Source organism: Chryseobacterium sp. A321, from assembly GCF_054489265.1.
Map to the genome: position 1 here is coordinate 978,903 of NZ_JBTMWZ010000001.1, position 113,501 is coordinate 1,092,403.

Below are 113,501 nucleotides of genomic sequence, written 5' to 3' on the forward strand. Positions count from 1 at the left end.
GCGTCACTGTGAGCGAAGAGAGGTCTCAACTTCGAAATAAAGATATTGCCACTCGACGAATCAACGAACTGGTGGCGCAGGCCCTTGTCGTGCCCAAAAAAAGGCTTAAAAGTAAACCTTCAAAATCTCAAATAGCCAAGCGCCTCGATCAAAAATCCAAATTATCAAAAAAGAAACAAGATAGAAGGTACCGGTTTTAACTAGTGCATTTCTTATTTGTCTGCACGTTTTATAATCCGTACCTTTGTGTACTATTCAAACTACTGTAAATAAGATGGTTGCGATTGCTCAGGTTGCCGGTTTAAAGTTTTGTGCAGGGATTCTCTTTGCATTGTCTTATCTTTTTACAGATTCTTTTCTAAAAAATTCTAAGGATTTCATGGACTAATCCCTGTCAGATCTGGGGCAGGGCCACTTTTCAAGTTTATCACTTTAAGCACCGTTCGATTTTTTAAAAAACGAACGTGTCAGATTGGTGCGAATCTTAGTCAACAATTTTAGAAATTAAAAAAGAATGGAAAATCAAATACAATTAACCACAGGTATATACGATGCAATTAAAGAGCATTTAAGAAGGAGACGAGTTACGCAAGAAGAAGAAAATAGACTGATGACTGAGCTAAGACACGCAAAGCAAGTTCTAAGGCGTGATCTTCCTGAAGATGTGGTGACTGTAAATAAAGTAGTCACGATTAAGGACCACACAGAAAATAGAGAAAACGACTACATTCTAGTGTCTTCTGATAAAGCCAAACCTAAAAAGAACAAGCATTCTATTCTCTCAGATATTGCGCTTGCAGCCGTAGGGTATAAAGTGGGCGATGTAATCGAGTGGCCTTTTAGAGAGGGAAATCGAAAGATTGAAATTCTAAAAGTGGAAAACTGGGTGGAGACCTTTCACTAAAAAACAATTCACTAGACTAAAATAATGGCGCAATTTTTTGCGTCATTATTTTATTCAAAAGGTCCTTAGGGTTTCGTTTTCACCCGATCTGCAGTTTTATGTTAACAAACGGCATAGGGTTATATTAGGCAAAATCTTATCTTTGCCAAAACATTACAATAATGAGTAAACCCATTACAGAATTTCTTGAGAAATACTACCTCCATTTTAACTCTGCAGCCCTTGTGGATGCCTCCAAAGGGTATGTAGCACACCTTAAAGACGGCGGTAAAATGATGATTACCCTTGCAGGTGCAATGTCTACGGCAGAAATTGGTAAAATTCTGGCTGAAATGATTCGCCAGGACAAAGTACAAATCATTTCTTGTACAGGTGCAAACCTAGAGGAAGATTTAATGAACCTTGTCGCTCATTCCCATTATAAAAGAGTTCCTAACTACAGAGATCTTACCCCTCAAGAGGAATGGGACTTACTAGAAAAGGGATTAAACCGTGTGACCGATACTTGTATTCCTGAGGAAGAAGCATTTAGAAGGCTTCAAAAACATATTGTTGACATTTGGAAGGATGCTCAAGCTAAAGGGGAAAGATACTTCCCTCATGAGTACATGTACAAAATGCTTCTATCTGGCGTTTTGGAACAATACTATGAAATTCCGAAAGAAAACTCGTGGATGCTTGCCGCAGCAGAGAAAAATCTACCCATAGTAGTTCCTGGGTGGGAAGACTCCACTATGGGAAATATTTTCAGTAGCTATTGTATCAAAGGAGAACTCAATGCCTCCACGATGAAATCGGGTATTGAATACATGATGTTCCTTGCCGATTGGTATCCTAAGAATTCAGGTGGAAAAGGGATTGGTTTCTTTCAAGTAGGAGGAGGGATCGCTGGGGATTTCCCTATTTGTGTAGTTCCGATGCTTTACCAAGATTTAGAAATGACCGATACTCCATTCTGGTCTTATTTCTGTCAAATCTCAGACTCAACTACTTCTTACGGTTCTTACTCAGGAGCGGTTCCAAACGAGAAGATTACGTGGGGGAAATTAGACATTCATACGCCTAAATACATTGTGGAAAGTGATGCGACTATCTGTGCGCCACTTATGTTCCAATACATTTTAGAGAATTCCTAGATTTAGGGAAATAATAAAAAGTATAACCAGTTCGATAAATTCGAACTGGTTTTTTTATCGGTAGACCCCTTGTGCTTGCCTCACTTTTACTAACTTTGGGAAATGGATCCACTGTTTAAGTCTCAAGTCTACGAGGTAATTGAACTCATCCCTAAGGGACGAGTCACTTCCTACGGTGCTATTGCTCGGACAGTGGGGTATCCAAACCATGCGCGCCATGTGGGAAACGCCCTCCGGGATTATCCCTCTAATTTTCCAGCACATAGAGTTTGTAACAGCAGCGGTCACATCACGGCGAGCTGTCTCGATCGTTTTACGAAAGCATTAGAAAAAGAAGGCGTCAAAGTCTATGGAACCAAGATCGTGGAGTTTAAAACTCGTTTCTGGGATCCACTTGAGAACCTCTGATTTTTTTCGGGTACTTTTTGAAATAGACTTTTTGCCCCCTGCTTATTTTTTAGGATAGTGAATGGCTTTGTCTAATTCGATCGGGTTGTTTTCCCTTCGAATATTCTGCTGCGCATCCTTTTCATGTTTCTTTAATTGGTCTTTTGCAGTGATCTGAGTACCGCGGTAAAAGAATTTGGTGTTGGGCTCTTCATCGAACTGGAGTCTAAAATCTTTTAGCGGATCTTCATAGTACTCAAGTTTCTTTTGCGTAAGGATCCTCTCGCTGATTTCAATAGGTTTGCCACCCCCGTAATTTTCGATAATGCCGCTTGTGTCAAAGGTCTTTTTTAGAGTTAAATATTCAACCATCGAAAAGGCAAATGAGTTCTGGGTATCGTGAATTTCAAAGACGAGCCCCGGAAGTCCTCTGAACTTGTAAGGTCCTTCGCTGTAAGGAATTTCTTGAGCAAACCAAGCAATCCAAGACCGACCTCCAAAGTCTGTCGTTGCTTTTTGTAAGGTATAGGAACCTACTTTTTTCGTTTCTTCTTTGAGAGTCCATTGGATAGGATCGCTTGTCGTGTACACAAAGACATTGTTCGTGTTCTCATAATTTTTATTTTCGAAAGAGTTACGTTTTCTAGTAACAATGTTCTGATAGCCCCAGACTTGGTATCCGTTATTTTGATTGGCCTTGTTAATGGAATCCATTTCAAGAAAATCGTGTTCGTAAAATTTCACGGAATCCGGATTGATGTCTAGTACCATTTGAGTGGAGATAAGCTCCGTGCTCGTAGAATCCAATTTGAATTTCAGGTCGTAAATAAAGCGATGCGTTTGTGCAGAGATTACGGACGCTATAAAGAGAAGGCCAAGGAACAGTGATTTTTTCATAGTCTCAAAATAAACTAAATCGGTTGGTATAAAGGTAGAAAAATTATCGTCTTGTAAGGATATGCCACAATCAAAAAAGCCCTCTAATCCTTGGTAGGATAGAGGGCTTATCGTATTTAGTCTAAAAAAAGATTATTTTTTAGCGAATAGCATTTCTTTTACTTGTGCTTCCAAATCTTCTGCTAATTCAGGATTGTCTTTAAGAACTTCTTTGACGGAGTCTCGTCCCTGACCTAGTTTGGTTTCCTCGTAGCTAAACCAGGATCCGCTTTTTTTCACAATGCCTAAATCCACAGCGGCATCTAAGATTTCTCCCGTTTTTGAGATACCTTCTCCGTACATGATATCAAATTCTGCTTGCTTGAATGGAGGAGCTACTTTGTTTTTTACGATTTTTACTTTTGCGCGGCTTCCTACTGCGTCGTCCCCTTGTTTGATTGGAGCTCCCGCTTTACGAATGTCAATCCGAACGGAAGCGTAAAATTTAAGAGCATTCCCACCGGTAGTGGTTTCTGGATTCCCGAACATAACCCCGATTTTCTCTCTTAACTGGTTAATGAAAATCACAGTACATTTTGTTCTCGAAATTGAAGCCGTTAGTTTTCTTAAGGCTTGAGACATCAAACGAGCATGAAGTCCCATTTTAGATTCTCCCATTTCCCCTTCAATCTCCGCTTTTGGAGTAAGTGCCGCAACCGAGTCAATGACTACGATGTCCACCGCACCCGAACGAATCAAATTGTCGGCGATTTCAAGAGCTTGTTCTCCGTTGTCCGGTTGAGAGATGATTAAGTCGTCTAAATTGATTCCGAGTTTGGAAGCGTAATGACGGTCGAATGCGTGCTCCGCATCAATGAAAGCTGCGATGCCTCCTAATTTTTGAGCCTCTGCAATGGCATGAAGAGTCAAAGTCGTTTTCCCTGAGGACTCAGGTCCATAGATCTCGATCACTCTTCCTTTTGGATATCCACCCACCCCAAGGGCGATGTCAAGTCCAAGCGATCCTGTAGGAATTACTTCAATGGACGTGTCAACGGAATCGTCTCCAAGGGTCATCACAGTCCCTTTTCCATAGGTTTTATCTAATTTTTCTAGCACCAGGGCTAGCGCTTTCTTTTTATCGTCTGCTGCGCTCATAAGTCAAATTATTTCGTCAAAAATACGCAATTAATCGCTCAATTCGCTTAGAGCGTTGCTAATTTTTGTAGCAATTTTTAGACCTCGGGAACCGCCAGTGAAAAGGGATAGAAATTCCTTAGCTATGGGTTCGGTAGTCTGTAAGAACTTGACGCTGCGCGCGGTCCCCAAGCTTTACAAGTCTTGTTGCGCTTTTGGCGCTTGAGGAGTGAAGAAGTTTTTGAGCCACTTGGTTTAATCCCCAATTTAATTTTGGAAAGAGTCCAAGAGAATCGGTTTCTGGGATGGCTAGTCGTTGCAATATGGGTGGGTCTAGAAAAAAGGTAGACATGCTTTGGTGAAGATTTAGTAGCAGTTTTCGTTGAAACTGGTAAGGCTGAATGGTGCTCTCTAAGTTCTCACGTAGGAGTGCTTGTGCAAGTTCTTTCGAATCCGCATCCGCTTTGTCTTGAAGAGTAGACCACTGATAGAAGATTTCGACGGCTTGTTTTTTATTGTCAGGCAAATGCTCCGTGGGAATTCCTAAGAGAGTTCCTACGTATTTCCAGAGATGGAAAACACCTAGTTCTTCACGAGTCGATATTTTCACGCCTAGTTGGGAGAGCCCATGCAAAAAGACAAGGGAGAATCCCAAATAGGTAGCAATCATATCAAAGTGATTGATAGGCTCTCCCCAGAGCTCCGTATTCCAATCCTGTGCATTTTCCAAAATGGAAAGTCTCGCATAGGAATGCATTAAGCGCGTTTTTAGAATAAGTTCAAAGGCTTCTGAGCCGGGTGTAATTGCGTTTTCGCGCGTGACGAGCACCCAAAATTCTAACGTATCCTTAAGTCTTTTGACTGCTCCTTTCTTTAATTGGCCCGTATAGATAAGAGGTTTGGCTAGGTAGGCAAATTCATACCCGCCCATTAGGCTGTAGTCTCGTAAGACCATTAGGGAGTTAACTCCGCCTCGCATGCAAAGTCTTGCCCCTACATTGGCTAGCTCGGGGTTATACCAATCGGGACGCGCCCTCATCTGTGTTAAAAGCTTCTCTAAACTTTCCACCTTTGGCTCGCTGGCAGTATCCTCTTTTCTCATATACTTGGAAATAAGGCTACTTGCCTTTGGATAAGGCATCGCTTTGTACGTATCGCTAACCACCTGGTCGGCCAAAGAGTCAATTTGATAGTAAAGGGGGGAGAGTTTCTCAAACCCTTCAAGCGAAGGGTGGGCTCCCGACCAATCTAAGAGCCTTTTGCCCATGCCCTTAGTCCAGAATTCGTTAAAGTGAGGACTTTCGTGGAACCGAGGCTCCGCTATTTTGGTCATTTTTCTAATCTTTAAATGGAGCCTAGAGTACTGCAAATTCTTTGCCGCCCTATAGCAAAAAAGCCAAACCGCTCGAAGGGGAGGGGTTTGGCTTTTGATGATTTATAGTGTACTTCCTATAGAGAAGCAGAATGAACTAATAGATCTGTTAATTTGTTAGAGTAACCGGTTTCGTTATCGTACCAAGATACCACTTTCACAAAGGTAGGAGAAAGCATAATTCCCGCTCCTTTGTCGAAGATAGAAGTTCTTTTGTCTCCAATAAAGTCTTGAGAAACGACAGGATCTTCGGTGTACCCTAGGATGCCTTTAAGTTCGCCTTCAGAAGCACTTTTCATCACAGCAGAAATTTCATCGTAAGAAGTAGGTTTTTCTAGTCTTACCGTTAAGTCTACTGCAGAAACGTCTGCTGTAGGTACACGGAATGACATTCCCGTTAGTTTTCCATTCAATTCTGGAATTACTTTTCCTACGGCTTTCGCAGCTCCTGTGGAAGAAGGGATAATGTTTAGAAGAGCGGAACGTCCTCCTCTCCAGTCTTTCATGGAAGGTCCATCCACGGTTCTTTGAGTCGCCGTAGTCGCATGGACTGTGGTCATAAGTCCTTCAAGGATACCGTAGTTGTCGTGAAGTACTTTTGCAAGGGGAGCTAAACAGTTTGTTGTACAAGAAGCGTTTGAAAAAATCGCAACGTCATTTGTTAGTTCTTTATGGTTTACTCCCATAACGAACATCGGGGTGTCGTCTTTTGAAGGAGCGGAAAGGATTACTTTTTTTGCTCCTGCATTTAAATGGGCTCCTGCTAGGTCTTTAGAAAGGAAAAGTCCAGTCGATTCCACGATGTAATCTGCACCCACTTCGTTCCATTTCAAATTGTTTGGATCTCTTTCTGCCGTCACACGGATTCTTTTTCCATTGACTACAAGGTCATTTCCTTCCACTGTGATTTCGCCATCGAAACGTCCGTGTACGGAATCGTATTTCATCATGTACGCCATGTATTCTGCGTTGATCAGGTCATTGATACCTACGATTTCGATGTTGTCGCGCTCTAGCATAGCACTGAATACCAAACCACCAATTCTTCCGAATCCGTTGATACCTACTTTAATTGTTGACATAATAAATTGATTTTGATTGATTAATTATAGGGCCAGAATTTCTGAGATTTGCAGAAGGTCCTGGTTGATTTCATTGTGTTTTCTAATGGCATCCTCTATTGGAGTATAAACCAGTTGGTTCGCTTGAAGTCCGGCCATCACGTTGGATTCTCCGTTCATCAGTCCAAGGACCGCGCCGTAGCCTAAACGAGAAGCGAGTACTCGATCGGCGCAGCTCGGGGAGCCGCCTCGTTGAATATGGCCTAAGATGGTCACTCGAATGTCCGCATCCGGAAACTCTTCGCCTGTTTTTTGTGCAAGTTCGTAAGTGGAACCTAGGGTTTCTCCTTCTGCAACGACCACGATACTTGAGGTTTTTCCTCTTTTGTGCGCTTTTTTAAACGTCGTAAGAAGCTCCTCCATGCTGTCGTTTTGCTCTGGAATTAAAATGTCCAAAGCTCCGGTTGCAATTCCACTATTTAAAGCGATAAAGCCTGCATCTCTTCCCATTACTTCAATAAAGAAGATTCGAGAGTGAGAGGTGGCCGTGTCTCTAATTTTATCGATAGCTTCCATCGCCGTATTTAAGGCAGTGTCGTATCCAATGGTATTGTCGGTTCCAAAGATATCGTTGTCAATGGTCCCCGGAACTCCGATGACCTTGATTCCGGTTTCTTCGCTAAACACCTGGGCGCCGGTAAACGTACCGTCTCCGCCGATGCAAACTAAGGCTTCAATGCCTTCTGCCTTGCAGTTCTCAAAGGCCTTTCGTCTTCCCTCAGCGGTTCGGAATTCTTTGGATCGGGCCGATTTTAAAATGGTCCCTCCCAAATTAATGATGTTGCTCACGGAGCGAGGCCCCATTTTGGTGTAATTCCCTTCGATCAGACCGTTGTATCCACCTCGGATTCCAACGACTTGCAAATCATGATAGATGGCCGTTCTTACTACGGCTCTAATTGCCGCGTTCATTCCGGGTGCATCACCGCCAGAAGTTAAGACTCCAATCTTTTTCACCATGGATTTCTTTGTCATTTGCTATGGGGTTTCTAATGAGACACAAATTTACTAAATTCTAGTCAATTTTTCAGACTTGCTTAGGGGCATTGTTAAGAAAGAATTTATTAATTTAGCAGAATGCGGAAAACTCAAAAATTACAACCGGTTTTATCCACTGCGCTCTGCGCGGTGTATGTACTGGTCATGGTGTTTTCCACGCTCTTTCACCACCACTCACACTCCCGTACGAGTACCGAGTTTTTGGTTGCAGATGGCGACTCGTTACAGAAAATTACGACTCTTCACGGGGCAAGCGATTGTCAAGCTTGTCATTTTTTATCTCACCAAATTAGCTTTGAGTCTCCACAAATTTGGAGTCCCAAGATAAAATACGAACAGAAAACAGCTCCTTTGTTTTCTTTCGAAGTTCGCAATTTAAGCGCAGAGATTTTTCATGTCTCAAGTAGGGGACCTCCCACGGGGAGAATTTAACTCTATTTTTTTTCAAAAGCAGCTCCAAAAAGGAGTCATGCTATCTATTTAAGTGCTTAAATCAATCTATGAAGCCATTATTAAAGCTCATGGCATTCTTTTTTGGAATGCTAGTGGTGAGCGCACAAACTTCCTTTGTCCTCAAAGGAAATGTGGAGGATTTCCACAACAAAACAAAGTTAGAAAATGCCACGATTCAACTCGGTGATCGAGTTGCTACCAGTGATTCTGATGGACGTTTTCAATTTAAAAACCTTCCCAAAGGTCATTATCATGTAAAAGTAACACACCCGGAATGTGAGCCTTACGTAATGGGAATCGATCTTGTGAGTTCTACTCGAATTACCATTCGAATGGAGCATCATCTTCACGATATTGAAGCCGTCGTCGTAGAGGGAGCAGGGGTCAAGCAGAAATCGGGACATTCCATACAAACCCTTTCCTCAACTGACCTTCAAAGACTCAGTTCTGAAACCCTTGGAAGTGCTTTGAGCAATTTAAGTGGAGTAGGGATTTTAAGTACAGGAAGTCGGATTTCCAAACCCATCATTCATGGACTTTACGGAACTCGTGTCGCCATACTAAACGATGGGGTTCGGTTAAATGAACAGGAATGGGGTGTGGAGCATGCGCCGAGCGTAGACCCCTCCATGTTTCAGCGGGTTCGCGTGGTGAAAGGAGCAGGTATTCTCAAGTACGGGGGTGATGCGGCAGGGGGACTCGTTCTCTTAGAGCCAAAAACGATGCCTCGCAAAGACACCCTCATGGGGAAGATCACTGCTTCTGGGATTTCCAGTGGTCGTGGGCTGAAGCTAGGAACGGATGTAGGAAAAGCCTGGGAAAACGACTGGTTTGTGACTACTGGTGGTTCCTACCAAAAACTAGGAGACATCCAGATTCCCCACCATACGCTTCAAAATACAGGTGCTGAGCAAAGCTCTTTTCGCTTTGCGGTAGGCAAACGAAGCTTTACCAATGGTTTTGAAGCTTCCTATTCGGGAGTGAATCAAAAGTTTGGAATCTACAGAGGCTTGCATTTGGGCGGTCCAGAAGATTTCTACGATGCAATTGCAAGCAGCCGTCCGATTTATCTCGATGACTTTAGTTACCAAATTTCAAATCCGAGACAGGAAGTGGCTCACCATGTGGTGAAACTAGAGGCCTACCATCGGTTTGCCAATTTTGGGAAACTAAGTGCACAGTACGATTTTCAAATCAACCAGCGAAAAGAGTTCGATTTGAGAAGAGGAGAATTAAGCACTCTTCCTTCTATGGATTTGGAGCTTATTACCCACCGACTGCAAGTGGATCATTTGATTGAGCGTGAAAGTTGGGATTTGGAAACGGGTGTTTTTGGAGCGATTGAGGATAATTACCCCGATCCATCCACCAAAGCCAGAAGACTCATCCCAGACTATTATCGCTATAATTTAGGAATCTATTCGACTTTAAATTATCGTCTGAGCCCACAATTTCATTTGGGAGCGGGAGCTCGCTATGAATTTAATCGCTACGATGCATACAAATACTACGACCAAAGCGATTGGGAATCCAGGTTTGAATCTAAGTATTCTCAGTTTGAAGTCTCTCACGAGGGGAGTCGTGTGCTCACGAATCCGATTTTAGATTACCACAATCTCTCGCTCAGTGCGTTTGCAAATTACCATTTAGGAAGCGATTTTAGTTTAGACTTTGGGTATTCAAGGTCTTCGAGAACGCCTAGTGCGGCGGAACTGTTTGCAGACGGACTGCATCATTCTGCCTCCACGATTGAAGTAGGATCCCTTGCGATTGATTCGGAACAGATTGACCATTTTAGTTTGACGGCGAAAGTAAAGAGACCGTGGTTAGAGGGGTTCTCTCTGGAGGTTTCCCCTTACTTTATGCACTCTTCAAATTACATTAGTCAGATTCCAACGGGGGTGCAGAATTCCAATCGAGGCGTGTTTTTGATTTGGTCTTTTCAACAAACTAAGGCAAGACTTTACGGCGTGGACGTGGATTTAAATTGGAACCTTACCAAGGCTTTAAAATGGACTTCTCAGGCCAGCGGCCTAAGAGGTCAAGATTTAAGTCATGACGAGCCTCTAATTTTAATGCAACCTACGCAGTTTCGAAACGGCATTGAGTTCTCGGGCTTTAAATCCAAGGCCTATTACGCAAAATTAGAAAACCTACTGGTTCTGAAACAAAAGAGATTCCCTCTACGAAATGTAGAGCTAAGTCTCATTGAGGATGGACAAATTGTAGAGAAGGTTTTGGATGTAAGCTCCACTCCGAAAGGATACGACCTCTGGTCGCTGTCTCTTGGAGGACCAATTGCGACAAGGCTTAATCTCGATCTTCGGATCACCAATTTATTGAATACTGAATACAGGGATTCTATGAATCGTATGCGGTATTTTTCGCCTGAACAAGGCCGTAATTTTATTTTAACACTAACTTATTCTTTATAAAAATTTTACTATTATGAAATCAATATATTCTATATTTACTATACTACTGATCGCTGTTTTATTCACTTCTTGTCGTAGGGACGGAGTTCCTGAGGATATTCATGAACACGAAGAAATTGAACAAATTACTCTAAGTTTTAAAGAACAGGGAAGCACGAGTGCACCTCAAGTAATAACCTATTTAGGAGGCAAAGCTTCCTCCGATTTGATCCTAGCGCCCGGAAAGAACTATGAGCTAAGTCTTGATTTTTTCCACAGACATGACGGTCATTTGGAAAGTATGCTAGGGGAAATTATCGAGGAGAAAGACGAGCACTTTATCACCTTTGAATTTGCAGGGGTTGATCTTGAGCTCACAAGGCTTCCAAACGACGTGATCCGCTCTGACGGACAGAAACTTGGCCTAAAGACTCTTTGGAAAGTTAGCCAGGTGCAGTCTCCCACTAGAGTGAGTGTCAAACTTTACCACGGTTCCCAAAGCGTGAACGACCAAATGCCTTCTGCGCAGAAACAATTTGGAGAGGTGATTGGCGGTGAAGCGGATGTAAACGCTCAAATCGAGATCAAAAACTAGTTTTTCCACTTCTGAATGGATCCCAGCAGGCCTACTGCTGGGATTTTTGGTATAATCCCCTCGCTTTATGGGCATTGTTTGCAAAATTTTCGTATTTTTGCGAACCTTAATTTTAATCAAATAATAGATCATATAATGAACGTTACAGCACAAAATCATGATGAGGTAAGCGCATTACTTACAGTGACCGTAGACAAAGCGGATTATAAGGGGAATGTGGACAAACAACTTCACAACTACGCTAAGAATGCCCAAGTACCTGGATTCAGAAAAGGAAAAGTGCCAATGGGCATGGTAAAAAAGCAGTACGAAGCTCCTATTTCTTTCGAAGAAATTAATAAAGTAGTTTCTGAGGCTTTAAACAACTACATCAAAGACAACGATCTTAAGATGGTAGGTCAGCCCGTACCGGTCCCTGTTGACGATTTAGATCTTAATGCAGAACAACTGACGGTTTCTTTTGAAGTAGGGTACGAACCGGATTTCAAAATTGACTTGGCTTCTTACTCGGCTCCTCACTACGAAGTAGAGGCGTCTGACAAAGAAATTGGACAGAGCATTGAAAACATGCAAAAACGTTTTGCTACCCGTGTAGAGCAAGATAAAATTGGAGCCGATTCTCAGATTGCCCTTGAGGTATCTCAAGTGGTAGAAGAAGATGCAGAGGGTGAGCACCACCACCATCCAAAAACGGTTACTGCAACCAAAGAAACAAAAGCAGCCTTCGAACTTGTGAAAAAGTTGAAAAAAGAAGGAAGCGTAAAAGTTTCTAAAACAGAGTTAGAAAAAAATGAGGACTTAGCGACTGAGCTTGGATTTTCAAAAGAAGAACTTGAACACCTTCACCACGATGAGGTTGAAGTGAAAGTAATGGACATCTATTCTTTAGATCTTCACGAACTTAACCAGGAGCTTTTCGACAAAGTATACGGAGAAGGAACCATTAGTTCAGAAGACGAATTAAAAGAGAAAGTAAAAACGGAACTTGACGAATACTTCCAACAAAATGCAGATATTCACTTTGTGAACAAAATTTTGGAACAAGTAAACGAGAAGCAAGAAGTGAATCTTCCAGAAGCATTCCTTGTGAAATGGTTGCAATTCTCTAACGAGAACATCCAGTCTGAAGAGCAAGCGAAAGAGATTTTTGAAAACGAAAAAGAAATCGTGAAATCTCAAATTATTGAAGGGAAATTAATGACCGACAATAACATCGAGCTGGATTACGCAGACCTACTAGCACAAAGCGAGCAAATGGTAAGAAACCAACTTGCAGTCTACGGTATTCACCACCTTCCAGACGAAGAAATTCAAAAGTACGCGGTAGAAATGCTTAAGCAAGAAGAACAAGTAAGACAAATTTCTTCTGAAGTAGGAATGGCGAAACTGAAAGACGTGATTTTGGAAACATCGGAAAAGAAATCGACCAAAGTATCTCACGACGAGTTTTTAGAAATTCTAAAGAAGTAAGATCTAGGCTTACCTAGTCTTTTACAATACAAAAAAAAATCGGCCTTTTTTAAGGTCGATTTTTTTGTTTGCTTATTGCTAAAAGTCCTGCTAGCTTCTAAGAAAGAACTCGATTTTACTCCTTATCAGAGTTAAATTCTTTTTCCCACTCGGTGGCAGCATCGCTAAGCACATTGTAAAAATCCTCACCGTATTTACGGATTAAAGGCGTTTTTAGAAATTTGTATACCGGTACCTCAAGGGATTTTCCTAAATCACAAGCAGGTGCACATATGGGCCACTCGTGGTAGTTTAAAGCGGTAAACGTAGAGTACTCTGTGGTTCGGATCGGGTAGAGGTGGCAAGAGATAGGTTTGTGAAACTCTACAGCTCCTTCTTCGTACGCTTTTTCGATTCCGCATTTGGTTACCCCTTTCTCATCGAAAATGACATAGGCACATTCGTTTCCATTTACAAGTGGGGTTACAAGACCTCCGTCGTAAGGATCAAATGTCCACGCACCTTGTTCTTCAATCGCTTGAAGTCCTTCTTTTCGAAGGTAAGGTCTTAGTTTTTCTACAAGGGTATCTAAGAGTTCGGCTTCTTCCTTCTCCAAAGGAGCGCCCGCATCTCCTTCTACGCAACAAGCTCCTTTGCAGCGTGTGAGGTCGCATACAAACTGTTTGGAAAAGATATCCTCGGAGATTAATTTATTGTCTATTTGAATCATAATGCAAAATTAGAATAATTGAAAGAAAGTTCCGCCTTTATAAAGCAATAAGCAAATTAAAATGACCCAAAGTCCAATTTCTCGGTAAGCATACTTAGGCAAATAGCGTAGCATGCGCGATAGGATCAGACTTACGGGAAAAGCAAGAACCAAAAGGTATTCGTAATGAGGTCCCATATAGAGCACAATGCTTATGGTTTGTGCGAGGGTAAAAACCAGTAAGAACGTATATTTAAATCGAGAGTCAGGACTCTTCTCATTGTAATGTTGAAAGTGGTCAAAGATTGCATAGATACTCATAAGGAGTATCGGAAGTAAGAAGTAAAGCGGGTAATAATCCTGCATTAGAGATCCCACCGTTAGGGGCAAGTAATTAGGATCGAGCGTTGTATACCCAATAAAAAACATCACACTCAAGTAGGTCACTAGACAAAGGCATATCCCGAAAAAGAAACGGAATAAGTTGAGGGCAATGTGCTGAGCCGTGGCAATGATATGGAGTATCACAAACAGTAGCATTGGCCAGACAGGAGGGAGGAAAAAATAGTTCACCGCACATAAAAATCCAACCAAGAGGTAGGACTGCTTGCGGAAATGTTCCTGCGTCGAGGTCAAAAGGAAAAGCAAAACCGAGTTGACAAATAGCGTCACCGAAATACCAAGATCGATGGTTCCGTCATAGAACGCAAAGATAAGCGCCGTGTATAAAACTAGGGGCAGGTGCGTATTGTAGGTTAAATTTATTTGATTAAAAACGAAATACCCTAGAGCGACGCCACAAAAGGCAATCGCTACCGAAATAAAATCCAGATAGCTAAAATTTAAAACGTTGAAAAGCACTACTACAACGAGAAGAAAGAAAATATAGACCGGTATCGAAAAAATATTGCTTTCTTTTGAAAGTAGTTTGAACATTTTTTAATAAATTTGTGCAAAGTTAATTTAAAAAAGGAAAATAATGACATCTTTCTGGTTATTCTTAAGTGACGTGTTCAAGTGGGCATTCGGTTTTTACGATTTGTTCGGTAACGTGTTAAATTGGGTTCTGTTTTTCGTGGCTAGTGCCATCTTCATTTATTGGTGCTGGGAGCTAATGGTTCCGCTTGGGAATAACAAGGACAAAGATTACAAATCTCCTTCAAAAGTAAAGAGACCGTATTACGATCCTGCTATTTACAAAAAAGATTAATTAATTGATTGTTAGAAATACCGCTCCTTTCCAAAAGAGCGGTATTTTTTTTGCCTCAAACGGGAATTATTTTTTTTTCTCTCTGATGAGAAATGACAATCAGTATACTTATCAGTACAAAAGAAAACAAGGGAGGCGTTCAAAGGGTTTTCACATGCAAAATGCAATCGTATTGAAATCCATTGATTTTTGAAAGGGCCTCTGAATTACTATAGGCAACCTCGCAACGATAACTTTCTTTCGAAAGATACTCTACGATGCTACTCGCTAATTCCATTTCGTCCTCTACAAGCAGAATTTTCATGTGGTAAATTTATGAATAGATTTGGAATACCAATGAAAGCATTGCTAGGGAGTCTTAAATTGCCGAGTTGATGGGAGTTCAGCAATTTCTCTTTTTATGAAAATACCTAAGTTTAGGTATTCTTGGTAGCCTCTTTTCTTTCTATATTTGATTGTACGTCTAGAAACATCCCGTATCCTTAAAAACCACTACTATGAAAACGATTGCAAGCTTATTCTTTATGATCCTATTGTGCTCTGCGCAAGGTCTTCAGGCTCAAATGTACTTATTTAACGCCTTTCGTTTCGCAGGGGCACCCGATTCTGCAGGGAAGCATACTTTTGAATTGGGAAATTTTAAAGTCCTTCTCAATAGCGACAAGAATGAAGTCTTTCACATTAATGGCGATAACGATGCCGTCTTAAAAGAGGACGTACTTGCTAAGGGTGTAGAAGTAAAAAAGAATCCAAATTCGACGCAGTATATATTTAAATATGCAAATGGCTCTTTGTCCTCCATAGTGGTGACTGACTACGAAGGGGCAGGTAGTGAGGATGATTTGAAGGTGTACGACGGCTTGGATGAAAAACTCCATTTAAAAGGGATATTCCAAGCGATCTATGTGAGAAAAGAGTAAGTGAATGAAAGAAGTTCCAAGCTAAAAAACCCTCTGATTTTTTAAGGTAAATTATTTTTTTTACTATATTAAGGGTTCTCACTTAGGAATATCTCATTTAATTTAAATACTACTACTATGAAAACAATTAGAAGTTTACTGCTAATGATCCTTTTATGTTATACGCACGGTCTTCAGGCTCAAATGTACTTTTTTGATGCGAATGAGTCGTATGTGGACGTCGATTCAGAAGGAAACGATCTCTTTGGAAAGAAAAATTTTAAATTAGTTATTGACGGTAAGAAAAATGAAGGCTTTCTTACTAGTGAGGACACGAATGCCGTTATTTGGAAGGAAGCGTTTCAAGGAGATCCCTATGTTAAGAAAACCCCAGAGTCTACTGAATATGTTTTTGGATTCGGTGCCATGTCCTCCCTTGTGCTATTGGATTATAAAGATCCCGCAAAACAAGACGTGTTGAATATTTACGATCTTGCTGCCGAAATGCACCATTATCAAGGCAAATTCAATCTCCTTGTCCTTGATAAATAGTAGCTGGGGAGTAAGATGTTGAGCTCCAAAAATACCTACCTCTAGGTATTTTTGGAACCTTGGTTTGTTGTAGCTTTGTTCGTGTGATAGAAACGTTTTTAAGAAGAGTCCTTCCTTAATTCAAATCCACAACAATGAAAACTACACTTAGCCTACTGCTTCTGATTCTGCTTTATTCTGCAAACGGTCTTCAAGCTCAAATCTATTTTTTTGACGGAACAAGTTATGCTGGAGCTCCGGATTCTTCCGGGGGACACAACTTCGTGAAGGGCAAAATGAAGGTTCTTTTAACGATTGATAAGGAGGAGATCCTTTTAATCAATGGGGAAAATGATGAGGTGATCTCCAAGGGGCTACTTGAGAAGGACGTTGAAATTACAAGAAAGTCTGAATACAACAATTATTTGTTCACCTACGACCTCTTATCTTTTTTGCAGGTGATAGACTACGTAGATCCAAACAAAGAGGACGACTTAAAGTTTTTCGAAATTGGGGAGGAAGTACTTCATTTAAAAGGCCAATTCCATGTGGTCTACCTTACGGTGAAGCAGTAGTCCAACCCTCCTAAAGTCAAGCTTTAGGGCACAGTCCTTTAGGATTGCCGAAGAAGAAATACGTTCCTTAATTGTCGTGGCAAGGGATTACGAGTACAGGGATAGAAGAACTTTTTGTCAGATCTTTAGTTAGACTTCCTACAAATACATCGTAGATTCCACTTCTTCCGTGAGATCCCATAACAATGTAATCGGCGTTTTTGTCTTTTGCGTATTCTAAAATCACATCTTTCGCGATTCCTTGTCTTAGCAGGTGCTCACACTCAACGCCCATGGCTTTGATTTTTTCTTGGAGTCCATTCAGAAGATGAAGCTCTTCTTTAATCTCATTTTGTTCCACTTCAGGAAAGTATTGAAAGCCCATGTCCCCAATGGCAAATCCGATGTCGGAAGGAGCCACGTGAATAAGGAAAATTTTACCCTCTGTGGTCTTGGCAAATTTAACAGCTCCTTCTATCAATAAATTGGTAGAATCGGAGAAATCAACTGGAAATACAATATTCGTCATGATGGTATGGTTTTACTAGACTAAAGTTAAGCATTTTTTTAACTTCGAATAGAGTCTTATCCCGATTTAACATGAAATTAAACCTTCCCCTCTAAGAAAGTCTTATTTTTGTAAGACTTTAAGAAAATATGCCATGAAAAAGTACCTTGTTCTTTGCTTTAGTTTCGTCTTGTTTTTTGGATTCGCACAGGTGGATACTGCGCAAGTGGTCGTTCCAGGACGCAGCAATAGTGCGGAAGCAATGAAAAAACCGTACGTGATTCTAATATCTGCAGATGGGTTTCGGTATGATTATGCAAAGAAATATGGCGCGAAAAACCTTTTAGCTCTAGCCCATGCAGGGGTGCAAGCGAAAGCCATGGTTCCTTCTTATCCTTCCGTTACCGGACCGAACCACTATACGCTCGTGACTGGAATGTATCCGTCTCATACGGGATTTGTGGACAATTACTTCTACGATACGAAAAGACAGGATGATTTTTCAATGAGTCGTGCGGGAAAAACAACAGACAGCTCCTGGTTAAAGGGACTTCCGCTTTGGGGTCTAGCAGAAAACCACCATACGATGGCCGCGAGTTTGTTCTGGGTAGCATCGAACGGCACCGCAGGAGGAACAAGACCTAGTTATTATTATCCCTACCATGAGAAGTTTGATGCAAAGCAGCGTATTTCCATTGTTGAGAATTGGCTAAAGCTTCCCGAAGAAAAAAGACCTCATTTGATTACGATGTATTTTTACGAGGTCGACAAGATGGGGCATTTGCACGGTCCCAAATCCAGTGAAACGAAAGAGGCCGTACTCATGGTGGATCAAGCGGTAGGAGAGCTACAAGAAAAGGTGAAGAAATTAGGCTTGCCAAATGTCAATTTTATCTTTGTTTCCGATCACGGAATGCTTGGAGTGGATTTAGAAAACCCCCTTTCAATTCCAGAAGTTTTAAACGATAGCGATCGCTTTCGTTTTGTGAATGCTCAAACCTTACTGCGCGTCCAAGTAAAAGATCCAAAAGAGATTCTTTCCACTTACAAAGGGCTGAAGAGATCTCGTACAAAAGACTACAAAGTATATCTCGCTACTCGTTTTCCTAAAAGACTTCATTATCGAAGTGGACCCGATACGTTTACTTCCCGAATGGGAGAAATTTATCTAGTTCCTAGAAAGGGAAAGGTCTTTTTAAGCAAAAACGATTACAAAACCCCGGGAAAGCATGGGTACGATCCCAAAAAAGTTCCAGAAATGAAATCTGTGTTTTATGCTACAGGTCCAGAATTTAAACAGGGAAAAACGATCGGAGAGTTTAAAAATGTGGAGGTCTATGGAATTGTCGCAGAGCTATTAGATCTGCCGTACAATCATTCGATTGACGGAACCAAAAAGACAGCTAAGAAAGTTTTGGTTTCTGAGGAGAAGTAATTTAGTTTTCTTTCTTGCTATACACGGCGAGGCTACCTGCAGGGCAGGGGAACTCTCCCCAGCCGGATTCGTTAATTTCAACTTCTTGCTCTATGTGGCCAAGTAAATCAGAAAAGTGAGTGCCCGCATACCGTGTACCCACTTCCATAGAGACTGAATTCTCGCCTGCGTTACTTAAAACGATGGCAATCCCTTCATGCTCCTCATCTCCTTCTCTTGTCCATCCGATGCAAGTGGGCTCTGAGAAGTAATCTCGCTGCAATCCATAAGCATGGTTCTTTCTTGCTTTTAAAAGGAGTTCAAGGCTATCCACTTTGGGTAGGAAAATCTCATACTGCTTGCCATCTTCTCCTTGGTCTTTGTAGCTTGCTCCGAACAGGTCCGGATAAAACAGACAAGGGTACCCGTCCTCTCTTAGTAAGATGAGGGCGTAGGCTAGAGGTTTAAACCAAGGCTCTACGGGCGCCTCTAATTGTTGAAGAGGTTGGGTATCATGGTTTGCGACCACAGTGACCGAAAGGTCTGGTCTTTCCTTGGTAAGTGTGCCTTCAAAGATTTGGGTTAAGTCAAATCCTTCTCCTTGTTTCGAAGCCAAATGAAATTGGTGTTGTAGTGAGGGGTCAAATAAACTCATGCATTCCTCAGTGGCTGCAATGTAATCCAGGAGAAGAGGAAGTTGACCAGGAGCCCAATATTCTCCTACAGCAAATAGATTCTTTCCCGTATTCGAGCGAAGGTTATTAAGCCATTCTGTGTAAAAGTTTGGAGATTGATGTTTCACCGCATCCAGTCTCACCCCATCAAAGAAAATTTGGTCGTGGTACCATTTGCCCCAATTGCCGAGTTCTTCTCTTACGAAAGGATTTCGATGCTCAATGTCGTTGTACATCAAATAATCGTAATTGCCCTTTTCATCTCCAATCACTTCTTCCCAGCCTTCTCCAAACTCGTTAATAATTTGAAAGATTCCAGCTTCTTGTCCTTCTGCATAATCTACGCCTGAAAAGCATGTGAAATTCCATTCAAAGGAGGAGTATTTCTGTTGTCGACCTGGAAATGTAAACTTGGTATAGCTTTCAATCTCAAAGGGCTCGGAAAGGTTCTCTTGTCGATTCTCCGGGTTGACGCGGACAACATGAAATCGTTCTTTTTCATCGCCTCCGGCTTTATGGTTGATCACGATGTCAGCAAGGATTGAGATACCCGATTCTTGCAGTTCTTTGCAAGCCGAGATCAGTTCCTGTTTCGTTCCATACTTGGTTGGAATCGTCCCTTTTTGATCAAATTCTCCAAGGTCGTATAAGTCGTAAGGATCATACCCAACTGAATACCCACCGCCAGAAGCCTTGTAGGCAGGGGGAATCCATACGGAACTGATACCAAGTTCGTTAAGATACGAAGCCTTTTCTTTAAGATCATTGTAAAGTACACCGTTCCCTTCACTGTACCAGTGAAACCCTTGAAGCATGACCTGATTCATTTGTTAGATATTTACACGAATTTACGCAAACTTAAGCAGCTTACTGAATTTATAATGGAATAGTGCGAGTACTTAAAGAAAGATTATTCTCCGAAACGTTTGATTTCCACTCGGCGCTCTTTGACCTTAAGGATTGTCGTGGGTAGGGTGGTGACTTCGTTTTCCTTGGCTGAGGTTGCTATAGGATTTTGATCAACAAACACGTTCTCTTGCAAACTTTCTGCATCCACAGTCATGTGGTATTGACCCAGCGGTAAATATGCTCGGTATTCTCCATTTTCATTTGTATAAAAAGTGAATTCTTTACCATGCTCATTTTTGAATAAGACTTGAATTCCCGAGAGATTGGAACTTACTTCGTACTGGTTTTTATTGTAATTAGTATATTGCAGGGCTCCATAGATTTGACCTGTTTTTTCTAAGGGGATGGTTAGCTCTACAGAGCGACTATCAAGACTTGTCCTAATGACTTCCGCATACCAATCGCGTTCAAGTGATTTTACCGTGTAATCCCCATAAGGAACTTGTCTGTATTTGACTTTTCCGTCTTTTCCAGTAATAAAAATCGTTTTATTGATTTGAACTTGTTTTCCAACCGCAGGATAGTCTGTTTCTGGATCGAAGCTACCATCGTTATTGATGTCATGATAGACAAATACGGCAATCGTTCCATTTTTGTATTTCACGCCTGGCTCTCCAATGGTAGGAATTTTTTGTGTAATACCTACTTGAAAATAGGTGTTGTTGAAGTCGTAAACGCTTTCAATGAATTTTGTGTATCCGTAGTAAGCGAAAATGGAGGTCGATCTACCTACCTTAAATTCAGCATTTGTTGAAAGCGATACGCTAGTTCCAACAAATGAATCTTTATTCGCCATACCACTAAAATTAAGATTTAGTTTTTTACTGAAGAAGTCTTTTCTGTAACTAAGCAGCGCAGTGTATTTCTCCGTGTCGTTGGTGAGCTGCTGGTTTCGAGTTCCCTCATAAAGAAGGAAATTTCCTTTTTGAGCACTTACGTTGAAAAGAAGATTTTTGAAATAGTAGTTAAATTGAGTTTTGATTACAAACTGGGTCTCTGTATACCCTTTATACCTTGCAATTCCTTCAACTAGGGATATGTTAAAGCGGTGAAGATTGTTATTTGTCTGAAATCCTATCGTTTTGTTGAGTAGCGCTGACTGGAACTCCACAGGTGTACTCGATAAATAGTCGGCGAGGTAAATTCCTGCATTCTCACTCTGAAATTGAGGAGCAATCGTCATTGAAACATTCGATCCTAATCGGAATTGAGTTCCGATTTCCGCTTGATGTCGAGTCGTGGTTGTGGAAAAATGATAAAGTGGATTAATGTTTTTGGGCTCGTACCGATTGAAATTGTACTGGGCCCAAACGCTTGTATTTTTAAATCGTCTGCCGATTCTTTGATTGAAGGTAGTGCTACCTTTCCTAATGCCTGGATAATATCCAGTGCTAAAGTAGTTGTCAGAATTAAGAGTATACGCTTTCCACTGAGTTCTCAAATTAAAGCCAGCGGCCATGGAATTTTCCTGTTGATTGGACTCATCTGTAGATTTGGATTTCCCATACCCGAGAACGATGCCGTATTGCGTCTTTTCTGTATTGTAAAAGTACCTAGTATTGAATAAGATATTGTTTGAAAGGGGATCCTGATCGAAAACAAAATCATTTTCGATTCGGGTATTTTGGGTAAGAGCAGTGGTGGAGGTAGCAAACGCAGTGTACCCCCGAGGAGAATTTTTAAGGTCTAAAGGGTCGAATAAGTTGTAACTTTTTTCAACTGCTCCAATTTTAAACGTACTCTTCCTGTCTTCCTTTGGAATCAAATAAAATTCAGCTCCTCGTCCGGTTAAGCTAACATCAAGGTCCGTAGTACTTAGATTTCCGACTTTTAAACCCAGCCCTTGGCGTTCCAGTTTAAGGTAAGTGTTTTGAAAGAGGGTGGGAAGAGATTGATTATGGTAAAATGTACTGTTGAGATTAAATTCAGCTTGCAGATCTCCAGAATTCACCGTCGTATTTAGATCAAGCGATTGTGCCGCATCTAATTTATTAAAGGGGTTTCTAAGGCTCCAGCTTACTTGGTTGCCTCTTCCTACATTCGTAAGTAGGCGCTGTTGATTTGGGTCCACGTACCTACGGTTTCCAAGGGCATTTTGGACGAGTACGATCGCGTTCCCGATGAATTCATTTTGATCGTTCAGCATCGCGACATTGACGTTGAATAATTCCTGTTGCAATAGGTCGCGATCAATAATCTTAGAGAAGGTCACATTTTGATTTGAAAAGGGCTCGAGTTTAATGTTTTTTTCAATACTGATGGGGCTGCCAGATAGGGATGGGAATGAGGCGACTAGCTTTACTTGTTCACTTTGATTTCCCCCGTTGTGTACTTGAGTGTGGATTCGAAGAGAATCCCCAATTTGATAAATGATTTCCTGAGGATCGTTTGTCGATATTTTCAAAACTCTTTTAGGAGCAATCGTGAGCGTGGTAGAAGATTCGGCGAGGATGTTTTTGGATTGATCTCGCAGCTTGAAGGAAATGAAAGCTTTCCCTGCAGGTTGGCTCTTAGTGACTAAGAATTTAATAGGGATGAAGGTCTTTTCTTTTGCTCCAACACTGATTGCACTGCTGTTCTTCAGGATCCTTAAATATTGATTCCCACTGGTCTCAAGTTGAAAATCGCCTTCTAAATCACTTTTATTCTCAATTTTGAGGATTAAAGTGACTAACTCCTCGTTTGTGACGGTAATATTTTTGTCACTAGTCATGAAGAAATTGCCCGCCTGCCCTTTAAGCCCTAAATAGCCAAGCAGTGAAAGGAAAAGGATGGTATTTCTTAAGAAGGAAGTCAACTTGTTTATTGGGGGGTAATGCTGAATAGAAGAGTTCCGCTATAGAGTTGATAAGGTTTATTAAAAAATCCGTAGTTATCAGCAGGAGGTTTAATAAAGTAGGTAAAATCATACCATTTGACGGCTGTGTGAGCTTGTGAGCTATGGAGTGTCTGGTTTGTAGTGGAAAGCATGACGGAACCCGTAGTGGAACCGCTCTGGCTATCTTTCATCGTTAATTGAACACTATTGAAAGGAAGAGTGCTTGTCGTGCTTGAAAGCTCACTACTTAGGGTTTTAACTTGCAGAAAATAGGGGGTTTTTGAAATAATAGAGAGCGCCTGGGGTTGCACCTGGGTTACTCCATTCGCATAATCGTTGGGTGTCTTGAATTCAAGTAGAACATTCGTAGCATTTGGATTGAGCGAAACAAGGTAGTTCTGTTCAATTGGAGGTGTGTCTGTAGGATGAATTCTCATATCAAAGGAAACCGAGGCCGGTTGACCATAGGGCATAATCTGTCCTTTTCGATTTCGCAGTTCGAAAACTAAATTAACTTTGTAATTGTCCCAGGATGAGTACTGCTCTAAGTATGCTCCTCCTTCCATCTCCACGTCAAGGCCTAAGGTGACTTTAATATATCGGTTGACAACTTGAAGATTGAAGTTCGAATGAGGCACTATAGCCGTGCTTCCTGTACTAAATGGGATGAGTGAAGGATTAATACCAATATTGTTCATGTTGGCAAAAAGACCATCATCATTAGGTAGGTCTCTTTGAGTGACTGTACTTACCTGGAATTTAATTTTTTGTAAATCCGCTGCGCTTAGGGTTTTAGTTCCGTTCGTAATAGGGCCCACCACTCTAAAATGAAGAGACCACTCATTCATTTGGTACCCTTGTGAGGAATCCAAGTGAATAGGTACTTGAATTAAATTGGAGACTCTTGCGCCTTGGTAGCTGTCCACTGGAAACCAGCCCGTATTATGGGGCTGAATTCTAATAGCTTGTCCAAAGTGAAAGAGTGGAATTGATAATACAAAAAGTATCAATAATCTATTCATAAGTAAAGGAAAGTTCAGCCATTTTGATGACATCATTCTCGATGTGAGAGAATGTAGCTGTAGCCAAATACTTGCCCGGTTTTAAGTTTTCGGGTAGTTTAATGGTCACTTGTCTATGATCCTTAGGCATCGTGTAGATTACCTGATCTGCGAGTGTTACGACGGATCCGTCTGTCTGCGAGACGAGTTCCGAGAGGATCGCCCCATCGGTCCATGTGTTTCCGTCGTTTGTGAAGTTAAGAAGCAATTGCTTCTTCTCCTTTTCAAATTTAAAGTCGGTAAATGTGATATCCGGCTTAGGCGTTTCCGATGTATACTGATGGTAAATTTTGACCCCAGTTCTAACAGCCACTTTTACTAATGCTCCTTTTTCATTAAACGAGTCCGAAGGATTGGTTTGCGTAATGAAAAGCATGGTCGTGTGAACTGGTTCGAAGGGTGCCGATGGGGTAGGCGCAGTTAATGTAATCTCAAGTTCTCTACTTTCGCCTGGAGCTAAAGTAAAGAAAGTTTCAGGCATTAGGGTTAGCCAACCCGATAAGGAAGTGGGTAGCGTGCCAGAATCTAGCATGACATTACCTCCGTGAAGGTCATAAGACCAATCGTTAAAGGATACTGTTAAATTCATGGTACCGGTTTTACTTGGGTTGCTCACCAGAATCTTTTTTGTTTGAGATTCTCCAGGAGCGGAAATGAAGTAAGTTCTCGGTGGCCCTACCGTAATACCAGTCTGTGCTTGTGTTATAAAGGGAACGAATAAAAACACAAGGCCTATAATGTAGAATAGTCGTCTCATAGGATTGCAAAAAGGCAATTTAAGGAATTATCCCTAAACTGCCTTATTATGTTTTTAGTCAATTAGCGATTATTGAGCTGCAATCGTATAAGTTACTGTAGTCGTATAAACGGTTGGGTTTTCTACGTTGAAATATTTATTTACGTATGCATCCAAGTCTCCTTTGGCAGCATAGTTCACATTGACATTTTTGTTTACCCCTCCAGTTGTACTAGAGAATAAAGGTGCTGCAGTTTGAGAAAGAGATACAGCTGGTTCGTAGGTTACTCCCGTGGCCTCTAGTGCATTTGTCGTTCCAGCACTTGCGGTTACATAGATATCACTTGCATCAATGTCTGCAGTTACGCCTGTGGCATTGCTTTCTAATTTGTCGGTGTTAGATTTTACAGTTACTGCAAAGGCTCCAGTTGAATAAACGGTAAGGTGATCCGCTTGCGTTGCGTCTACTCCATTTAAGTAGTCTGCTTCAGTAACGTAATCTAAATTTACATTTTGATTAGCGGCATTTACGATAATGGTTTGGATTGGATGAAGTCTAACGTTAACGGTTGCAGTTGCCGTTGCCGTTTGTGCATTCGCTGTAATTGATACTAAACCTAAAAGTGCTCCAAATAAAATTGCTGATTTTTTCATGTTTTTTTTCTTGTTTTTTATAATAAATTGTGTTAGATTTGAAAACTGAGTGGTGAATCCCTTTGTTTTCGAGTGCAAAGATACATCAGCGAATTCCTAAGAATATTATCAAAAAATACAAAAAAGTTATGCAAACGTTTTGCATAACTTTTTTGTATTTTTTGATAACTACACGCTTGTAACATGCATAAACACGGAGTTTTGAGTCGTATTTTAAATTTTTACATGAACGAGCGTTCGTACTTTAATTGTGTTTTTGTCGTGATTGAATTGATAATTAAACCCATTTTCTATTGCGTTTTTTTGTCCTTAGGGAGCTTGGGTGACATGAAATTTAGAGCGGGTTGGTCGCTTGTGAGGGTCATTCTGAACTGTCCAGGCGTAAGACCTGTGTTCTTTTTGAAGAAATTGACGAAGTTTGACTCTTGAGAAAAGCCCACTTCCGCGCTAATTTGTTTAATCGGCATGTCTGAAGTAGTGAGTAAAGTCTTAGATCTTTCCGTGGCTTTGCCAATTAAATACTTTTTGGCTGTACAGCCATAAGTCTCCTTAATGGCGTTGTCCAAGGTTCGTTTTGTGATATTGAGTTGTTCGGAGTAATAGGTGGCATTGAGGTTTATGGTTTCCTCATGGGCTAGTATAAATAGGAACCGATCCGTAATCTCCTTTTCATAGGTTTGTTGAGAATGGATTTTTATTTCGCTATCGCTACTTAAAAGGATACGAATTAGAATGAACTCCAAAAAGTTTAAAAGACTGTTTTTACGAATTAATTGGTTTGCGCCGGGGCGACGAACTGGTAAGTAATAATGTTCCAAAATAAGTTCATACGGGAAGAAATCGTTTTTAACAAGAGTCCCATTCGGATCATTAAATAAATTCCCGTTCTTAATCTGATAAAGTAGTTCGAGGCGAGTGATAAATAAGTCTTGGTCAAATCCGAACACAAAAGCGGTCTTGTATTTCTTTTCGAAATAGAAGTCGACATTCGGCGGCAGGAAGAAAAAATTTTCGCTTGCGATCTTAATTTTGGAATCTCCAATGTACAAAGTGATTTCATCCTTTGCACTATAGATAATTGTGAATTGACTTGTGTCAAATTGAACTTTATCACGGTGGTAATTTCGCAAGTGGACGAGTGTCCAACTCTTTGGAGAGTTAGTCATAAATTTGGTGTTTTTTTTTCAAGTGTGTTGCTTGTCAAACAAGCGCTGTAAGTTACTGTTAATTCTTGAATTAGACAATAATCTAGAATCATTCTAAATATGCAGGGTAAAAGACTGCGAGAATTGATTGAAAGAGGGTTAGGGGTATAAGTCGTACGGAATCTTGAGTTGAACCGAAGTCGATTTTTGCTCCCGATTTTCGAAGTTAGAAAGGCTTAAACCTAAAAGTCGAATGGGTTTGTCAAAAGGTCGCAATTGCCAGAGATGCAATGCGGTGGAAAGGATTTCTTCTGTATCTAGGTAGAAGTTTTGGGAAGTGCGGCTCCGTGTGAATTGGGAGAAGTCGTTGTATTTGATTTTAAGCGTCAGAGTTTTTCCTCGAAGTTCCCGTTTTGAGGTTCTTTCAAATAGTTTTTGGGCAATCGTTTGAAGTTCTTTTTTTAAACTAACTTCTTCCGAAAGATAGGAGTAGAATGTATCCTCGACTCCTATGCTTTTGGTGATTCGGTTTGCATTTACTTCGGCGTGATGAATTCCTCTGGCCGCGTTGTAAAAATAGAGACCTGATTTTCCAAAATAGTGAGTGAGTTCCTCCACGGAGTGTTTCCTAAGATCTCCCCCTGTGTAAATATGCAGTTCATGCATTCGGTTTGCAGTCACTTTTCCAATGCCGTGAAATCGTTCAATGGGCAGGGTTTCAAGAAACTCAAGAACTTTATCGGGATGAATAGTTTTTTGACCGTTCGGTTTATGGTAGTCGGAGGCTACTTTAGCCAAGAATTTGTTGATGGAAATTCCTGCAGAAGCGGTTAGTCCTGTTTTTTCTAGAATCTTCGCTCTGATTTCTCTTGCGATTTGCTTCGCAGAATCGATTCCTTTTTTGTTTTCTGTGACATCGAGGTACGCTTCATCCAAAGAAAGAGGTTCTACAAGATCCGTATATTCTTTGAAAATACTGCGTATTTGCTGAGAGATTTCTTTGTAGCGCTCAAAGCGAGGAGGGACAAACAAAAGATCGGGACATTTTTCTAAAGCTCGTTTGGAGGGCATTGCCGAATGAATCCCAAATTTCCTTGCCTCATAGCTCGCGGCCACAACGACGCCACGCTCCTGTGATCCTACACACAAAGGACGGTTTCGCAGCTCCGGAAAATCATGCTGTTCTACGGATGCATAAAAAGCATCCATATCAATATGAATAATTTTTCTGGTTGCCTCTTTTTCCACTCTTCAAATTTAAGAATTATATCCTCTTAGTTTTAAAGGACGGTATGTATGAATAGAAAATCTGCATTTTAGAACTAAAAAAGCACCCCGAAAGGTGCTTCTGTTTTCCTATTTAGAGATTTTAAATAGCGTGCTCTTTTATTAGTTTTCGAACTACTTTTATAACATTCGGCATTGCCGTATCAGCTGCAGCCAGTACCTCGTCGTGAGAAACACTAAAGGCAATATCAGGTCCCCCTACATCTGTGATGATTGAGATGCCAAATACATTGATTCCCATATGTCGTGCTACAATCACTTCCGGTACTGTGCTCATTCCCACCGCATCACCGCCTAGGATTCGAACCATTCCATATTCTGCAGGGGTTTCAAAGGTAGGTCCTTGGAGGCCTAAATAGATACCTGTGTGGACTTTAATGCCAAGTTCTTTTGCTGCCGCTTGCGCAGTAGAAAGCATTTTTGAATCGTACGCTTCGCTCATGTCCACAAAGCGAGGACCGAATTCTTCTAGGTTGGCTCCACGAAGTGGATGCTCTGGCATAAAGTTAATGTGGTCCTTGATCAGCATGATATCGCCGACTCTGAAATCCGGGTTTACTCCACCTGAAGCATTCGATACCACCATGTTCTTGATGCCAAGCAAATGGAAAACGCGCATGGGGAAGGTGACCGTTTTCATGTCGTATCCTTCGTAATAATGAAATCGTCCACTCATCATAAGGACTTTCTTTCCTTCAAGGAGTCCGTAGATTAGTTGACCGTTATGTCCCACAACGGTCGTTTGTGGGAAGTTTGGAATTTCTGAATAGCTAATGGTTTTTATCACCTCGACTTCGTCTTTTAAGGCGCCTAGACCTGAGCCAAGGACGATTGCGTAATCAGGTGTGTCTTTAATTACCTCTTTAATAAAGGCTGCAGAGGATTTAATGAGATCTAACATAAGATAATACCGTTTGGTTGAACGTTTCTGGATCGTCAAGCGTTACATTGATAGGCCAGTAATAGACTAAGTCCCGAAGGTAATCAAAAGTTTTTAGTCTCACGTAATCTTTCTCCGTGGTCAAAAGAAGTTTGTATTCTCCGAGTTTGTTGTACTCAGCAAGGATGGTCTTTATATCCTGGTCTGAGAAATTATGATGGTCTTTGAATCGAAGATGTTTTACTTTCTTCGTGTAATTCGAAAGATGGTCCACTAAGGGGGAAGGGTTTGCAATGCCGGTCACGAGTAAAATGTCGTAGTAGGCGAGATTGTTATCAGGAAGGATCTTATCCTTGCTGTAAACATGTTCGTCGTAAACGACGGAAGAGAAAAATACTTTTTGGTTTCCTTGGGGTTTGATTCGCGAGCGATAGTACTTCTTCTTTTCTTCAGATAAATTCACTGGGCATTTAGAAACCATAATAATGTCTGCTCGTTTCTTTCCTGAGCGACTTTCACGTAGGTCTCCTGCAGGCAAAACGTAATCTTTGAAATAAGGATCGTTGTAGTCCGTCATTAAAATGGTGAATCCCGCTCGGATGGCTCGGTGCTGCATGGCGTCGTCCAGCACAAGAGCCTCTAGATCCATGTCTGCAAGTACTTTTTTAGCCCCAGGCACTCTTTGCTCACTCACCGCAATGACAAATCGGTTTTTAAACCGTTCGAATAGTTGCATGGCTTCGTCACCTACGGTTTTGTAAGAGCTTTCGTAATTGGTGATTCCATATCCCTTGGTAATTCGTCCATAGCCTCGAGATAAAACACCGGTCTTGTAATGCTCGGAAAGAAGCTGCGCCAAGTACATCACCATAGGAGATTTTCCACTTCCGCCGACGGATAAATTTCCCACACAGATAATGGGGGTTCTAAAGCGTGTGGATTTTAATAATCCTACATCGTATAGCGCATTTCGAACGCTCGTTATAAAAGCGTACAGAAGGGAAAAAGGGTATAGGTACCAACGTTTCATCGTTTGCAAAAATACGTGTTTTTACGCGTACAATACAATGGATTTTTGATAAAGTAACCTAAAACTCATTCTTGAAATAGGAAGGACGAAAAAGCTGAGAAATTAAAAATCGTATCCGACTTTGAAACTCAAGTTTGCCATTGCACCTGAAGTGGAAGAAAAGCCAGAATTGAGTAAGAATCCATACCCAAATCCCACCTTAAACTCATAGTTGAAATTCGTTCCAAATTCTCTACGGATCCCATAAGAAGGTACAATGCCAAAGGAAGAGATTACGTTCAAATCTTTTTCACTTGATATGACAAACCAATCCGGAACGTATTTGAAGTCAAGACTAATGTAGTTTCCTGAATTTCAACTCGTGCTTTTTCCTTTTCGAGCTCGACGATCTAAATTGTAGTAATATTTAGGTTCTACACTTAACTCGGGTGCTAAAACGAAGCCGGAACCCATTATGTCTCCAAACCAAAAGCCTGCATTGAGATTGGCAGAGCTTCGAAGGGCAATTTCGCTTGCAAGTCTACTCTCATTGTAAACATTGAGACCTAAAAATCCGGCTTGAACGCCTGTGATGGATTTTTCGACACGAGAAGAAGAAGGACTGGTTTGAGCCCAGGCAATGCTGGTGCATAGGAAGGTGCCTAGAAGTAGTTTGTTCATTGGTTATTTTTCTGTTGTGATTTTTAAGATCCGGAAAAATAAAAAATAATTTCTAGTGAAATTCAATTTTTTCTGCCTCTAATAGGGGGTCGTAATTAGGAAAAGCAAATTCTTGGGGCTGCTCCTTGCTAAGCCAACGCTCGGCAGCCTCAAAATCAAGGACTACGGGCATGCGCTTTTTCGTATTGTGAATTTGAGCCATTAGGGGGTTAGCCCCTGTCGTTACGATGGAAAAGGTAGTGGTCGTTTCTTGCGTATCGGGATCTTTCCAATCGCTATAGAGTGCTCCTAAAGCAAAGAGAGGAGCGTTTTCTAATTGGATGGAATAGGGCTGCTTTTGTTTACCACTTGAATCTAGCCACTGCCATTCAAAGAAGGAATTCACAAGGACTAGCGCTCTTTTGTTCACGGAGTCTCGGTAGCTCCGAACAGTCTCAAGGGTTTCAATTCGAGCATTTAGTGTGCGTTTTTGAAAGTCTCGGTTTTTGCCCCACTCAGGAATGAGTCCCCACTGGGCGGAAGTTATAACCTTCGGATCTTTGTCTGAAATAATGGGAAGCATAGGGTTTGCAAAGCCATTAATGCGGTAGCCCAAATGATAGGGTAGACCTTGGTAGCTTGCTTCGAAATATTCTTCTAATTCCTGGCTCGTGGAGAGTAAGGATACATAATTGCACATGAGAGTATGAGTTGAAAGTAAAGATAAGAATTTTTACCCGTTTGTTTTGTGTTTTATTTATGAAAATTTCATCCGCGCAAAAGCTGCCGTTTCCTTATCTTTGAAGCATTAAGCTGTTAAAAGCGGCCTTGAATTACTCTATGGAATTACTTATAATTGTCTTATTAATCCTTTTAAACGGAGTGTTTGCCATGTCAGAGATGGCCCTTGTTTCGTCAAGGACGTTCAAATTAGAATCCCAAGCGAAGAGAGGGAATATTGGAGCAAAGAAAGCGCTTGAACTTTCCCAGCATCCTACTAGGTTTCTCTCAACGGTCCAAATCGGGATTACCCTGATTGGAATTTTATTGGGGATTTACAGTGGGGATAAATTGACAGGCCAAGTTCAGGCTCTTTTGAATCAAGTGGATTTTTTGGCGCCTTACTCGCAACCCCTCTCTACGGTTCTTATTTTGATTGCCATTACATACCTCTCCATTGTATTAGGTGAACTTTTTCCAAAACGAATTGGAATGCATTTTCCCGAGAAAATCATTTCCGTGTTAGCGACTCCGATGGATATTCTTTCAAAAGTAACGCGTCCCTTTGTCTGGCTATTAACCACCTCTAACAATGCACTTGCTAAACTTGTAGGGATTGATCAGACGACAGAAGAGAACGTGAGTGAAGAAGAGCTTAAAGCATTAGTGAAAGAAAGTGCAGAAAGTGGAGAAATTGATGAGATTGAACGCCATATTGTAGAGCGAGTGTTTGAACTTGGAGACCGAAAAGTGGTTTCGTTAATTACCCATAGAACTTCCCTTGTCTTTTTTGAAGTAGAGGACACTTGGGAAACTATTTTTGAAAAGATAAAAGACCAACAGCATGCAGCGTATCCCGTTGTGAGTGATACCAATCCTGATGAAATCTTAGGACTGGTCCATGTAAAAGAATTAATCACGCATATCGGTGAAGATTTGGATTTGCAGGCTCTACTGAGACAGCCTCTTTATTTTAGTGAAAACACTTCAAGTTATAAAGTGCTAGAAGCGTTTAAAACCCATCGCAATTACCACGCAATCATAATTGATGAGTTTGGAACGGCGAAAGGACTCGTCACACTCAATGATATCGTAGATGAATTGATCGGCGAAACGCAAGAAACAGAGGACGGAGATAGTTCGATCGAAGAAACCTCCCCAGGTGTTTGGCAAATCAGTGGGCAGTATCCACTCGCAGACTTCTCAAAAGCGTTTGATCTGGACTTTGATCCCGAAATCTATAAAAATTACACGACGGTGGCAGGACTGTTTTATCATTATTTCGATGGAGTCCCAGAGGAGAAAGATTCGGTTGAAATTGAAGGGTATCGTTTTGAAGTATTAGAAAAGGACCATCAACGTCTCGTGCAGTTTGTAGTAAGCGAATCGTAAGGATTGATCTATGCCTTCTTACTTTTGGTAACACTTTTACCCCACGACTTTATGTAATTGGATACACTTTTACCCTAGGACTTTGTGTTTGTGGCGATTTTGATAGGCATATTCCTGAAATTGAAAATGGAAAAAAAGGGCCGTGGATTTCAAATCACGGCCCTAAATAAAATTAAGTGGACAATCCTTTAGTAAGTTAAGGTGAGTCCTGCTCCCCAATGAAGGTGAGAATCGTAATTCGTGGAAATTCCAAGGTGCCTAGTGACAATGTATTTAAGACCCGCTCTATATTCTTTGTCTGTATTGACCATGAAGTTTGCACGAAGTCGTGGACTAAGAGGGATGTCTTCTCTGCTTAGCTGGACTCGAACAATTCCATCGCTGAATACTTCGGTTTGCAATTGCAGCAAAAGAGGAAGTGTGTATACAAATCCGGCACTTACAGTGGAGGTTTTTGCCTCCGATAGTTTCTGTCCAAATAGGGTTTTCTTTCCAGGACTCACTGAGTGGTTTCTCTTATGGTAATTGTACGCAATAAAGGGCATGAACCATTGGTTGTTGTCCACATAGCGTCCCAATTTGGTTTCGACTTCTTGTCCGTCTTTAGCTTCGTACCCTAGTTTCCATTCTGAAGAAAGTTCCCAACGGGTATTGGAAAGCATAGCCGATCCATTAATTCCATTGGTTGCAAAATCGTTTTCAGCCGTTAAGTGCGTCATGTTGCTCTCTGCTTGCAGAACTTTGTAGGCACTTTCCCGATCGGGCAAGTTTGGATTTTCATAGTCTCCGACTTGGAAAATCTGATTCATCCCCGCCATCATATGGTAAAGGATATGGCAGTGGAAGAACCAATCGCCCTCCTCTTTAGCTTCAAACTCGATTACATTCGTTTCCATTGGCATAATGTCAAGGACATTCTTTAATGGAGATTGAATGCCCTGGTTGTTTAGAACCCGGAAATCAAATCCATGCAAGTGCATGGGGTGACGCATCATGGAATTGTTAACAAGTGTAATGCGTAAGATCTCTCCCTTTTTTACGAGAATTTTATCTAGTTCGGACAGCACTTTATGATCCATGGACCACACGTATCGGTTCATGTTTCCTGTAAGAGTGAATTTTAATTCACGCACTGGACTTGAACTAGGTAAGGAGGTATCGTAGGGAGATTTCATCATTCCATAGTTTAGTGTCTTAATGTCGCTTGTAGATTGGGCATGGCCCTCATGGCCTGCATGTTCTGCATGCTCCGCATGCTCTGGATTTATTTTTGGTTCTGCAGGCATTGCATGATTTGAATGCGCAGAAGAATCCATGTGCTCACCGTGAGTAGAATCCATGGTATGCTCTTTTTGATGCTTTCCTTTTTGAGGACCTGTGATTTCAGGATACATCACTTCGTTCATGTCCATGGTCTGATAACTCATCTTCATTCCCATATTCTTCATCTCACCGTTTAGTTTCATCATGTCATTCATCATTTTCATCCCTTCAAAATACTTGAGTTTCTCTAGCGGTGGATGGTTCTTTTTAGTTCCTTGTCCTAAAAAGATTGAAGTGGAATTAGAACGGTCTTCCGGGGTGACTAACAGTTCGTAGGAATGTTTATTCTCGGGAATTTCTACCACAATGTCAACGGTCTCAGAGACGGCAAGTAAAAGTCGGTCTACTTCAATGGGAACAATGTCAAGTCCATCGCTAGCCACAACTTTGATTTTTCCACCTGCATAATTGATCCAGAAATAGGACGAAGCTCCTGCATTGGCGATACGCAATCGTACTTTATCTCCTTTTTTGTAGTTAGGAAGTGTACTTTGGTTTTGTCCATTGATTAGAAAGGTCTCGTAGTATACATCGCTCACGTCCATCGCATGCATTCGTTTCCACTCATTGGTGAGCTTCGTTTTAAAATGACCTGCTTGGATCGCTTCAAGATAGCTCTGAGAAGATCCTTTTTTAAGGGCAAACCAGTCATTACCATGGTGCAACATTCGCTGAATTTGATGAGGCTTTAAATTAGACCATTCGCTTAAAATCAGATTTTCGACTGGAAGATCGTCAATCCCACTACGAAAGGTAGGATCGTTTTCACGTTTCTTTAAAACCATCATCCCGTACATCCCAATTTGTTCCTGAAAACCACTGTGTGAATGGTACCAGTGGGTACCGTTTTGAATGATAGGGAAACGATACGTGTAAGTAGAATGCGGTGGAATCGGCTTTTGTGTGAGCCAGGGAACGCCATCTTCTTTGTTTTCTAAATGCAGACCGTGCCAGTGGAGGGAGGTAGATTTGTCCATCAAATTATGCACAATGATTTCTGCTGTGTCACCTTCGTAGAATTCTAACGTTGGCATCGGAATTTGACCGTTCACCGCGATCGCCATCTTCTGCTTTCCTGCAAAGTTGACAAGCGTATCTTTGACATACAAATGATAAGTTACGGTACGACCTTCAATCTTTCCAAGAGTAGGCTTAGGTTCTACCTTTTTCATGCTAGAATGGTCTGCATGCTGTGCATGCTCTCCATGAGCTTCCATCTCTGGTTTGCTCCCTTCCTTCTTCTCGACAAGCTTCATTCCGCAGATTGGGCAGTTGCCTTCTTTTTTCGAAACGATCTCGGGATGCATTGGGCAGGTGTATTCTAGCGCTTTTTTACTCTCGCTGTGCACGTGCTTATGCGCTTTGGTTGCTGTGTCTTGAGCGCTTGCCAAGGCAAAGCTCCCAAATAGAAACAGCAAGGATATTATTGATTTCATGAGTCTATTCTTAATTTAGATTTTGAAAGTAAGTCTTGTAGTTATCTTCGTTTTCAAAATATAGTACATTGTCATAAGAGTCTGCGATTGCAATCACAGCTTCTGATTTGTCTACTTCATTCCCAGAAACAGGATCAAGCGCTACTCTTGCATTTTCTTGCTGTGGAATTTTTGTTTTGCAATCTTCGCAGCATCCGTAATAGGTTTTTCCTTCAAAATCCACTTCAAGTTGTTTTTTACCCATGTAAGCGTTGTTCACCATGCAGACATAATCGTTTGGTACAATTTCTCCTGTCGTTGGAGTGGCCGAGGCAGTGAAAGTAGTTCCCACTTCTGCAGTTTTGGATTCGTTGCACGAATAAAGGGTAAGGGATGCTAGGGCGATAAAAGAATATAAGATTGTTTTCATTTTATAAATAGAATTAGGGGATGGCTCATTTGTTTAGGAGCCAATCGTTTATAATTAAAAAAGTTTGAGTTCTAAGTAGGCCTATAAATAGGCTTGGTATTGAATTTCACAAATAGTGCATGCAATCCTTATTTTCCAAATATGAATTGAAAAGCCTATTTACCGAAAAAAAGGTAGAGGCAAAATTGCGCGTGAAATTCTTAGAGAAAAAGTTTGGGCGGTTGCCATATGGACTTAAGTCCTTCTAAATACGTAGGATTTAGATAATAGAATTGAGATTTTTTAGAAGAGGAATCGACAAGAGCAGTCTTAGAACCAAGTGCTGATTTTGAAATTACAGCACCGTGCAAAAGCAAAGTTCCACAGACGGCAGCATTGCAATGATTCGTACAGCCACTAGAATTGCAATCATGTGATTTTGTGTTGCAGTCTCCACAATTTTCCATTCCATGAGAGTGCTTTGTAGTTGTGTCCTTATTGGGAAGACCATTACCAGACATCGAACAAGTATTCGCAGTAGGTGCTTGCATTTCCAAGTTGGCCCATGCCCACTGAGGCACGAGGAAAAGTCCAAGTGCAATAAAGCAAAACCATATGGAGATTCTTGAATTCAATGGGTTGTTCTAACGAACTACAAATGTACTATTTTCTATTCTATTGTACCAATTCCACCCTGAGGTGTGATTTTGGATTCTGTTTCTAGAACGGTTCTTTTAAAGAAGAAGACCATGAATTTTTGCATAGTTCTTTTCCAAAATCTTTAAATAAGCAAAAACTTAAAAGATTATATCCTTGTAAGACTCTTTATTCTGTCGATGAATACGATCTCTTTCGCGAGGATCCCTTAGCGATTGCGCAAACCTTTTCTTTCCCAATAGCCTCTGTCTAAAACAAAAAAAACACACGTGCTTTTGCCTAAATAAGAAATGACAATATACAAAGCAATAACAAGATTTAAGCAAGCACACAATGAATGAAATTTGATGCGTAATTGCGTTTTTTTCTTGTTACGCATTATTTTTCGTACATTAGCTATAAATCCACAATGAATGAAATAGGATTCATTATGAGTTAAAAAGATAATTTATGAGTAATATGTCAGACATTAGTTTGTTTTCGGATAAGGCAATTCTGAATACAATAGGATTGTTTGTTCAACAAAGCCGTATTAAGCAAAATCTAAATCAACAAGAATTAGCCGATAAGGCAGCGGTTAGTAGATCCACGGTGAGTTTGTTGGAACGTGGTGAAAATATCTCTTTAATTAACTTACTAAAAATGTTGCGAATTTTGGATGCATTGTATGTTTTGAAAGAGTTTGAAGCAAGAGAAGAAATCAGCCCACTTCGTTTAGCTAAAGGAGAAAAAAAATTACGTAAACGGGTAATGAAAAAAGACACTTCACAAGATAATAATTTGGATTTAGGATGGTAACAACAGCTTTTATAAATATTTATGGACAACGTGTAGGCGCAGTAGCATGGGATTCAGCTACCGAAATGGCATCATTTGAATACGAGCCTAAATTTAATTTAGAAAAAATGCCTATTGCGCCTATCAAGATGCCTTCCCAAAACAGAATTTATAGCTTTCCAGAACATCGCAATAGCGAAACCTTTAAAGGTATGCCCGGACTTTTAGCCGATGCATTACCTGATCGATATGGAAAAGATTTAATCAATGCGTGGTTGGCAAGACAGGGGCGTCCCGATGATAGTTTAAATCCTGTAGAACTCTTGTGTTTTATTGGACGAAGAGGTATGGGAGCGTTAGAATTTGAACCTGTAATGGCTAAAGAATCACCTTCGTATGATATTGAATTAAGTGATTTAATCGAAACGACTAAAGCTTTATTATCAAGCAAGGAAAACGTGTCTATTAAAACTCAAAAAAATATGGAGGATGCGATGATGGATATTCTAAAAATGGGAACATCTGCTGGAGGTGCACGTCCTAAGGCTATTATTGCCTACAATGAAAAAACAGGTCAAATCAAATCGGGACAAACGCTTGCAGACAAAGGTTTTGAACATTGGTTGATTAAATTTGACGAAGTTAGTGATGTACAATTCGGCGAATCAAAAGGATATGGACGGGTAGAAATGGCTTATTACAAAATGGCAACAGATTTTGGAGTTGATATGATGGAATCACGATTGATTGAAGAAAATAATCGGGTTCATTTTTTGACCAAACGTTTTGATCGCATAAAAGGAAATCAAAAATTGCACAGTCAAACATTATGTGCCTTGCAACATTATGATTTTTCAAATATCACTTCCTATAGTTATGAGCAAATTTTTCAAACCATGCGGCAACTTAGATTAACCTACGCTGAAGCAGAACAAATGTTTAAACGAATGGTCTTTAATGTGATAGCAAGAAATTGTGACGACCATACCAAGAATTTTTCATTTCTGATGAATGCTGAGGGAATTTGGAATTTAGCACCTGCTTACGATATTTGTTTTGCTTACAGGCCCGATAGTCAATGGGTGAGCCAGCATAATTTAAGTATCAATGGAAAAAGAAAGGATTTTACAAGAAAAGATTTGTTGACTATTGCAGAACAAAATTCGATTCGAAATCCAGAAGGCATTATCAACTCCTGCATTGAAGTTGTCGCAAACTGGAGAATATATGCCGATAGGTATCAAGTTGATGAGGAGAAAACACATGCAATCGACCAATTATTATTAAAGGAATTAAAATGATCGTATTTTTGCCGATAACGGCATATTTATTATCAAGCTATAGTCCCACAATCGTTCAAGATAAAAAAATAACTGCCTGAAAAATCAGACAGTTAGAATCTAAAATGTGGAGCTGGAGAGATTCGAACTCTCGTCCAAACAAGTAGTACATAAGATTTCTACATGCTTATTCTACCATTAATTTTCGATTAAACGCAGAGGGCAAACACCCAACGCTTAACTTATCTTCTAAAATTTTTGTTCTCGAGCCGAAGATTCACGAGACTTAGTTCTGCATTTCCTATGCCCCAGAATCAGACGCCGCAAAACGGAGGCTTCTGTGGGACATCTTGTTTCCTTACTATACTTCGGGAAAAGCGCTAAATCCTACTGTGATTCGGATTAAGCAGCAAGAGCAAACTCTTGGTCGCCAGTTAAAAGTTTTCAGCAAGGGATTAAAGAGATCGCGCTGAGGTTCTCTGCATGCTTACTTACCCACTAGGCTTGCTGTCGATACCGGTCAGCCCCTTAATTGTAGTAAGTCTGCAAAGGTAATGAAAATTTCGTTCCAATATTTGATTTGTGCAGTAGTGTTTGTTCGATTTGCGGAGAACCTATTTGAGATATAATGCCATTTGCAATGATTTTTTGTAATAATTTTTAACGAAAACAAGATTGTCTAAGTGTTAAGTTGTCTTAAAACGCGTTAACTACGGTTAAACTTGGGCATGAGCTATCGATTATTTACTTCATTATAGAGGAATAGGAGGTATTTTTACGACCTGAATATATGAACCCACTAACGCGTCATTTTGTCATACTGTTTACTTTGGGTACTTTGAGCGTGCTCTACGCTCAAAGCGCAAAAGGCTTTGTTAGCACGGAAGGTGTGAAGCTTCCTGGAGTTCTCGTAATGAATATGAAAACCCAAGCGAAAGTCCTTACGGATTCAGAAGGAGCTTATGAAATTCCTGCAAGTGTGGGAGAGGAGCTAAGATTTGTTAAGCGTGGGTACGAACGAAGTGCTCTCGTGGTGACAGGACAGGATACTCCTTACTTTACCTTCCTTCGTAAGGTAGCAACCCTAATTGAGGAGGTGCAAGTACCGAGTGTACGTTTAAGTGGAGACCTTGCTAAGGATTCCAAGCTTCTTGCAAAAAGAAGTGCAGCAGATCAAGTCCAAGCGGCTGTTGGCCTTCCGCAGGCTCCAGAAAAGCCGCGTGAGAAAGCCTACACCTCTGCAGCAGAAACGCTTTTGCCCATGCTTGTGGGAAGTTTAAATGTGCATGCGCTGTATGAAGTAATAAGTGGGGATGGACGTAGAAAGAAAAGTCTTTATGAATTTGAAGACAGGCAAGGGGAGATCAATTGGGTAAGGCAGCGCTTGCCTGAATCCTATTTTATAGAACAAGGCATTCCTTCCAATCGGATCGGAGAATTTTTAGGCTTTGCCTTTTCTTCCAATCCAAAGGTTAGAACCTATGCACGAGCTAGAAACCTCTCGGGTGTGACAGCCGAGTTAGAAACACCGATCCAGATCTACTTGAGTAGACTTAAAGATTCGAATCAGCCTTAGTTTGATTCCACTATGAAAAAACAATTTCCTATGAGAACCCCTTTTCTTTTCCTATTTCTTTTTCTGACCGCTTCTGTGAGTGCTCAACAGGTTTTAATTGGCCGCGTGAGTGTAGAAGGAGATCGAAGTGTATCCGGCGTAAGTGTATACAATGTCGCGACAGAGAGTTTAACACAATCGGACAACGATGGCCATTTTCTTATCTACGGAAGTGTTGGAGATGAAATCCGTTTTATTAAGCCTGGTTTTCAGAGGGTCAGTTACTATGTAAAAGCAGAAAGTTTAACTTCCTCCATTTCAATTGATTTAATTCTCTTAGAACATGAAATTGAAGAAGTAGTGATTGGGTTTCGTCCTTCTGGAATCCTAAGCAAAGACTCTAGAGCCTTAGATCGACCGCTGCGAGAACGAAAATTGAACGATGAGATGGCTTCTTACATGATGAAACCTCCTGCAAACGGAGCCTATCCAAGCAATAAAATGCCATCTTCGATGGCAATGGGCCCCGACTTTTCCCAAGGTCAAATGGATCTATTGAAATTAGCATCCGGGTTAGGAGAACTATTTAATAAGGCTACAAATCCAACTCCTCCAGCAAACTATGCACAAAGAGAAGCTTTCTATAAGCGCGTGAAAGAAGCGACCGATTTAGAGTATTACAAATCTCGTGGACTTGACGAATATGATTTTGATATCTATTTAGCCTATGCGGATGAAAGTCTGGATCTAGCTAAGAAATTCAGGCTTCGTTTTGATATAAAGGCCATTGAGCTAGAATTAAAAGGTCTTCTTGCTGAGTATCTAGACACCCACGTACTGGTTCAAAAAGACAAGGAGCTTCCTTTGTAATATTCACTGATCTGTAGATCCGTCAAAATCTTTCTCGCAGAACCAAATCTCATCTTGTCTAAATAGGTTCGGGTCTAATAGATGGGATTCATGAGTGGGAAGTACCTACGGCCCCCTTGATTCTTCTTGCTCTGAAAATTTTAAGAATTAGTTCCTTGAAAAAACGGAACAGGATTTGTTTGTTCTTTTGTACGAATACAAATACCAAATCCAATTTTCACAATGAATAAATCTATACTTGCGGTAGCGATTGCAGCCTTAGGTTTTATTATTGGCGTCGCCCTTTTTGGCTCCGCCATTAAAAACCGTAACAAAGCCGATAATACCATCTCGGTGACAGGCCTTGGAACCAAAACATTTACTTCGGATTTAATTACTTGGGATGGAAGTTTTTCCCGAACTAGTTTTGAACTGCAAAGTGCCTACGCCGAACTTGCTGCGGATCGAGGTGTCATATCAGAGTATTTGAAATCCAAAGGAATTAAACCACAAGAAATGGTGTTTTCGGCGGTGGACATCCAAAAACTCTATAACTATTCAAACGACGCCAATGGAAATAGTTCCCGAAATTTCGGTGGGTACCAATTAATGCAAAAAGTATCTATAGAGAGTAAGGAAGTAGGGAAGATAGAGGATCTTTCTAGAAATATCACCGAGATTATTAATCGAGGCATTGAATTTACATCCACAACACCCAATTATTTTTACACCAAACTCTCCGAGGTCAAGCAGCAGATGATTGCAGATGCAACGAAGGATGCGAAAGAAAGAGCCGAGAAAATTGCGGACAATGCGGGAGCAAAATTAGGGAAGCTTAAAAAAGGCTCCACGGGGGTCATTCAAATTACGGCACCCAACTCTACCGAAGAATATTCCTGGGGTGGAACCTACAATACTTCCTCAAAAGAGAAGGAATCTAGCATCACGGTGAAATTAGAATACGAAGTTCGTTAGTCGGTTGGCTAAATTTGCAATCAAAAGTGGAATGTTTTAATTAATTCACTAAATTTACCTACTACATTATTTGATTACAATGAAATTTAGACCACTACTAATACTTGGGGTGACCCTAAGTGTGCTGCTTAGCTGCGGCTCTGATGGCGGACGCGATCCCGATCCAACGCCGAACCCAGACCCCACTCCCAACCCTCCTCCAGGGGAAGTTGTGGTGAAACCTGACTTTAAAGTCATTAACGTCACCACGCACGATGGAAAGCCCTTTGCGGTGGGTGCCCTCCCTCCAAGCGGCCAAGCGGTAGGCGGAGAAGGTGGATCGGTAATGATGCAAGCATTTTACTGGGATGTTCCGATGGGCGGAACCTGGTGGGATAAATTGAGTGAAAAAGTAAGTGCATGGTCTAGTGCAGGAATTGGAGCCATTTGGCTTCCTCCTGTAACCAAAGGTCAAAGTGGAGGGTATTCTATGGGATACGATCCTTACGATTATTTTGACTTTGGACAGTACAATCAGCACGGCACGACTGAGACTCGTTTCGGGTCCAAAGATGAGCTAGTGAATCTAATTACCACAGCCCATCAAAACAATGTGATGGTGTATGCGGACATTGTTCTAAACCACAACAGCGGTGGGGGTTCGCAGTACAATCCTTATACGAAAACCAATACGTGGACCGATTTCACTACCGTAGCCTCTGGACTTTTTAAAAGAGATTATGAATCTTTTTATCCCAACAGCACGGGAACGAAAGATGAAGGAATTTTTGGCCACATGCCGGATTTAAGTCATGCAAATCCGTATGTGCAAGATTGGTTCTGGAATAAACCAGAATCCGTAGGGAAGTACTACAAGAATACGCTTAAGTTTGACGGATGGCGTTTTGATTACGTAAAAGGATTTGGTTCTTGGGTAGTCAAAGATTGGAATGCTGCGGTAGGAGGGTTCTCCGTTGGGGAACTTTGGGATACCAACTTACAGCTAATCGACGATTGGGTGAAATCTTCAGGAAGTAATGTCTTCGATTTCTCTACCTATTACAAAATGGATGAGGCGTTTGATGAGGACAATTTAATGAAGCTTACGGATGCGATGTACTGGAAACAAAACCCATACAAATCCGTAACCTTTGTCACCAACCACGACACCGACGAAATTTGGAATAAAAAATATGCCTATGCCTACATTCTTACGCATGAGGGATATCCTACGATTTTCTATCGGGATTATGAAGAGTGGCTTGACAAAGCTTCATTAAACACCCTTATCAAAATCCATAACGAGAAAGCAACAGGGACTACCTCTATTTTGTACGCGGACAAGGATGAATACATTGCAAGACGAAATGGTTACAATGGAAATCCAGGTCTTATTGTGTATCTTAATACCTCTTCCACGTACCAAGAGAAGTGGGTGGAAAGCAACTGGGTATCCAAAGAGATCTCCGATTTAACCGGAAACGAGACCGCATATAAGACCACGACACGTAGTGACCGTTGGGTGAAAATTAAATGCCCACCGGGATCCTATACCATTTGGTCTGTCAACTAAACACAGAACAAGCATAAATTACAAAAGCGGCCTAAAGTGCCGCTTTTGTGTATTTCAGATGAGTTGGATTAATGATAAACCACATCGTAAATTTCCTCTTTCAAGGCCTTGATGTCATGGTGTAGATAATTGCTAAGTAGCCATAAATCGAGTGGGTTTTTGTCCAGTCCGTAGGCCGGTTGCTGATAGTTTTTGTCCAGAACCTCCAATCCTAGTTTTTGATAGAAGGAAAGTCGACGTTTTGCATCCAGACCTAAATTTTCAGGCTCGCATTCGAGCACAATTCTTGAATAGTCTTTAAATAGATCCGCAAGAACTTTTGATCCATAACTTTGATTTCGGAACTCATCAAAGATTTCAAAGTGTTCCACGAATACGGAACTTGACAAGGGCCAAAGAATAAGATACCCTAAGTCTTTCGAATCTACCAAAAGGGAGCGAACTTGTACATTTGGATTTTTGAAAAGCGTAAAGAACTGCTCTTTGCTCCGTCTTTCGTCCCGTGGAAAGTAAGATTTATAAGAGTCGTAAATGGGCCTAGCCCGGTAGTGGTCGGCCGAATCCACATGCAAGTAATCTATTTTCATGAATCTAAATTGAATTTAAGTAAAAGTACGGTCTTTTGCCAAGTGAGTTCTTACACTTAAAACGCGGCTTATTACAAAATGTAAAATCAGGGTTCTTTAAAAACGAAGAACGAAAAGGATTCCGAACCAGGAAGGTTAGAGATCGAAGACGCTCGGGCGACGAGTGACAAAGATATCCTTTACCCAAAGGAAGAATGCAAGGACAAGATAGAGCAGAAAAACAAAGCCAACCGTCGCAAAAGTGGAATAGATGAAGAACACACGAAGTTTTGAAACTGGGATTCCCAGTTTTGCACCTAGGCGCGTAAGCACACCAAACCATTCTCGCTCAAGTTTGTGTCGTAGATTGGATATGAATCTCGGTTCGCTCATACAATGCTTGCTTCTCTACGTGTAAATTTAAGGTTTTTTTGAATTCAAAAATTCCTCTGTGGTTCTTCTGTACATCTCCTCATAAAGGGGAACGATCTTATGCAAATCAAAACTCTCCGCTTGTGTCTTGGCATTTACCTTCATTTGGCAAAGTAATTCTGGATCGCTCAGAAGTTTAATGGTATAGTTGCTCATTGCTTCTACATTGCCGATTTCGGCTAGATACCCGGTAACCCCTTGAATGTTCACCTCGGGAATTCCTCCGGCATTCGAACTGATGACAGGGGTGGCGGCTGCCATTGCCTCAAGGGCGGCCAGTCCAAAGCTTTCCTGTTCGGAAGGAAGAAGGAAAACATCGGATAGCTCTAAAATTCGGTAGAGGTCGTTTACTTTTCCTAGAATCCGAATCTTATCAATTAGCTCCGGATTTTGTTCTAGAAATTGATTGACAAGTTCCATATCGGGCCCCTCCCCAATAATGACGAGTTTAGATTTTATTTTGGCCTGTACGTTTTTGAAGATTTGAAGAACGTCTTGTATCCTTTTTACGGGACGCAAATTCGAGACGTGAATCAATATTTTTTCATCCTTTTTTGCAAATTGATCTCTTTGGCAAGGAATCTCAGGTGTGAATACTTTGTTGTCAATGAAATTCGTGATGACCTCAATAGGTCTTGTAATGTTGAAGAATTTCAACGTATCTTTCTTTAAACTCTCAGAAACGGACGTGACCGCATTGCTTTGGTTGATAGAGAATTCCACTGCATGCTTGTAGCTTGGAAACTGCCCTACAAGGGTGATGTCTGTGCCGTGCAACGTAGTGACTAGAGGCACGTCTTTCCCTTCTTCTTTAAGCATTTGCTTGGCTGTAAACGCGGCGTACGCATAAGGAATTGCATAATGCGCATGAAGAAGATCTAATTTGTAAAGGTTTACCACGCGGTAGATCATGGAGCTAAGCGCGATGTCATAAGGTTGGTATTGAAACAGAGGGTAGGTCTGCAAGTTTACCTTATGAAAGAAGATATTTGGGTTGGTGATGTCAAGTCGAGCCGGTAAATTGTTTGAAATGAAATGCACTTCGTAGCCTTTGTCTGCGAGTGCCATTCCAAGTTCAGTGGCTACAATGCCGCTACCTCCATACGTAGGGTAGCACAGGATTCCTATTTTCATTATTCAATGAGGATTTGAGAAGTTGGTTTTGGATTAGTAGAAGTCTCTTGCGTGGGAAGAATAAGCCCATCGCCTGCCTTTAAGTCGGCACTTATACTCACGGGAAGTTTTCCCTCCATAGGACTTTGTCCTAAAAATGCTTTTGCACTCGCCATTTGCGAGTCAATATTGTTTTCGTAGGCGACCACAACCCCTGAAATACCCTGTAGATCCATGTCTAATAGGGCGTAAGGCGAAGCAAACACGCTTAGGATTACCTCATGGTCTTTCGTTAAGTTCTTAAGGATGTCTTTGGATTCTTTTGAGATTTTATACGGTTTGTAGGCCGTAGAATTGTCCTTGTGAAGTCCCACTATTACTTTTGCTCCCTTAGGGATTGTGCTTATTTTTGATTTGGACACGGCTATTACAGTCGTTCCTATTTGGAGCGCTTTTACAAACTCATGGAAAGGGGCTTCTTCTAATCCTATATAGTAGTAAGTCTCTTTGCAAGTAAGAGGAAGAATCGCATTTTCATTTCGTAAAAGAGTTAGGGCCTTAGAATAAACCTTTTGCGCCATTTGTTTGTGCGTCTGATTGTTTAAGTCATAATCTAGATTCTGCGTAGAAATGGGCTCAAAAGAATCAAGGCCTAAATAGTATTTTGTCTTTAGAATTTTCTTTACACTTTCTTCTAAGCGAGACTCAGGAATCGTTCCGTTTTCTAGTCCTTCTCTTATTCGCTTTTTCCCCTCGTGTACCTCTTGAGAAAAAAGCATGATGTCGTTTCCTGCCTGAAAGGCTAGGAAATCCAGCTCTCCAGGTTTGTAGCGCTTGGCGACGGCTCCCATATTGAGGGCATCGGTAATGATAAGACCCTCATAGCCATAGGTGTCTTTCAATAGACCCGTGATGACGGATGAAGAAATCGAAGCGGGTACTCCTTTTTTGGGTTCTAAAGCGGGCACATACAAGTGGGCGACCATCACGCCTCCTACACCTAAGTCCATCATCGCTTTAAAGGGTGCGAGTTCAATCTTTTCTAATCGCTCTTTGGAGTGAGCTACGACAGGAAGATCCAAATGCGAGTCCATGCTCGTATCGCCATGCCCGGGAAAATGCTTGATGGCGGCGAGAACACCGTGGTCTTGAAGTCCTTTCGTGTATGCATTCGCAGAGAGTACTACATTATCGACTTCGGATCCGAAGCTTCGGTTGCCAATGATGGGATTGCTAGGATTGGTGTTCACATCGACCACGGGAGCAAAAACCCAATTGACGCCCATTCGTTTTGCATCCGATGCAATTTGCGAAGCCATTTCGGTGATGACGGTTTTGTCTGTAATGGCACCTAAGGCCATGGCCCATGGCAGCTTATAGGCTTTTGCGATTCTTTGGTAAATCCCCCATTCTGCGTCCATTCCCACAAGCATAGCTACTTTGCTTTGCGATTGCAGCTCATTTAAGATCTCAATTTCTCGTTTTGCATCGTCTTGCATTAAAATGAGGCCTCCTAGTTTTTCTGTTTTCACAAGGGCTTTTACATGCTCAATCTCCTGTTCGCCCTTGTTTGTGTAGAGTGCGACAATAAATAATTGACCTATTTTTTCGTCTTGTGATAAGCTTTCGTAGGTTTTGTTTACCCACTCCTCAGCCTCTTTCTTTGTCGCTTCTGTAAGGTCTAATGGTTTGTACTGAGCTGATAGAAAGCTGCTTATAAAAATACTTAGCAAAAGAGTGGAATACAAACGGGCTGGCTTCATAGGGCAGGGTTTTCGTGAGAAACAAAAATACAACTTTATAATTTTACGCCCCCCATGCAGAGAATAAAGTTTTTGGCATTTGTTTTGGATACTAAAGGATAATTATCACTTAATACCAAAATAAAACTATGAAAAAGTTATTACCCTTATTGATGCTCGCCTTTGTTGGTCTTTTTGCACTAAGTTGCGAAAGTGATGACGATAGAGATTATGGGCAAGACTATGATACATATCCTGTAATGAAGGATGTGAGTGGAACTTTTAGCGCTTCCAACGAATATACGCTTCAACAATCCATTCAACTACCAGCCTCGGACGTGGTTTTGGTCTATCGAAATATCTCTTCTACTGGAACGGTATGGCAACTAATTCCAAAAACAGAATACCTAACTCTTGGAAGAGAATTAGATTACAACTTCATTTTTTCAAAAGATTTAGTGGAGATTTATACAGAAGCGAATTTTGATCAAGCGACGATGACGAGCACAGAGAAAGCTCAATATCTGAACAACCAACAATTTAGAATTGTATTGGTACCCGCTTCTGCAGCCGCTTCTTTAGAAAGCAAAGAGTACAATTCCGTACTGAATGCGCTTAAAGTTTCTGCGCCACAGAAGTAGAAGAAATAGAAAACACAAATTCTATATAAAAAGGCCGCTTCCATATATTTAGGAAGCGGCCTTTTGTTGCGTTTTATTATTTGAATCAGAAAATCCCCGATTGGGAAATTTTCGTCGTTCCATACGATGGCTGAATAAAAAAGAAAAATGCTAGGACTCTGAATCGTCCTTCAATAGGTGTTTGAAATACGTCCGTTTTACCCGTAAATAGTCCCGGCTCTCATCGGTAGCTTCAATCTGAAGTGGGATGCGAGAGTTTAGTTTAATTCCGCTTTGTTCGACGTATTTGATTTTGTCTGGGTTGTTGGTCAGAAGGTTCACTTCTTTTACATCCAGGTATTTTAGGATTTCAATGGCGACCGAAAAATCACGATCGTCCGCAGGAAGTCCTAACTGTAAATTCGCTTGCACCGTATCAAGTCCTCCTTCTTGTAAGGAGTATGCTCTTAGTTTGTTGATAATTCCAATGTTACGACCTTCTTGGCGTAAGTAGATGAGAATACCTCCGTTTTCTTGTAGGTATTTCATAGCGTAGTCAAGCTGTTGCCCGCATTCGCATTTTTTGGAATGGAAGATTTCTCCTGTCATACATTCAGAATGAAATCGAACGTTTACAGGTTTTGAAAAATCAGTCCCCTCGGCCACTAGAGCCAAATGCGGCATCCAATCGGTTTCAACTTCTGAAAATGCGATAATATTAAAATAGCCAAACTCGGTAGGAACTCTAGATTCAGCTTGTTTTTTGACCATGGTATGGGGTTAGTTTTAAAGGTTATTTACCTCCTGGGGGCCTACTTAGAAGTTCTAGTTGGGCAATGTTACTTTTGATTCTCACCAGATAGCGATTGATTACTTCATCGTCAGAAGGAGAGAGATAGCGTCTTAATTTTTGTATTTTCTTGTAAGAAGATTCGACTTTTTCAAGTGCGCGTTCCTGGCCTACCAGATTGTATGCTTGCGCTGCATAAACGTATTCTTTAACATGGAATTTTAAATCGCCCACTTCGTCATTTAACGCTGAATTCCGGAATTTCGGAAAAGTAGACATGTGAGAGGAAAGCTCCGAGGCATAAAATATTTTCCCTGATTTTTCACTGAATTTAGCGCCTATACTTGACCCTGGGGCCACTCCAGAAGCGGCGTCAATGCTGGATTGAATAGGAGAAAGTGTCACTTTTTCCGAAGAACAGGAGACTAAAAAGGTAAGTAAGGTGATAACTAAAGTTAAAAATTTCATTTTTGCGCATCCTTTCTATATAGGATCGGGTTAAGACTCTCATCGTTATACATCTTCATTTGTTTGTATACCTTCATCTTAACGAAACCGTGCTCTATATCCGTAAGGAGCTGATCGATGGCACTCATTAGGTCGATCTGTTGTTCCAAAAGAACAAGCAGTTTTTCCCTGCACTTCTCCTTATGTTCCTGGCTTGCAGATTCTCTGCTCGCTTCTTGGTCCATATGGTAGATTTTAAGTGCTAAAATCGAAAGCCTATCCACAGCCCAAGCGGGCGTTTCGGTGTTTAAAACCGAGTCCTTGACGGGGACAATGTTTTTGTACTTTTCCAAAAACCAACTGTCAATGTATTCAACAAGGTCAGTTCGATTCTGGTTCGATTTATCAATTCTCCTTTTTAGGGCCAGCGCCTCAATTGGGTCAATTTGCTCGTCTCGGATTAGATCTTCTAAATGCCATTGAACGGTGTCAATCCAGTTCTTTGCATACAAAAGTCGTTCCAAACTGCCCTCCTCGTATGGGTTGCAGTCGGGCGCATCTACTTGATCTGTGATATGATAATGGATGATGGAAAGGTTAAAAACCTCCCATGCTAATTCGGAAAAGGCCATGGGGCACAAGTGTTTTCTTAGGGGTTAGTAGACTCTTCGGATTTTGGATCCTGGCCTTTTTTATCTTCGTCTTTCACCGCATCTTTAAATTCTTTGATGCCGGATCCCACTCCTTTCATAAGTTCTGGGATTTTTTTTGCACCAAATAAAACTACGATAATAAGGGCAATGATTAGTATTTCTTTAAAACCTATCATGAGTATTATTTATTAAGATTATTACAGTGCAAATGTAAACTTTTTTTTAATTATCTTAACCATCCCATGGGATCCACTGGCGTGGTTCCGTTCCAGATTTGGAAGTCTAGCGTGTAAGATCCGTCGAAATCGGCTCCTACCACTCCAATGGATGTTCCTGCCACAACCTTTTGATTTGCGGAAACGGAAACCGATTCTAAATTGGAGTAAATGGTAAAGTAGGTTCCATGGCGTACAACCACTGTTTTTGTTCCTCCGTCTACAAAGACTCTGGAAACAATACCAGGATACACACTTTGGGCTACAGTTCCTCTAGGGACCGCAATTTTAATTCCAGAATTTTCCTCCACAATGTTTTTGAAAACAGGATGAGGTTGGCGTCCGAATCTATGGGTGATGGTTCCAGAAACCGGCATGGCGAGTGATCCTCGGTTGGCGGCAAAGTTTCCTGCGGAAGTTTTCCCAACTCCGTACGCAGTCATCGTTTTGGCTTCGACAGCCTCTTTCGCATCTTCATTTGCTTTGGAGAGTTTAGCCTCGTTCGCTTTTGCTGCAGAGAGTTTGTCTGCAGCCGCTTTTGCTTTCGCAGCCGCTTCTGCTGCATCTTTTGCAGCCGCAATTCTTATTTCTTCCGCTTTGTCCGCTTCGTCTGCTTTTCGGGCATCTTGCGCTTTCTTCGCATCCGCCGCTTCTGCAAGACGGGTTTTCTCAGCTTCTTCTTTCGCTTTTTTGTCGGCGATGTCTTGAAGTCGTTTCGCCTCTTCTTCTGCTTTTTTCTTAGCGGCTTCTGCCTGCGCAATTTTTGCGCGGTTCGCCGCTTCAATTCTTGCCTTTTCGCGATCGGCAATGATTTTCGCTTGACGGGCAGCTTCTGCTCTTGCTGCTTTTTCCGCTTCTTCTTTTACTTTAGCCAGACGAATTTCTTCTTGGATAATGCTTCTTAATTTTCCTTCAAGAGCTCTGGATTCTGCCTGCTTTTGTTTTAGTTCTTTGGATAGCTCTACTTCATTTATTTTGAATTGAGCTAAGAGTCCCTCTTTTTGCTTTCTTTCTACTTCAATGGTAGAAAGCTCCGTTTGTTGAGAGCGAAGTAGAGTTTCCTTGTCTTGTACAGATCTCTGACGAGATTCAATGTTCATTTCAATTTTCTGAGCGACGCCCATAATTTCAGCGGCTTTTTGGTCTTGAAAATTGCTATAGGTTTTTAAATATTGAGCGCGTCGAATGGCCTCTCCTAGGTTTCTAGAGGATAGAATAAAAGTGACTTTGTTTTGGACCCCTTTGTTTTTGTAGGCTTTTACAAGAACTTCCGCATAATTTTTACGAAGAGTGGCGAGCTCTCGACGTTGGCGATTGATTTCAAGTTGCTTTAGATAGATATCGTCCTCAATGAGGCGTTTTTCCTTTTGGGTGTTTTGGTAGACCTTTTCTCGAAGTTTGATTTTCTTGTTCACTTCCTCTAAGTAGGCCACGGACAATTTCGCCTCGCTTTTGGCTTTGGCTAAATTGCTATTGATCTTTGCGATCTGTTTTTTTAATTCGTTGTTTTGCGCTTGAAGCTGAGTTTTGCTCTGGGAAAAACCAAGCACGAAGCACAGTAGGGAAGCCCCTAAAAAAAGTTTCTTTGCTGTCATTTAATTGTCACTTTTTTGTAACCTGAAGGCACGCTATAGGGCGTAGACATTTTTGTAAGTTCAAATTTCGTGTTTTCTATCTCCACTTGACTTTCCTTTTTGCCTTTTATTATTAGTTTAACATTTTTCGCAAAACGTTCTTTACCCACCGCCTCAAAGTTAGAATAATACACCTCGAGCTGATTCGGCGAGTTTATTTGTTGCAATAATACTTTTTTTAAATCAAAATTGGAAGCATATTCCAAACTTATTTGATACTCTTCACTGCTCTCACTTGAGCCAAAGCGCTGGTTTTCTTTGGAAACGAGGGTGTAAGACGAGGTCCCTTTGGTTAATTTAAAGTCCTTCGAATCGATAGGAAGGAAGGTTTTTCCCACAAGTAATTTTTGAAGGGATTGTAAATCTATGAAATCCACACCCAAAAGGGAATTTAAATAGTCGTAAGAAGAGTCTATATAGGTTTTGTTCCATTTTTCATATCCTTTAAAGCCCTCTGGTGTGGCTACACCACGAGCCACACTTAAAAACAGAGCGGAGAAATTCATCCAGACTTTCTCATCCTTCTCTAGGTAAATCGTGGCGTCAATCGTAGGCAAAAATTTTCCGGTCTGTGCATTGATTTTACTTGAGATTTTAAGGGTTTCAAATTCGGGCGCTCGATTAATGTCTGTCCATAGAGCTTTCGCATCTACTTCTTTATTAATGTCCGTGGGATTGGTTACCTTGGATTGGCTCGTGCAACCAAGTACAAGAAGAAGCGTAACGAAAGAAAGAAAAAGTATATTTGATTTCATATGTGTAGGGTTTTAAAGGCAAGTGCAAGTTTAAAGCCAAAACACACAACCCTCAAAGGTTGTGTGCTAGCTTATAGGTTGCTTTAGAACAGGTACCGCTCTATTTGGATAAGAAATCCAAAACGGAAAAATCTCCTAGAGAGATTTCTCTTGAAACGCCGTGATATTCCGCTGAATTTCCAATCATGGAATTGCTTAAATTCCCGTGGTTGATCGTGGTTTTCTCTTGTATAAGGGAGGTGTCAATATTTGAATTTTCAATGATGGTATTGTTTCCTATGGACACGTTAGGTCCCACTTTTGAGTTCTTGATTTTCACATTCTCTCCAATAAAGCAAGGAGGAATGATCAAACTATTTTCAATGACCGCAGAAGCCGGGAAGTTTGCAAACCCTTCTTTTTCGTACCCTAGGATTTTGCTGTTCGTTTCCACAGTAGCATTTTTGTTTCCACAGTCCATCCAGTCGTCGACTTTGCCTAGAGAAAATTTCGCTCCATTGCTCCGAAGGTTTTCTAAAGCCGTGGTTAATTGAAATTCTCCTCCTACTTTAAGGTCCTTATCCATGATGTCGTTAATCTCCTTCATCAAAGTTTCTGCAGACTTAAAATAGTAGATGCCGATAATGGCTAAATCCGAAACGAATTCTTTTGGTTTTTCTACAAAATCTGAAATGAAACCCTCATCGTCAATTTTCACAACGCCAAATGCACTTGGATCCTCTACTTTTTTCACCCAAATTACGCCGTCAGAAGTTTTGTCTAAATCGAAATCTGCTCTAAATAGCGTATCCGCAAAAGCCACCACCACATCTCCTTGCATCGAGGCTTCTGCACATTTGATGGCATGGGCGGTTCCTAAAGGTTCGTCTTGGGTATAAACTGTGCCTTTTGCTCCTAGTTTTTCTGCCAGTGCAATTAGGTGAGCTTCTACTTCCGCTCCGAAATCTCCAATGATAAAGGCAATTTCTTCAATGGGTTCGTTTGCAACCTTCGCAATGTCTTCTACGAGGCGCTGAACGATAGGTTTTCCACCGATTGGAATTAAAGGTTTTGGAACCGTAAGTGTATGAGGTCTTAGTCGAGAGCCTCTTCCGGCCATGGGAACGATTATTTTCATAAAGGAGTGTGTTTTAAATTTTAGTCAAGTGTTCGTTTTTCGAATTTTACTTAAAGGGATGAAATGTAGGGGAAAACCCCTAGAATGGAATTCTATTTTTGGGTACTTCCAAAGCCCCCGCTTCCTCTGCTCGAATCGCTTAGGGTTTCTACAACTTCCCATTCGGCGCATTCGTGCTGAGCAATCACCATCTGGGCAATTCGTTCGCCGTCTTGAATCGTGAAATTTTCTTTGGATAGGTTGATAAGGATGACGCCCACTTCACCTCGGTAATCGGCATCAATAGTGCCGGGAGAGTTTAGAACTGTAATTCCATTTTTAATCGCAAGTCCACTTCTGGGTCTTACCTGCGCTTCGTAGCCTTTGGGAAGCTCAATGGAGAGTCCTGTGGGAATAATCTTGCGCTCAAGGGGCTCGAGCGTGATCGGGGATTCTAAAAAAGCGTAAAGATCCATACCGGCCGCGCACGGCGTTTGGTATTTTGGAAGTTCGTGTGAGGAGCGATTGATTACTTTTATCTTCATTGTTTTCAATTCTTTTTTAATAGGCCTCTTTGACTGTAGAGAATGGAGAGGGTAAATATCAAGAAAATTCCATTCCCAATCCACAAATTCGCATTAAATAATTGGTACGAAACAAAAGAGAGGCCAATTAAGCCGGCTAAAGTTAAACAAATTCTTCGAGTGGGATAGGGTATCGGATAGTATTTTTGACCTAAGAAGTAGGAAAGTACCATCATGAGGAAGTAGGCTCCTAAGGTAACATAAGCCGAGACCATAAACCCGTACTCTTTTAAAAATAAGAAGTTTAACACAAGGGTGACAAGGGCCCCAATCCAAGAAATATAAGTCCCAAAGATCGTACGATCCGTGACTTTATACCATGTGGAGAGGTTGTAATAGATTCCAAAAAATAAATTCGCGACGATGATAATAGGAATGATATCGACCGCTTTCCAATAGGCTGCGTTCGGAATAAAGAGAGTTTTAAGCCAAGAAAGGTTCGCAATTAATCCCAGAGCCATGATGGAAGCAAAGTAAGTGAAGTACTCGGTAATCTTTGCATAGGTCTGTTTTGCGTTCACTTCGTTCATTTGTTTAAAGAAGTAAGGCTCGATACCCATTCGGTACGCGGTCACAAAAAGTGTCATAAGTACGGCAAGTTTGTATGCACCTCCATAAGCGCCTGCATCCTCGGCCGGAATCATATAAAGTTGCATTACTTTGTCTAGATTCTCATTGGTCATAAAGGCAAGTCCTGCGATCATGACTGGCCATGCGTACTTTATCATCCTATGAAAGAGGGATTTGACAAATTGAAATCTTACCTTTAAAACAATGGGAAGGAGCATGAGAATGCCAAACAAAGAGCCAATCAAATTACTGTAAAAAGTAAACGATACGTTATGGGTAAGTCCCATGCTCTTGGAGAGTTCGCGCGGAATCCAAAGGAAAAGCGCAATCACAAACACGGTGTGGATGACGCTTTGCGCCACTCGAATGGCGGAATAAACCATGGGTTTGTTATGAAAACGCAAATAAGCAAAAGGAATAATACAAACGGCATCAAAGAAAGCGATCCAAGCCATCCAACGAATGTACTCAGGAGAAGCTCCATAGCCCATAAACCCAGCAATGGACTGCGTAAAGAGAAGACAAACTGTTAGAAACACCGCCGCATTGATTGCTACAAACCAAAACGAAGTATTGAAGGTCTTTCTCTCCATGTCCTTTTCTGCTGCAAATCGGAAGTAGGCCGTTTCAAATCCAAAGGTTAGAAAAATATTGACAAAAGAAATGATTGCATAGAGATTCGTGAACTGCGCAAATTCACCGGGATTGATGAAGTTAATGTACAGTGGATTGAGTAAAAACACGATGACTCGCGGAAGGATGGCTCCAAGTCCGTAGATCAGTGTTTCGCTTAATAATTTTTTCAAATCCAATGAATTTTGGACAAAGGTAAAAAATAGGACGGATTTCCTCGTTTTAAATCTCACTTCTCAGCGAGACTTCCTTTGGTCCTTCGTACGAATATACCGCTTTTTGACATAAAGGATAGAGAGGGCGCTATTTTGCGCCTTAAAATGAAATAAGCAAGATAGAGAACGGACCTTAAAACTTGTGCGAAGATTAACTTGCCCCTGTTTTGATTCCCTGGAAGTGGAAGTAGGTAGGATTTCCTCCCATAGAGAGAAAAATCGCATTCTTTTTTTGTAATTTTGAGGCGCTTCCAAAGGAATCCATTTGAGGAAAGGAAACGTCTACTCTTTTTCAAAGGAATTGGGGTCTAAAAGGAAGAGCAAAAACACCCCTAGGGATTAAATTTCAATAGAATACTTATGAAAACGCTAATACGAAACGCTCAAATTGTAAACGAAGGAAAAATTTTCAAAGGGGATGTCCTACTCGAAGCGGACCGGATTTTGAAAGTAGGTGCCGAGTTGTCCCTAGAGAAGGTCGATCGAATAATTGAGGCCGAGGGACTTTATTTGTTGCCTGGAGTCATTGATGATCAAGTTCACTTTAGAGAACCTGGACTCACCCACAAAGGCACCATTGAATCCGAAAGCAGAGCGGCGGTCGCAGGAGGCGTGACGAGTTTCATAGAACAGCCCAATACAGTGCCCAATGCGGTCACGCAAGAACTCTTGGAAAATAAATACGAGATCGCTAGCAAAAGCGCTTATGCCAATTATTCCTTTATGATGGGAGGCACCAACGATAATTTAGAGGAGGTGCTAAAAACCAATCCTAAAAATGTAGCCGGCATCAAACTTTTCCTTGGGTCTTCTACAGGAAATATGCTTGTAGACAATCCCGAAACCTTGGAGAAGATTTTCTCTAGTACGAAGATGCTCATTGCGGTGCATTGCGAGGATGAGCAAACCATTCGACAGAATACAGAGAAATTCAAACAACTCTATGGAGAGGATATCCCCGTAGAATTTCACTCTGAAATTCGGAGTGCTGAGGCGTGCTATATTTCTTCTTCGAAAGCCATAGAGCTTGCAAAGAAAACCGGCGCGAAACTCCATGTGTTTCATGTCTCTACGGCGATGGAAACGGAGCTTTTCCGAAACGACATTCCTCTGAAAGATAAGAAAATAACAGCGGAGGTTTGTGTGCATCACTTATGGTTTAGTCAGGAAGATTACGATACGAAAGGAACACTGATCAAATGGAATCCAGCTGTGAAAAGCGCCAAAGACCGAGACGCGCTTTGGGAAGCCTTGTTAGACGACCGAATTGATGTGATCGCGACCGATCATGCTCCACATACCTGGGATGAAAAACAACAGGTTTATACCAAAGCTCCTTCCGGAGGTCCTTTAGTTCAACATTCCCTCGTCGCTTTGCTTGAGTTCTACCATCAAGGGAAAATAACCCTTGAGAAAATCGTGGAAAAGATGTGTCACAATCCGGCCATCCTTTTTGAAATTAAGGACCGAGGCTATGTAAAAGAGGGCTACAAGGCAGATCTAGTTTTAGTAGATCTCAATTCCCCTTGGGAAGTGACCAGAGAATCGTTACTCTACAAATGCCAATGGTCCCCTTTTGAAAAGCAGAAGTTTGAAGCCAAAGTGACCCATACGTTTGTCAATGGTCATTTAGCATATGAGAAGGGGGAAGTGAGCGAACAGAAAGCAGGAGAAAGACTTTTGTTTGATCGATAAAAGAAGCCGTCTTTCCTAGGAGAACCTCTAAAGAAGGGGGCTTAGCAGCGGAGTTCCACTATAGTGCGCCTTTTTTTTGACTTTCTATTGCAATCGCATAAAAGGGAAATGGTGAAATAAAAGGAATTCTCTACATTTGGAATGTGCTAACAGGAAACTACAGTAAAGCAGAGCTTCGAGAATTCGTAAAGCAAACCCTCTCCGGAAAAGTTAAAACTCTGGAGTACTACCGCGAATTTACTCGCGAAGCTAGCCAAGACATTAAAAAGACCACGAAATACGACAGCATTCGAGAAGAGTTGCAGCAGGAACTGTATCATTTGGATCGCCAAATGGCGAGTCTAAAAAAGATGCAAAAAGAACTTGAGAAAGTAATCTCTTCCCCCACACAGAGAATTCAAAGGGGTTCCCTTGTAATCACCAACAAAGCCCGATTTTATATTTCTGTTTCCTTAGGGGAGATCTTCTTCGATGGGGATCGATACTATGCAATTTCCATTGAAAGTCCGATGGCACAAATTCTACTTGGGAAAAAGAAAGGCGAGCAGTTTAAGTTAAATAACATTACCCAAAGAATAGAAGAAATCTACTAAGAATACTTTTCTTAATTGAGATATCGAATTATCTTTGGCTCATGAATTCACAAGAAGTACTTAATCAAATTATAAAAGGCCGAAAGAGCCGATTCCCAAAAGATTATAACGGTCAGCCCATTGATCCAGAGGTCCTAAATGAAATTTTAGATTCTGCAAATTACGCTCCTAACCATAAGCGAACACGCCCATGGCGTTTTCAAGTTTTTCAAGGGGAGCAGAAAAATAAAATGGGAGAAAGACTGGCAGAGGTTTACAAAGAAACCACAAGGCCAGAGGTGTTTCTTGAAAAAAAATACCACGATATTTCCCTAAAGTGGGAGCAGTCGGATGCCGTGGTGTCCATTGTGGTGAACTATTCAGGACTGGTTCCTCAGTGGGAAGAAATTGCAGCCGTTTCCATGGCGGTTCAAAACATGTATTTAACGGCAAGCGCCGCAGGAGTGGGAGCGTATTGGTCTTCTCCAGGGCTAAAAGATCACATGGGCCCAGAGCTCAAAATGGAGGAGAACCAATATTGTTTAGGCTTTTTCTTCATGGGGTCACTAGATCAAGAATAGAGGCTCTGAGACTCAGGAGTTTCCCGCTAAGTTACCCCTAAAGAAAGTCTTTTTCAAAAAACTTCAATATTTTTTTGAAAATAGAAGGGTAACAGAAGGTTACTTGAGAAAAATAACTTAAATTTGCAGACTCAAAATGTTAACCGGGACGAGTTTCCCAAAATTTTAAACTTATGTCAGTAAAAATTAGATTACAAAGACACGGTAAGAAAGGTAAACCTTTCTTTCACATTGTGGTAGCAGACGCGAAAGCTAGAAGAGATGGACGTTACATCGAAAGACTAGGTATCTACAACCCTATCACCAATCCAGCGACTATTGAATTGGACGTGGATAAAGCAGTACTTTGGTTAAACCAAGGAGCTCAGCCTACCGATACGGCAAGAGCAATTCTTTCTCACAAAGGAGCTCTTCTTAAAAAACACCTTCAAGGGGGTGTAGCAAAAGGAGCTTTTGATCAAGCAGAAGCAGACAAAAGATTTGCAGCTTGGGCAGAAGACAAAGACAAAGCGGTAGAAGGACAGAAACAATCATTAAGCTCAGCGAAAGAAGATGCGAAAAAAGCAGCTCTTGAAGCAGAAGCGAAAGTAAACGCGGACAGAATAGCAGCTCAAGAAGCTGTAGTTGCAGAAGCAAAAGCAGCAGAAGATGCAGCGAAAGCAGAAGCAGAAGCTCAAGCAAAAGCGGAGGCAGATGCAAAAGCAGCAGCGGAAGCGGAAGCAGCAGCTCCAGTAGCAGAGGTTGCTCCAGAAACTGAGGCTCCGGCAGCAGAGGAGGCAGCTCCAGAAGCTCCAGCAGCAGAAGAAGCAGCTCCAGAAGCGGAGGGTGAAGCGAAAGCATAAGCTCTTACAAAGATTCTTATACAAAAGGTGTTACTTCGGTAGCACCTTTTTTTTGTTTGAATGAGTACTGATATAAATCAGAATGCCTTCTAATATCCAAGCGAATGGGTACCTTAGTAGAATAAACCCAAAAGTAGAAGATATGAATAATTCTGTCAACCCTACCGTAAAGCTTCTCTCTGCGGGAGAGTCGCTTACGCTAAAGCAAATGAGTGGAAATGAGGGAGAAATGCTCCCGAGGCATTCTGCTAGTTTAGAATCCGTCGTTTATATGAAGACTGGGGAAATCCTATTCCATATGAATGACAAGGCCACTCTACTTCGAGAAGGAGATTCCCTTATCGTACCGCCAAAAACTTCCCATCAAATTGAGGTCATTAAGGATTTTGAGGCGCTGCATTTTATGCCTAAAGAAATTCGATTTATTTTTGAGTAAAGTCTTTGGAATTCTTTGAGCTATGCGAATAAAAGGATATCCTCAAAACAAAATTCAATCTATACCCTGACAAAAACTTTGTGTTTGTCAGGGATTAGCCTGACAAATTTTCCAAACCATCCTTGTCAATAATCCAGAGACTGAATTTTATTATTGCTTCGGAAATGCAGTACCTTATAACAAATATAAATTCACTCAATTTAATTAGAACAATTCTCTTAAATTTGCACACAAGAAACTTTTTGGACCTAAGGCATGCTAATGAAGAGGTCTTGAACATTCTTAGAACTAAATTATAATTTGAAAATACAACTGTTTTGAATAAAGAAGATTGCTACTTGCTAGGAAAACTTACTCGCCGTCATGGACTTGCGGGCAATGTGGTTTTAAAGTTAGATACAGACCAGCCTGAGCTCTATAGTAAGCTAGAGGGGATCTTTGTCGAGATTAACGGAATGCTTGTGCCTTTCTTTATTGAGAAGCAGCAGTGGTTAAAAGGGGATTCAAAATTGGTTTTTTTCAAAAATGCCTCCGAATCACAAATTGATCAAGTTCTAGGGAGAGAGGTTTATTTGCCTTTGTCTACACTTCCTAAACTTTCTGGTAAGAAGTTCTATTACCACGAAGTCGTAGGTTTTGAACTTTTGGATCAGCACGGAGCTAACTTCGGCGTCATTCAATCGATCAACGACCAAACCGCGCAGCATTACTTTTTAACGAATCTTGAGGGTAAACAAGTAGTGGTCCCGATTATCAAGGATTGGATCTTAGACGTTAATCGAGAAGTAAAGACCATTACAATGGAACTTCCAGAAGGTCTTATGGAAGTCTTTACTCAACCTGCAATTAAGGACGAGTAGAATTCTAAGGTCTCAAATCCCTCCTGTTTTCAAGTAAATAGTGAGCCGTAACTCTTGTTACGGCGGATACTACTCATTTGATTTTTAAGAATTGAAGCGAGATTTCCTATGGAGACCGCTGCACTCCGATGCGTAAAAAAAGCTCAAAATAAAGTATCTTTGCCATCCATAAGAAATTCGGCTTGTTGATTCTTCCTTTGGAAGGGTAGGAAAGTCCGGACACCGTAGGGCAGTATAGCGGATAACATCCGTCCGCAGTGATGCGAGGACAAGTGCAACAGAAAGTATGTACAGTTCGGCTGTAGTGAAACCAGGTAAACTCTATACGGTGCAATGGTAAGTATATCGGCAATTAAGGGCGGCCCGTCCAATGCCGAGGGGTAATCAGCTCAAGTAAGGCAGCAATGCCTTGCGTAGATAAATAACAAGCATCGCCCTTTAGGGCGATACAGAATCCGGCTTATAGAATTTCTTATGGGTTTTTATTTTTCGCTCTCTAACGCCTTTTTTGCCTCAAGGAGCTCCTTCTTTCTCTCTTTCGGGAAATCTGGAAACGAAAGGTCCATTTCTTCAAGCGCATCAATAATAATTTGAACCGCGGCTACTCTAGCAAACCACTTTTGATCGGCAGGAACGATAAACCAAGGAGCATGGTCTTTGGAGGTTTTCGATATCGCAGTCTCATAAGCGTCTTGGTATTCATTCCAAAGCGCCCTTTCTTTTAGATCGCCATGAGCAAACTTCCAGTTTTTTTCTTCTTCATTCAATCGATCCAAAAAGCGCTCTTTTTGTTCGTCTTTTGAAACATGCAAAAATAACTTCACGATTTTCGTTCCGTTGCCTGCCAAATGCTTCTCAAAATGCTCAATGCTTTCAAAGCGATCTTCCCAGAATTGGGTGTCAAATTCTTTTACGTCGTCCCATACTTTTTCGCTCAAATTGTACTCAGGATGCACTTTGCAGACCAAAACGCTTTCGTAGTGGGAGCGGTTAAAGATTCCGATTTTTCCTTTTGCAGGAAGGGCGATTGTATGTCGCCATAGGAAATCGTGAGAATATTCCTTCGTGCTTGGCGTTTTAAAGGAGGTGACTTCACAGCCCTGTGGATTTACCCCACCAAAGACATGTTCAATTAAACTGTCTTTGCCGGCGGCATCCATAGCTTGGAGGATAATAAGGAGCGACTTTGAACCGTCCGCGTAAAGTTTTTCTTGGAGTTCGTAGAGTTTTTCCTTCTCTAATTTGAGTAGGGCCTTTCCTTGGGCTTTGGTAAGCTCACCCTCGTAGCGGGTGCTATGCTTTTCGAGTTTAACCTTGCCTTTTGCGCGGAAGTTATCGCTGAAATCTAAATCCATCCTTAGCTGTGTTTAATTAAAAATCATTTTGTGTCTTAAAGGTCTTCAGACCTCGTTTCTATGAAAGCAGAAGGAAAACCTTAAATGGTTCCTTGCTTACTTTAAGGTTAAAATTAGTAAATAATTTAGAACCGCAAGGCTTTCCTTCCCTAAAATAAAAAAAGCGCAGAGACGCTAAAGTCTCTACGCTTTTCATTTTCTTTAGGGGAAATGGGCCAAAATTAAAATTTCAATTCTCTTTTCTTATTTTCCAGCTTTCTTCCCTTTTGGGGCTGCATTAGCAGGTACTTCTCCTTTCGGTTGAACGTTTCCTTTGATGTAAAGTGTGGCTCTACCTTGTTTCGGGTCGTTCGAATACACCTCAATTAGTTTGGTGAACTCTCCTTTTATTTTGGTGTCGTAGCCTACTTTGATTTTCGAGCTTTTTCCAGGTAGTACAGGCGCTTGGCTCCATTCTGGAGTCGTACAACCGCAAGCGGCTTGTACTTTATTAATGATTAGAGGTTTGTCTCCTATGTTTCTAACATTAAAATAACGATGTCCGTCCGATCCCATTTCAATAATTCCGTACTCAATGGTGGTTTTATCAAATGCAATTTTCTGTGCGTACGTAGTGGCAAGTGCGCCTGCCACAAGTAAGATTGATAATAGTTTTCTCATAATATGTAAGTATTTATACTTTGGAAAATCCTTCGCTTGGATAAATTCCAAGGGACAAAGTTAAAAATATTTTGATTAAATGTTTTTAAATTTTTGTTTTGCCTATTTTTGCACCTAGGAAATTAAAAATTAGAGTTTATGCCACTTAATGACAAATACAACCCTTCCGAAACAGAAGAGAAATGGTACCGCTATTGGAGTGAGAACGGGTATTTTAAAAGTACCCCTGACGATCGTCCCCCGTACACGGTGGTGATCCCCCCTCCCAATGTGACCGGAATTTTGCATATGGGGCATATGCTAAACAATACAATTCAGGATGTTCTTGTGCGCCGCGCAAGAATGAGAGGCTACAATGCTTGCTGGGTACCGGGAACGGACCACGCATCCATTGCTACAGAAGCAAAGGTAGTGGCAAAGCTAAAGAGCGAAGGGGTTGAAAAGAAAGACCTGACCAGAGAACTGTTTCTTAAGCATGCATGGGATTGGACAAACGAGTATGGCGGCACTATTTTAGAGCAACTTAAAAAACTTGGAGCCTCTTGTGACTGGGACCGTACACGCTTTACCTTAGAACCTAAACTTTCTGAGCAGGTAATTAAATCGTTTGTGGCTTTGTACCGCAAAGGACTTATTTACCGTGGACACCGAATGGTGAACTGGGATCCTGAAGCGCAGACCAATATCTCGGACGAAGAGGTTATTTACAAAGAGCAAAACGGAAAGCTTTATTTTCTGAAATACAAAGTGGAAGGAAGCGAGGAGTTTCTTACGGTTGCGACCACTAGACCCGAGACCATTTTTGGAGATACCGCAATCTGCGTGAATCCCGCAGATGAGCGTTACGCTCATCTAATGGGAAAAAACGTAATTGTGCCTATCGTAGGAAGAGTCATTCCTGTGATTAGTGATGACTATGTGGATTTAGAATTTGGAACTGGGGCATTGAAAATCACCCCTGCTCACGACATCAATGACTACGAAATTGGTCAAAAGCACGGTCTGGAGCTAATTGATTCTTTAGACTCGGAAGGAAAATTAAATGAGCACGGACTGCATTATGCAGGCAAAGAACGTTTTGTGGTTCGTAAAGAGATTGCAAAAGAACTTGCGGAAAAGGATTTGCTTCTAAAAGCAGAAGACTACGTGAATAAAGTCGGTACTTCGGAGAGAACCGGCGCTGTGATTGAGCCTAAAATCTCCGTGCAGTGGTTTTTGAAAATGGACGGACTCGCAAAACCCGCATTAGACGTGGTGATGAACGATGAGGTTAAATTCCATCCTGAGAAATTTAAAAATACCTATCGACACTGGATGGATAACATCCGGGACTGGAACATATCTCGTCAATTGTGGTGGGGACAAAGAATTCCTGCCTTTTATTACGGATCCGGCGAATCGGATTTTGTCGTTGCGGAAACCATCGAAGAGGCGCTTACTCTTGCCAAAGAAAAAACAGGGAATTCTTCCCTTACCCTTTCTTCTTTGTCGCAAGATGAAGACGCGCTTGATACCTGGTTCTCTTCGTGGCTTTGGCCTATGTCCGTATTTGATGGACTGCTTGACCCTGAAAACAAAGACATTTCGTATTACTACCCAACCTCAGACCTAGTTACAGGTCCGGACATTATCTTTTTCTGGGTGGCTCGTATGATTATGGCTGGACAAGAGTTTAGAGGAGAAGTGCCGTTTAAAAATGTATACTTCACAGGAATCGTTAGAGACAAGCAAAGACGCAAAATGTCGAAATCCCTTGGGAATTCACCCGATGCGCTTAAATTAATAGAGCAGCACGGTGCGGACGGCGTTCGCGTGGGAATTCTATTAAGTTCAGCGGCAGGGAATGACCTTCTGTTTGATGAAGATTTAATGCTTCAAGGACGAAATTTTGCAACCAAAATATGGAATGCCTACCGACTCATGGAAGGCTGGGAAAAATCGGAAGATATTAAAGCGAGCCAAGGAGATCTTCAAACCATGGATTGGTTTGAAAACAAACTGGACAAAACCATCGTGGAGATCAACGAGCAGTTCGAGAAATTTAGAATTTCAGATGCACTTCATTTATTATACAAACTGATTTGGGATGATTTCTGCTCTTGGTATTTAGAGGCCATTAAGCCTAGCTATGGTGAGAAGGCTTCAAAAGAAGTTTACGAGCGTAGCATCGGATACTTTGAGGAGCTATTAAAACTGCTTCACCCGTTTATGCCGTTCTTAACAGAAGAACTTTGGCAAAATGCGGGGGAAAGAAATGCAGAGGAGGCGCTCATTATTGCGCAACAATCGGAAGGGAAAGCGTTTGATGAAAAGATCTTAAATGACTTTGAACTGACAAAAGAAATAATTTCTGGAGTACGAAACTACCGCCAAAGCAAAGGGCTTTCTCCAAGAGAAGCGGTAGAACTTTACACCAGCAGCAAGAACCTTGCGAACCTTCCGGTTCTCGAGAAACTTGCAAACTTGGAAAGTGTTCATTTTGAAAGCAAAACGTCTCTGCCTAGCTATACTTTCCTTGTGGGGAACCAGGAGTTCTCGATTCCTTTAAGCGAGACCCTCGATTTAGAAGCAGAAAAGGAGAAAACACAGGAAGAAATCACGTACCTAAAAGGATTTTTAAAATCTGTCGAGAAAAAACTTTCGAATGAGAAATTCATGAGCGGAGCTCCTGAAAAGGTAGTGGAAATGGAAAGAAAAAAACATAAGGACGCGGAAGATAAAATCGCGTTGTTGGAGCAAAAGCTCCTTACCCTTTAATTACGGGAAGCAGCACAAGTGCGCAAAGCTTAAAGCCCCAAGGAAATCTTGGGGTTTATGTATCTGAAGTCAACAGGAAGTAGGGGGAAATGATTTCTATTTTCAATGGGACTTTACTTTGGCATTGTTTTGCTTTGTCTATACTTAAGAATTGAACGATATGGAACCCATCGAGAATATAAAGAAACTTTTTAGCCGCAATTTCGTAGAAAGTCCACTTCTAGAGACTTTTGAAGCAGGGATGCTTCATCTTCCCACAGGGGAGCTCGTGGCCTGTGATCCTTTAATCACAAGCGACATGAAGCCTTTTACGCGTCGACTTAAGTCAGGCGATTACCCTATGCTGATTCACAAGGAGAGAGAAAGCAGCTGCGTAGCCTACATAGAGCTCGTATGCGCGGACACTCCCGTTGTGGATTGGGAGTTAGGGCTTACGCAGGGACAAGATCCAAAAGAACTTGCCTCGGGTGAAATTTTTGGTTTTCCTGTGGAATCAGGAATGGCCGCTTACATGGACAGCGATACGCAAAACGAACTTTCTCTATTAGAGCAAACGCTCTACGAAAGAAAAGGAGTGGATTTTATGGGACTGTATGAGGAGTTTTTTCACGAAGAATTTTTTGATGAAAATGGCGCGATTGATCAGTTTGCTCTTTTAACTCCAAATAAGGAGAAGAAAGGACAAGTGTTTGCCTTTGAGGCAGGCTACGGAGAAGGCTTTTACGCAAGCTATTTTGGACTTGATTCAAGTGGTGAAATTGTCAAGGTCGTAAGTGAGTTTATCGAAGTCGGCAGTTAATTTTGTCCTAAAAGTTTGAGTCTTACTCTTGAATGCCCTAAATTTGTTATTTAACCTCAATTGCAATGCGTAATACCTCTAAGCAACCTAAAATTATCGTGGTGGGCAGTAGCTCCGTGGATTTGGTGTTAAACACCAAAACCCATCCCGAACCTGGCGAAACCGTTTTAGCGTACAACAGCGAATATTTTTTTGGCGGAAAAGGTGCCAATCAGGCCGTAGGTACGGCAAGATTGGGTGCGAATGTATCCTTTATTGGATGCGTAGGAAAAGATTCCAAAGGCCAGCAAATTTTAGATAATCTGAAAAAGGAGGGGGTCGATGTATCTCATGTGGTACAAACAAGCGAGGCCGCAACTGGTTCCGCCTATGTTTCTGCTTCGGAAGGGAAGAATGCCATCGTAGTCGTTCCGGCTGCAAACCACCTTTTAAAACCTTCTGATATTGAGGCTGCAGAAAAGGAATTTGAATCCGCAGATCTTGTGCTCATTCAATTGGAGGTTCCTATGGAAGTGGTTGAGGCCACCGCGAAACTAGCGCAGAAGCACAATTTAAAACTTGGGATCTATGCCGCTCCTGGACTGAGTCTTTCCTTAGAGACCCTACGATATGCCTCCTTCATTGTGGCAAAAAGTGTAGATCTTCCGATTGTCTTTGCCAACTGCAATGAAAAGAATTTAATCAAATCCTTTGCAAACGTACTTTTTGTACGAGACGATAGCAATTCCACTACTTTTTACAACGGGTCTGAAATGCGCTATTTAAGAAATGACCACGACGAGATTCTTCACAAAATGGGAATGGGAGATGCGTTCACTTCGGGATTTGCACTAGCCTTCTGCCAAGGAAAATCCACAGAAGAGTGCGTAAAGTTCGGAAATAACGTTTCTCTAAAAGTAGCGATTAATCGAGGCTCACAGGCAGGACTTCCTTTCTTAAAGGATCTCGATTCTCACTAAAACTATATTCAGAGCATACAGTCTATGGGCTCCTTTTAAGTGAAGTAATTAAAAAACTTCCATATTTAAAGAGACTTTTGTAGAAGGCGCTAATTGAGTGGTTCTTCTAAAATTAGAAAGTCCCGAGTTCTTATGAAAACAAGTATAACACTTAGTGCAAAGGACGGCTATTCTTTAGCTACCACCCTTTTTACCCCCGCAGATCCAAGTTCGAAACTAGTGGTTATTAACTGCGCAACCGGCGTAAGGCAACAGGTCTACTATTCGTTTGCTACCTACCTTTGTGAAGAAGGATTTCACGTCTTATGTTACGATTATAGAGGAATTGGACTATCTAAGAATGGAGATATACGGAGCCTAAAAGCTACGATGCGAGTTTGGGGCGCACTCGATTTCAAAGCAGTCACAGACTACATTGAGCAGAACTATAGTGGATTTGAAACCTATTTGGTAGGCCATTCGGTGGGAGCTCTTATCCTGGGAATGAACGAGGATTCAAAGAACTTTGAGAAATTTGTATTTGTCTCTACGCAAAATGCGTATGTCGGGCATTTAGACTTAAAAACAAAGCTCTTAGGACTCGCAGGGTTCGGACTGCTTGAGCCGCTTACGACAAGTGTACTTGGCTATTTTCCAGCTCCGTTTTTTGCCTTAGGAGAGCCTCTCCCCAAGGGAGTAAGCAAGGATTGGAGAACCCTAATCCTTCACAGAAAATCCACTGGAAAACTGCTCGATAAGAGCGAAGTGGATGTGTCCAAGAGTTTAAATCAAAAGACCTTGGTCCTTTGGGCGAGTGATGACGCATGGCTCACCAAGTCCGGAGTCGAAGATTTACTAGACCGAACCTATCCTAATTTAAAACCCACTTATGACTTGTTATTTCCGAAGGACAGTCCAAAAGAAGACATCGGACATGTGAATTTTTTCCGGTCCTACAACAAAGTGCTTTGGAAACGAGTTCTTACTTTTTTACACGATACAAAATGAACGAAACCATAGAGAAAACCATAGACTTTGTAAAAAAGCAGCTTGAGGGAGCGGAAGCAGGCCATGACTGGTTCCATATCGAGCGCGTATGGAAAAATGCGAAGTTAATTGCAGAGGATACGAGCTGTGAAAGGGAAGTCGTTGAACTAGCTGCACTTTTGCACGACATTGCAGACCCAAAATTTCATGACGGCGATGAAACTTTAGCCCTACGCATTTCTAAAAAGTTTCTAGACTCAATTGGAGTGAAGGAGACTATCACAAATCAGGTGCTCTATATTATTGAACATATATCGTTTAAAAATAGGGAGAATTCTCCAAAATCGAGACCGATTGAACTCGATATCGTCCAAGATGCAGATCGATTGGATGCCATCGGAGCCATTGGAATCGCAAGGACCTTCAATTTTGGTGGATTTAAAAACAATCCCATGTACGATCCTAATCAAAAACCCAGTTTGAACATGTCCAAAGAAGAGTATAAGAAGTCTAATGGGACTACAGTTAACCACTTCTACGAAAAACTCCTTCTTTTAAAGGATCTTATGAACACCCCAAAAGCAAAAGCGTTGGCCGAGCAGCGTCATGCGTTTATGGAGCAGTTTTTAGACCAGTTCTTTAACGAGTGGGAAGGGAAAGTATAGGATGAGAAATCAGCGGTCTTAGGGATAGGGAATAGCGTCCTTTAATTCTACCGGATTGTTGTCTGCCCGAAGATCTTTTTGAATACTCTCTTTTCTCACTTTCAAATTGGATAGGGAGCTTACTTCGCCAGTATCGCGAATTGGGTTCTTATAATAATCGATTAGTAGCTTAGATCGCTGCGCTTTACTTATTTGTAGCGGTTCTTTAAATTGATAATCGACATTCAAATTCTCTTCTTTTTTTATTCCCGTGAAGTTAAACTCATAATCCCCTTTCGAGTCTTTCATCGATAAAATAAGACCAGGCAGTCCATAGAAAACGGACGGGCCTTCTGCAATCGAAATGTCAGGGGTAAACCAAGCTTCCCACTCCCTACCTGAATGGCTTAAAAGAGCTTTTTGAACTTTGTATTCGCCGACCGTTTTGGTTTCGGAAGTGATCTTCCAATCAAGTTTAGGTAGGGGACTTTTCGTTTTATATATTTCTCGTGCAAGACGAAGATATTCAGAGTAGGTTTTTGCCTCATGGTCTTTTTTCACCATCTGTTTGAAATTCAAAGAACGTGGAGGCAAAAGACCATTGGACAGGGTCTGCGTTTGTGCAAGAGAATCTCCTTCATAATGCTTACGGTTAAGAAATATAGATTTTGATTGATCGACCAGCAGGATCATATCCGTTTTGCTCAGTGTAGTGGCCGCTGGACCCCTTTTAAAGTTCATCTCATAGGAAATTTTGTACTTCTGTGCCGATACAAGTCCAAAGAACAAGAGTAGGAAGAAGCCAAGCGCGAGCGAAAGATTATTTTTCATACTGGATATAGTTTACAAGTTTGTTAGTACCTAGGTCCATACTATCTAAGGATCCAAGGCTAAATAAAAATACACTTTATTTTTCAACGCATAGGTACTCTTGTTGAGATAAATGCATAGATCCTTCCTTTTAGGGTTCAGCGGGTTAAATAATCAATGTTGAGTGGGTTTTACACGCATTTTTTTACTAGGTCAAAGGATTTACGAAGGATCGGGACTCACCTAGAAAGAAGATTTACTATCTTTGCCCCCGATGGAGAATTTCGTTTTTATCGTCTTTTTGCTACTGTGCTTTGCTATTCTGCTTTCAACCGTGAAAAGGAGAAAGCATAGTGTAAAGGTGCGTTTGGTGAGAGTCGTAATTGTCCTAGGGGCGAGTGCTTTTTTTGCGTACTGGTTCGTACAGAAGAGTTACGATCAGCTTGTTCCCAACTCCATGGCGGTACAAATCATTAACAAGCTGCCACAGCCAGTTGATTTTTACGCAATTAAACTAGATTCCACAAAACTAGATTCCGAAAAATTCGACCTGCGTCATGCGGGTAAGATTCGCTCTGAGCATTACCGACTTGAATACTTGCAAATGGACAACTCGGATGAGTACTGGCTTGCCGGATACATTGGAAAAAAGAACTTAGTGTATTTTTCGCAGCATGCGGTTCCCAATAAAAACATGGACCAAATTATTGAAATCAATAATTACATTAACCAGAGTTTAAAACTTTCACAAAAGGCGATGACCTTAGTGGAAGCCAAAAGAGTAAGCGATATGAGTACTTCCGTATGGGTTACTCTTTCTTTACTTCTTTTATTTCTAAACACCGCACTTCTTTTCAAGAAGTGATCTTATTTTTTCGAAAGGTTGGCTGATTGTTTTATTTAAACCCGTATACTTTTCAAAATTCTCTAAGCAGTTAAATTTCTAGAAATCATCCTATTTCATAAGAAGCGCTACTATGTATATAACAAAGCTCTCTTAAATTTTAGTTTATTTAAGGGACTAATTTGAATTTTAAAACTGAAACAGGTGTTTTAGCAGGAGAGAATTTTTTATTTTATCGAGCGAACCTGCGCTTCAAAAGACTTTAAATTCTTGCTGTATTTGTAAAAGCTTGCTCCAAACAAAAGGAAGTATGCGGCTAAAATGACGAAATGGACAGTGGGATTTCCCATTGGGCTTTTTAATACAAAATACACTATGGCAAATGTCATGATAGCGAGAAAAAGAAGGTTTAGAAGAATCGCACTTGAAAAACTCATTTGCAAAGATCCCGAGAGAAAATTCCATCCCGTGAATCGATTGGAGAAGTTTAAACTTCCCTCAGGAGATTTTGATACAATAACTTCTTGTACGGAATTAAGCCTTACAGTTAGCTTCTCTTGTTTTTCCTGATACTCGTACTCGTAGTGGTTAGAATTGAGATAATTGATTAGAGTATTCATGCGTACAGAATTAATAATGGTTTTACCTATTGTCGGTGTGTTGTTTACTTCAGACTCTAATTTAAGGAAAGAATTAATAATATGCAATTTTCTGAATTGAAATCTAAAATAAATTTGCTCAGAGGAGCAATTCTCCATTATATCAGTTGGTTATGCAGTTACTAGACAAATTATAAAAGAGCTGCAAATACCTGCCCTAATTCTATAACTGAATAAATTCAGCTTCAATTTTATCAATCACTTTTTGTGGAATGTCTTGTTTCTCTGCAAGCGGTCTAAATAATTCAGTCGCCGCAAGCATACGATCCATAATAGCATTCGGATTTTTCACGGTAAACTGATCGGCTATCTTTAGTAAGTCCTCTCTGGTAATAGCACTTCTTTTTCCATTGATTGACATCGCTCGTGAAACCCTTATATAATTCTTTAAAGCATCTAGCGGATACGTCAGATCATAGGCTGGCGCTAGATTCCAACGGTCTTTATCTCTGTTATATATGAAGGCGAAGTTCTTCAAATGATCATCAATATTGGCAAAAACCAAATTAAAAACCATTCGCTTGAAAAGTTGTTCTATATCTTTATGAGGAAGCCTAAGATCGACTGATAATCGGAAAAGATTTTCATAAGTAGAATTTTCTGGTTTCTTAAAGTCCCAACCCGTCATTCCAGAAGCGGTCAAAACATGTTGTTTCTCTCCTTCTAGCCGATCAAACCGTAGGGTCGCAAAATGCTTATCATCAATCATTTTAGAGTCCATCATTTCAATCCCTAAAGATTTGGCAATTTGGTAGTAAATAAACTCTACTTTTTCCTTAGAATATCCTTCGTTTTCATCAATCGACAATTTGATAAGATAGTGATTGTACTCTATTGAAGTTTCTAAATCACCCGCTTTTAACTGGCCTGTTTTTTTATGTTCTGAAACCAAAATTTTGGGTCTTGCACCGCCAGCGGATGTTCCAATTTTGAAAATATTTAGTAGCGCCACGTCGCTCAATCCTTTTTCTTCAACAGCTGTTTTAACGTCAAGTACTTTTTTAACCACTTCCGCAATTTCTGCGACATTAATCGTTGTGCTAGAGGTAAGATCTTTGGCAGGAATAAATTCTAAAGCTCCCATTCCCCTTTGACCTACATAGGTGAGTTGCTCTAAGGGAGAAATGTTCTTAATATCTTTATGGCTTGCTTCTAACCATTCTTTAAAAACGATGTTTCCAAAATAGTCAGGCAAAGAATCTGCAATCATCGGTGGCAAACCCCGAAAAGTTTCACCTTCAAATTCGGAAAAGACCTGAACATTTGGACTTCTCCTAATGACATAGGGGAACAGCCTTTTATACAAATCCATCTCTAAAAACGCCGGATTATACTGGAAAGATGATTTGCGCTGATCTTCATCATAGCCAACTTTCCCAATCTCTACCCCTTGAAAATGAACAGAAATAATTTGATTTTTAGCCATACTTAATACATGGATTGGTTATTGGAAAGATTTTCCATTTTATTTTCAATAAATTGATTTAAGCCTTTCATTTCATCGAAATATTGTAAAATTTTCAATAATGTTTCGAGCGTAGGATTTTCTCCGTTTTCGAGATTTGCTATGGTGAATCTCGATAGCTCCAGCTCCTGAGCTAATTCCTGTTTGGTGAGACGTTCTGCTTTGCGCATCATTCGACACCAAGACCCAATATTGGTTTTCATTTCTTTTATCGTAATCGAATCGAGCATACTATTGTTTATTATAATAAACAAATATACTAAAAAACAGATACTTTGATAGATTTAATAAACAAAAATCAAAATAATTATTCTGATAGCTTTTCCTTAAAGCAAATTGCCGCAGTTTATAAACTTATGAAAACAATAGAACTAATGCTATATTGACAATAGCAATCGGGGAGCAAAATGTCGTTTGAAATAATTGAAGTGTTGTGCGTTGTAAGAACAAAAATTTTTTGTGGGTTCTATAAAACAGGTCGAAAAAAAAATTCTGAAACCCGCATTTGCCAGCTCCAGAATTTCACAATTATAATTAGGTTTTTTTTACTTGCTTTGCTGCTCTTTTAGAGCTTCTTTATCCTTATCGCTTGGATTCCATACTTTGACTTCAGAGTCTTTTGTAATACCGGATAGAATTTGTACGTTGATTCCATCACTGGCTCCTAATTTTACAGTGCGTTTTTTAAAGGAACCGTCCGGTTGTTTTACTTCGACGAAAGGAGTGTCCTTTCCCTTGACTTTTTCATATTGAATAAGTGCTTCTTCCAAAAGTAGTGCATTTTTTTGAGAACTCAGCACAATTTCCCCGTTTGCAGAAAATCCAGCACGAATGTATTCATTGTCAGGATTAAAGACGTCCCCTTCGACAGGGAATTTAATCGTGCCGTTCTCATCCTTCCCTTTGGGTGCAATCATAGTAAGTTTGCCCGGGAATTTTTTGTTTTGAAGGGCGCCGATGACGATGTTTAAATCCATGCCTTCTTTTAGTTTTCCAGCCTGAGCTTCATCGATTTGTCCTTCAAAGATAAGAGAATTTAAATTAGCGACCGAAGCAATGGTTGTACCTGCGTTAAAGGAGTTGGCTTCAATCACCTGGCTACCCACTTTGACAGGTACGTCTAGTACCGTTCCTGTAGCTTTCGAACGAATCTGTGTAGTGGCCATTCCTTGAAGTTCAGGAGTAACTCCCGTTCTTGCAATTTGAAGACTTTTTCTCGCCGTAGAAAGTTGTTGGTTTGCATTGTTTAATTGAATCTGTGCACTTTGCAATTGCTGCTGAGCTGTAAGGAATTCTTGTTTTGAAATGACTCCCTGCGTATAGAGCTTTTGCTGCATATCAAACTGCTGTCTCTGATTCGCAAGATTTGCTTTTGCATTGCTAATCTGAAGATTTGCATTGTTAACTTCTTGCATGGAAGCATTTACGTTCTGCACACTTGGCACGATCTGAATCGTGGCAATAAGTTGTCCTGCGGTCACATGGTCTCCTTCTTTCACTAGAATTTTGTTGATAATTCCAGGCATGTTGGGTTTGATTTCAATCTCCTCTCTAGGAACAATCTTCCCTGTGGCCATTACCTTATCGTCCATGTCTTTGATGACTGGTTTTTTGGTAAGGAATACTTCGCTCTTACTTGAGTTAGAGCTAACAAGGTAAGTGATTCCTGAAATGAGGCCTACGGCTAGTAAAAGACCTAGGAAAATGTAAAGGGCTTTTTTCAGGGTGAACTTCTTTTTCATATTGTACAGTTTTTATCTTATTACTTATTATTCGGATCGAAGGGCTTCAATGGGTCTGATTTTCACCGCTCTTTGTGCTGGGATCATACCGATGACAAGACCTAGAGAAAGCATAACCGCCATAGCCACGACGACGTTGGAGTAATCCACCGTGGGATTATAGAAAGGGAAGGCGTCTTGGTTTTGAGTGGCCATATTTAGAATCATGAGTAGGAAAATCCCAAACATGAATCCTAGTATTCCCGAACTTATGGTTATCACAACACTTTCTAAAAGGATCTGATTTCTAACTTCACTTGGTTTTGCGCCGAGTGCACGCCGGATTCCAATTTCCTTTGTACGTTCTTTCACCGTAATTAGAAGAATGTTTGAAATGGCAATCACTCCCGCAAGAATGGTAAGGGTGCCTACCACAATGGTGAGGAGCTGCATTCCCGTTAAAAAGCCCGTAAGCTTTTTGAATTCTTTTCCTAGGTTAAAACTTCCATAGGCATTGCTATCGTCCGGAGAAACGTCATAGCGTTTCTTCAGTTGGTCTTTTGCTTCGGTTTCTACAACCGTAAGGTCTGCATCGGGTTTGCTCACAATGGCAAAGAATCCTACTTTGTCCCCATCGTTGTACATTTTTCTAAAGGTAGATAAAGGGATGTAGGAAGCTCGGTCGCTTTCCATCCCACCTTGGGATTTCACTTTAAAGACCCCAATCACATTGAAAAAGATTCCTTTTACATTAATGGATTTACCCAGTGGATTTTCATTTTTCTTATGGTCGAAGAAATTCTTGTAGATTTCTTCTCCAATGACAATTACGTTTTTACTTTCGTTGACATCGGAATCGTTCAAATAGCGACCGTACAAAAGTTTTTTCTCTGATATCTTGTTCCCAATAGGCAGGTCTCCCGTGAGAGTATAGATTTCCGTATTTCCATTTCTTGACATTTGCTCTCCTGGGGTTCCGAAATTTCCACGACTGTTTTGAGGGGAGATATAATCGATTTGTGGAACTTTGCTTTGCAAATACTCAATATCGCCCATGTGAAGATTCATTTGTCTTCCCTTTGGAAACCCTGCATACGGAATGTTGGTATTTTGCGCCCACATGAAAATAGAGTTCGTGGCAAAGCCAGAGAAAACTTTGTCAAAGCCATTTTCCATTCCTTTGGCAGCTCCTAAAAGAGCCACGTATAAAAACATACCCCAAGCCACACCAATCATGGTAAGAAACGTACGAAGCTTGTTGTTTCTTAATGAGTGGTAGATCTCCTGCCAAGTGTCGCGTTTGAATAGGATGTTCATGCCAGTTTATTTTCTCTTTATTAGGTTCAGTTGTTTTTATTCGGTTCTTAGGGCTTCGATCGGTCGGATTTTACTGGCTCTGTAGGCCGGTACAAATCCTGCAATTAAGCCTGAGATGATTAAGGCAATGAAAGCCATGGCCATTGTGCCCCAACCTACGGACGGGTCTTTAATGAAGTACTTTTCTAAATTGTCGCCAATTAACTCAAGGGTTAAGACTCCTAAGAGAACGCCAACAATCCCCGAAATAATGGTTATGACAAGACTTTCCTGTACAATAAGTCCCACGATACTTTTGGGTTTGGCCCCAATTGCTTTTCGAACTCCAATCTCCCTTGTTCTTTCCTTTACGATGTACACCATGATATTCGAAATTCCAATAATCCCCGCCATTAACGTCCCTAGCCCAATGAATCCCACGATTAAGGTTAAGACGAACATGAATTTAATCGTGTCTTCCATGTTGGACGCATTGTTACGAACTACGATTGCATTGTTGTCATCGGGAGAGACCTTATGCTTGCTTTTAAGTTTCGATTCCAAATCTTCGCCGTACTTAATTGCCTCCGAAGGAGAAAGGTTAGGATTGTACGTGATGTAAATATTACTTAGGGTATCCGAGCCTTTTTTCATTTGTTGAAGAGTCGTCACGGGAACCGTGATCATTCTTTCGTCCCAGTCTCCGCCGTCGTCTGAAAAGACGCCTACCACAGTAAACATCGTCCCGTTTATATTCAGTTCTTTTCCGACAGGACTTCCGTTTTTAATCAAGTCCCTTTGGACCATTCGCCCAATGACGGCCACGTAATTGTTTCGGTTGATATCGCCTGCGTTGAGATAGCGTCCTTCGAGAAGGTCTCTGTTTTCAATGTTTTTTTCTTCTGGCTCGCTACCGGAGATTTGATACGTACCGCTTTCGTTTCCGTATTTGACTAAAAGGGATGCAGAGTATCGAGGAGAGGAATATTCTACTTTTTCAGGGTCGAAAGTAAGTACCTTATCGTAGTCATCGTTCTTAAGAACAATGCTGCGGTCTTCTTGCAGACCTCCGTAGGCGATGGTGGTTTTTCCTGTGAAAATGGAAATTAGGTTTTGCGCGTCTCTGGCGAAGCCTTGTGTAAATGCGTTTTGAAGACCGGTTCCGATTCCGAACAGAACCACAAAGATATAAAGGCCAAGAGCAACCGTAAAACCAGAAAGGACGGTTCTAAGTACGTTGCTCCGTATGGAGGCGAAAATTTCTTGCCAGCGGTCTAAATCAAACATGAGGTCTTGTAAGGATTTATGATACTCTTTTTTTCTTAATTTTTTTCTTTTGCAAAGCCTTAGGAAAGGACTCTTTGCTGGATGAACTCGTCGCTTTCAATTCGTCCATCCTTTAAAAGGACATTTCGTTTGGTTTGCGCCGCCACGTCCGGTTCGTGCGTTACTACAATAATGGTTTTGCCGCCTTCGTTAATTTCTTGAAGAAGCATCATGATTTCGTGGGTGGTTTTGCTATCTAGGGCTCCCGTAGGTTCATCCGCTAGGATCACCTTTGGGTCTGTGATGAGCGCGCGCGCAATGGCAACTCTTTGTTTTTGCCCTCCAGAGAGTTCGTTGGGCAAGTGATTCGCCCAAGGACTTAGGCCTACCTTTTCTAAATATTCTAAAGCTTTTGCATTTCTTTCTTTGCGCCCTACGTTTTGGTAATAGAGGGGAAGTGCCACATTTTCTAACGCGGTTTTGTATCCAATAAGATTGAAGGATTGAAAGACAAACCCAAGAAAACGACTTCTGTATTCTGCGGCTTTGGTTTCGTTTAGTTCTTCAATGTGAATTCCGTCTAGTTCGTATACTCCGGAATCTTTTTCGTCCAAGATTCCAATGATATTCAATAGAGTTGATTTTCCTGATCCCGAACTTCCCATAATGGAGACGAACTCACCCTCGCCAATACTAAGGTTTATGCCTTTGAGCACGTGAAGTTTGCTTTTGCCGGTATCATACGATTTATGGAGATCCTTAATAAGTAACATGGGCCTTCGGATTGATTTTTCAATAAGTGTAAAAAATAAATAATTTGTTACACATCCCTTTGAAAATCCAAAAAGGGGAGGGTTGATTATAAAACATTTTTCAGGCTCGTTTCCTGAAGTCTTTGCCCTGAAGGAGATCCTTTTTTAGATCAAGTAAAGATCAAAGTGGGGTAAAAGGCAAGTTAAGTAGTCCTCTAAAAGCACGGTCGAAAACCTTCTGTTTAGTATTATTTATCTGTAAATCAATAATATGTAAACCTGTGTTTAGCGCTAAAAGCGCGTAAAGCACGGTTTTGGATGGAATGGCAGCTGTAACCTACTAACAATGCGCACTCTGTGTCATTGTGGAAAACTTTTAGCCTTGATTTGATGAGATTTAATACTCTTGGCTTTTTATCTATCAATTCATTCTCTATTTTTGCTACTGTTCGTAAATGGCAAAATCCATGAAATTTTATGGGATCTTGAAGTGGGTAACTCCTAGTTATCTAGTTTTTTATGCCCTTAGTGTCAATGCGATAGAATATTAATTGTTTAACCTACACCTCCATTATGGGAATCTTTGATAAGAGAATTAGCTACAAGCCGTTTGAGTACCCTGAAGTACTTCAATTTACAGAAGCCATTAACAAAGCCTTTTGGGTTCATTCGGAAGTCGATTTCACGGCGGACGTACAGGACTTTCATTCTCAGTTAGAACCTCATGAAAAACTTGCCGTTAAGCACGCTCTTCTAGCCATTGCTCAAATTGAAGTGTCCGTTAAAACGTTTTGGGGGAATTTATACCACCACATGCCTAAACCAGAACTTAATGGGCTGGGGGCCACCTTTGCAGAATGTGAGTTTCGTCACTCCGAGGCGTATTCTCGTCTCCTAGAAGTACTAGGGTATAACGAGGATTTTTTGAAAGTAGTGGAAATCCCTGTGATCAAAAAAAGAATTGAGTTCTTATCGAATGTTCTTCGCCATGCGAACTCCACGACTCCAAAAGAGTATGTGTCTTCGCTTCTCTTATTCTCCATCTTAATTGAGAACGTCTCGCTCTTCTCACAGTTTGCCATTATTTTGTCCTTTACTCGTTTTAAAGGATACATGAAAAACGTGAGTAACATTATTGCTTGGACTTCAGTGGACGAACAGATTCATGCCAATGCAGGAATCTATTTAATCAATAAAATTAGAGAAGAACAACCCGAACTCCTAACCGATTCCGATCTTGAAGACATTTATACTCTAGTGGATCATTCCATTGAAGTTGAATCCGAGATTCTAGACTGGATCTTCCAAGGAGGAGAGCTCGATAATTTTTCAAAAACGGATCTACTCAACTTTATGAAATATAGAGTGGATGATTCACTGAGAAAAATCGGTATGGAAAGCCGTTACAATGTTTCGCCTGAGGAGTACCGTCCGATGGTATGGTTTGAAGAGGAAGTGTTTGCAAATTCGCTCGATGACTTCTTCGCTAAAAGACCGGTGGATTACACCAAGCATGACAAGAGTATCACCGAAAACGATCTTTTTTAGATTGTCCTAGGTCTCATTAATCAGTATACAATGCTTTTTCAGAGGAAAAGGCCCTAATCAAAGAAAAACTATGGAAGAAAATAACGATATCTGGTGGCTTAACGAAGAGTCCGAACAAATGTTGAACCGTGGGTACCTACTCAAAGGAGAAACCGTAAAAGGAGCCATTGAGCGTATTACAACGGCGGCTGCAAAACGTCTATACAAACCAGAGCTTCAACCTGCGTTTGAAGAAATGATTACCAAAGGTTGGATTAGTTTTTCTTCTCCGGTATGGGCCAATATGGGAACTCAAAGAGGGCTCCCTATTTCTTGTTTCAACGTACATGTGCCCGATCATATTGAAGGCATTACCCATAAACTCGGAGAGGTAATTATGCAAACCAAAATCGGGGGTGGTACTTCTGGGTATTTTGGAGAACTCAGAAACCGTGGAACCGCGGTGACCGACAATGGGAAATCCTCAGGAGCGGTTTCTTTTATGAAACTGTTTGATACAGCGATGGATGTCGTTTCTCAAGGAGGAGTTCGTAGAGGAGCCTTTGCTGCCTACTTAGACATTGACCATGGAGATATTGAAGAGTTCTTGTCCATTAAAGACATCGGATCTCCGATCCAAAATCTATTTACAGGAGTCTGCGTTCCCGATTACTGGATGCAAGACATGATTGATGGGGATACGGACAAAAGAAAGATTTGGGCGAGAGTTTTAGAGAGTAGACAACAAAAAGGACTTCCTTATATTTTCTTTACCGACAATGTAAATCGCAATAAGCCGCAGGTTTATAAAGATTTAGGACTTACGGTAAACGCAAGTAACCTTTGTTCTGAAATCATGCTTCCATCCACAAAGGATGAGTCGTTCATCTGCTGCCTTTCTTCCATGAACTTAGAACTTTACGATGAGTGGAAAGACACCAATGCGGTAAAACTTGCGATCTATTTCCTCGATGCAGTGCTTTCTGAGTTTATTGAAAAGACTGAAGGGAATTATTACCTAACCGGCGCAAGAAACTTCGCGATGAGACACCGAGCCTTAGGCCTTGGCGTACTTGGCTATCATTCCTATCTTCAGAAGAACCTGATTCCATTCGAAAGTTTTGAAGCGACACAATTTAATGCAAGAGCCTTTAGACACATTCGTGAACAGGCTGAGATTGCGTCCGCAGAACTAGCGAATATTTACGGAGAGCCAGAACTTTTAAAAGGATACGGGAGAAGAAACACAACGCTAATGGCTATAGCACCGACCACTTCTAGCTCTGCTATTTTAGGGCAATCGTCTCCTGGGATTGAGCCTTTCTCGTCCAACTATTACAAAGCAGGACTTGCCAAAGGGAATTTCATGCGTAAGAACAAATATTTAACCAAATTACTTGCTGATAAAGGAATTGAAAACGAAGAAACCTGGAGAAGCATCATGCTAAACCACGGATCTGTACAGCATTTAGCCGAACTTACGGACGAAGAAAAAGCCGTATTCAAAACGTTCAAGGAGATTTCTCCGATGGAGATTGTCTCTCAGGCAGCGCAAAGACAGCAGTATATTGATCAAGCGCAGTCCTTAAATATGCAGATTCCCTCGACTATGCCGGTAAAAGATGTGAACTTTGTGATGATTGAAGCCTGGAAAAAAGGAGTGAAGACACTGTATTACCAAAGAAGCTCCTCTGTTTCTAAAGAACTTATGGTGAACTTCGTGACCTGCAGTGCGTGTGAAGCGTAAGAGTTAATCCAAATTAAAGGAGATAACAGTTGATAAATAAGGGGCCTTTCATTGTGTGAAAGGCCCCTTGTTTTTGCACGATAAGTCATTCTTTCCCAATGAAAATCAGGCTATATTTTTTTTTAAGCGATGAATATATTTGAACAAAATAGGACGGATAAATTATTTTTGGCAATTGGGAAAAAATACAACTGATAAGAATTAGGTTTAGATTGCGGCAAAACAACGCTTTATAATCTTTATTTTTCGTAAATTTGGAACGCTTTGAATAAAGCTCGCAGGATTTAATAATTTCAAATTTTATATAATATGAGCAGCAGTGTGATTTTCGATTTGATTGAAAAAGAAAGAGCGCGTCAAACCCATGGGATTGAACTAATCGCTTCCGAGAATTTTGTTTCGGACGACGTGATGAAAGCAATGGGAAGTGTTTTAACCAATAAGTATGCTGAAGGATATCCGGGAAGACGTTACTATGGAGGATGCGAAGTAGTCGATGAAATTGAGACTTTAGCAATCGAAAGAGCAAAGCAGCTTTTTGGAGTGGAGTATGCCAACGTACAACCGCATTCAGGATCGCAGGCCAACGCAGCGATTTACCTGTCTATTTTAAAGCCAGGCGATAAAATTCTAGGATTAGACCTTTCTATGGGAGGGCATTTAACCCATGGATCTCACGTAAACTTTTCAGGGATTCAGTACGAGGCTCATTTCTACGGAGTAGAAAGAGAAACGGGTAGAATCGATTACAACAACGTAAGAGAAAAAGCATTAGAGGTTAGACCGAAAATGATCATTGCCGGGTATTCTGCTTATTCAAGAGACATTGATTTTGCCAAATTTAGAGAAATCGCAGACGAAGTAGGAGCGACCCTTTGGGCGGACATTGCTCACCCTGCAGGACTTATTGCGAAAGGACACCTTTCGTCTCCCTTCCCTCATTGCCACGTGGTGACTACCACGACGCATAAAACACTAAGAGGACCAAGAGGAGGTCTGATTATGCTAGGTAAAGATTTTGAAAATACATACGGACACAAAACGCCAAAAGGAGTGACTAAAATGATGTCTGCTGTTCTGGACTCTGCTGTGTTCCCAGGAATTCAAGGAGGTCCTTTAGAGCACGTAATCGCAGGAAAGGCAGTCGCATTTGGAGAAGCTCTAGATGATAAATTTACCACCTACACGAGCCAAGTGATTAAGAACGCCCAAGCGATGGCAAAATCGTTAGTGGATAGAGGCTTTGATATCGTAAGTGGAGGAACAGACAACCACCTAATGCTTGTGGATCTACGGAACAAAAACGTAAACGGAAAAGAAACTGAAAAAGCCCTTGTGAAAGCGGACATTACTTGCAACAAGAACATGGTTCCCTACGATGACAAGAGCGCCTTTACAACCTCAGGGATTCGTTTAGGAACTGCGGCGATTACCACCCGTGGAATGAAAGAAAACGATATGGACACGATTGCAGAATTAATTCTGAATGTAGTGGAAAATATAGAGAACGAAGCCGTTTTAGCGGACGTTCGTAAAAAAGTAAATAGCATGATGGATGGCCTTCCGCTATTCTCATTCTAATTATGTGATTTTTATTAGTTAATTAATTTCTTTTTAGCGCGCCTTTTGGCGCGCTAGAGGGTTAAAGACGAATTTTCTTTTAATCCCTTCGCCTTTGCAAATTCTATGGAGAAAAAACTGTTCACTTTTGAGGAAATCAAACAGAAACTGGTCAACTACTGCGTCTACCAGGATCGCTGCCATTATGAAGTGGAACAGAAAATGAGAGACTATGTACTTATCCCCGAAGCGAAGGATGAGATCCTTATGTATTTGATGAAGGAAAATTTTCTAAATGAAGAGCGCTTTGTCAGAAGTTATATCCGAGGCAAGTTTTACATGAAGTGTTGGGGAAGAAATAAGATTCGTCAACATTTAAAGCAAAAGCAGATTACGGAGAAATTAATCTCTAGCTGCATGAACGAGATCGATCCTGACGATTATACGAAAACCCTTGAGAAAATTTATGCTCAGTACTACGAGAAGCAGAAAGGATTAAAGGAGTATGCGCGAAGAGTCAAAACGATTCGTTATCTTCTCTCGCGAGGATATGAGTATGAACTGATTTCTGAAATAGAGCCGAATGAATCCTAGAGGAGGATCGTGCTTGCAAGCTTAAAAGTTTCTGGTGTTCTGCTTGCAATGAGGGCTTTATTCAAAATAAATCCTTGGATTCTAATTTAATTAATTTTTAATTGCAGCCATGTTTAGACATACCGGTAATAAAAGAACCTTTACCCATAATCTCCGATTGGCCTCGCTGCTTTCAGGGGTAGCCGGAATTGTGAACATTACGGGTATTTTAGCCTTAGGAGTTTTAACCACGAATGTAACGGGGCATTTCGCATTCTTTTCAGAAGAGCTTGTCGCGGGACGGACAAAAGCGGCATTTGCCTTTTTGATTTACATAGGTATGTTTTTACTAGGCGCTTTTGTATCCAGTCTCCTACTCGAAAAAGGGGCAGCGAAAGGAAACAAGGGTTCCTATGTAATTCCGATTTCAGTGGAAATTATTCTTCTCATTCTGGTAAGTTTTGCGCCCCTTTTTCTAAACCGGACCGCCTTTGTGGTTACTATCTTTACGCCCTCTGTTCTTCTTTTTGTTATGGGTCTTCAGAATGCACTCGTAACCCGAGTCTCTCAATCCGTGGTGAGAACCACTCACTTAACAGGTCTTTTTACGGATTTAGGAATTGAATTGTCCCAAATTCTGTTTTACCGAAGTGAAAGGCAGCAAAGGCATCTTAAGAAAAACATCTATTTAAAGTTAGCCATTATTGGTTGCTTCTTTTTAGGGGGAATTGGCGGAGGACTACTTTATCCGTACTTTGGGTTAAAGACTCTTTTAGTGTCTGCGGGTATCTTAGTGTTTGCCCTTTATTACGACCGGATTTTACTTCGATACCACCATGTGCGTCGCCATTTTAAAAGACCTGTCTAGAAATATCACGGATCGGACCTGATCGAAGTAGAATAGTCACTAGTAGGAGGAAGTGCTAATAGCTTAGGTGAATATTTAATTGATAGAAAATCAAATGTTTATCAAAAATCCTAGTAATTAATTATTTTGTAAATTTGCACCCTTAAATTCCAAGTTGGAATTATCAACCTTTTATAATCTGCTGCAATCGTATGAGAACTAAATCTATCGGAAAAAAGAAAATCAACATCGTCACTTTAGGGTGCTCGAAAAACGTCGTGGACTCCGAAGTTCTGATGGGACAGCTTCAGGCGAGCGGTAAAGAGGTTGTACATGAAGACCGAGGCGATATTGTCGTGATCAACACCTGTGGATTCATTGACAATGCGAAGCAAGAAAGTATTGATACAATTCTTGATTTTGTGGAAGCTAAGAATCGAGGAGAGGTTGAAAAAGTATTTGTAACAGGATGTTTGTCCGAACGTTACAAACCGGATTTGGAGCGTGAAATTCCAGATGTAGATCAGTACTTTGGGACAAGAGAGCTTCCCCAACTCCTAAAACAGTTAGGGGCAGATTACAAACATGAACTGGTTGGAGAACGTCTAACGACGACTCCTAAACATTTTGCTTACCTGAAGATTTCAGAAGGATGCGATCGACCATGTTCCTTTTGTGCAATTCCTCTCATGAGAGGTGGACACCAATCTAAAACGATTGAAGATCTTGTGAAAGAAGCGCAAGGCTTAGCCAAAAAAGGAACGAAAGAACTAATACTAATTGCGCAAGACTTGACATATTACGGTCTTGATATCTATAAGCGTAGAGCTTTGGGTGATCTTTTAAAAGAATTAGTGAAGGTAGAGGGAATCGAATGGATTCGTTTGCATTACGCATTTCCAAGTGGATTCCCAGAAGACGTACTTGAAGTGATTAAGACAGAACCGAAAGTATGTAACTATATTGACATTCCCCTTCAACATATCAACTCTGATTTATTAAAATCCATGAAGCGTGGAACCACACACGAAAAGACGGATGCACTTTTAGCCAAGTTTAGAGAACTTGTTCCGGATATGGCTATTCGTACGACTTTAATCGTGGGATATCCAGGAGAAACTCAGGAGCGCTTTGATGAGATGAAAGAGTGGGTGAAATACCAAAGATTTGATCGTCTTGGTTGCTTTACCTATTCGCACGAAGAAAATACATCCGCTTACCAATTGGAGGACGATGTGCCTCAAGAGGTAAAGGACCAAAGAGTAGAAGAGATTATGGCTATCCAAAGCCAGATCTCTTGGGAGAAGAATCAAGAAAAGATTGGACAAACCTTCAGAGTCTTGTTTGACCGAAAAGAAGGCGAGTACTTTGTAGGACGTACTGAGTTTGATTCCCCAGACGTAGACAATACGGTTCTGGTTTCCGCTGAGGATACATACCTATCCGTTGGAGATTTTGCAAACGTAAAAGTAACCTCCGCAGAAGAGTTTGACCTGTACGGCGAACTTGTTTAAGCGTTTGGTTTATAGAAAATGGGAAAGACGGCGAAAATCGCCGTCTTTTTTGATTTCTGTAAACCTTGTTTAGATCCCGTATAAACTGGAAGAAATCATTATCTAATCTCTTTTCCAATTTTGGTAAATACGTTGTTTTCACTCAAGTGAAGAAATATATATCCTAACTCATGAAATAACGTGAATGCTAAACTATCAATACGTTTATATCTGAAAGACAGTACGATTGGAGGATTTTTGCCACTCCAGAAAGAATAACCATCTACTGGAGTTTTATCTTTTGCTTAATTCTAGCAATATCTAAATCATATTGAACTTGAAATTTCAACCATAAAACTGCAGGAATTGCCAAAACTTTCTCCAAAAATAATGCGGTATCAGCAGACACAGGTCGATTGCCTTTAATAATCTCATTTAAAAAAGAAACCTTTACATCAAGCAAATGGGCTAATTCTTTTTGATTAAGATCTACTCGGCTATTTAATTCATCTGCAATTAGAATCCCGGGATGGGTTGCTTGATGTGGGATGAGGTCGTTTGGTGTTTGTATCGTTTTCATTTTCTTGCTTGTGTTAATGATTATTTGTAGTGATTGCTTAAATCTTCAATAGAACAAATAGTGACAATATCGGGCTCTTCACCTTCAGTTCTGGTATAGAATTCTATTCTGTAACTTGTCAACTCTTATAGATTGCCTACCGTCGGTGTTGGGTAGGACTTCATAGTTTAGACTATTGATTCAGATGGCAGAGCTCTTCGAACGAGACAGAACTGTTATTGGAAGACATATATCCAATGTTTTTAATGAAAATGAATTAGACGAAAATGTGGTATGTGCGAATTTTGCACATACCACTCAACATGGTGCTATAAAAGGAAAAAGTCAATCTAAATATGTAAAATATTATAATCTAGACGTCATAATTTCCGTTGGTTACAGAGTGAAATCCAAACAGGGGACACAATTCCGTATTTGGGCAAACAAAATTCTAAAAGAATATTTGGTTAATGGTTATACAATTAACGAAAAAAGATTAGCCCAAAAAGAGCAAGAAGTTCAACTCTTAAAAAATGGAATTCAGATCTTAAGCAGAGCTATTGAAGAGAAAACAGAGGAAAATGAATGGTTGTCAATTTTCTCTAAAGGATTACAATTGTTAGATGATTACGATCACGAGCAATTAGACTCCAAAGGATTAACCAAAAAACAAGCAATTTATCCGACCAGAGAAGATTATCAGGAACTTATTAATGAAATGGTTATTGATTTCGATTCGCAGGTTTTTGGAAAAGAAAAGGATCGAAATTTTCAGAGTTCAATTGCCCAAATAGAAAAGGGGTTTGGAGAAAACGACTTTTATCCAACTTTGGAGGAGAAAGCGACAATGCTTTTATATTTAGTTGTAAAAAATCATTCTTTCGTACATGGTAACAAAAGAATTGCGGCGGCGTGTTTTCTGAAGTTTTTGCAAACCAATAAAATGCTTTACAACGAACAAAATGAACTGATTATTGGCAATGATACTTTAGCGAGTTTAACGTTGTTCATTGCTTCCAGTAAACCCAATGAGATGGAAACTGTAAAAGGATTGGTTGTCAGTGTTTTAAATAGGAATAAGTAGTTGAATGAATGATGATAAAGTTAATGTCTATTTAATTTTTCACCTGAGATTTCACGGATTTAGTTTATTAATTATGCATGGGATTGTTGCGATTGACGGAATTTTTGCTTGATGGATTTTGAAAAACAGTCTTGTTTTACAATCTCTTTCAGATTAAATTTCCGTGATACATAATTCATAGGATTTTTTCGGAATATAAATAGTATATGATGACTTGGTGCAATAGTAGATGAACTTTTTGCTAGCACCTTTTGTATGTTAAATAGTTTTAAACTTTAACCCTTAATTTGTCCTAGGAGAGATATTGCCGTAATTTTGCGGTCATGACTTATAAAACGTCGATTTCAACTTGTACGATAAGGCCCTTGGTAGTGTTTTTCGCAGTGCTATTGCTACTTTTTTCCCCTTGCTCAATGAAAGCAAGTGTGAAGATGTGGGTGGGTGCAACTCCGACGCCAGAGTCCCATTTTTCTACGAATCGTTCGGTTGCCACTTCGCTTAGTATAGAAAGTTGCAAACAAAGTACGCTTCTAAGTTTTGAGAAGAGCTCAAAAGTGAGCCCTGAACTAGTAAAGGTTCTCCCTGTGGAGGGTGCTACATTCTCGTGGACTAAGTCAAACTTCCATCCTAAAGATACGACCGAACATTCTAAATACTTTAATAAAAATGGATTTAGAAGTCAAGTGCCGTTATTTCTTCAGTACCAAAAGCTACTTCTAGCTTTTAACTAATAGGATGTGTAGAGTACAGAATACTTTATTCTTATGCAAAGACCTTCTGCGCTATATCCCTTTTTCAAAAGCTTTTTTCAAATTATGTACCCTTCGTTGACAGGGTGCTAAACTCAGTTAATCGGCCTTTTAATCGGCCTTACAATTCAAACAAAGAATGAACTCAATTATACGAAATTTCACTAGTTTACTTTTTATACTATTTGCCACTTTATCTTTTGCTCAAAATACGAGTGTGGGTCCTTCAGCTGATTCCGCGGCTGCCGCAAAAGTGGACACTCAGTCCACAGATGCATCCGAGCCCCCAGCCTACATAACGCCGGATTTAAAGTTTGTGGATTCGAAAGAGTCCATTAGTTCCCTTCGCGATCTGAAAGGAAAAGTGGTCTTTATCAACCTTTGGGCAACTTGGTGTGGACCATGTCTTGTGGAAATGCCTACAATTTATAAGCTAAGACAAACCTTCAAGAACCATGAGGATCTCGTGTTTTTAATGGTAGACGTGGACGGGAAACTGGATAAAGCCAAGGCGTGGATGGACAAGAAAGAGATTGATCTTCCCGTGTACGGAATGGCAAGTCAAATTCCGCTTGAACTTTTTTCAGGTTCAATTCCGACTACTTTTATCGTGGATAAGAAGGGACGTTTTGTTGGAAGGCAAGTGGGCGCTGCGAATTATATGGATCCAGCGCTTATTAAACTCATTAATGAACTCCTAGAAGAAGAGTAGTTTAATGCTACAACCATCCAAGGATAGTAACTTTCCCTTCGTGCCGCATTTTCAGACTGTGAAAACAGTATCTTTCCACACGGAAAAAGTAGCAGAACCCTAACTTAACCAAGCGAAACAATGAACAATCAAGATATCCCTACGGATCCTAAAAAGGACCGAAATAAACTTTGGTCTTTTGTGAAGAAAAATGGATTTACAGTTCTTATGCTAGGCCTGATGGCCGCAATGGTTCTTAGTCCCGACTTTAAAGCCCTAACCATCCGGGGACTTATGCTAACGGGATTATTCAATCCAAAACTAGAAACTAAAGCGCAGGAATCTCAAGAGGTTCCGAGCGTCGAGTTTGCCTTTGCAAATGAGATAGGCGAGGTTCAAACTATTTCCTCTTTAAAAGGAAAAGTGGTCTTTATTAATTTTTGGGCTTCATGGTGTGGGCCGTGCCGAGCTGAATTTCCTTCGATTCAGGCTTTGTACGAGGAGTTTAAAGACAATCCGAATGTGGTCTTTTTGCTGCTCAATGAGGACTCAGATCCTTCACTGGGCACAGACTATTTAGCCAAGGAGCATTTTTCAATGCCCTTTTACCAAACCGTCGGACCGGTTCCAAGCGAGGTGTATAAGGGAGTTTTGCCTACGACTTTGGTCTTGGATAAGGAGGGGAAAAGTGCGCTTCACCATACAGGTTTTGCCAATTACTCCGCCCCGAAGTTTAAAGCTCAGCTTGCAAAGTTGATGGCGGAGTAAGGCTCAGAAGGTCCCCGCGTTTTAATTTTCCTAGAATTAATCTTACCTTCGTTTTTTTCAAGCCCTTTTTGAGGCTTAAAGATCTAAAAAGAAGAAGAAAAGAATACCTATGGGGAAGTTTTCCAGAGTCCTACGTAAGAGACTGTTCACAGGACTGCTAGTCATAGCAATCGCTGCGCAAGGCTATGCCCAATCGAAGCTAGATTCCTTAATCACGGTACTCGACAAAACGATAGAGAACGAAGCCGCTTATATTACTTCTAAATCCGAAGCGATTGAAAAGATTAAGAAGCAGCTTCCCAAAGCAAAGTCTCTTGAAGACCGCTATTTTCTTTATTACAAACTAGGGGAGAACTACCAAGTATTTGTCGCGGATTCGGCGCAGCACTACTCTAATTTAGCCATTGGACTGGCGAGGGAGCTAAACGATTCCTATAAACTGAACCAAAGCCGGATTCTACTCGCAAGCGTAGAGTCCAAGACTGGCATGTTCCCGATTTCTCTAGATATCTTAAAGCAAATTGACCAGAGTGTTATGGATACCAAGCAAAGGATTGAGTATTTAAAAACGCTTTCCGAAGTTTATATCTATTGGATGGAATACCAACAAGGACATGAAACAGAGGGTCTCGTGCAAAGGAGAGAGGAACTAAGAGATTCGTTAATAGCGATTCTTCCTCCTTCTTCCATGGAATACGCGGTGAATTTAGGGACCAAATACATAGAACAGAACCGCCTCGAAGAGGCAGAAGAGATCCTACGAAGGAATTACGAGCCTGGCAAAGAAAACACAAGAGACTATTCGATCTACATGTCCATTCTAGCCTATCTCTATGAGATGAAAGGAGATCGGGAGGCTCAGATGCACAATCTAGCCCTTTCTGCAATCTCCGATGTGAGAGGCTCGATTATGGAGAATTTGTCCCTTCGAACTCTTGCCGTCAAGCTTTATGAAAAGGGCGATTTGCAAAGAGCCAATTTTTACATTAAAAAGAGTCTTAGGGACGCAAACCTTTTCAATGCACGACTTCGAAATTTGCAGGTCTCTCGAATCCTTCCCATTATTGACAAAGCGTATGAAGAAGAAAAACTAGTGCAAGAGCGGAGGTTAAAGACACTTCTTATCGTAGTGACTCTTCTATCGATCGTTTTACTAGGAGCCGCTGTTCTCATTTTCCGCCAGATGAAGAAAGTTTCTCGTTCTCGAAAAGAGGTCACTCTAATCAACGAGAAATTGACCTTACTAAACGAGGCCCTTTCCAAAGCAAATCAAAAGCAGGCGGTCATGAATGAGCATTTGTCTGAGAGTAATCTAGTGAAAGAGCAGTATATCCACAGCTTCTTAGAAATGTGCACCGAATACATCGCCAGACTAGAAAACTTCAAACGAATTGCAGGTGGAAAACTTCGATCCGGGCAGGGCGCTGAACTCTTAAAGATCGTAGAGTCCTCCCAGATGGTCAATGATGAGTTAAAAGAACTCTACCGCAATTTTGACAAAGCCTTCTTGAACGTGTATCCAAATTTCGTGTCTCAGCTCAATGCCCTACTTCGCACCGAGGAAGAGTACGAAGAAAGACAGGATGGAAGTTTAAACCATGAACTACGTGTGTTTGCATTAATTCGTCTGGGAGTTAACGACCAAAATCAGATTGCCACCTTTCTGCATTACTCGGTTCGAACCGTATACAACTACCGGAGCAAAGTCAAAAACAAAGCGCTTAACCCGGAAGCCTTCGAATCCCAAATTCTAGGGATTGGTCTTCAAAATGACACGATTTAAAAGCCAATGTGAACGGAATTTTAACGAATATTAAGAGGCAAAGTTTACTTTGCCTCTAAGTGTTATTTTCCTTATACTATTGAATGTAAGACTTTTAAGGTTTATTTCGTTTTGTAATTCTTTACTTTGGGCATGCGCCAGGTAGAATCGCGCGTACAAATGCTATACTTTTGGACTAGATCGTAAAAGGTCCTTTTCGAAGCTCTTTTTTTCCAGCTTTTGAAAAGCCAAAATCTAAATAGCAGATGAATACAATTTCTAAATTTGAGAGCGATAATTTCCAGCGGATTCCGCTTGCCTTTCACTCGAAGATCGTTTTCCCACTGGTTCTCGTCGTTCTGGGTTCTGGGATTTTAAAAGCCCAAGAAATTCCGAGCGACACCACAGGAAAGGAGCAGCTGATCGAACAGGTGGTCCTTATTGGATACGGAAACGTAAAAAAAGGAGATGAAACCGGAGCTGTGACGGCCATTAAGGCAGATCAAACCACCAAAGGATTTGCTCCCAACGCGCAAGATATGCTGGTGGGGAAAGTAGCCGGAGTTCACATTGTGAGCGAAGGAGGATCCCCAAGTGGCGGATCTGTCATTCGGATCCGAGGGGGCTCCTCTCTTTCCGCAAGCAACGATCCCCTCATTATCGTGGACGGAGTTTCCATTGACAACCAAGGTTTAGGCGGTGCAGGAAACATCCTGAACGCCATTAACCCCACGGATATTGAATCCTTCACCATTTTAAAAGATGCTTCTGCCACGGCCATTTATGGGTCGAGAGCTTCCAATGGAGTGATATTAATTACAACCAAAAAAGGAAGATCAGGCGGACTTCGCCTTACGTTTGATGGAAACATGTCAGTATCCACTCCAAAAGATGGGATCGCCGTCTTAGATGCAGAAGAGTTCCGCTCGTTTATAACTTCGCGTTACGCGAACCAAGGGAACTTTGAGGAAATTCTTTCCAAACTTGGAACTTCCAATACAGACTGGCAAAAGCAAATTTTCCGCACGACTTTTAATTCAGAAAGCAATTTAAGTTTACTAGGCTCGATTGCAGACAAAGTTCCTTTCCGCGCCTCCTTAGGATACACCACACTTAGTGGTACCTTAAAGACATCCGAGATGGAACGCTATACGGGAAGCATCTCGCTTTCACCAAGCCTTTTTGAGGATCATTTGAAAATTAATGTAAATGCCAGAGGCATGAGCATTAAAAATAGGTTTGCCAACCAAGGAGCTATTGGAGCTGCCATTTACATGGATCCTACACAAAGTGTGATGGATCCTACCAGCCCTTTTGGAGGGTACTATTCTTGGAGAGGAAACGATGGGAATCTCATTCAGGTGGCCACCATCAATCCAGTATCTCTACTCACGATGGCTAACGACGAGGCAAGAGTAGATAATTTCATCGGAAATGCGCAGTTTGATTACAAGGTTCACTTTTTACCAGAATTAAAATTGAATTTAAATCTAGGGCTCGATTATTCTAAAAGCGACGGATCAAAATTGATTCCAGCGCTTGCTCCCTCGGATTACTTGTACGGAGGACTCAATTCGTCTTGGGATCAGCAAAGAAGAAACTCAAGTGTGGATTTCTATGCGCAATATGTCAAAGATTTAGGTTTCTTAAACAGTAGGTTTGATTTGATGGGAGGATACTCCTGGCAGCATTACTACCGGGAAGGTAGTAACATCGGACATCGCATTTCAAGATTTGATGAGTTTGGAGATCCCCTTTTAATTAGTACCAATGATTACGCATCCGAAAACTATATTGTATCCTTTTTTGGAAGGCTTAACTATACAATCAACGACAAATACCTGTTCACCTTTACCCTTAGAAACGACGGATCTTCCCGTTTTGCGAAAGAAAACCGATGGGCCTTATTCCCATCCGCGGCCTTTGCTTGGAAGCTAAGTGACGATTTGTTCAAAGACTCCAGCGTCGTTCGTGATCTTAAATTAAGATTAGGCTATGGGGTGACCGGACAACAAGACATTAACCAGGGCGATTATCCTTACTTAGGTACGTACGAGCACAGTGTAGGAAACGAAGCGAGCTACTTGCAAGGCTATAACAACGGAGAGCCGATTTGGGTTTCCCTCCTTAGGCCTTCCGCCTACAATCCCAACTTAAAATGGGAATCGACTGAGACCTATAACATTGGACTTGATTATAGTTTCTTTAATTCTCGTTTAGAAGGTGCGATTGATCTGTATCAAAGAAAAACAAAAGACTTAATTAATGCGGAGACAAAGGTCGCCGCAGGAACCAACTTTAGAGAATTTGTTGCGGCCAACATCGGTACGCTCGAAAACCGTGGAGCTGAGTTTTCCCTAAACAGCAAACCGATCCAAACCGAGAATTTCTCTTGGGATCTTGGCGGAAATATAGCCTACAACGAGAACACAATTACTTCCCTTAGCTACGGAGACGACAAACAAACAATGCGTCGTTATTCTGTAAATGTACATAAGGTAGGATACGCCGCAGGTATGTTCTATTTATACGAACAAATCTATGATCCGAGTGGAAAACCGATCGAAGGGTTTTACAAAGACCAAAACAACGACGGTCTTATAAACGAGAACGATTTAATTACGTACAATAACGCGACGCCCGATTATACCTTTGGGATTAACACCAAATTTAGGTACAAAGCATTTGACCTATCGATGGCTAGCCATGGTTCCATTGGAAACTACAACTACAATTCCATTGCCGCAGGAGCAGGCGCTTTAAGTTCTTCTTCAGTATACGCCAATGAGTTTATCGTAAACCGCGCGAAGAGTAGTCTTTACACCCAGTTTGAAACGAGTCACAACACTTCTAATTACTACGTGGAAAACGCCTCGTTCTGGAGAATTGACAACATCACCTTAGGATGGAATTTCAAAGGCCATCCGGGTGCACACCGAGGAGGTAGAGTCTACGCCGTGGTACAGAACCCGCTCGTAGTGACCGATTATTCCGGACTGGATCCTGAAGTGTTTGGAGGCTATGACGGCAATATTTACCCAAGACCTGTTACCTTCCTTCTAGGTACAAGTATTAATTTTTAAAATCGGACTTAGATGAAAACCTATACATTACTATTCGCCCTTTCTTTCTTATCGCTTGGAATCTTAAGTTCTTGCGTAAGAGATTTGGACACCGAGCCTTTAACGGATTCCATTCTGACCCCAGAGGACGCTTGGGCAGGCGTGGGTTCCTACGAGCAGTTTGCTGCTAAAATCTACGCAGGCTTTTCTCTTTCAGGAAACGAAGGCCCTGCCGGAATGCCCGACATTAACACAGGCGACCAAGGAGAAGCCACCTTTTTGCGCTCGTATTGGAACCTTCAACAGTTAGGAACAGATGAGGTGATGGGCGCTTGGGACAATGAGACCCTAAGAGGTCTACAGTTTAACCAATGGACTTCTAGCAACAGCTTTATCAATCTTAATTATACTAGGATTTACTTGAATATCGCCTACGCGAATGAGTTCCTACGAGAAACCACATCGGAAAAACTTGCCGGTCGTGGAGTGGACTCTGCCCTTGCGAGCAAAGTGGAAGGACTACGAAATGAAGTAAGAGTTCTTCGCGCTATGAGTTATTACTTCTTAATGGATCTGTACGGAAACGTGCCTTTCATTCCTGAAGAATCGGGTGTAGGGGCTTACTTACCGGAACAAAAAGACAGAAATTTCCTATTCACTTTCATCGAATCCGAATTAAAGGCAGTGGAATCTTCCCTTCCTTCCAACGGAAAGATCAACTACGGCAAAATCAATACGGCAACCGCTCAAATGATTCTTGCCAAAATGTATTTAAATGCGGAAGTTTATGTAGGAGAGGCCAAGTACTCAGAAGCAATTTCTGCTTTGAACAAGGTTATCGGGGGAGGCTTTAGCCTAGACCCTAATTACAAAAATATTTTTGTGGCAGACAATGATCTATCCCCTGAAATCATTTATTCTTTTGTCTACGACGGAAGAAGAGCAACCACCTATGGAGGAACGACGTTCCTAATTGCAGGTGCGCTTAAATCGGACATGGATCCCCAAGGAAACTTTGGATTTTCACAGGCTTGGTCAGGAATTCGCTCAAAAGAAACTTTATCCAGCCAATTTGGAGAAAACGACAACCGCGCCCTTTTTTGGAAGCAGGACCGAACCAAAGAAACCACAGAATGGTTTGACTTTGCGCAAGGGTGGTCTGTCACTAAATTCACAAACAAGAAAAAAGACGGATCCGACGGATCCAGCAACGTGTTTGCGGATACCGATTTTCCACTCTTTCGTTTGGGCGATGCGTACCTGATGTACGCAGAAGCCGTCGTGAGAGGGGGAGCAGGAGGAAGCAGGTCCACAGCCCTTGGGTATGTGAATGCCCTTCGTCTACGAGCAAATGCCCCACTCATTGGAGACAGCGGTCTTACTCTTGATTTCTTATTAGATGAAAGATCTAGAGAACTCTATTGGGAAGGACATAGACGACAGGATTTAATCCGATTTGGAAAGTTCACGAAGAATTACGCGTGGCCATGGAAAAATGGAGTATACAGTGGAATTGCTACGATTGACGATAAATTTAAACTGTATCCTCTTCCGTCTCAAGAACTCACCGCCAACCCGAACTTAAAACAAAACCCAGGATACTAAACGAAAAGAAATTATGAAAACGATCCCGCACTTTTTTGCTCCGCTTCTACTTCTCCTAGTCCTACTGGGTTGTCGAGAAGAGTCGCTTCTGACCCTGGATGAGGTCAGTCCAAGTGAGCTTAAGCCTTTGGCGCAATCGGAGTTTACCCTTTCAGAACCTGTAAGCGGACAAAATCCCCTCGTGTTTACAGCGAACTGGAGTGAAACCGTCTTTCGTTTAGGCGAAAGTTCCAATCCTACGCCTGCAGGCCCTGTCCGCTACAATCTTGAAATCGATCGCAAAGGAAACGATTTTGCAAGTCCCAGTGTCCTAGCAGCCACCTCGGATTTGTATGCCCATGTGTTAACCAAAGATTTAAACCAGTTGCTTTTGTCTTCCTTTCAGGCGGACCCCGTAGAGCCCACCGAACTAGAACTTCGAATCGTAGCTTACTATGGAGAAAACCAAGCAAGCCAGGCGATTTCAGCCAACACCCTGGATTTAAAAGTGACCGTCTTTAAACCGGTGGATACGGTTCCTTCTATCTACTTAATAGGAGATATGAACGGTTGGAACAATACGAGTACAGAATTTATCATGTACCGAGATTCCAATGCGGTAAGTGACCATACCTATACCTACACAGGTAGACTGGCCGCAGGTACGTACTTTAAGTTCACACCGGAAGAATCTCTAGGCACCTACAAAGCGTATGTTAGAAAGGACGATTCTACTCTTGCCTACGAAGAGGCAGAAGGCGGAGCCTTCTTCAATGAAGTAGAGCGCTATGTAACCATTACAATCGATACAGAAAGTCTAACCTACAGCATTGTGGACTATAATATTGCAGGCAAACCTACCTTTAGTACGCTAGGTCCTATTGGAGGCTTTACGAACTGGGATAACGAACCGCCAATGACCAAATCTCCTTACGATGCGCACCAATGGAGCGGAACTTTTGATATTTCCGTGGCGACGGCCCTTAAATTCAGAGCGAACAAAGATTGGGTAAACAATTGGGGAGGGAATTCAGAAGACCACCCTTATGGAAAAGCAGTCTTTGATGGACCGGGAGCGGATATTTCCCTTCCTGGAACTTACAAAATCCATTTCAACGATTTGACGGGTCATTACGTGATTTTAAAACAATAAAAAAGTGAAGGACATGAAAAAAATACGCACTCTATTCTTCCTAGTACTGCCCTTACTTGCACTAGTGAGTTGTGAACGTGAATACCATGAAGCGCAAGGCGGAGTAGTTCTTACGGCACCCGAGCTAAATCCCCTTGCAACCAATTCTTGGAGTTTGGAAAGACCTGCAGAAGGGGAGGATCCCCTTGCGGCAAGAGTAAGCTGGAGCAAAGCTAAATTCTCGTTTGAGAACGGGGATTACATCCATGCAGACGACACAAAATATACCCTAGAAATTGACCTTGCAGAAAGTGATTTCTCTAGTCCACTCGTACTTGGAGAAACGCAGGAGCTCTTTTTTGATGTGCATGTGCAAAGTTTAAAAGCCGCCATTGATCAGTTGGTGGGCGAAGAATCGACCGAGGTGCATAACTTTAATCTTCGGGTACGATCGGAATCTTCTCACGGACTAAGCCTTTCGAACCTGGTGGCCGTCTCGATTAAGAGTTATCTACTTGTAGATCCGTTTGTTTCCAATGTCTATTTGATTGGAGATATGAACGGATGGGATCCGTCCAGTACGGACTACGTCCTGTTTAGAAATTCCAATGACTATAGGGATGGTGAGTACACGTATACAGGCTATTTCCCACAGGCGAGCTATTTTAAAATGGTTTCTGAAGAAAATCTAGGGGGCTTCGATAAAATGTACTGCGCGGGAGAAAATGGAGAGTTGACTTTTGGAGATTTAGGCGCTTTTTATGTAGAAGCTGGATACCACACGATCACCATCAATACTCTTGATAAAACTTGGAAGATTGAAAGTTTTGACGGTAGTTCAAAACCGGTTTTCCAAACCCTAGGACCTATCGGAGGCTTTAGCGGATGGGATAACGAACCCCTTATGACTCAAAGTTCCTTTGATCCCCATCAATGGAGACTTGAGTATGAGTTTACAGAATCCACCGCCGTGAAATTCAGAGCAGATCATGATTGGGCAAAAAACTGGGGTGGAAACGATGCAGATCTTCCTTACGGACTTGCGGTCTTTGACGGCCCAGGAGCTTCCCTAAACGAAACAGGCAATTATAAAATTTACTTTAACGATTTAACCGGTCACTATGCTTTAATTAAGCAATAAGACGAGGCCGCATTTCACTATAAAATTGAATGAACATGAACCGATATAAATTATTTTTTCTAAGTCTTGTCCTACTGCTAACCTTCGCAGGTTGCGATCGCAGTTCCGATGCAAAAGGACAAGAGATTGACAATGGACAGGTAAGTCCTGTCTCCATGGACAACAAAGTCATCTACGAGTTAAACGTAAGAAACTATTCTTCACAGGGCTTTAAAGGAGTTGAGAAAGACCTAGCTCGACTGAAAGATTTAGGGATTGACATTATTTGGCTGATGCCGATTCATCCCATTGGCGAAGTGAACCGAAATGGATCGCTTGGAAGTCCATACGCAATTAAGGATTACACCGACGTCAATCCTGAGTTTGGAACCAAAGCAGATTTCAAAGCTTTGGTGGAAGCAGCCCATGCCCAAGGAATGGAAGTTATGCTAGACTGGGTAGCCAACCACACGGCGTGGGATCACCCGTGGGCGAGTGAGCATCCGGATTATTACTCTTACTCCGACACCGGAGAAAGACCTTATTCTCCAGAAGGATGGCTTGACGTGATTGAACTAAACTTTGATAACCCCGCCATGCGTAAAGAAATGATTGATGCGATGAAGTATTGGGTTACGGAATTTGATATTGATGGATACAGATGCGACGCCGTTGTGTTTACCCCAGTGGATTTCTGGGCGGAGGCTAGGGGGGCTATTGATCCCCTAAAAAAAATCACGTGGCTTGCAGAAGGCGACCAGCCGCAATACATGAGCGTATTTGATTACGATTATGCATGGGACTTTGGTGCAAAACTAACGCAGTTTGGTGCGGGAAGTGATGTAGGAATCTTAAAAACGGCCGTACAAGGATTGTTTGATAACCCTGCATACAAGGACAAAGGTAGAATGGTCTATTTGACCAACCACGATGTGAACTCTCACGAGAACACAGAGTTTACTCGATTTGGAGCCAACGTTCTTCCGTTAAGCGTGTTTTATTTTACCGCGTATGACATGCCCCTTATTTACAACGGACAAGAAATCGGAATGAACAAAATGCTTAGTCTTTTCGATTACGATCCGGTGTTATGGGAACCTGCAAATAAGATTTACCTTAATTTATTTAAGGATTTGACTTATCTTCGTCGTACGCATCCTGCGCTAGAAGCCGGTAAAAACCGCGGTGCTATTAAGTTTATTGAGACCAGCGATCCTAAAGTTCTAAGTTACACGAGGACAAGAGGAGACAAGCAAGTTTTTGTGGTCTTGAATTTTGGAGCTGTAGCCTCACAGGTTCAATTTCCAGAAGGAATGCCTAGTGGAGAGTTTACCGATCTGTTTTCAAAAGAAAAAGTATCGTTCCCTAACTCCAAAGGTCTGACCCTTATGGAGAAAGGCTATAGAGTATTTGTAAAGTAAATAATGTAATTCGATATAATGAAGTTAAGACTAAGTGTAGTACTTTTATTAGTATTCTCCATTAGCCTTTCGGCGCAAAAAGTATTTAAACTCTCTTCCCCGGATGGGTCCCTTGAACTTACGTTTCAAGAGAAAAAAGGAGAAGTGTATTATTCCCTTAAAAAAGACCAAAAACCTGTACTTTCTCGTTCAAAGCTGGGCTTTGACTTGAAAGAAGGAGAGCTATCCGAGAATTTTAAAATTGTGGGTACGAAAACTTCGTCTAAAGATGAGACATGGTCTCAAGTCTGGGGCGAGGAGATTGACGTAAGAAATCATTACAATGAACTCTTTGCAGAGCTGAAACAGAAGAAGGGAGAGAAGTATTCTCTCAATCTTCGTTTCCGAGTCTTTAACGACGGGATCGGATTTCGCTATGAGTTTCCAAAGCAGGCCAATTTATCGAAGTTTACGATCGTGGATGAATCCACGGAGTTTAACTTTCCAAGCGAAGCGAAAACTTGGTCTCTTTCGCATAAAGCGGAGTTCTACGAAGGACTTTATCGTGAAATGCCGCTTTCAAAGTTAGACACAGTCAAAACGCCGCTAACTCTTGAAACGAAAGAGGGGTTATTTCTAGCTGTGCACGAAGCAAACCTAACGGAATTTGCTTCCCTTAATCTGTTCCCGATGGAGGGGAATTCCACCCATTTGAAAGCTTATTTGACTCCTTGGTCCAATGGGGATAAAGTGTACGCAGAAACGCCCTCCGTGTCGCCATGGAGAACACTCATCGTGGCAAAGTCTGCAGGAGATTTAATGCTATCCAGACTTATGCTCAATCTCAACGAGCCTACCCAAATTAAGGACACCTCGTGGATCAAACCCGGCCGCTACATCGGAATCTGGTGGGGAATGCATATGAAAACCAATACTTGGGACATGGGTCCAACCCATGGCGCAGAAACAAGCAATGTACTTAAGTACATAGATTTTGCAGCTAAGCATAACTTCGCAGGCGTTCTTGTAGAAGGATGGAACAAAGGATGGGAAGACTGGAAAAGCTTTGAGTTTTCTACCCCTTACCCTGATTTTGATATCAAGAAAATTACCGACTACGGAAAGGCCAAGGGAGTTCAACTCATTGGCCATCATGAGACCGGAGGAAGCACGATTAACTACGAAAAGCAAATGGACGCCGCATTCGACTTCTACAATAAGTATGGAGTCGATGTGGTGAAAACAGGCTATGTGGGAGGAGTCCTTGATGGAAAAGAAAACCACGGAAGTCAGTACGGAGTGAGACATTACCGAAAAGTAATTGAAAATGCAGCTAAACACAAGATCATGATTGATAACCATGAACCGGCTATGCCTACGGGGCTGCAAAGAACTTTTCCAAATTTAATGACACAAGAAGGAGTTCGCGGTCAAGAATGGGACGCTTGGTCCAAGGACGGTGGAAATCCACCTAACCATACGACCATTATACCGTTTACTAGAGGACTCGCGGGTCCAATGGACTTTACCCCCGGTACCTTTAATTTCAATAATCCTGTGATTCCAGGGACGCGAGTATGGACTACACTCGCAAAACAGCTTGCCTTGTCCGTAATTATTTATAGTCCCCTTCAAATGGCCTCAGATGAGATTGAAAACTATGAAAACAAACCTGAATTTGAATTCATTACTAAAGTGCCAACCACCTTTTCTAAAACGGTAGTACCTGCGGCTGAAATTGGGCAGTTTGTGACCATTGCAAGAAGAGACGTAAACGGAAAGGATTGGTACATCGGAAGTATTACCAATGAAAAACCAAGAGATATAAAGATCGCTTTCGATTTCCTTGAAAAAGGAGCAAGCTACAAAGCCAAGATCTTTAGAGACGGACCTGGAGCGGATTACAAAACGAATCCTTATCCGGTCGTAATTGAAGAGAAAATAGTATTTGATAAGGATATCCTAGAGTTCCACCTTGCCCCAGGCGGTGGACTAGGTATCCTATTAGTAAAGCAATAAAAGTAAAGTTTAAGGATTACCACATTGCGGCCACTCTAGAAATAGTGTGGCTTTTTTGGTGCGGATAGGCTCCGGGTTAAAAGTATTTTGGACTTGAAGCTATAGAACTTGATCCAAGTTTTGATCGCAAATTTTACGTCGAAGGGTTGAGCTTTTTTGAATTGGACTAATCTACTTTCACATTCAAGTCCCTTTTTTCCCTTTTAGTCCCCTGCTTTTCCTGCTCACAGACTATTTGTTGAGTGGTTTAGCGCAAACTTCTAATTTTGCCTTTAAATAATTGAGTTATGAAAAAGGTTAAGATATTTATTCTTCCTGCCTTAGTACTGGTTTTAGTGCTAATCCAATTTTGGCCTGTAGAAAAGACGTATGAAGGGGAGAAAAAGACACAATTGGATTTGCCAAAACCGGTAGTGTCCATCCTTCGAAATTCTTGTTTCGATTGTCATTCCAATGAATCAAAATTGAAGTGGTACGATAAAATAGCACCCGCAAGTTGGATTGTAAATTCAGATATAGTGCAAGGCCGAGCCGCACTTAATTTTTCTGATTGGGATCAGTTGCCTGCTAAAAAGCAGAATGCTAAATTCTATTACGCCATCAATAAAATTCTAGCAAAGGAAATGCCGCTAAAATCCTATGCTTTACTTCATGGCAATTCCCTTAGTGAGAACGATGTAGAAATCTTAAAGGATTTTGCAACGTTAAGGACCCCCCGGAAAATTGCAGATGAGGCGCAAATTCTAGCGGCAAGCAACGTAGAAGAGTTTCTATTGAATGCAGAGAATAAGCTTAATTATTCTGAGGTTGCAGACTCTCCAAACGGGATCCCATACATTCCGGATTATAAGAATTGGAAAGTGATTAGCACGACCGACCGTTTTGATAACGGCACGATGCGTATTATCTATGGAAACGACATCGCGATCGAAGCAATTAGAAACCAAACAATTAATCCATGGCCTGACGGAAGCATCCTTGCAAAGGTCGCCTGGAAAGAGCAAATGGACGGCGAGGGAAATATTAATACCGGAGAGTTCCTACAAGTGGAGTATATGATCAAAGACAAGAAAAAGTATGCAGACACGAAAGGATGGGGCTGGGCAAGATGGCGTGGCAAGGAGCTCAAACCTTATGGGGAGTCCGCTTCCTTTGCGAAAGAGTGTGTAAGCTGCCATATCCCGGTGAAATCAAACGATTACGTTTTCACTGTCCCATTTAAATTCACAACACCACCCATTTCTAAACAATAAATCTTATGAAAAGTTTTCTAAATCTACTAGTTTTCAGTTTTTTAGTGAGCGCCTGTACGCAAAACACTTCTCATTTTAAAGAAGGTTCTATTTCGAAGGCCGACCCTTTTGAGATAAATCCACTAGAGCAGATTGCAATTACGTCTTCAATCCAGAGTAAGCAAAAAACCATGTCTACTTTATACGGTAATGAAATTGCCGCAAACTATGCTTGGACTGGCAGTGGTAAGGAGTACCCGAGTGAGGCCATTTTGTACCAAGTTACTTGGGGCCAAAAGGAAGATTCAGTCTGGTTCGGAGCTTTGATTCCCGCAGATATAAAATCGGTTGAAATCATCAAGTTTCACCAAGAGGATGAAGGGGATGAAACGGAGGGAAGAAGGTTGGAGTATAAAAAATATGAAGGATCCCCTTTAGCATTAGCGACCGAATCTAAAGACAAAGAAGAGCGAATTCAATACATACTAAACCAAAACATTGCGAGGGTTCCTTAAAGGTAAAGAGCAATTCTATGCGTTCAGATTTGAATTTGATTCGAATCTTTACTCAATTAATCTTCTTTGCTTTTGGCGGTAAACCTTAATTCCTAATATCTTTGAAGAAATAAGTCAAAAGCCTTATGAAAAAAGATAGACTGTATTTGTGGAGTTTGCTAGCCCTGAGTTTGATTGTATTTTTAATTGGATACGTGAGTATAAACTATCTCATTAAATTAAGTACGGAGGAATTTTTATCGATTCAAATTGAATCTAGTAAGCGAGAGGCGAAAGAAATGGCTCGGTTGGTTTCGACTCAAATCGAGGCAGGAGCCTCGAATGAAACCATAATAAGCAATGTGCAAAAAAGCATTGAAGATACGGAGTCGGAGGCAGGCTTTCTATGTATGTTTGATGCCAATGGGAAAGAGGTGTGCCACCCCAACCCAAGCAAGATTGGAGAAATTGTAAAACCTTCAGAATCTTTCGTCTCTGTCGGGAATGGACTTAGTAAGCTGGATTTTTATCATTTGCTAAACGATAAAAAAGAAGGGGGCGGAATTAGAGATTTTGAAAATTCACCCAGGAAGTCAGAAATCATTTATTTGTACCCTGTCAAGAACTCAGAATTTATAATGGCAGCGCATGCAAACTTAGATCTATTGCATCAGCAGATAAGTACACTGAAACGAAATTTCTTCATGGTATACGGCGGCACCAGTTTACTTATGGTTTTGCTATCCTTGTTTTCTGTACGTTTAATAGGAAGTAGTTATGAAAAGGAATTAGAGTCGAGAAATGAAAAGCTTTCACAAGAGGTTGTGACGCTTTCCAAATTAAATAAAGATATAGAACTATACAGGGAAAAGTTGATTAAAGATCCTGTGGATCCGCATTCAAGCAAGAATCGAATTCTTACCAATAAAGCAGATCAATTGGTGCCACTGGAAGTGAGTGAAATTGGTTTCATTTTCACGGATCATTCCATTACCTATATTAGCACTTTAGACGGTCGTAGTTTTACGAGTAACAGTAGCTTAGAGGAACTTTTAAAAACCTTAGATTCTCGAATGTTCTTTCGGGCAAACCGAAGGTTTATCATTTCCGTCAACGGAATTGAAAAAGTAATAAAATACGGGAACAGTCAATTGAAAATTGAGATGCGTCCTTCCTGTCAGGAGGAAATCCTGATTAGTAAGAACAAAGCGGCTGAATTTAAGCAGTGGCTCGGCAGTTAACGGCTTTTGTACAAAATTACGAATAGGAGTAAGCGTCCTTGCTACCTTCTTGTCTGGAGGGTAGAGGATTGATTGGATGATGGTCTCAGTACTTAGTGGATTGCTAATTAAGTGGATTAGCAAGAACGAATTATGGCACTACGCGGGTACGATAAATCATTCGGACGCTAAATTTCATTCTTGATTTCAGAAAGGATGAGGTGGGTCGTAGGGGAGCCGAACTCCGTAAGCTTGTCAATGAAATGCTGCAGATGCAGTTGATCTCGTAGAACCACTTGCATGTGCATATTGTAAGGGCCTGTAATTCGATACACTTTCAGTACTTCTGGGTACGTCGCAATTTCTGAGATCGTTTTCTGAAGCTTTCCGTCAAATAGTTTGAGCATGATAAAGACTTCGAGACCATTACCCAGTGCAGCTTGGTCTAGCTCCACTGCGTAGGCTTTAATAACTTTATTTTCTTCAAGTTTTTGAATTCTTTCCCGAACAGAAGAAGGGGAGAGTCCGACGTTTCTACCAATTTCGGCAAAGGTAGATCTGGCATTTTTGCTCAAAATGGCGATTATTTTGCAATCAAATGTATCTAGCATGGATTCAATGTTTGAATTAGCTAAATTACATATTTTAAATGGATTAGTAATCTTTATTCCGTTTAATCGATTTTGATTTTGCGCACTTGCAATTTAATTTTACACAGATAAATTTCAACTCAAAATCAATGGATATTCAAGTATTTCTAATTTTAATTGTTGGCGTATTTGCAGGGTTTTACGTACAGACCATAGTAGGTTTTGCAGGTTCCTTAATCGCACTTCCGATTCTTTTATTTAAGCTACCACTTCACGATGCAGTCTGCTACATCTCCCTCTTTTATATGGTATCAAGCTTTTTGCTTTTAACCAAAGAATGGAAGAATATGGATAAGTCTATTCTGTTACAGCTTACCCTTTCTACAGTCCTAGGAGTCGTGATCGGAATTGCAGTGCTGACCTTTACAGAGCCCCTGCTTTTGAAAACTGCCCTAGGCATTTTTATTTTACTCTATGTCGTGTATATAACCGTAGGAAAGAAAAAGATTAAACTAGGCAAAATCGGAGTGTACATGTTCGGACTTTTTGCAGGATTCTTTTCAGGTGTGTTTTCTGCGGGAGGTCCCCTTCATGTCGTTTGCTTGGAAAACTCAGTCAAAGAAATCAAAGCCTTTAGAGCTACCATGATTGGACTCTCTGCGGTTACAACCGTGACTAGAATTCCAGCCTTGGCAATCAGCGGAATCTTAACGACTACCCATCTTCGAATGACTCTTTTTGTTTTGCCTATATTTCTGTTTGCGCAGTTTTTAGGCAAACGAACCTACTCTAGAATTCCCGAACTTTTCTTTCGCAGAATGCTGACGATTCTGCTTTGTATTTCAGGAGTTTTACTTGTGGTTTGAAATTCGACCACATGCGATGGTTACGAAGCGATGAGTTTTGAGAGAAATTGAATGTTTATAAGGGTTTTACTGAATAATGATTATTTTTTTTGCTATTTATCAACTATTTATTGAATTGATATGAGAATTTGGTGTAACTTTATCATCGATTTTAAATGTCGGGTCTTGATGCTGTGTTTGTATTAAACTAAATATTAATTAAACTATATACACATGAAAACTACAATTACTTTACTATTTTTATTTGTTTTTTCGTCATTTATCACCGCTCAAAAAATGGTGGATGGCCCCTACACTGTGAAACTTTCTGAGCAGGACACACGGGAATGGGACCATAAAACGGAATACCAAACCATCCGCTTTAAGCAGACTACGGGTGAATATATCCTTTATAAAGAGTCAGAAAAAATTGCTGCAGGCAGCTTTACACTACAGACTGTGAATGATAAAGATCCCGAGTTAAATTTTAACACAGGATCTTTAACGATTGGGAATAGCTTGGTTTATGATCGCGCGAAGAAAAGATTTAATTATAATGACACTATGTATATACCCAAACGAGTTGATACGGCGGAGAATATTATATTAAGTGGAATTTTAATTGTCGCAAAGGTGAAAAAGTTTAACGTGGAAGACTAACGCTATCTGGCAGCGAACCACATTAAGTGACCGCAAACTTTGTATGTATTACAAAAAAAAATAAAAGTATTTAAGAATTTAGTCGCCGCCTATTTTGGAAACTATTAATTTTGAAACTATTAAATCTTTGTTATCCAATAGATGAAGTTTCGACTGTTTCTAATATTTCTCTTTCTTAATGCTATGGCGCAGGCAGCACAACATTTTGAATCCACGGTACTCGCTACCAATGGATATTCTGACTATCGGATTTACCATCAGCCCAATGCATCGTGGGCGGAAAAGGAGTGTGCTGAGATTTTAAGATCCTATTTTAAAAGGGTGACCGATGTCGATCTTCCTGTTCAAACTGAACTGACTCCTGAATATTGGTCGATCATTCTAAAAATATCACCTTCCAGTAGGAAGCGCAAGTCAAGTTTAAATGATGATTTTGAAATTAGAAATGAGGCTCGAAATTTAATTATTTCAGCATCCACAAGTGAAGGGCTTTACAATGCGACTTATCAGTTTATTGAGTCCGTACTGGGGTGCAAAAAATGGGCGCCAAATGAAGAGGCCTTCTGTCCAAAAAATCAAAATTTGGTTCTTGATTTACCCTTTCAGTTCAAATCTCAGAGAGCCTTTGTTTACCGTGAAGTCTATGGGCTAGCCAACCTAGACAAAGAATACCTTAGATGGCATCAGCTTGATAACTTGAATGAAAATTGGCTACTCTGGGGACATTCCTTTGAAAACCTAGTTCCTTCGTCACTTTTTGAGCGGCACCCAGAATATTTCGCGTATTTTGAAGGAAAGAGGACGCCAAAACAATTGTGCTTAACCAATGAAGCCGTTTTTGAGCTCAGCAAGGAAAAGATTAGAGCTCTTCTTAAACTGCATCCTGCGTCAAAATACATTTCAGTGAGTCCCAATGACACAGGCGAGTATTGTCAATGCGAAACCTGCTCCATCGTTTCAAAAAAAGAAGGAGGTCCTCAAGGACCACTCATTCAATTTGTCAACCGGATTGCGAAAAGATTCCCAGAGTATAAAATAGCGACCATTGCTTATCAACAATATAGAAACGCACCGCTTAAAACGAGGCCTGCAAAAAATGTGGTCGTTTTAGTCAGCACAATAGAAGTAAATCAAAACCAACCTATCGAAATAGATCCATCTGCTGAAAACTTCCGAAAGACAATAAATGACTGGCTAAATCGTTCCCCACAAGTATGGATTTGGGATTATTATGCTCAATTTACAAACTATTTAGCCCCATTCCCCGACTATTCGAATTTAGGTCCAAATGTAGCCTATTATCATGCGCAAGGCGTCAAGGGAGTCTTTGCTCAAATGGCTGAGCACCATTACAGTGACCTTAGTGAACTTAAAAGTTATCTATTGGCGAAGTCGCTTTCGAATCCTCTTATTGATATTCAAAAATTAACCTCTGAATTTTTGAATGGGTACTATGGCCCCAATGCGCAAATAGTAGAACAATACATTGTAGGTCTCCTAGAGAAGGTCAAGGAAAGTGAGGCCAGACTAGATGTCTATGGCAGCCCGGTCTTGGCTCGAAAGTCTTTCTTACCTTCTCCATTCTTAGAATCCAACCGGAAGAAATTAGAAAATGCCCTTGCTGACACCCAGGAGGATCTCTACCGTAACCGCATGGAACGCTTATTGTTATCCACTCTTTACGCGCAATTACAACAGGCAAGACAACTTGGATATCAGCCCTACGGGATCTATCAAGAAGAGGAAGGAAAAGTTCATATTAGTCCCCAAATCAGAAAAGATGTCTCCCGATTTTTTCAAATACTAGACAAAAATAAAATCACGCAATTGGCGGAATATGGGCTCAGTGCTTCGCAGTACAAAAAGGAGTGGAATTCCCTGCTGAGTCTTCCACCCCAAACAAATAAGGCGAGGGGAATCATTCCAAAGTTTAAGACGAATTGGATTCCCGATTACCCTGCAGTCGCGCAGTGGACACTAACGGATGGAATGCACGGGTTTCTTGATTTTAGTTACAACTGGCTCCTATTCGAGCAGTCCGTAGAGTTTACAATGGATGTGGCTGCAATTAAGCCTATAAATTCAATTTCAGTCCGCTTTCTTGAAGATCCAAATCATTGGATTTATTTACCGTCAACAATTGAAATCTGGACCTCCCAAAATGGGATTGATTACAAATTGGCAGCAAAAGAAAGTCATATACAGGGGAGCGAGAAACAGGAAAGACAGATGAAATCCTTTCAATTTAGCATCGGTGAAGATTTTAGCTACATAAAACTTAAGGCATCCACAGCGGATAATTTATCTTTAAAAAAGAGCATCGTGGATAAAAAACCAATCCTTGCCCTTGATGAAATATTTATACAGTAAAAAACGATAACCCTTGAAGGGTATTATTTAAATATAGATTTTGCATCCCTCTATTTGTCGGGAGGGATTCACAGTTATATCATTCATTTTGCTACCTTTGATAATCGACTTCTTCATTGCATGCGTAATTTAGAGGATCAAAACAAAATAACCCTAAAATTAAACTATGGTTCCACTCTTTGTTGTTGGATTACTTGCCCTTATTTGGCTCCTACCTGTTTTTGCGATTTGGGGTTCAAAGCGAACCCGTGGAAATGAAAAGCTAGCCTGGATTCTTGCGGTCATTTTTGTTTCCTGGTTTGCTTGGATCTTCTATCTATTATTGGCGCCAATATCTCGAAGACAAGTTCGATAAGATTTTAAATAAGTATCCACTAAATACGTATCACACGAACCAATGAACTCACAAACAGTAGACGAACTTAAAGAGAAGATCAGCAAACTAGAGAAGAAAGTCGAGGAGGTAGAAACAGCAAATAAGAACAATAAAGCTTGGATATCTTTGCTTTCACATGATTTTAGAGGGTTTTTCGCCAACCTAACCTGGCTTTCAAATTTGTATGAAAATAAAACGATTCCTCTCGAGGCATTTGTCGATTTGATCCCCGAATTGGATCAAAATGCACAAAAGAATTTAACGGCTTTAGAGGATACTTTCTTAGCTTTAAAATTATTGATTGAAAAAGAATCGGTAGGGAAAGATTCCATTTCGCTAGTAGATAGCTTTGCGAGGCTTAAAGCCTTTTTTAAGGAGCCGCTTTTAAAGAAAGAACTTAGTTTCACGTTCGTGGGAGATCAGGATTGCAGCGTTATTGGGAACGAGGTGATTCTTAGTAGTGTCCTACGAAAAGTGGTGGACAATGCCATCAAGTATTCTTTTCGAGGAGGAAAGATTTATTTTCATGTAGAAAATACGAAGGATAACCGATGTCAAGTTCGAATACAGGATTTCGGAAGCGGGATTGATGAGCATACCCTTGGTCAAGTGTTTTCTTTTGATGTGGTTTCTGCAAGAGGAACGGACGGAGAAATTGGAGCTGGCATTGGATTGGTATTAGTAAAGGAAGCTTTACATACCATAGGAGGAGAGGTTTCCATCGAGTCCACGAAGGACCAAGGCACCGAGGTAAAGATAACTTTGTAAATATTTTTTTTCGCTATGAAGTCACTTACGATCTTAATCGCAGATGATCATAATATTATTCACTTAGGATTAGCGAGCGTAATCAATAAAATATGTCCGGAGGCAAAAGTTCGCCATGCGATTGATTTCCCGTCCGTTCTAGATTTGGTTCGAGAGCATCCTTTTGATTTAATCATTATGGACGTGAATATGCCTAGTGGTAACTTCCAATCCACACTTTCACACGTAAAACAAATTCAGCCGCAAGTGAAAGTTCTGGCTTTTTCTTCTGCAGATGAATCTCTCTTTGCACCTCGTTTTATTAAGCAAGGAGCCGATGGATATTTGAATAAACTCTCTTCAGAATCTGAACTGATGGCCGCCATTGAAAGTATGCTAGATTCAGGCACCTATTTCAGCCCTAAGGTGAAAGACATACTAATTCAGGATTCTATAAGTGCAGGAAACAGCTATAAGAACCCTTTGGACGTTTTGACGGATCGAGAACTTGAAATAGCCACGCTCTTAATTAATGGGGACTCGCTAAAGACTATCCATGAGAAGCTATTCATCCATGTTTCCACAATTAGCACCCATAAAACCCGAATTTTCAATAAATTATCCATTTCTAAACTGCCGGAACTTATCGATATTTTTAGGCTATACAATTCCTAGTTCCCTAATTCCAAATAAAGCAGCAGTCTGCAATATAATTACGCACGATTCATTTCGTGATCCAAGTCTTGCGTTTGTCCCCAAGGGGAACGCACTTAGCACTAGGAAAAATTCGCATTTTTGAATTCCTTTTTTTCCTTTTCCTTGTCGGATTTCTTTTTTGTAGTCAAAACCTTCTTCTTGTAGTAAATTTACTAAGGCAACTTAAAGATTGTACTACAAGGGTTTACGGCTTAATGAAATATCTTTGAGCCAGTAAGTTAAAATTCCATCGTAAGAAATTTACGTTAGGAAAATCAACTTATTGATCAAATGATGCTCTATGAAAAAAATATTAATAATTGAAGACGATCCCATTCTGCTAAGTACGATCAGTGCTATTCTAAATGTCCGTGGCTATGAAACTACGCTTGCTAAAAACGGGAAGGAAGGAATGGAAATGATTTCTAAGAATAAGTATGATTTGGTGCTCACCGATCTTATGCTTCCGCACTCTAATGGACTTGAGATTATTTCACTGCTAAATCAGGAAAAAGAGAAGACTCCTGTCATTATTATTTCGTCCACACATACGGAAGATGCGATCATGGATGGATTTAGCATCGGGGCGGATGATTATATCCGAAAGCCCTTCACGCCTTCTGAACTTATTTTAAGAATTTCACGTTTAATCTAATTTGTTTTGAGTCCTTACAATTCCTTTCCCTTATTTATTCGAATAACCCTAGTGGTTATCGTCCTTCTTATTATTGCAATGGGCATTGCCTACATTTATATTTTAGCGGTGCGTGTCAAAAGCAGTACAGAGAAGAAACGCCGCATAAAATACCAAGCGAAATTTAGAGAAGTTCTCATAGAGGAGATTTTCACAAAAGAAAATTTAAACATAAATAATCTGGGCGTGGTGGTTCATAGGCTAGCGACAATCCATGGAGGTCGTAAAAAGAGAAAGCGTATTTTAATTGAGGACCTAAAGCACTTTCGCACTCAATTTACCGGAATAACCAGTGAGGCACTTCAAAAGTTGTATTTGGAGCTTAACCTTCATTCCGAAGCTCTGGAAGGGCTTCATTCTTTCAGTTCCCACGAGGTCATTTTATCCATCAAAGAACTGATGCAAATGGATATTAAAGAGCCAAGCCTTCCCACTACTAAATTTCTGAATCATAAGAATCATTACGTGCGGCAAATCACTAGGCTCTATGTGATTGAATTGGAGGAGAATGGCATCGAAAAAGTCTTTAACCATCTTACTACTCCGATCAGTGGAATTGAGCATCTTGAACTTTTTGAGTCGGTTACAGGTTTAGGCATTGCGAAGATGCCGGATTTTAGCCGATGGATTGATTCGACTCGACCCGTAGGTCTGGTCTCACTTTGTTTGAAATTAAGCGTGTATTTTCAACAGTTTGCAAGCGCTCCAGCCATTGAGAAATTGCTGGAAACAGATAACCAAGTTTTGAGAAATGAAGTCATAAATGCTCTAGGCAAACTACTTCAATCTAAATCTGAAATAAGTTTAGTGAAGCGGTACGATTTAGAAGATGAACAGGGTAAGAGTGAAATTATCAAGGCCATAGGTCGGATTTCAAGTGGAAGTCAACTTAATTTTTTGAAATATATTTTTGACAACGAGCCCAATTTGTTCTTAAAAAAGCATGCTGCAAAATCCGTGGTCAATCATCAAGCAATCGGAAGTGCTTTCTTAACGACTATGTACAAAAAAGCATCTCTTCAAAATCAACAAGTTTTAAATCATGTTCTTAACAGCAATATCAAATACTAATGGAAGTAGCGGTAATTAAAACTCTTGGAGTGATCTATGAACATGCAATCTTTTTTTATTGCGTTGTCCTGTTTGCAATATATCTTCTACTCACCCTATTGTCACGGTTGGCTATTCAAAAGAATCGTTTTTTCACACGATATAGAGGTGAATCTACCATTTTATCTTCCCCGATTGCGCCCGGTATTTCAGTAATTGCGCCCGCCTTTAATGAGGCCGTCAATATTATTGGAAACGTACGTTCACTCCTTACCCTGGATTACCCACTTTTTGAGGTGATTATTGTAAATGATGGAAGTACAGATGGGACCCTAGAGGTTCTCATGAAGGAATTTAGTTTAGTGAAGGTGGATTTCGCCTACAATCCTGTATTGGAAACACAGCCTGTGAGAGGCATATATCGATCGTCCCAGAAAGGGTATTCCAAATTGACCGTGGTTGATAAAGTAAATGGGAAATGCAAAGCGGATGCTGCCAATGCAGGACTTAATGTTGCACACCACCCTTATTTTTTAAATACAGACGTTGACTGCGTTCTAGACAACAAAACGCTCGTAAAATTAATCCGACCTATTTTAGAGGAAATTAGGCCCGTGATTGCCGTGGGCGCAGGATTGAGAATCGCAAACTCATGTGAGATTGATGGCGGAATGATGACGATGGTGAAAGCACCCAAAGCGCTGCTCCCCCGTTTCCAAGAGCTTGAATATATTCGTTCTTTTATTATGGGCAAGCTAGGATGGTCTTATATCAATGCCGTACCCAATGTTTCTGGAGGACTCGGCTTATTTAGGAAGGACATTGCTCTTCGTGCGGGAGGATATGATTCCAAGTCGTTTGCAGAAGACATGGATATTATGGTTCGAATGGTGAAGAATTGCATAGAGGAAAATGAGCAGTATGCGGTGCGCTATATTCCAGAAACTTTATGTTGGACAGAAGCTCCCGAAAGTTTGAAAGTTTTTGTTCGCCAAAGAGTTCGATGGTCAAGAGGGCTGTGGCAGATTTTTGCAACTCATTTCAAAGTACTATTTAATCCTCAGTACAAACGATTAGGGGTCATTGTATTCCCCTATAATTTCATCTTTGAACTGTTAGCCCCTATTATTGAAGTGCTTGGTATTCTTTTCTATATCTGTATTATTATCCTAGCGCTTGTGAACTGGCAGACCGCTATCATCTTACTCATCTTTGTCTATGTTTACATGGTAGTAATCACCTTGCTTTCGGTCTTATGGGACCAATTCGTATTTAAACAATACAAAAGCTGGAAAGTCGTCGTTAACTTAAGCTTCATGGCCTTTATTGAGCCACTAATATACCATCCCATTGTACTTTACAGTAGTCTGAAAGGTTATTTGTATCAATTGATAGGGAAAAAGCACAGTTGGGGAAACATGCAGCGAAAAGGATTTACAAA

At 41.0% G+C, this 113,501-nt stretch carries 110 protein-coding genes and 2 other RNA genes (2 of these 112 cut by a window edge); 62 read left to right on the plus strand and 50 right to left on the minus strand.

Features of this window, described 5'->3' with window-relative positions; translation table 11 throughout:
- From arfB to ACX3PZ_RS04710, 4 genes are all read left to right on the plus strand, one after another.
- Positions 1–200, plus strand: partial view of an alternative ribosome rescue aminoacyl-tRNA hydrolase ArfB gene (arfB, locus tag ACX3PZ_RS04695; protein ID WP_459112012.1) — the 3' portion only. It extends 190 nt beyond the left edge of the window; only the last 200 of its 390 coding nucleotides appear in the window; the start codon falls outside the window, past its left edge; the stop codon is at positions 198–200.
- Between the two features lie 314 nt (positions 201–514).
- A complete protein-coding gene (locus ACX3PZ_RS04700; protein ID WP_459112013.1) occupies positions 515–904 on the plus strand; it encodes a GreA/GreB family elongation factor in 390 nt (129 codons plus the stop codon).
- A gap of 161 nt (positions 905–1,065) precedes the next feature.
- On the plus strand, positions 1,066–2,040 hold the full coding sequence (locus ACX3PZ_RS04705; RefSeq protein WP_459083387.1) for a deoxyhypusine synthase family protein: 975 nt from the start codon (positions 1,066–1,068) through the stop codon (positions 2,038–2,040).
- 102 nt (positions 2,041–2,142) lie between these two features.
- Positions 2,143–2,448 (plus strand): MGMT family protein, encoded by a 306-nt coding sequence (locus ACX3PZ_RS04710; protein WP_459112014.1) that lies wholly within the window; start codon positions 2,143–2,145, stop codon positions 2,446–2,448.
- A gap of 42 nt (positions 2,449–2,490) precedes the next feature.
- On the opposite strand, the gene ACX3PZ_RS04715 is transcribed toward ACX3PZ_RS04710, so the two are convergent.
- The 5 genes from ACX3PZ_RS04715 to pfkA form a co-directional block, all read right to left on the minus strand.
- Entirely contained in the window at positions 2,491–3,324 is an 834-nt protein-coding gene (locus ACX3PZ_RS04715; RefSeq protein ID WP_459112015.1) for a GLPGLI family protein, read from the minus strand.
- Between the two features lie 132 nt (positions 3,325–3,456).
- Positions 3,457–4,461: a recombinase RecA gene (recA, locus tag ACX3PZ_RS04720; RefSeq protein ID WP_459083390.1), complete on the minus strand. Its 1,005-nt coding sequence runs from the start codon at positions 4,459–4,461 to the stop codon at positions 3,457–3,459.
- A gap of 118 nt (positions 4,462–4,579) precedes the next feature.
- Positions 4,580–5,773: an oxygenase MpaB family protein gene (locus tag ACX3PZ_RS04725; protein WP_459112016.1), complete on the minus strand. Its 1,194-nt coding sequence runs from the start codon at positions 5,771–5,773 to the stop codon at positions 4,580–4,582.
- A 116-nt stretch (positions 5,774–5,889) separates the two neighbouring features.
- Entirely contained in the window at positions 5,890–6,894 is a 1,005-nt protein-coding gene (gene gap, locus ACX3PZ_RS04730) for a type I glyceraldehyde-3-phosphate dehydrogenase (RefSeq protein WP_459112017.1), read from the minus strand.
- 24 nt (positions 6,895–6,918) lie between these two features.
- Positions 6,919–7,908, minus strand: coding sequence for a 6-phosphofructokinase (pfkA, locus tag ACX3PZ_RS04735; protein WP_459112018.1), 990 nt, complete (start codon positions 7,906–7,908; stop codon positions 6,919–6,921).
- A gap of 102 nt (positions 7,909–8,010) precedes the next feature.
- Here pfkA and ACX3PZ_RS04740 point away from each other — a divergent pair, with 102 nt between their 5' ends.
- From ACX3PZ_RS04740 to ACX3PZ_RS04755, 4 genes are all read left to right on the plus strand, one after another.
- Positions 8,011–8,364: a hypothetical protein gene (locus ACX3PZ_RS04740; protein WP_459083394.1), complete on the plus strand. Its 354-nt coding sequence runs from the start codon at positions 8,011–8,013 to the stop codon at positions 8,362–8,364.
- Positions 8,365–8,432: 68 nt separating this feature from the next.
- Positions 8,433–10,820: a TonB-dependent receptor gene (locus ACX3PZ_RS04745; protein ID WP_459112019.1), complete on the plus strand. Its 2,388-nt coding sequence runs from the start codon at positions 8,433–8,435 to the stop codon at positions 10,818–10,820.
- A gap of 13 nt (positions 10,821–10,833) precedes the next feature.
- Positions 10,834–11,394, plus strand: a complete 561-nt coding sequence (locus ACX3PZ_RS04750; RefSeq protein WP_459112020.1) for a hypothetical protein — start codon at positions 10,834–10,836, stop codon at positions 11,392–11,394.
- Between the two features lie 135 nt (positions 11,395–11,529).
- A complete protein-coding gene (locus ACX3PZ_RS04755) occupies positions 11,530–12,864 on the plus strand; it encodes a trigger factor (protein WP_459112021.1) in 1,335 nt (444 codons plus the stop codon).
- A 115-nt stretch (positions 12,865–12,979) separates the two neighbouring features.
- Here ACX3PZ_RS04755 and ACX3PZ_RS04760 read toward each other — a convergent pair whose 3' ends face one another.
- Positions 12,980–13,573: a DUF3109 family protein gene (locus ACX3PZ_RS04760; protein ID WP_459083398.1), complete on the minus strand. Its 594-nt coding sequence runs from the start codon at positions 13,571–13,573 to the stop codon at positions 12,980–12,982.
- Between the two features lie 9 nt (positions 13,574–13,582).
- Positions 13,583–14,488, minus strand: coding sequence for a DUF6427 family protein (locus ACX3PZ_RS04765; RefSeq protein ID WP_459112022.1), 906 nt, complete (start codon positions 14,486–14,488; stop codon positions 13,583–13,585).
- Positions 14,489–14,531: 43 nt separating this feature from the next.
- On the opposite strand from ACX3PZ_RS04765, the gene ACX3PZ_RS04770 reads away from it, so the two are divergent.
- Positions 14,532–14,762: a hypothetical protein gene (locus ACX3PZ_RS04770; RefSeq protein WP_459112023.1), complete on the plus strand. Its 231-nt coding sequence runs from the start codon at positions 14,532–14,534 to the stop codon at positions 14,760–14,762.
- A 139-nt stretch (positions 14,763–14,901) separates the two neighbouring features.
- On the opposite strand, the gene ACX3PZ_RS04775 is transcribed toward ACX3PZ_RS04770, so the two are convergent.
- Complete coding sequence (locus ACX3PZ_RS04775; protein ID WP_459112024.1) at positions 14,902–15,066, minus strand: hypothetical protein; 165 nt, start codon at positions 15,064–15,066, stop codon at positions 14,902–14,904.
- 193 nt (positions 15,067–15,259) lie between these two features.
- Between ACX3PZ_RS04775 and ACX3PZ_RS04780 the strand changes: the two genes are divergently transcribed.
- The 3 genes from ACX3PZ_RS04780 to ACX3PZ_RS04790 all read left to right on the plus strand — a co-directional run bounded on the left by ACX3PZ_RS04780 (position 15,260) and on the right by ACX3PZ_RS04790 (position 16,767).
- Positions 15,260–15,682, plus strand: coding sequence for a hypothetical protein (locus tag ACX3PZ_RS04780; RefSeq protein WP_459112025.1), 423 nt, complete (start codon positions 15,260–15,262; stop codon positions 15,680–15,682).
- 117 nt (positions 15,683–15,799) lie between these two features.
- Complete coding sequence (locus ACX3PZ_RS04785; protein WP_459112026.1) at positions 15,800–16,213, plus strand: hypothetical protein; 414 nt, start codon at positions 15,800–15,802, stop codon at positions 16,211–16,213.
- A gap of 134 nt (positions 16,214–16,347) precedes the next feature.
- On the plus strand, positions 16,348–16,767 hold the full coding sequence (locus ACX3PZ_RS04790; RefSeq protein ID WP_459112027.1) for a hypothetical protein: 420 nt from the start codon (positions 16,348–16,350) through the stop codon (positions 16,765–16,767).
- A gap of 67 nt (positions 16,768–16,834) precedes the next feature.
- Here ACX3PZ_RS04790 and ACX3PZ_RS04795 read toward each other — a convergent pair whose 3' ends face one another.
- A complete protein-coding gene (locus tag ACX3PZ_RS04795) occupies positions 16,835–17,275 on the minus strand; it encodes a universal stress protein (protein ID WP_459112028.1) in 441 nt (146 codons plus the stop codon).
- 133 nt (positions 17,276–17,408) lie between these two features.
- Between ACX3PZ_RS04795 and ACX3PZ_RS04800 the strand changes: the two genes are divergently transcribed.
- A complete protein-coding gene (locus ACX3PZ_RS04800) occupies positions 17,409–18,689 on the plus strand; it encodes an alkaline phosphatase family protein (RefSeq protein WP_459112029.1) in 1,281 nt (426 codons plus the stop codon).
- Position 18,690: 1 nt separating this feature from the next.
- On the opposite strand, the gene ACX3PZ_RS04805 is transcribed toward ACX3PZ_RS04800, so the two are convergent.
- From ACX3PZ_RS04805 to ACX3PZ_RS04860, 12 genes are all read right to left on the minus strand, one after another.
- Complete coding sequence (locus ACX3PZ_RS04805) at positions 18,691–20,169, minus strand: alpha-amylase (RefSeq protein WP_459112030.1); 1,479 nt, start codon at positions 20,167–20,169, stop codon at positions 18,691–18,693.
- An 83-nt stretch (positions 20,170–20,252) separates the two neighbouring features.
- The gene (locus tag ACX3PZ_RS04810) at positions 20,253–22,964 is read right to left on the minus strand and encodes a COG1470 family protein (RefSeq protein ID WP_459112031.1); all 2,712 of its coding nucleotides are present in this window, start codon (positions 22,962–22,964) and stop codon (positions 20,253–20,255) included.
- An 89-nt stretch (positions 22,965–23,053) separates the two neighbouring features.
- Positions 23,054–24,091 carry a hypothetical protein gene (locus ACX3PZ_RS04815; RefSeq protein WP_459112032.1) on the minus strand — a complete coding sequence of 346 codons (1,038 nt, stop codon included), beginning with the start codon at positions 24,089–24,091 and terminating at the stop codon, positions 23,054–23,056.
- Entirely contained in the window at positions 24,084–24,887 is an 804-nt protein-coding gene (locus ACX3PZ_RS04820; RefSeq protein WP_459112033.1) for a fimbrial biogenesis chaperone, read from the minus strand. The genes ACX3PZ_RS04815 and ACX3PZ_RS04820 overlap by 8 nt, the downstream gene beginning before the upstream one ends.
- A 69-nt stretch (positions 24,888–24,956) precedes the next feature.
- Positions 24,957–25,520 (minus strand): hypothetical protein, encoded by a 564-nt coding sequence (locus ACX3PZ_RS04825; protein WP_459112034.1) that lies wholly within the window; start codon positions 25,518–25,520, stop codon positions 24,957–24,959.
- A 290-nt stretch (positions 25,521–25,810) separates the two neighbouring features.
- Complete coding sequence (locus ACX3PZ_RS04830; RefSeq protein ID WP_459112035.1) at positions 25,811–26,686, minus strand: helix-turn-helix domain-containing protein; 876 nt, start codon at positions 26,684–26,686, stop codon at positions 25,811–25,813.
- 138 nt (positions 26,687–26,824) lie between these two features.
- Positions 26,825–27,874 carry a DNA polymerase IV gene (gene dinB, locus ACX3PZ_RS04835; RefSeq protein ID WP_459112746.1) on the minus strand — a complete coding sequence of 350 codons (1,050 nt, stop codon included), beginning with the start codon at positions 27,872–27,874 and terminating at the stop codon, positions 26,825–26,827.
- 160 nt (positions 27,875–28,034) lie between these two features.
- The gene (locus ACX3PZ_RS04840; protein WP_459112036.1) at positions 28,035–28,853 is read right to left on the minus strand and encodes a purine-nucleoside phosphorylase; all 819 of its coding nucleotides are present in this window, start codon (positions 28,851–28,853) and stop codon (positions 28,035–28,037) included.
- Positions 28,837–29,862 (minus strand): tetraacyldisaccharide 4'-kinase, encoded by a 1,026-nt coding sequence (gene lpxK, locus ACX3PZ_RS04845; protein ID WP_459112037.1) that lies wholly within the window; start codon positions 29,860–29,862, stop codon positions 28,837–28,839. The genes ACX3PZ_RS04840 and lpxK overlap by 17 nt, the downstream gene beginning before the upstream one ends.
- A gap of 102 nt (positions 29,863–29,964) precedes the next feature.
- Positions 29,965–30,144 (minus strand): hypothetical protein, encoded by a 180-nt coding sequence (locus ACX3PZ_RS04850; protein ID WP_459083415.1) that lies wholly within the window; start codon positions 30,142–30,144, stop codon positions 29,965–29,967.
- Between the two features lie 72 nt (positions 30,145–30,216).
- Positions 30,217–30,522: a hypothetical protein gene (locus tag ACX3PZ_RS04855; RefSeq protein ID WP_459112038.1), complete on the minus strand. Its 306-nt coding sequence runs from the start codon at positions 30,520–30,522 to the stop codon at positions 30,217–30,219.
- Between the two features lie 52 nt (positions 30,523–30,574).
- The gene (locus tag ACX3PZ_RS04860; RefSeq protein ID WP_459083417.1) at positions 30,575–31,201 is read right to left on the minus strand and encodes an SOS response-associated peptidase; all 627 of its coding nucleotides are present in this window, start codon (positions 31,199–31,201) and stop codon (positions 30,575–30,577) included.
- A 140-nt stretch (positions 31,202–31,341) separates the two neighbouring features.
- Here ACX3PZ_RS04860 and ACX3PZ_RS04865 point away from each other — a divergent pair, with 140 nt between their 5' ends.
- The gene (locus ACX3PZ_RS04865) at positions 31,342–32,613 is read left to right on the plus strand and encodes a hemolysin family protein (RefSeq protein ID WP_459112039.1); all 1,272 of its coding nucleotides are present in this window, start codon (positions 31,342–31,344) and stop codon (positions 32,611–32,613) included.
- 188 nt (positions 32,614–32,801) lie between these two features.
- On the opposite strand, the gene ACX3PZ_RS04870 is transcribed toward ACX3PZ_RS04865, so the two are convergent.
- The 3 genes from ACX3PZ_RS04870 to ACX3PZ_RS04880 all read right to left on the minus strand — a co-directional run bounded on the left by ACX3PZ_RS04870 (position 32,802) and on the right by ACX3PZ_RS04880 (position 36,395).
- A complete protein-coding gene (locus ACX3PZ_RS04870; protein ID WP_459112040.1) occupies positions 32,802–35,372 on the minus strand; it encodes a multicopper oxidase domain-containing protein in 2,571 nt (856 codons plus the stop codon).
- Between the two features lie 10 nt (positions 35,373–35,382).
- Positions 35,383–35,781 (minus strand): hypothetical protein, encoded by a 399-nt coding sequence (locus tag ACX3PZ_RS04875; RefSeq protein WP_459112041.1) that lies wholly within the window; start codon positions 35,779–35,781, stop codon positions 35,383–35,385.
- Positions 35,782–35,981: 200 nt separating this feature from the next.
- Positions 35,982–36,395 carry a hypothetical protein gene (locus ACX3PZ_RS04880; protein WP_459112042.1) on the minus strand — a complete coding sequence of 138 codons (414 nt, stop codon included), beginning with the start codon at positions 36,393–36,395 and terminating at the stop codon, positions 35,982–35,984.
- A gap of 481 nt (positions 36,396–36,876) precedes the next feature.
- Between ACX3PZ_RS04880 and ACX3PZ_RS04885 the strand changes: the two genes are divergently transcribed.
- Together ACX3PZ_RS04885 and ACX3PZ_RS04890 are read left to right on the plus strand one after the other, a co-directional pair.
- Complete coding sequence (locus ACX3PZ_RS04885; RefSeq protein WP_459112043.1) at positions 36,877–37,215, plus strand: helix-turn-helix domain-containing protein; 339 nt, start codon at positions 36,877–36,879, stop codon at positions 37,213–37,215.
- Complete coding sequence (locus ACX3PZ_RS04890; RefSeq protein WP_459112044.1) at positions 37,209–38,495, plus strand: type II toxin-antitoxin system HipA family toxin; 1,287 nt, start codon at positions 37,209–37,211, stop codon at positions 38,493–38,495. Before ACX3PZ_RS04885 ends, ACX3PZ_RS04890 begins: the two co-directional genes overlap by 7 nt.
- 104 nt (positions 38,496–38,599) lie before the next feature.
- Here the strand turns inward: ACX3PZ_RS04890 and ssrA are convergent.
- Positions 38,600–39,002, minus strand: a transfer-messenger RNA (tmRNA) gene (ssrA, locus tag ACX3PZ_RS04895).
- 262 nt (positions 39,003–39,264) lie between these two features.
- Here ssrA and ACX3PZ_RS04900 point away from each other — a divergent pair.
- From ACX3PZ_RS04900 to ACX3PZ_RS04915, 4 genes are all read left to right on the plus strand, one after another.
- On the plus strand, positions 39,265–40,050 hold the full coding sequence (locus ACX3PZ_RS04900; RefSeq protein WP_459112045.1) for a carboxypeptidase regulatory-like domain-containing protein: 786 nt from the start codon (positions 39,265–39,267) through the stop codon (positions 40,048–40,050).
- A gap of 30 nt (positions 40,051–40,080) precedes the next feature.
- On the plus strand, positions 40,081–40,899 hold the full coding sequence (locus ACX3PZ_RS04905) for a hypothetical protein (RefSeq protein WP_459112046.1): 819 nt from the start codon (positions 40,081–40,083) through the stop codon (positions 40,897–40,899).
- A 222-nt stretch (positions 40,900–41,121) separates the two neighbouring features.
- Positions 41,122–41,853 carry an SIMPL domain-containing protein gene (locus ACX3PZ_RS04910; protein WP_459112047.1) on the plus strand — a complete coding sequence of 244 codons (732 nt, stop codon included), beginning with the start codon at positions 41,122–41,124 and terminating at the stop codon, positions 41,851–41,853.
- Positions 41,854–41,932: 79 nt separating this feature from the next.
- Positions 41,933–43,405 carry an alpha-amylase gene (locus tag ACX3PZ_RS04915; protein ID WP_459112048.1) on the plus strand — a complete coding sequence of 491 codons (1,473 nt, stop codon included), beginning with the start codon at positions 41,933–41,935 and terminating at the stop codon, positions 43,403–43,405.
- Between the two features lie 68 nt (positions 43,406–43,473).
- Here ACX3PZ_RS04915 and ACX3PZ_RS04920 read toward each other — a convergent pair whose 3' ends face one another.
- The 4 genes from ACX3PZ_RS04920 to ACX3PZ_RS04935 form a co-directional block, all read right to left on the minus strand.
- Entirely contained in the window at positions 43,474–43,992 is a 519-nt protein-coding gene (locus ACX3PZ_RS04920) for a GNAT family protein (protein WP_459083426.1), read from the minus strand.
- 135 nt (positions 43,993–44,127) lie between these two features.
- Positions 44,128–44,364 (minus strand): PspC domain-containing protein, encoded by a 237-nt coding sequence (locus ACX3PZ_RS04925; RefSeq protein WP_459083427.1) that lies wholly within the window; start codon positions 44,362–44,364, stop codon positions 44,128–44,130.
- Between the two features lie 27 nt (positions 44,365–44,391).
- The gene (bshA, locus tag ACX3PZ_RS04930; RefSeq protein ID WP_459083428.1) at positions 44,392–45,537 is read right to left on the minus strand and encodes an N-acetyl-alpha-D-glucosaminyl L-malate synthase BshA; all 1,146 of its coding nucleotides are present in this window, start codon (positions 45,535–45,537) and stop codon (positions 44,392–44,394) included.
- A complete protein-coding gene (locus tag ACX3PZ_RS04935; protein WP_459083429.1) occupies positions 45,537–47,279 on the minus strand; it encodes a glycoside hydrolase family 3 protein in 1,743 nt (580 codons plus the stop codon). The genes bshA and ACX3PZ_RS04935 overlap by 1 nt, the downstream gene beginning before the upstream one ends.
- Before the next feature lie 128 nt (positions 47,280–47,407).
- On the opposite strand from ACX3PZ_RS04935, the gene ACX3PZ_RS04940 reads away from it, so the two are divergent.
- On the plus strand, positions 47,408–47,899 hold the full coding sequence (locus ACX3PZ_RS04940) for a hypothetical protein (RefSeq protein ID WP_459083430.1): 492 nt from the start codon (positions 47,408–47,410) through the stop codon (positions 47,897–47,899).
- Positions 47,900–48,049: 150 nt separating this feature from the next.
- On the opposite strand, the gene ribA is transcribed toward ACX3PZ_RS04940, so the two are convergent.
- The 9 genes from ribA to ACX3PZ_RS04985 all read right to left on the minus strand — a co-directional run bounded on the left by ribA (position 48,050) and on the right by ACX3PZ_RS04985 (position 55,428).
- The gene (gene ribA, locus ACX3PZ_RS04945; protein WP_459083431.1) at positions 48,050–48,649 is read right to left on the minus strand and encodes a GTP cyclohydrolase II; all 600 of its coding nucleotides are present in this window, start codon (positions 48,647–48,649) and stop codon (positions 48,050–48,052) included.
- A gap of 22 nt (positions 48,650–48,671) precedes the next feature.
- Positions 48,672–49,136 (minus strand): hypothetical protein, encoded by a 465-nt coding sequence (locus ACX3PZ_RS04950; RefSeq protein ID WP_459083432.1) that lies wholly within the window; start codon positions 49,134–49,136, stop codon positions 48,672–48,674.
- On the minus strand, positions 49,133–49,747 hold the full coding sequence (locus ACX3PZ_RS04955) for a DUF4254 domain-containing protein (RefSeq protein WP_459083433.1): 615 nt from the start codon (positions 49,745–49,747) through the stop codon (positions 49,133–49,135). The genes ACX3PZ_RS04950 and ACX3PZ_RS04955 overlap by 4 nt, the downstream gene beginning before the upstream one ends.
- Before the next feature lie 17 nt (positions 49,748–49,764).
- Positions 49,765–49,944: a twin-arginine translocase TatA/TatE family subunit gene (locus ACX3PZ_RS04960; RefSeq protein WP_459083434.1), complete on the minus strand. Its 180-nt coding sequence runs from the start codon at positions 49,942–49,944 to the stop codon at positions 49,765–49,767.
- A gap of 50 nt (positions 49,945–49,994) precedes the next feature.
- Positions 49,995–51,578, minus strand: a complete 1,584-nt coding sequence (locus ACX3PZ_RS04965) for a murein hydrolase activator EnvC family protein (protein WP_459112049.1) — start codon at positions 51,576–51,578, stop codon at positions 49,995–49,997.
- On the minus strand, positions 51,575–52,372 hold the full coding sequence (locus tag ACX3PZ_RS04970; protein ID WP_459112050.1) for a DUF4292 domain-containing protein: 798 nt from the start codon (positions 52,370–52,372) through the stop codon (positions 51,575–51,577). Before ACX3PZ_RS04970 ends, ACX3PZ_RS04965 begins: the two co-directional genes overlap by 4 nt.
- 100 nt (positions 52,373–52,472) lie before the next feature.
- On the minus strand, positions 52,473–53,489 hold the full coding sequence (locus ACX3PZ_RS04975; RefSeq protein WP_459112051.1) for a sugar phosphate nucleotidyltransferase: 1,017 nt from the start codon (positions 53,487–53,489) through the stop codon (positions 52,473–52,475).
- 92 nt (positions 53,490–53,581) lie between these two features.
- Positions 53,582–54,013: a dUTP diphosphatase gene (gene dut / locus ACX3PZ_RS04980; protein WP_459083438.1), complete on the minus strand. Its 432-nt coding sequence runs from the start codon at positions 54,011–54,013 to the stop codon at positions 53,582–53,584.
- A 5-nt stretch (positions 54,014–54,018) separates the two neighbouring features.
- Positions 54,019–55,428 (minus strand): lipopolysaccharide biosynthesis protein, encoded by a 1,410-nt coding sequence (locus ACX3PZ_RS04985; protein WP_459112052.1) that lies wholly within the window; start codon positions 55,426–55,428, stop codon positions 54,019–54,021.
- A 402-nt stretch (positions 55,429–55,830) separates the two neighbouring features.
- Here ACX3PZ_RS04985 and ACX3PZ_RS04990 point away from each other — a divergent pair, with 402 nt between their 5' ends.
- The 7 genes from ACX3PZ_RS04990 to rnpB all read left to right on the plus strand — a co-directional run bounded on the left by ACX3PZ_RS04990 (position 55,831) and on the right by rnpB (position 60,935).
- Complete coding sequence (locus ACX3PZ_RS04990) at positions 55,831–57,165, plus strand: dihydroorotase (protein ID WP_459083440.1); 1,335 nt, start codon at positions 55,831–55,833, stop codon at positions 57,163–57,165.
- Positions 57,166–57,308: 143 nt separating this feature from the next.
- Entirely contained in the window at positions 57,309–57,758 is a 450-nt protein-coding gene (locus ACX3PZ_RS04995) for a hypothetical protein (RefSeq protein ID WP_459112053.1), read from the plus strand.
- Between the two features lie 41 nt (positions 57,759–57,799).
- Complete coding sequence (locus tag ACX3PZ_RS05000; protein WP_459112054.1) at positions 57,800–58,318, plus strand: nitroreductase family protein; 519 nt, start codon at positions 57,800–57,802, stop codon at positions 58,316–58,318.
- Positions 58,319–58,491: 173 nt separating this feature from the next.
- Positions 58,492–59,160: a 30S ribosomal protein S16 gene (locus ACX3PZ_RS05005; protein ID WP_459083443.1), complete on the plus strand. Its 669-nt coding sequence runs from the start codon at positions 58,492–58,494 to the stop codon at positions 59,158–59,160.
- A 142-nt stretch (positions 59,161–59,302) separates the two neighbouring features.
- Positions 59,303–59,596 carry a cupin domain-containing protein gene (locus ACX3PZ_RS05010; RefSeq protein WP_459112055.1) on the plus strand — a complete coding sequence of 98 codons (294 nt, stop codon included), beginning with the start codon at positions 59,303–59,305 and terminating at the stop codon, positions 59,594–59,596.
- Between the two features lie 317 nt (positions 59,597–59,913).
- The gene (gene rimM, locus ACX3PZ_RS05015; protein ID WP_459112056.1) at positions 59,914–60,456 is read left to right on the plus strand and encodes a ribosome maturation factor RimM; all 543 of its coding nucleotides are present in this window, start codon (positions 59,914–59,916) and stop codon (positions 60,454–60,456) included.
- A gap of 169 nt (positions 60,457–60,625) precedes the next feature.
- Positions 60,626–60,935: RNase P RNA component class A (rnpB, locus tag ACX3PZ_RS05020), an RNA gene on the plus strand.
- Between the two features lie 3 nt (positions 60,936–60,938).
- Here the strand turns inward: rnpB and ACX3PZ_RS05025 are convergent.
- Positions 60,939–61,811, minus strand: coding sequence for a PPK2 family polyphosphate kinase (locus tag ACX3PZ_RS05025; protein WP_459112057.1), 873 nt, complete (start codon positions 61,809–61,811; stop codon positions 60,939–60,941).
- 243 nt (positions 61,812–62,054) lie between these two features.
- Entirely contained in the window at positions 62,055–62,471 is a 417-nt protein-coding gene (locus ACX3PZ_RS05030; protein ID WP_459112058.1) for a DUF1573 domain-containing protein, read from the minus strand.
- A gap of 138 nt (positions 62,472–62,609) precedes the next feature.
- On the opposite strand from ACX3PZ_RS05030, the gene ACX3PZ_RS05035 reads away from it, so the two are divergent.
- From ACX3PZ_RS05035 to ACX3PZ_RS05055, 5 genes are all read left to right on the plus strand, one after another.
- The gene (locus ACX3PZ_RS05035) at positions 62,610–65,228 is read left to right on the plus strand and encodes a valine--tRNA ligase (protein WP_459112059.1); all 2,619 of its coding nucleotides are present in this window, start codon (positions 62,610–62,612) and stop codon (positions 65,226–65,228) included.
- A gap of 160 nt (positions 65,229–65,388) precedes the next feature.
- Positions 65,389–66,027: a DUF4241 domain-containing protein gene (locus tag ACX3PZ_RS05040; RefSeq protein WP_459112060.1), complete on the plus strand. Its 639-nt coding sequence runs from the start codon at positions 65,389–65,391 to the stop codon at positions 66,025–66,027.
- 65 nt (positions 66,028–66,092) lie between these two features.
- A complete protein-coding gene (locus tag ACX3PZ_RS05045) occupies positions 66,093–66,986 on the plus strand; it encodes a ribokinase (RefSeq protein WP_459112061.1) in 894 nt (297 codons plus the stop codon).
- Positions 66,987–67,118: 132 nt separating this feature from the next.
- Entirely contained in the window at positions 67,119–67,973 is an 855-nt protein-coding gene (locus ACX3PZ_RS05050) for an alpha/beta hydrolase family protein (protein WP_459112062.1), read from the plus strand.
- Positions 67,970–68,617, plus strand: coding sequence for an HD domain-containing protein (locus tag ACX3PZ_RS05055; RefSeq protein ID WP_459083453.1), 648 nt, complete (start codon positions 67,970–67,972; stop codon positions 68,615–68,617). The genes ACX3PZ_RS05050 and ACX3PZ_RS05055 overlap by 4 nt, the downstream gene beginning before the upstream one ends.
- 18 nt (positions 68,618–68,635) lie before the next feature.
- On the opposite strand, the gene ACX3PZ_RS05060 is transcribed toward ACX3PZ_RS05055, so the two are convergent.
- Positions 68,636–69,427: a GLPGLI family protein gene (locus ACX3PZ_RS05060; protein ID WP_459112063.1), complete on the minus strand. Its 792-nt coding sequence runs from the start codon at positions 69,425–69,427 to the stop codon at positions 68,636–68,638.
- Between the two features lie 253 nt (positions 69,428–69,680).
- Here ACX3PZ_RS05060 and ACX3PZ_RS05065 point away from each other — a divergent pair, with 253 nt between their 5' ends.
- Complete coding sequence (locus tag ACX3PZ_RS05065; protein ID WP_459083455.1) at positions 69,681–70,271, plus strand: hypothetical protein; 591 nt, start codon at positions 69,681–69,683, stop codon at positions 70,269–70,271.
- 206 nt (positions 70,272–70,477) lie between these two features.
- On the opposite strand, the gene ACX3PZ_RS05070 is transcribed toward ACX3PZ_RS05065, so the two are convergent.
- The 7 genes from ACX3PZ_RS05070 to ACX3PZ_RS05100 form a co-directional block, all read right to left on the minus strand.
- Entirely contained in the window at positions 70,478–70,870 is a 393-nt protein-coding gene (locus ACX3PZ_RS05070) for a hypothetical protein (protein WP_459112064.1), read from the minus strand.
- Between the two features lie 202 nt (positions 70,871–71,072).
- A complete protein-coding gene (locus ACX3PZ_RS05075; RefSeq protein WP_459112065.1) occupies positions 71,073–72,335 on the minus strand; it encodes a type II toxin-antitoxin system HipA family toxin in 1,263 nt (420 codons plus the stop codon).
- A gap of 2 nt (positions 72,336–72,337) precedes the next feature.
- The gene (locus ACX3PZ_RS05080) at positions 72,338–72,604 is read right to left on the minus strand and encodes a helix-turn-helix transcriptional regulator (RefSeq protein ID WP_459112066.1); all 267 of its coding nucleotides are present in this window, start codon (positions 72,602–72,604) and stop codon (positions 72,338–72,340) included.
- A 315-nt stretch (positions 72,605–72,919) separates the two neighbouring features.
- Entirely contained in the window at positions 72,920–74,116 is a 1,197-nt protein-coding gene (locus ACX3PZ_RS05085) for an efflux RND transporter periplasmic adaptor subunit (RefSeq protein WP_459112067.1), read from the minus strand.
- Between the two features lie 27 nt (positions 74,117–74,143).
- Positions 74,144–75,412 carry an ABC transporter permease gene (locus tag ACX3PZ_RS05090; RefSeq protein ID WP_459112068.1) on the minus strand — a complete coding sequence of 423 codons (1,269 nt, stop codon included), beginning with the start codon at positions 75,410–75,412 and terminating at the stop codon, positions 74,144–74,146.
- Between the two features lie 36 nt (positions 75,413–75,448).
- Positions 75,449–76,678: an ABC transporter permease gene (locus ACX3PZ_RS05095; RefSeq protein WP_459112069.1), complete on the minus strand. Its 1,230-nt coding sequence runs from the start codon at positions 76,676–76,678 to the stop codon at positions 75,449–75,451.
- A gap of 59 nt (positions 76,679–76,737) precedes the next feature.
- Positions 76,738–77,430 carry an ABC transporter ATP-binding protein gene (locus ACX3PZ_RS05100; protein WP_459112070.1) on the minus strand — a complete coding sequence of 231 codons (693 nt, stop codon included), beginning with the start codon at positions 77,428–77,430 and terminating at the stop codon, positions 76,738–76,740.
- A 552-nt stretch (positions 77,431–77,982) separates the two neighbouring features.
- Between ACX3PZ_RS05100 and ACX3PZ_RS05105 the strand changes: the two genes are divergently transcribed.
- The 6 genes from ACX3PZ_RS05105 (at position 77,983) to rimO (ending at position 85,177) form a co-directional block, all read left to right on the plus strand.
- Complete coding sequence (locus tag ACX3PZ_RS05105; protein WP_459083463.1) at positions 77,983–78,957, plus strand: ribonucleotide-diphosphate reductase subunit beta; 975 nt, start codon at positions 77,983–77,985, stop codon at positions 78,955–78,957.
- A 70-nt stretch (positions 78,958–79,027) separates the two neighbouring features.
- A complete protein-coding gene (locus tag ACX3PZ_RS05110) occupies positions 79,028–80,683 on the plus strand; it encodes a ribonucleoside-diphosphate reductase subunit alpha (protein WP_459112071.1) in 1,656 nt (551 codons plus the stop codon).
- 309 nt (positions 80,684–80,992) lie between these two features.
- A complete protein-coding gene (gene glyA / locus ACX3PZ_RS05115; protein ID WP_459112072.1) occupies positions 80,993–82,264 on the plus strand; it encodes a serine hydroxymethyltransferase in 1,272 nt (423 codons plus the stop codon).
- A 105-nt stretch (positions 82,265–82,369) separates the two neighbouring features.
- A complete protein-coding gene (locus tag ACX3PZ_RS05120) occupies positions 82,370–82,837 on the plus strand; it encodes a regulatory protein RecX (protein WP_459112073.1) in 468 nt (155 codons plus the stop codon).
- A 109-nt stretch (positions 82,838–82,946) separates the two neighbouring features.
- Positions 82,947–83,684: a YoaK family protein gene (locus ACX3PZ_RS05125; RefSeq protein WP_459112074.1), complete on the plus strand. Its 738-nt coding sequence runs from the start codon at positions 82,947–82,949 to the stop codon at positions 83,682–83,684.
- 191 nt (positions 83,685–83,875) lie between these two features.
- Positions 83,876–85,177, plus strand: coding sequence for a 30S ribosomal protein S12 methylthiotransferase RimO (gene rimO / locus ACX3PZ_RS05130; RefSeq protein WP_459112075.1), 1,302 nt, complete (start codon positions 83,876–83,878; stop codon positions 85,175–85,177).
- A 262-nt stretch (positions 85,178–85,439) separates the two neighbouring features.
- On the opposite strand, the gene ACX3PZ_RS05135 is transcribed toward rimO, so the two are convergent.
- On the minus strand, positions 85,440–85,736 hold the full coding sequence (locus ACX3PZ_RS05135; RefSeq protein WP_459112076.1) for a HigA family addiction module antitoxin: 297 nt from the start codon (positions 85,734–85,736) through the stop codon (positions 85,440–85,442).
- A 184-nt stretch (positions 85,737–85,920) separates the two neighbouring features.
- Between ACX3PZ_RS05135 and rhuM the strand changes: the two genes are divergently transcribed.
- The 14 genes from rhuM to ACX3PZ_RS05205 all read left to right on the plus strand — a co-directional run bounded on the left by rhuM (position 85,921) and on the right by ACX3PZ_RS05205 (position 104,053).
- On the plus strand, positions 85,921–86,799 hold the full coding sequence (gene rhuM, locus ACX3PZ_RS05140; RefSeq protein ID WP_459112077.1) for a RhuM family protein: 879 nt from the start codon (positions 85,921–85,923) through the stop codon (positions 86,797–86,799).
- Positions 86,800–87,122: 323 nt separating this feature from the next.
- Positions 87,123–87,530, plus strand: coding sequence for a hypothetical protein (locus ACX3PZ_RS05145; RefSeq protein ID WP_459112078.1), 408 nt, complete (start codon positions 87,123–87,125; stop codon positions 87,528–87,530).
- 157 nt (positions 87,531–87,687) lie between these two features.
- Positions 87,688–88,260: a TlpA family protein disulfide reductase gene (locus ACX3PZ_RS05150; RefSeq protein ID WP_459112079.1), complete on the plus strand. Its 573-nt coding sequence runs from the start codon at positions 87,688–87,690 to the stop codon at positions 88,258–88,260.
- A gap of 120 nt (positions 88,261–88,380) precedes the next feature.
- A complete protein-coding gene (locus tag ACX3PZ_RS05155; protein ID WP_459112080.1) occupies positions 88,381–89,007 on the plus strand; it encodes a TlpA family protein disulfide reductase in 627 nt (208 codons plus the stop codon).
- A 109-nt stretch (positions 89,008–89,116) separates the two neighbouring features.
- Positions 89,117–90,790: a DUF6377 domain-containing protein gene (locus ACX3PZ_RS05160; RefSeq protein WP_459112081.1), complete on the plus strand. Its 1,674-nt coding sequence runs from the start codon at positions 89,117–89,119 to the stop codon at positions 90,788–90,790.
- Between the two features lie 245 nt (positions 90,791–91,035).
- Positions 91,036–93,852 carry a SusC/RagA family TonB-linked outer membrane protein gene (locus ACX3PZ_RS05165; protein ID WP_459112082.1) on the plus strand — a complete coding sequence of 939 codons (2,817 nt, stop codon included), beginning with the start codon at positions 91,036–91,038 and terminating at the stop codon, positions 93,850–93,852.
- A gap of 12 nt (positions 93,853–93,864) precedes the next feature.
- A complete protein-coding gene (locus ACX3PZ_RS05170) occupies positions 93,865–95,436 on the plus strand; it encodes a RagB/SusD family nutrient uptake outer membrane protein (RefSeq protein WP_459112083.1) in 1,572 nt (523 codons plus the stop codon).
- 13 nt (positions 95,437–95,449) lie between these two features.
- Positions 95,450–96,568 carry a SusE domain-containing protein gene (locus ACX3PZ_RS05175; RefSeq protein WP_459112084.1) on the plus strand — a complete coding sequence of 373 codons (1,119 nt, stop codon included), beginning with the start codon at positions 95,450–95,452 and terminating at the stop codon, positions 96,566–96,568.
- 13 nt (positions 96,569–96,581) lie between these two features.
- On the plus strand, positions 96,582–97,688 hold the full coding sequence (locus tag ACX3PZ_RS05180; RefSeq protein WP_459112085.1) for a SusE domain-containing protein: 1,107 nt from the start codon (positions 96,582–96,584) through the stop codon (positions 97,686–97,688).
- 35 nt (positions 97,689–97,723) lie between these two features.
- Positions 97,724–99,088: an alpha-amylase family glycosyl hydrolase gene (locus ACX3PZ_RS05185; protein WP_459112086.1), complete on the plus strand. Its 1,365-nt coding sequence runs from the start codon at positions 97,724–97,726 to the stop codon at positions 99,086–99,088.
- Between the two features lie 18 nt (positions 99,089–99,106).
- Entirely contained in the window at positions 99,107–101,086 is a 1,980-nt protein-coding gene (locus ACX3PZ_RS05190) for a glycoside hydrolase family 97 protein (RefSeq protein ID WP_459112087.1), read from the plus strand.
- Between the two features lie 287 nt (positions 101,087–101,373).
- Positions 101,374–102,339, plus strand: coding sequence for a cytochrome P460 family protein (locus tag ACX3PZ_RS05195; RefSeq protein ID WP_459112088.1), 966 nt, complete (start codon positions 101,374–101,376; stop codon positions 102,337–102,339).
- Between the two features lie 5 nt (positions 102,340–102,344).
- Entirely contained in the window at positions 102,345–102,833 is a 489-nt protein-coding gene (locus tag ACX3PZ_RS05200) for a hypothetical protein (protein ID WP_459112089.1), read from the plus strand.
- Between the two features lie 125 nt (positions 102,834–102,958).
- A complete protein-coding gene (locus ACX3PZ_RS05205) occupies positions 102,959–104,053 on the plus strand; it encodes a LytR/AlgR family response regulator transcription factor (protein WP_459112090.1) in 1,095 nt (364 codons plus the stop codon).
- A gap of 167 nt (positions 104,054–104,220) precedes the next feature.
- Here the strand turns inward: ACX3PZ_RS05205 and ACX3PZ_RS05210 are convergent, their stop codons facing one another.
- On the minus strand, positions 104,221–104,643 hold the full coding sequence (locus ACX3PZ_RS05210; protein WP_459112091.1) for an Lrp/AsnC family transcriptional regulator: 423 nt from the start codon (positions 104,641–104,643) through the stop codon (positions 104,221–104,223).
- Between the two features lie 128 nt (positions 104,644–104,771).
- On the opposite strand from ACX3PZ_RS05210, the gene ACX3PZ_RS05215 reads away from it, so the two are divergent.
- The 8 genes from ACX3PZ_RS05215 to ACX3PZ_RS05250 form a co-directional block, all read left to right on the plus strand.
- Positions 104,772–105,488 carry a sulfite exporter TauE/SafE family protein gene (locus ACX3PZ_RS05215; protein ID WP_459112092.1) on the plus strand — a complete coding sequence of 239 codons (717 nt, stop codon included), beginning with the start codon at positions 104,772–104,774 and terminating at the stop codon, positions 105,486–105,488.
- Between the two features lie 213 nt (positions 105,489–105,701).
- Positions 105,702–106,127, plus strand: coding sequence for a hypothetical protein (locus ACX3PZ_RS05220; protein WP_459112093.1), 426 nt, complete (start codon positions 105,702–105,704; stop codon positions 106,125–106,127).
- A 141-nt stretch (positions 106,128–106,268) separates the two neighbouring features.
- Positions 106,269–108,497 carry a DUF4838 domain-containing protein gene (locus ACX3PZ_RS05225; RefSeq protein WP_459112094.1) on the plus strand — a complete coding sequence of 743 codons (2,229 nt, stop codon included), beginning with the start codon at positions 106,269–106,271 and terminating at the stop codon, positions 108,495–108,497.
- 397 nt (positions 108,498–108,894) lie between these two features.
- Positions 108,895–109,641 carry a sensor histidine kinase gene (locus ACX3PZ_RS05230; protein ID WP_459112095.1) on the plus strand — a complete coding sequence of 249 codons (747 nt, stop codon included), beginning with the start codon at positions 108,895–108,897 and terminating at the stop codon, positions 109,639–109,641.
- Positions 109,642–109,656: 15 nt separating this feature from the next.
- Positions 109,657–110,295, plus strand: a complete 639-nt coding sequence (locus ACX3PZ_RS05235; protein WP_459112096.1) for a response regulator — start codon at positions 109,657–109,659, stop codon at positions 110,293–110,295.
- Between the two features lie 322 nt (positions 110,296–110,617).
- Positions 110,618–110,971, plus strand: coding sequence for a response regulator transcription factor (locus ACX3PZ_RS05240; RefSeq protein WP_459112097.1), 354 nt, complete (start codon positions 110,618–110,620; stop codon positions 110,969–110,971).
- A 6-nt stretch (positions 110,972–110,977) separates the two neighbouring features.
- Positions 110,978–112,081 carry a HEAT repeat domain-containing protein gene (locus ACX3PZ_RS05245; RefSeq protein ID WP_459112098.1) on the plus strand — a complete coding sequence of 368 codons (1,104 nt, stop codon included), beginning with the start codon at positions 110,978–110,980 and terminating at the stop codon, positions 112,079–112,081.
- Positions 112,081–113,501: the 5' portion of a glycosyltransferase family 2 protein gene (locus ACX3PZ_RS05250; protein WP_459112099.1), read on the plus strand. Its footprint extends 37 nt past the window's final position; the window shows 1,421 of its 1,458 coding nt (coding positions 1–1,421); its start codon is at positions 112,081–112,083; its stop codon lies beyond the right edge, outside the window. Before ACX3PZ_RS05245 ends, ACX3PZ_RS05250 begins: the two co-directional genes overlap by 1 nt.

What these genes read in the sequence shown, in the direction of transcription:
- ACX3PZ_RS04700 (WP_459112013.1), top strand. Translation starts at nt 515, where the DNA reads ATGGAAAATCAAATACAATTAACCACAGGTATATACGATGCAATTAAA.
- ACX3PZ_RS04705 (WP_459083387.1), top strand. Translation starts at nt 1,066, where the DNA reads ATGAGTAAACCCATTACAGAATTTCTTGAGAAATACTACCTCCATTTT.
- ACX3PZ_RS04710 (WP_459112014.1), top strand. Translation starts at nt 2,143, where the DNA reads ATGGATCCACTGTTTAAGTCTCAAGTCTACGAGGTAATTGAACTCATC.
- ACX3PZ_RS04715 (WP_459112015.1), bottom strand. Translation starts at nt 3,324, where the DNA reads ATGAAAAAATCACTGTTCCTTGGCCTTCTCTTTATAGCGTCCGTAATC.
- recA (WP_459083390.1), bottom strand. Translation starts at nt 4,461, where the DNA reads ATGAGCGCAGCAGACGATAAAAAGAAAGCGCTAGCCCTGGTGCTAGAA.
- ACX3PZ_RS04725 (WP_459112016.1), bottom strand. Translation starts at nt 5,773, where the DNA reads ATGACCAAAATAGCGGAGCCTCGGTTCCACGAAAGTCCTCACTTTAAC.
- gap (WP_459112017.1), bottom strand. Translation starts at nt 6,894, where the DNA reads ATGTCAACAATTAAAGTAGGTATCAACGGATTCGGAAGAATTGGTGGT.
- pfkA (WP_459112018.1), bottom strand. Translation starts at nt 7,908, where the DNA reads ATGACAAAGAAATCCATGGTGAAAAAGATTGGAGTCTTAACTTCTGGC.
- ACX3PZ_RS04740 (WP_459083394.1), top strand. Translation starts at nt 8,011, where the DNA reads ATGCGGAAAACTCAAAAATTACAACCGGTTTTATCCACTGCGCTCTGC.
- ACX3PZ_RS04745 (WP_459112019.1), top strand. Translation starts at nt 8,433, where the DNA reads ATGAAGCCATTATTAAAGCTCATGGCATTCTTTTTTGGAATGCTAGTG.
- ACX3PZ_RS04750 (WP_459112020.1), top strand. Translation starts at nt 10,834, where the DNA reads ATGAAATCAATATATTCTATATTTACTATACTACTGATCGCTGTTTTA.
- ACX3PZ_RS04755 (WP_459112021.1), top strand. Translation starts at nt 11,530, where the DNA reads ATGAACGTTACAGCACAAAATCATGATGAGGTAAGCGCATTACTTACA.
- ACX3PZ_RS04760 (WP_459083398.1), bottom strand. Translation starts at nt 13,573, where the DNA reads ATGATTCAAATAGACAATAAATTAATCTCCGAGGATATCTTTTCCAAA.
- ACX3PZ_RS04765 (WP_459112022.1), bottom strand. Translation starts at nt 14,488, where the DNA reads ATGTTCAAACTACTTTCAAAAGAAAGCAATATTTTTTCGATACCGGTC.
- ACX3PZ_RS04770 (WP_459112023.1), top strand. Translation starts at nt 14,532, where the DNA reads ATGACATCTTTCTGGTTATTCTTAAGTGACGTGTTCAAGTGGGCATTC.
- ACX3PZ_RS04775 (WP_459112024.1), bottom strand. Translation starts at nt 15,066, where the DNA reads ATGAAAATTCTGCTTGTAGAGGACGAAATGGAATTAGCGAGTAGCATC.
- ACX3PZ_RS04780 (WP_459112025.1), top strand. Translation starts at nt 15,260, where the DNA reads ATGAAAACGATTGCAAGCTTATTCTTTATGATCCTATTGTGCTCTGCG.
- ACX3PZ_RS04785 (WP_459112026.1), top strand. Translation starts at nt 15,800, where the DNA reads ATGAAAACAATTAGAAGTTTACTGCTAATGATCCTTTTATGTTATACG.
- ACX3PZ_RS04790 (WP_459112027.1), top strand. Translation starts at nt 16,348, where the DNA reads ATGAAAACTACACTTAGCCTACTGCTTCTGATTCTGCTTTATTCTGCA.
- ACX3PZ_RS04795 (WP_459112028.1), bottom strand. Translation starts at nt 17,275, where the DNA reads ATGACGAATATTGTATTTCCAGTTGATTTCTCCGATTCTACCAATTTA.
- ACX3PZ_RS04800 (WP_459112029.1), top strand. Translation starts at nt 17,409, where the DNA reads ATGAAAAAGTACCTTGTTCTTTGCTTTAGTTTCGTCTTGTTTTTTGGA.
- ACX3PZ_RS04805 (WP_459112030.1), bottom strand. Translation starts at nt 20,169, where the DNA reads ATGAATCAGGTCATGCTTCAAGGGTTTCACTGGTACAGTGAAGGGAAC.
- ACX3PZ_RS04810 (WP_459112031.1), bottom strand. Translation starts at nt 22,964, where the DNA reads ATGACTAGTGACAAAAATATTACCGTCACAAACGAGGAGTTAGTCACT.
- ACX3PZ_RS04815 (WP_459112032.1), bottom strand. Translation starts at nt 24,091, where the DNA reads ATGAATAGATTATTGATACTTTTTGTATTATCAATTCCACTCTTTCAC.
- ACX3PZ_RS04820 (WP_459112033.1), bottom strand. Translation starts at nt 24,887, where the DNA reads ATGAGACGACTATTCTACATTATAGGCCTTGTGTTTTTATTCGTTCCC.
- ACX3PZ_RS04825 (WP_459112034.1), bottom strand. Translation starts at nt 25,520, where the DNA reads ATGAAAAAATCAGCAATTTTATTTGGAGCACTTTTAGGTTTAGTATCA.
- ACX3PZ_RS04830 (WP_459112035.1), bottom strand. Translation starts at nt 26,686, where the DNA reads ATGACTAACTCTCCAAAGAGTTGGACACTCGTCCACTTGCGAAATTAC.
- dinB (WP_459112746.1), bottom strand. Translation starts at nt 27,874, where the DNA reads ATGGATGCTTTTTATGCATCCGTAGAACAGCATGATTTTCCGGAGCTG.
- ACX3PZ_RS04840 (WP_459112036.1), bottom strand. Translation starts at nt 28,853, where the DNA reads ATGTTAGATCTCATTAAATCCTCTGCAGCCTTTATTAAAGAGGTAATT.
- lpxK (WP_459112037.1), bottom strand. Translation starts at nt 29,862, where the DNA reads ATGAAACGTTGGTACCTATACCCTTTTTCCCTTCTGTACGCTTTTATA.
- ACX3PZ_RS04855 (WP_459112038.1), bottom strand. Translation starts at nt 30,522, where the DNA reads ATGAACAAACTACTTCTAGGCACCTTCCTATGCACCAGCATTGCCTGG.
- ACX3PZ_RS04860 (WP_459083417.1), bottom strand. Translation starts at nt 31,201, where the DNA reads ATGTGCAATTATGTATCCTTACTCTCCACGAGCCAGGAATTAGAAGAA.
- ACX3PZ_RS04865 (WP_459112039.1), top strand. Translation starts at nt 31,342, where the DNA reads ATGGAATTACTTATAATTGTCTTATTAATCCTTTTAAACGGAGTGTTT.
- ACX3PZ_RS04870 (WP_459112040.1), bottom strand. Translation starts at nt 35,372, where the DNA reads ATGAAATCAATAATATCCTTGCTGTTTCTATTTGGGAGCTTTGCCTTG.
- ACX3PZ_RS04875 (WP_459112041.1), bottom strand. Translation starts at nt 35,781, where the DNA reads ATGAAAACAATCTTATATTCTTTTATCGCCCTAGCATCCCTTACCCTT.
- ACX3PZ_RS04885 (WP_459112043.1), top strand. Translation starts at nt 36,877, where the DNA reads ATGTCAGACATTAGTTTGTTTTCGGATAAGGCAATTCTGAATACAATA.
- ACX3PZ_RS04890 (WP_459112044.1), top strand. Translation starts at nt 37,209, where the DNA reads ATGGTAACAACAGCTTTTATAAATATTTATGGACAACGTGTAGGCGCA.
- ACX3PZ_RS04900 (WP_459112045.1), top strand. Translation starts at nt 39,265, where the DNA reads ATGAACCCACTAACGCGTCATTTTGTCATACTGTTTACTTTGGGTACT.
- ACX3PZ_RS04905 (WP_459112046.1), top strand. Translation starts at nt 40,081, where the DNA reads ATGAGAACCCCTTTTCTTTTCCTATTTCTTTTTCTGACCGCTTCTGTG.
- ACX3PZ_RS04910 (WP_459112047.1), top strand. Translation starts at nt 41,122, where the DNA reads ATGAATAAATCTATACTTGCGGTAGCGATTGCAGCCTTAGGTTTTATT.
- ACX3PZ_RS04915 (WP_459112048.1), top strand. Translation starts at nt 41,933, where the DNA reads ATGAAATTTAGACCACTACTAATACTTGGGGTGACCCTAAGTGTGCTG.
- ACX3PZ_RS04920 (WP_459083426.1), bottom strand. Translation starts at nt 43,992, where the DNA reads ATGAAAATAGATTACTTGCATGTGGATTCGGCCGACCACTACCGGGCT.
- ACX3PZ_RS04925 (WP_459083427.1), bottom strand. Translation starts at nt 44,364, where the DNA reads ATGAGCGAACCGAGATTCATATCCAATCTACGACACAAACTTGAGCGA.
- bshA (WP_459083428.1), bottom strand. Translation starts at nt 45,537, where the DNA reads ATGAAAATAGGAATCCTGTGCTACCCTACGTATGGAGGTAGCGGCATT.
- ACX3PZ_RS04935 (WP_459083429.1), bottom strand. Translation starts at nt 47,279, where the DNA reads ATGAAGCCAGCCCGTTTGTATTCCACTCTTTTGCTAAGTATTTTTATA.
- ACX3PZ_RS04940 (WP_459083430.1), top strand. Translation starts at nt 47,408, where the DNA reads ATGAAAAAGTTATTACCCTTATTGATGCTCGCCTTTGTTGGTCTTTTT.
- ribA (WP_459083431.1), bottom strand. Translation starts at nt 48,649, where the DNA reads ATGGTCAAAAAACAAGCTGAATCTAGAGTTCCTACCGAGTTTGGCTAT.
- ACX3PZ_RS04950 (WP_459083432.1), bottom strand. Translation starts at nt 49,136, where the DNA reads ATGAAATTTTTAACTTTAGTTATCACCTTACTTACCTTTTTAGTCTCC.
- ACX3PZ_RS04955 (WP_459083433.1), bottom strand. Translation starts at nt 49,747, where the DNA reads ATGGCCTTTTCCGAATTAGCATGGGAGGTTTTTAACCTTTCCATCATC.
- ACX3PZ_RS04960 (WP_459083434.1), bottom strand. Translation starts at nt 49,944, where the DNA reads ATGATAGGTTTTAAAGAAATACTAATCATTGCCCTTATTATCGTAGTT.
- ACX3PZ_RS04965 (WP_459112049.1), bottom strand. Translation starts at nt 51,578, where the DNA reads ATGACAGCAAAGAAACTTTTTTTAGGGGCTTCCCTACTGTGCTTCGTG.
- ACX3PZ_RS04970 (WP_459112050.1), bottom strand. Translation starts at nt 52,372, where the DNA reads ATGAAATCAAATATACTTTTTCTTTCTTTCGTTACGCTTCTTCTTGTA.
- ACX3PZ_RS04975 (WP_459112051.1), bottom strand. Translation starts at nt 53,489, where the DNA reads ATGAAAATAATCGTTCCCATGGCCGGAAGAGGCTCTCGACTAAGACCT.
- dut (WP_459083438.1), bottom strand. Translation starts at nt 54,013, where the DNA reads ATGAAGATAAAAGTAATCAATCGCTCCTCACACGAACTTCCAAAATAC.
- ACX3PZ_RS04990 (WP_459083440.1), top strand. Translation starts at nt 55,831, where the DNA reads ATGAAAACGCTAATACGAAACGCTCAAATTGTAAACGAAGGAAAAATT.
- ACX3PZ_RS05000 (WP_459112054.1), top strand. Translation starts at nt 57,800, where the DNA reads ATGAATTCACAAGAAGTACTTAATCAAATTATAAAAGGCCGAAAGAGC.
- ACX3PZ_RS05005 (WP_459083443.1), top strand. Translation starts at nt 58,492, where the DNA reads ATGTCAGTAAAAATTAGATTACAAAGACACGGTAAGAAAGGTAAACCT.
- ACX3PZ_RS05010 (WP_459112055.1), top strand. Translation starts at nt 59,303, where the DNA reads ATGAATAATTCTGTCAACCCTACCGTAAAGCTTCTCTCTGCGGGAGAG.
- ACX3PZ_RS05025 (WP_459112057.1), bottom strand. Translation starts at nt 61,811, where the DNA reads ATGGATTTAGATTTCAGCGATAACTTCCGCGCAAAAGGCAAGGTTAAA.
- ACX3PZ_RS05030 (WP_459112058.1), bottom strand. Translation starts at nt 62,471, where the DNA reads ATGAGAAAACTATTATCAATCTTACTTGTGGCAGGCGCACTTGCCACT.
- ACX3PZ_RS05035 (WP_459112059.1), top strand. Translation starts at nt 62,610, where the DNA reads ATGCCACTTAATGACAAATACAACCCTTCCGAAACAGAAGAGAAATGG.
- ACX3PZ_RS05040 (WP_459112060.1), top strand. Translation starts at nt 65,389, where the DNA reads ATGGAACCCATCGAGAATATAAAGAAACTTTTTAGCCGCAATTTCGTA.
- ACX3PZ_RS05045 (WP_459112061.1), top strand. Translation starts at nt 66,093, where the DNA reads ATGCGTAATACCTCTAAGCAACCTAAAATTATCGTGGTGGGCAGTAGC.
- ACX3PZ_RS05050 (WP_459112062.1), top strand. Translation starts at nt 67,119, where the DNA reads ATGAAAACAAGTATAACACTTAGTGCAAAGGACGGCTATTCTTTAGCT.
- ACX3PZ_RS05055 (WP_459083453.1), top strand. Translation starts at nt 67,970, where the DNA reads ATGAACGAAACCATAGAGAAAACCATAGACTTTGTAAAAAAGCAGCTT.
- ACX3PZ_RS05060 (WP_459112063.1), bottom strand. Translation starts at nt 69,427, where the DNA reads ATGAAAAATAATCTTTCGCTCGCGCTTGGCTTCTTCCTACTCTTGTTC.
- ACX3PZ_RS05065 (WP_459083455.1), top strand. Translation starts at nt 69,681, where the DNA reads ATGGAGAATTTCGTTTTTATCGTCTTTTTGCTACTGTGCTTTGCTATT.
- ACX3PZ_RS05070 (WP_459112064.1), bottom strand. Translation starts at nt 70,870, where the DNA reads ATGAATACTCTAATCAATTATCTCAATTCTAACCACTACGAGTACGAG.
- ACX3PZ_RS05075 (WP_459112065.1), bottom strand. Translation starts at nt 72,335, where the DNA reads ATGGCTAAAAATCAAATTATTTCTGTTCATTTTCAAGGGGTAGAGATT.
- ACX3PZ_RS05080 (WP_459112066.1), bottom strand. Translation starts at nt 72,604, where the DNA reads ATGCTCGATTCGATTACGATAAAAGAAATGAAAACCAATATTGGGTCT.
- ACX3PZ_RS05085 (WP_459112067.1), bottom strand. Translation starts at nt 74,116, where the DNA reads ATGAAAAAGAAGTTCACCCTGAAAAAAGCCCTTTACATTTTCCTAGGT.
- ACX3PZ_RS05090 (WP_459112068.1), bottom strand. Translation starts at nt 75,412, where the DNA reads ATGAACATCCTATTCAAACGCGACACTTGGCAGGAGATCTACCACTCA.
- ACX3PZ_RS05095 (WP_459112069.1), bottom strand. Translation starts at nt 76,678, where the DNA reads ATGTTTGATTTAGACCGCTGGCAAGAAATTTTCGCCTCCATACGGAGC.
- ACX3PZ_RS05100 (WP_459112070.1), bottom strand. Translation starts at nt 77,430, where the DNA reads ATGTTACTTATTAAGGATCTCCATAAATCGTATGATACCGGCAAAAGC.
- ACX3PZ_RS05105 (WP_459083463.1), top strand. Translation starts at nt 77,983, where the DNA reads ATGGGAATCTTTGATAAGAGAATTAGCTACAAGCCGTTTGAGTACCCT.
- ACX3PZ_RS05110 (WP_459112071.1), top strand. Translation starts at nt 79,028, where the DNA reads ATGGAAGAAAATAACGATATCTGGTGGCTTAACGAAGAGTCCGAACAA.
- glyA (WP_459112072.1), top strand. Translation starts at nt 80,993, where the DNA reads ATGAGCAGCAGTGTGATTTTCGATTTGATTGAAAAAGAAAGAGCGCGT.
- ACX3PZ_RS05120 (WP_459112073.1), top strand. Translation starts at nt 82,370, where the DNA reads ATGGAGAAAAAACTGTTCACTTTTGAGGAAATCAAACAGAAACTGGTC.
- ACX3PZ_RS05125 (WP_459112074.1), top strand. Translation starts at nt 82,947, where the DNA reads ATGTTTAGACATACCGGTAATAAAAGAACCTTTACCCATAATCTCCGA.
- rimO (WP_459112075.1), top strand. Translation starts at nt 83,876, where the DNA reads ATGAGAACTAAATCTATCGGAAAAAAGAAAATCAACATCGTCACTTTA.
- ACX3PZ_RS05135 (WP_459112076.1), bottom strand. Translation starts at nt 85,736, where the DNA reads ATGAAAACGATACAAACACCAAACGACCTCATCCCACATCAAGCAACC.
- rhuM (WP_459112077.1), top strand. Translation starts at nt 85,921, where the DNA reads ATGGCAGAGCTCTTCGAACGAGACAGAACTGTTATTGGAAGACATATA.
- ACX3PZ_RS05145 (WP_459112078.1), top strand. Translation starts at nt 87,123, where the DNA reads ATGACTTATAAAACGTCGATTTCAACTTGTACGATAAGGCCCTTGGTA.
- ACX3PZ_RS05150 (WP_459112079.1), top strand. Translation starts at nt 87,688, where the DNA reads ATGAACTCAATTATACGAAATTTCACTAGTTTACTTTTTATACTATTT.
- ACX3PZ_RS05155 (WP_459112080.1), top strand. Translation starts at nt 88,381, where the DNA reads ATGAACAATCAAGATATCCCTACGGATCCTAAAAAGGACCGAAATAAA.
- ACX3PZ_RS05160 (WP_459112081.1), top strand. Translation starts at nt 89,117, where the DNA reads ATGGGGAAGTTTTCCAGAGTCCTACGTAAGAGACTGTTCACAGGACTG.
- ACX3PZ_RS05165 (WP_459112082.1), top strand. Translation starts at nt 91,036, where the DNA reads ATGAATACAATTTCTAAATTTGAGAGCGATAATTTCCAGCGGATTCCG.
- ACX3PZ_RS05170 (WP_459112083.1), top strand. Translation starts at nt 93,865, where the DNA reads ATGAAAACCTATACATTACTATTCGCCCTTTCTTTCTTATCGCTTGGA.
- ACX3PZ_RS05175 (WP_459112084.1), top strand. Translation starts at nt 95,450, where the DNA reads ATGAAAACGATCCCGCACTTTTTTGCTCCGCTTCTACTTCTCCTAGTC.
- ACX3PZ_RS05180 (WP_459112085.1), top strand. Translation starts at nt 96,582, where the DNA reads ATGAAAAAAATACGCACTCTATTCTTCCTAGTACTGCCCTTACTTGCA.
- ACX3PZ_RS05185 (WP_459112086.1), top strand. Translation starts at nt 97,724, where the DNA reads ATGAACCGATATAAATTATTTTTTCTAAGTCTTGTCCTACTGCTAACC.
- ACX3PZ_RS05190 (WP_459112087.1), top strand. Translation starts at nt 99,107, where the DNA reads ATGAAGTTAAGACTAAGTGTAGTACTTTTATTAGTATTCTCCATTAGC.
- ACX3PZ_RS05195 (WP_459112088.1), top strand. Translation starts at nt 101,374, where the DNA reads ATGAAAAAGGTTAAGATATTTATTCTTCCTGCCTTAGTACTGGTTTTA.
- ACX3PZ_RS05200 (WP_459112089.1), top strand. Translation starts at nt 102,345, where the DNA reads ATGAAAAGTTTTCTAAATCTACTAGTTTTCAGTTTTTTAGTGAGCGCC.
- ACX3PZ_RS05205 (WP_459112090.1), top strand. Translation starts at nt 102,959, where the DNA reads ATGAAAAAAGATAGACTGTATTTGTGGAGTTTGCTAGCCCTGAGTTTG.
- ACX3PZ_RS05210 (WP_459112091.1), bottom strand. Translation starts at nt 104,643, where the DNA reads ATGCTAGATACATTTGATTGCAAAATAATCGCCATTTTGAGCAAAAAT.
- ACX3PZ_RS05215 (WP_459112092.1), top strand. Translation starts at nt 104,772, where the DNA reads ATGGATATTCAAGTATTTCTAATTTTAATTGTTGGCGTATTTGCAGGG.
- ACX3PZ_RS05220 (WP_459112093.1), top strand. Translation starts at nt 105,702, where the DNA reads ATGAAAACTACAATTACTTTACTATTTTTATTTGTTTTTTCGTCATTT.
- ACX3PZ_RS05225 (WP_459112094.1), top strand. Translation starts at nt 106,269, where the DNA reads ATGAAGTTTCGACTGTTTCTAATATTTCTCTTTCTTAATGCTATGGCG.
- ACX3PZ_RS05230 (WP_459112095.1), top strand. Translation starts at nt 108,895, where the DNA reads ATGAACTCACAAACAGTAGACGAACTTAAAGAGAAGATCAGCAAACTA.
- ACX3PZ_RS05235 (WP_459112096.1), top strand. Translation starts at nt 109,657, where the DNA reads ATGAAGTCACTTACGATCTTAATCGCAGATGATCATAATATTATTCAC.
- ACX3PZ_RS05240 (WP_459112097.1), top strand. Translation starts at nt 110,618, where the DNA reads ATGAAAAAAATATTAATAATTGAAGACGATCCCATTCTGCTAAGTACG.